Source organism: Brachybacterium massiliense, from assembly GCF_900184245.1.
In the GTDB taxonomy this organism is placed as follows: domain Bacteria; phylum Actinomycetota; class Actinomycetes; order Actinomycetales; family Dermabacteraceae; genus Brachybacterium; species Brachybacterium massiliense.
On sequence record NZ_FXXB01000008.1, the window covers coordinates 57,672 to 173,014 of the forward strand.

The 115,343-nt window shown below is 71.3% G+C and carries 101 protein-coding genes, 1 tRNA gene and 1 pseudogene (2 of these 103 cut by a window edge); 72 read left to right on the forward strand and 31 right to left on the reverse strand.

All coding sequences use genetic code 11. The features are described 5' to 3' along the window. Positions 1-319 carry the final stretch of a RelA/SpoT family protein gene (locus tag BN4251_RS10235; RefSeq protein ID WP_087485025.1) on the forward strand. It extends 2,096 nt beyond the left edge of the window, so 319 of the gene's 2,415 nt are visible here — the last part of the coding sequence; the start codon falls outside the window, past its left edge; it ends in the stop codon at positions 317-319. On the opposite strand, the gene BN4251_RS10240 is transcribed toward BN4251_RS10235, so the two are convergent. Next, positions 259-1,011, reverse strand: coding sequence for a hypothetical protein (locus BN4251_RS10240; protein WP_245810292.1), 753 nt, complete (start codon positions 1,009-1,011; stop codon positions 259-261). The two genes, BN4251_RS10235 and BN4251_RS10240, sit on opposite strands and share 61 nt — an antisense overlap. A 116-nt stretch (positions 1,012-1,127) precedes the next feature. Next, positions 1,128-2,699: a DUF349 domain-containing protein gene (locus BN4251_RS10245; RefSeq protein ID WP_087485026.1), complete on the reverse strand. Its 1,572-nt coding sequence runs from the start codon at positions 2,697-2,699 to the stop codon at positions 1,128-1,130. 224 nt (positions 2,700-2,923) lie between these two features. On the opposite strand from BN4251_RS10245, the gene hisS reads away from it, so the two are divergent. Together hisS and trxA are read left to right on the forward strand one after the other, a co-directional pair. Next, positions 2,924-4,294 (forward strand): histidine--tRNA ligase, encoded by a 1,371-nt coding sequence (gene hisS, locus BN4251_RS10250; RefSeq protein ID WP_087485027.1) that lies wholly within the window; start codon positions 2,924-2,926, stop codon positions 4,292-4,294. A gap of 70 nt (positions 4,295-4,364) precedes the next feature. After that, entirely contained in the window at positions 4,365-4,733 is a 369-nt protein-coding gene (gene trxA, locus BN4251_RS10255) for a thioredoxin (protein WP_087486327.1), read from the forward strand. A gap of 77 nt (positions 4,734-4,810) precedes the next feature. Here trxA and BN4251_RS10260 read toward each other — a convergent pair whose 3' ends face one another. Next, complete coding sequence (locus tag BN4251_RS10260; protein WP_245810293.1) at positions 4,811-6,643, reverse strand: DEAD/DEAH box helicase; 1,833 nt, start codon at positions 6,641-6,643, stop codon at positions 4,811-4,813. A gap of 335 nt (positions 6,644-6,978) precedes the next feature. Between BN4251_RS10260 and aspS the strand changes: the two genes are divergently transcribed. Next, positions 6,979-8,775, forward strand: coding sequence for an aspartate--tRNA ligase (gene aspS / locus BN4251_RS10265; protein ID WP_140398427.1), 1,797 nt, complete (start codon positions 6,979-6,981; stop codon positions 8,773-8,775). Between the two features lie 102 nt (positions 8,776-8,877). Here the strand turns inward: aspS and BN4251_RS10270 are convergent, their stop codons facing one another. Next, positions 8,878-9,471 (reverse strand): DUF3043 domain-containing protein, encoded by a 594-nt coding sequence (locus tag BN4251_RS10270; RefSeq protein ID WP_087485029.1) that lies wholly within the window; start codon positions 9,469-9,471, stop codon positions 8,878-8,880. 128 nt (positions 9,472-9,599) lie between these two features. Between BN4251_RS10270 and BN4251_RS10275 the strand changes: the two genes are divergently transcribed. The 7 genes from BN4251_RS10275 to BN4251_RS10305 all read left to right on the forward strand — a co-directional run bounded on the left by BN4251_RS10275 (position 9,600) and on the right by BN4251_RS10305 (position 16,202). Next, positions 9,600-11,009 (forward strand): dipeptidase, encoded by a 1,410-nt coding sequence (locus tag BN4251_RS10275; RefSeq protein WP_087486328.1) that lies wholly within the window; start codon positions 9,600-9,602, stop codon positions 11,007-11,009. Continuing rightward, positions 11,006-11,272 (forward strand): hypothetical protein, encoded by a 267-nt coding sequence (locus BN4251_RS10280; protein WP_087485030.1) that lies wholly within the window; start codon positions 11,006-11,008, stop codon positions 11,270-11,272. The genes BN4251_RS10275 and BN4251_RS10280 overlap by 4 nt, the downstream gene beginning before the upstream one ends. Before the next feature lie 138 nt (positions 11,273-11,410). Then, positions 11,411-11,770: an iron-sulfur cluster insertion protein ErpA gene (gene erpA, locus BN4251_RS10285; RefSeq protein WP_087485031.1), complete on the forward strand. Its 360-nt coding sequence runs from the start codon at positions 11,411-11,413 to the stop codon at positions 11,768-11,770. A 395-nt stretch (positions 11,771-12,165) separates the two neighbouring features. Then, positions 12,166-13,104, forward strand: a complete 939-nt coding sequence (ctaC, locus tag BN4251_RS10290) for an aa3-type cytochrome oxidase subunit II (RefSeq protein WP_087485032.1) — start codon at positions 12,166-12,168, stop codon at positions 13,102-13,104. Next, a complete protein-coding gene (gene ctaD / locus BN4251_RS10295) occupies positions 13,101-14,813 on the forward strand; it encodes an aa3-type cytochrome oxidase subunit I (RefSeq protein ID WP_087485033.1) in 1,713 nt (570 codons plus the stop codon). Before ctaC ends, ctaD begins: the two co-directional genes overlap by 4 nt. 1 nt (position 14,814) lies before the next feature. After that, positions 14,815-15,231: an aa3-type cytochrome oxidase subunit IV gene (gene ctaF, locus BN4251_RS10300; protein ID WP_087485034.1), complete on the forward strand. Its 417-nt coding sequence runs from the start codon at positions 14,815-14,817 to the stop codon at positions 15,229-15,231. A gap of 674 nt (positions 15,232-15,905) precedes the next feature. Next, positions 15,906-16,202 carry a hypothetical protein gene (locus tag BN4251_RS10305; RefSeq protein WP_140398428.1) on the forward strand — a complete coding sequence of 99 codons (297 nt, stop codon included), beginning with the start codon at positions 15,906-15,908 and terminating at the stop codon, positions 16,200-16,202. Positions 16,203-16,349: 147 nt separating this feature from the next. On the opposite strand, the gene qcrB is transcribed toward BN4251_RS10305, so the two are convergent. From qcrB to ctaE, 4 genes are all read right to left on the reverse strand, one after another. Next, the gene (gene qcrB, locus BN4251_RS10310; RefSeq protein ID WP_087486329.1) at positions 16,350-18,026 is read right to left on the reverse strand and encodes a cytochrome bc1 complex cytochrome b subunit; all 1,677 of its coding nucleotides are present in this window, start codon (positions 18,024-18,026) and stop codon (positions 16,350-16,352) included. Between the two features lie 4 nt (positions 18,027-18,030). Next, on the reverse strand, positions 18,031-19,101 hold the full coding sequence (qcrA, locus tag BN4251_RS10315) for a cytochrome bc1 complex Rieske iron-sulfur subunit (RefSeq protein WP_087485036.1): 1,071 nt from the start codon (positions 19,099-19,101) through the stop codon (positions 18,031-18,033). 8 nt (positions 19,102-19,109) lie between these two features. Next, a complete protein-coding gene (gene qcrC / locus BN4251_RS10320; RefSeq protein WP_087485037.1) occupies positions 19,110-19,910 on the reverse strand; it encodes a cytochrome bc1 complex diheme cytochrome c subunit in 801 nt (266 codons plus the stop codon). A 91-nt stretch (positions 19,911-20,001) separates the two neighbouring features. Then, positions 20,002-20,736, reverse strand: coding sequence for an aa3-type cytochrome oxidase subunit III (gene ctaE, locus BN4251_RS10325; RefSeq protein WP_087485038.1), 735 nt, complete (start codon positions 20,734-20,736; stop codon positions 20,002-20,004). A gap of 235 nt (positions 20,737-20,971) precedes the next feature. Here ctaE and trpD point away from each other — a divergent pair, with 235 nt between their 5' ends. Further along, positions 20,972-22,054 (forward strand): anthranilate phosphoribosyltransferase, encoded by a 1,083-nt coding sequence (trpD, locus tag BN4251_RS10330; RefSeq protein WP_087485039.1) that lies wholly within the window; start codon positions 20,972-20,974, stop codon positions 22,052-22,054. Between the two features lie 80 nt (positions 22,055-22,134). Here the strand turns inward: trpD and BN4251_RS10335 are convergent, their stop codons facing one another. From BN4251_RS10335 to BN4251_RS10345, 3 genes are all read right to left on the reverse strand, one after another. Continuing rightward, positions 22,135-22,416 carry an Lrp/AsnC family transcriptional regulator gene (locus tag BN4251_RS10335; protein ID WP_087485040.1) on the reverse strand — a complete coding sequence of 94 codons (282 nt, stop codon included), beginning with the start codon at positions 22,414-22,416 and terminating at the stop codon, positions 22,135-22,137. A gap of 50 nt (positions 22,417-22,466) precedes the next feature. Next, on the reverse strand, positions 22,467-24,128 hold the full coding sequence (locus BN4251_RS10340) for a DEDD exonuclease domain-containing protein (protein ID WP_087485041.1): 1,662 nt from the start codon (positions 24,126-24,128) through the stop codon (positions 22,467-22,469). Between the two features lie 106 nt (positions 24,129-24,234). Beyond that, the gene (locus BN4251_RS10345) at positions 24,235-26,043 is read right to left on the reverse strand and encodes an AMP-dependent synthetase/ligase (protein ID WP_087485042.1); all 1,809 of its coding nucleotides are present in this window, start codon (positions 26,041-26,043) and stop codon (positions 24,235-24,237) included. Between the two features lie 193 nt (positions 26,044-26,236). On the opposite strand from BN4251_RS10345, the gene BN4251_RS10350 reads away from it, so the two are divergent. Further along, a complete protein-coding gene (locus BN4251_RS10350) occupies positions 26,237-27,172 on the forward strand; it encodes an ROK family glucokinase (protein WP_087485043.1) in 936 nt (311 codons plus the stop codon). A 19-nt stretch (positions 27,173-27,191) separates the two neighbouring features. Here BN4251_RS10350 and BN4251_RS10355 read toward each other — a convergent pair whose 3' ends face one another. Together BN4251_RS10355 and BN4251_RS10360 are read right to left on the reverse strand one after the other, a co-directional pair. Continuing rightward, the gene (locus tag BN4251_RS10355; protein WP_087485044.1) at positions 27,192-27,740 is read right to left on the reverse strand and encodes a hypothetical protein; all 549 of its coding nucleotides are present in this window, start codon (positions 27,738-27,740) and stop codon (positions 27,192-27,194) included. Continuing rightward, positions 27,737-28,510 carry an alpha/beta hydrolase gene (locus BN4251_RS10360; RefSeq protein WP_087485045.1) on the reverse strand — a complete coding sequence of 258 codons (774 nt, stop codon included), beginning with the start codon at positions 28,508-28,510 and terminating at the stop codon, positions 27,737-27,739. The genes BN4251_RS10355 and BN4251_RS10360 overlap by 4 nt, the downstream gene beginning before the upstream one ends. Positions 28,511-28,585: 75 nt before the next feature. On the opposite strand from BN4251_RS10360, the gene BN4251_RS10365 reads away from it, so the two are divergent. Next, the gene (locus BN4251_RS10365; RefSeq protein ID WP_087485046.1) at positions 28,586-29,290 is read left to right on the forward strand and encodes a lysophospholipid acyltransferase family protein; all 705 of its coding nucleotides are present in this window, start codon (positions 28,586-28,588) and stop codon (positions 29,288-29,290) included. 86 nt (positions 29,291-29,376) lie between these two features. After that, positions 29,377-30,771, forward strand: coding sequence for a class II 3-deoxy-7-phosphoheptulonate synthase (locus tag BN4251_RS10370; RefSeq protein ID WP_170931932.1), 1,395 nt, complete (start codon positions 29,377-29,379; stop codon positions 30,769-30,771). An 84-nt stretch (positions 30,772-30,855) separates the two neighbouring features. Here the strand turns inward: BN4251_RS10370 and pknB are convergent, their stop codons facing one another. Continuing rightward, positions 30,856-32,934, reverse strand: coding sequence for a Stk1 family PASTA domain-containing Ser/Thr kinase (gene pknB, locus BN4251_RS10375; protein ID WP_087485048.1), 2,079 nt, complete (start codon positions 32,932-32,934; stop codon positions 30,856-30,858). A gap of 134 nt (positions 32,935-33,068) precedes the next feature. Between pknB and BN4251_RS10380 the strand changes: the two genes are divergently transcribed. Then, positions 33,069-33,422, forward strand: coding sequence for an Rv2175c family DNA-binding protein (locus tag BN4251_RS10380; RefSeq protein ID WP_087485049.1), 354 nt, complete (start codon positions 33,069-33,071; stop codon positions 33,420-33,422). A 19-nt stretch (positions 33,423-33,441) separates the two neighbouring features. On the opposite strand, the gene BN4251_RS10385 is transcribed toward BN4251_RS10380, so the two are convergent. Next, a complete protein-coding gene (locus BN4251_RS10385) occupies positions 33,442-34,575 on the reverse strand; it encodes a polyprenyl synthetase family protein (RefSeq protein WP_087485050.1) in 1,134 nt (377 codons plus the stop codon). A gap of 135 nt (positions 34,576-34,710) precedes the next feature. On the opposite strand from BN4251_RS10385, the gene BN4251_RS10390 reads away from it, so the two are divergent. The 5 genes and pseudogenes from BN4251_RS10390 to BN4251_RS10410 all read left to right on the forward strand — a co-directional run bounded on the left by BN4251_RS10390 (position 34,711) and on the right by BN4251_RS10410 (position 39,850). Beyond that, positions 34,711-35,865 carry a hypothetical protein gene (locus BN4251_RS10390; protein WP_087485051.1) on the forward strand — a complete coding sequence of 385 codons (1,155 nt, stop codon included), beginning with the start codon at positions 34,711-34,713 and terminating at the stop codon, positions 35,863-35,865. A 53-nt stretch (positions 35,866-35,918) separates the two neighbouring features. Continuing rightward, a complete protein-coding gene (gene metX / locus BN4251_RS10395; RefSeq protein ID WP_087485052.1) occupies positions 35,919-37,124 on the forward strand; it encodes a homoserine O-acetyltransferase MetX in 1,206 nt (401 codons plus the stop codon). A gap of 57 nt (positions 37,125-37,181) precedes the next feature. Further along, on the forward strand, positions 37,182-37,583 hold the full coding sequence (locus BN4251_RS10400) for a universal stress protein (RefSeq protein WP_087485053.1): 402 nt from the start codon (positions 37,182-37,184) through the stop codon (positions 37,581-37,583). Between the two features lie 121 nt (positions 37,584-37,704). Then, a pseudogene (locus BN4251_RS10405) lies at positions 37,705-39,108 on the forward strand (RNA polymerase sigma factor); the annotation flags it as partial. A 157-nt stretch (positions 39,109-39,265) separates the two neighbouring features. After that, positions 39,266-39,850 carry a GNAT family N-acetyltransferase gene (locus BN4251_RS10410; RefSeq protein WP_087485055.1) on the forward strand — a complete coding sequence of 195 codons (585 nt, stop codon included), beginning with the start codon at positions 39,266-39,268 and terminating at the stop codon, positions 39,848-39,850. A gap of 97 nt (positions 39,851-39,947) precedes the next feature. On the opposite strand, the gene BN4251_RS10415 is transcribed toward BN4251_RS10410, so the two are convergent. After that, entirely contained in the window at positions 39,948-40,166 is a 219-nt protein-coding gene (locus tag BN4251_RS10415) for a DUF7455 domain-containing protein (protein ID WP_087485056.1), read from the reverse strand. Positions 40,167-40,342: 176 nt separating this feature from the next. On the opposite strand from BN4251_RS10415, the gene BN4251_RS10420 reads away from it, so the two are divergent. The 3 genes from BN4251_RS10420 to BN4251_RS10430 are packed head-to-tail and all read left to right on the forward strand — an operon-like array spanning position 40,343 to position 44,135. Further along, positions 40,343-42,460, forward strand: coding sequence for a DNA gyrase/topoisomerase IV subunit B (locus BN4251_RS10420; RefSeq protein ID WP_087485057.1), 2,118 nt, complete (start codon positions 40,343-40,345; stop codon positions 42,458-42,460). Beyond that, positions 42,457-43,242 (forward strand): imidazole glycerol phosphate synthase subunit HisF, encoded by a 786-nt coding sequence (gene hisF / locus BN4251_RS10425; protein ID WP_087485058.1) that lies wholly within the window; start codon positions 42,457-42,459, stop codon positions 43,240-43,242. The genes BN4251_RS10420 and hisF overlap by 4 nt, the downstream gene beginning before the upstream one ends. After that, positions 43,239-44,135: a metallophosphoesterase gene (locus tag BN4251_RS10430; RefSeq protein WP_087485059.1), complete on the forward strand. Its 897-nt coding sequence runs from the start codon at positions 43,239-43,241 to the stop codon at positions 44,133-44,135. Before hisF ends, BN4251_RS10430 begins: the two co-directional genes overlap by 4 nt. Positions 44,136-44,217: 82 nt before the next feature. Here the strand turns inward: BN4251_RS10430 and BN4251_RS10435 are convergent, their stop codons facing one another. From BN4251_RS10435 to BN4251_RS10450, 5 genes are all read right to left on the reverse strand, one after another. Beyond that, positions 44,218-44,463, reverse strand: a complete 246-nt coding sequence (locus BN4251_RS10435) for a hypothetical protein (RefSeq protein WP_087485060.1) — start codon at positions 44,461-44,463, stop codon at positions 44,218-44,220. 177 nt (positions 44,464-44,640) lie between these two features. Continuing rightward, the gene (locus BN4251_RS18320) at positions 44,641-44,796 is read right to left on the reverse strand and encodes a hypothetical protein (RefSeq protein WP_170931933.1); all 156 of its coding nucleotides are present in this window, start codon (positions 44,794-44,796) and stop codon (positions 44,641-44,643) included. A gap of 141 nt (positions 44,797-44,937) precedes the next feature. Continuing rightward, complete coding sequence (locus tag BN4251_RS10440; protein WP_087485061.1) at positions 44,938-45,816, reverse strand: D-hexose-6-phosphate mutarotase; 879 nt, start codon at positions 45,814-45,816, stop codon at positions 44,938-44,940. Positions 45,817-45,916: 100 nt separating this feature from the next. Continuing rightward, on the reverse strand, positions 45,917-46,531 hold the full coding sequence (locus tag BN4251_RS10445) for a hypothetical protein (RefSeq protein ID WP_212647611.1): 615 nt from the start codon (positions 46,529-46,531) through the stop codon (positions 45,917-45,919). A 2-nt stretch (positions 46,532-46,533) separates the two neighbouring features. Beyond that, the gene (locus BN4251_RS10450) at positions 46,534-48,990 is read right to left on the reverse strand and encodes a DNA gyrase/topoisomerase IV subunit A (RefSeq protein WP_170931934.1); all 2,457 of its coding nucleotides are present in this window, start codon (positions 48,988-48,990) and stop codon (positions 46,534-46,536) included. A gap of 103 nt (positions 48,991-49,093) precedes the next feature. Here BN4251_RS10450 and BN4251_RS10455 point away from each other — a divergent pair, with 103 nt between their 5' ends. The 3 genes from BN4251_RS10455 to BN4251_RS10465 are packed head-to-tail and all read left to right on the forward strand — an operon-like array spanning position 49,094 to position 53,584. After that, a complete protein-coding gene (locus BN4251_RS10455) occupies positions 49,094-51,823 on the forward strand; it encodes a bifunctional acetate--CoA ligase family protein/GNAT family N-acetyltransferase (protein ID WP_087485063.1) in 2,730 nt (909 codons plus the stop codon). 41 nt (positions 51,824-51,864) lie between these two features. Beyond that, entirely contained in the window at positions 51,865-52,440 is a 576-nt protein-coding gene (locus tag BN4251_RS10460; protein ID WP_087485064.1) for a DUF5998 family protein, read from the forward strand. A gap of 7 nt (positions 52,441-52,447) precedes the next feature. Then, entirely contained in the window at positions 52,448-53,584 is a 1,137-nt protein-coding gene (locus tag BN4251_RS10465) for an alkaline phosphatase family protein (protein ID WP_087485065.1), read from the forward strand. A 54-nt stretch (positions 53,585-53,638) separates the two neighbouring features. Here BN4251_RS10465 and sepH read toward each other — a convergent pair whose 3' ends face one another. Continuing rightward, positions 53,639-54,892 carry a septation protein SepH gene (gene sepH, locus BN4251_RS10470; protein WP_087485066.1) on the reverse strand — a complete coding sequence of 418 codons (1,254 nt, stop codon included), beginning with the start codon at positions 54,890-54,892 and terminating at the stop codon, positions 53,639-53,641. A gap of 283 nt (positions 54,893-55,175) precedes the next feature. Here sepH and BN4251_RS10475 point away from each other — a divergent pair, with 283 nt between their 5' ends. Continuing rightward, complete coding sequence (locus tag BN4251_RS10475) at positions 55,176-55,478, forward strand: DUF4193 domain-containing protein (RefSeq protein WP_010550618.1); 303 nt, start codon at positions 55,176-55,178, stop codon at positions 55,476-55,478. 82 nt (positions 55,479-55,560) lie between these two features. On the opposite strand, the gene BN4251_RS10480 is transcribed toward BN4251_RS10475, so the two are convergent. After that, positions 55,561-56,133 (reverse strand): DUF3093 domain-containing protein, encoded by a 573-nt coding sequence (locus BN4251_RS10480; RefSeq protein ID WP_087485067.1) that lies wholly within the window; start codon positions 56,131-56,133, stop codon positions 55,561-55,563. 107 nt (positions 56,134-56,240) lie between these two features. Here BN4251_RS10480 and dut point away from each other — a divergent pair, with 107 nt between their 5' ends. From dut to BN4251_RS10510, 6 genes are all read left to right on the forward strand, one after another. Continuing rightward, positions 56,241-56,777: a dUTP diphosphatase gene (gene dut, locus BN4251_RS10485; protein ID WP_087485068.1), complete on the forward strand. Its 537-nt coding sequence runs from the start codon at positions 56,241-56,243 to the stop codon at positions 56,775-56,777. A gap of 1 nt (position 56,778) precedes the next feature. Next, entirely contained in the window at positions 56,779-57,525 is a 747-nt protein-coding gene (locus BN4251_RS10490) for a DUF3710 domain-containing protein (protein ID WP_087485069.1), read from the forward strand. Further along, positions 57,522-58,238 (forward strand): DUF3159 domain-containing protein, encoded by a 717-nt coding sequence (locus BN4251_RS10495; protein ID WP_087485070.1) that lies wholly within the window; start codon positions 57,522-57,524, stop codon positions 58,236-58,238. Before BN4251_RS10490 ends, BN4251_RS10495 begins: the two co-directional genes overlap by 4 nt. 181 nt (positions 58,239-58,419) lie before the next feature. Continuing rightward, positions 58,420-59,742: a class I SAM-dependent RNA methyltransferase gene (locus BN4251_RS10500; RefSeq protein ID WP_087485071.1), complete on the forward strand. Its 1,323-nt coding sequence runs from the start codon at positions 58,420-58,422 to the stop codon at positions 59,740-59,742. 268 nt (positions 59,743-60,010) lie between these two features. Then, positions 60,011-62,812 carry an aconitate hydratase AcnA gene (gene acnA / locus BN4251_RS10505; protein WP_087485072.1) on the forward strand — a complete coding sequence of 934 codons (2,802 nt, stop codon included), beginning with the start codon at positions 60,011-60,013 and terminating at the stop codon, positions 62,810-62,812. A gap of 266 nt (positions 62,813-63,078) precedes the next feature. Beyond that, positions 63,079-64,953, forward strand: a complete 1,875-nt coding sequence (locus BN4251_RS10510; protein ID WP_245810295.1) for a 1-deoxy-D-xylulose-5-phosphate synthase — start codon at positions 63,079-63,081, stop codon at positions 64,951-64,953. 13 nt (positions 64,954-64,966) lie between these two features. On the opposite strand, the gene map is transcribed toward BN4251_RS10510, so the two are convergent. The 5 genes from map to BN4251_RS10535 form a co-directional block, all read right to left on the reverse strand. After that, positions 64,967-65,788 (reverse strand): type I methionyl aminopeptidase, encoded by an 822-nt coding sequence (map, locus tag BN4251_RS10515; RefSeq protein ID WP_087485073.1) that lies wholly within the window; start codon positions 65,786-65,788, stop codon positions 64,967-64,969. Continuing rightward, positions 65,785-66,837 (reverse strand): COX15/CtaA family protein, encoded by a 1,053-nt coding sequence (locus tag BN4251_RS10520; RefSeq protein WP_170931935.1) that lies wholly within the window; start codon positions 66,835-66,837, stop codon positions 65,785-65,787. Before BN4251_RS10520 ends, map begins: the two co-directional genes overlap by 4 nt. A gap of 77 nt (positions 66,838-66,914) precedes the next feature. Beyond that, positions 66,915-67,709: an ABC transporter permease gene (locus BN4251_RS10525; RefSeq protein WP_087485074.1), complete on the reverse strand. Its 795-nt coding sequence runs from the start codon at positions 67,707-67,709 to the stop codon at positions 66,915-66,917. Then, positions 67,706-68,635 (reverse strand): ABC transporter ATP-binding protein, encoded by a 930-nt coding sequence (locus tag BN4251_RS10530; RefSeq protein WP_245810296.1) that lies wholly within the window; start codon positions 68,633-68,635, stop codon positions 67,706-67,708. The genes BN4251_RS10525 and BN4251_RS10530 overlap by 4 nt, the downstream gene beginning before the upstream one ends. An 82-nt stretch (positions 68,636-68,717) precedes the next feature. Further along, positions 68,718-69,782, reverse strand: a complete 1,065-nt coding sequence (locus tag BN4251_RS10535) for a glutathione S-transferase family protein (RefSeq protein ID WP_087485076.1) — start codon at positions 69,780-69,782, stop codon at positions 68,718-68,720. A gap of 206 nt (positions 69,783-69,988) precedes the next feature. Between BN4251_RS10535 and BN4251_RS10540 the strand changes: the two genes are divergently transcribed. From BN4251_RS10540 to BN4251_RS10565, 6 genes are all read left to right on the forward strand, one after another. Continuing rightward, positions 69,989-70,726: a helix-turn-helix transcriptional regulator gene (locus BN4251_RS10540; RefSeq protein WP_087485077.1), complete on the forward strand. Its 738-nt coding sequence runs from the start codon at positions 69,989-69,991 to the stop codon at positions 70,724-70,726. Next, positions 70,723-72,150: a Fe-S cluster assembly protein SufB gene (gene sufB / locus BN4251_RS10545; RefSeq protein ID WP_087485078.1), complete on the forward strand. Its 1,428-nt coding sequence runs from the start codon at positions 70,723-70,725 to the stop codon at positions 72,148-72,150. The genes BN4251_RS10540 and sufB overlap by 4 nt, the downstream gene beginning before the upstream one ends. Further along, positions 72,150-73,469 carry a Fe-S cluster assembly protein SufD gene (gene sufD / locus BN4251_RS10550; RefSeq protein ID WP_087485079.1) on the forward strand — a complete coding sequence of 440 codons (1,320 nt, stop codon included), beginning with the start codon at positions 72,150-72,152 and terminating at the stop codon, positions 73,467-73,469. Before sufB ends, sufD begins: the two co-directional genes overlap by 1 nt. Then, the gene (locus BN4251_RS10555) at positions 73,469-73,807 is read left to right on the forward strand and encodes a non-heme iron oxygenase ferredoxin subunit (RefSeq protein ID WP_087485080.1); all 339 of its coding nucleotides are present in this window, start codon (positions 73,469-73,471) and stop codon (positions 73,805-73,807) included. Before sufD ends, BN4251_RS10555 begins: the two co-directional genes overlap by 1 nt. 74 nt (positions 73,808-73,881) lie before the next feature. Then, positions 73,882-74,637, forward strand: coding sequence for a Fe-S cluster assembly ATPase SufC (gene sufC, locus BN4251_RS10560; RefSeq protein WP_087485081.1), 756 nt, complete (start codon positions 73,882-73,884; stop codon positions 74,635-74,637). A gap of 98 nt (positions 74,638-74,735) precedes the next feature. Continuing rightward, complete coding sequence (locus BN4251_RS10565; protein ID WP_087485082.1) at positions 74,736-75,068, forward strand: metal-sulfur cluster assembly factor; 333 nt, start codon at positions 74,736-74,738, stop codon at positions 75,066-75,068. Between the two features lie 105 nt (positions 75,069-75,173). Here the strand turns inward: BN4251_RS10565 and ald are convergent, their stop codons facing one another. After that, a complete protein-coding gene (ald, locus tag BN4251_RS10570; RefSeq protein ID WP_087485083.1) occupies positions 75,174-76,289 on the reverse strand; it encodes an alanine dehydrogenase in 1,116 nt (371 codons plus the stop codon). A 212-nt stretch (positions 76,290-76,501) separates the two neighbouring features. On the opposite strand from ald, the gene BN4251_RS10575 reads away from it, so the two are divergent. From BN4251_RS10575 to pyk, 28 genes are all read left to right on the forward strand, one after another. Beyond that, entirely contained in the window at positions 76,502-78,106 is a 1,605-nt protein-coding gene (locus tag BN4251_RS10575; protein ID WP_087485084.1) for an ABC-F family ATP-binding cassette domain-containing protein, read from the forward strand. 419 nt (positions 78,107-78,525) lie between these two features. Next, complete coding sequence (locus tag BN4251_RS10580) at positions 78,526-79,143, forward strand: MarR family transcriptional regulator (protein WP_087485085.1); 618 nt, start codon at positions 78,526-78,528, stop codon at positions 79,141-79,143. 75 nt (positions 79,144-79,218) lie between these two features. Continuing rightward, on the forward strand, positions 79,219-79,776 hold the full coding sequence (gene efp / locus BN4251_RS10585; protein WP_087485086.1) for an elongation factor P: 558 nt from the start codon (positions 79,219-79,221) through the stop codon (positions 79,774-79,776). Between the two features lie 141 nt (positions 79,777-79,917). Further along, positions 79,918-80,295, forward strand: coding sequence for a transcription antitermination protein NusB (locus BN4251_RS10590; RefSeq protein ID WP_245810297.1), 378 nt, complete (start codon positions 79,918-79,920; stop codon positions 80,293-80,295). Positions 80,296-80,465: 170 nt separating this feature from the next. Further along, positions 80,466-81,098 (forward strand): bifunctional pyr operon transcriptional regulator/uracil phosphoribosyltransferase PyrR, encoded by a 633-nt coding sequence (gene pyrR, locus BN4251_RS10595; protein WP_245810298.1) that lies wholly within the window; start codon positions 80,466-80,468, stop codon positions 81,096-81,098. Then, positions 81,095-82,057 (forward strand): aspartate carbamoyltransferase catalytic subunit, encoded by a 963-nt coding sequence (locus tag BN4251_RS10600; RefSeq protein ID WP_087486333.1) that lies wholly within the window; start codon positions 81,095-81,097, stop codon positions 82,055-82,057. The genes pyrR and BN4251_RS10600 overlap by 4 nt, the downstream gene beginning before the upstream one ends. Beyond that, entirely contained in the window at positions 82,047-83,384 is a 1,338-nt protein-coding gene (locus BN4251_RS10605) for a dihydroorotase (protein ID WP_245810299.1), read from the forward strand. Before BN4251_RS10600 ends, BN4251_RS10605 begins: the two co-directional genes overlap by 11 nt. Next, positions 83,381-83,875 carry a PH-like domain-containing protein gene (locus tag BN4251_RS10610; protein ID WP_087485089.1) on the forward strand — a complete coding sequence of 165 codons (495 nt, stop codon included), beginning with the start codon at positions 83,381-83,383 and terminating at the stop codon, positions 83,873-83,875. Before BN4251_RS10605 ends, BN4251_RS10610 begins: the two co-directional genes overlap by 4 nt. Further along, complete coding sequence (gene carA, locus BN4251_RS10615) at positions 83,872-85,071, forward strand: glutamine-hydrolyzing carbamoyl-phosphate synthase small subunit (protein WP_087485090.1); 1,200 nt, start codon at positions 83,872-83,874, stop codon at positions 85,069-85,071. The genes BN4251_RS10610 and carA overlap by 4 nt, the downstream gene beginning before the upstream one ends. Continuing rightward, positions 85,071-88,424 carry a carbamoyl-phosphate synthase large subunit gene (carB, locus tag BN4251_RS10620; protein WP_087485091.1) on the forward strand — a complete coding sequence of 1,118 codons (3,354 nt, stop codon included), beginning with the start codon at positions 85,071-85,073 and terminating at the stop codon, positions 88,422-88,424. Before carA ends, carB begins: the two co-directional genes overlap by 1 nt. After that, positions 88,421-89,284: an orotidine-5'-phosphate decarboxylase gene (pyrF, locus tag BN4251_RS10625; RefSeq protein ID WP_087485092.1), complete on the forward strand. Its 864-nt coding sequence runs from the start codon at positions 88,421-88,423 to the stop codon at positions 89,282-89,284. Before carB ends, pyrF begins: the two co-directional genes overlap by 4 nt. A gap of 182 nt (positions 89,285-89,466) precedes the next feature. Further along, complete coding sequence (gene mihF, locus BN4251_RS10630; RefSeq protein WP_087485093.1) at positions 89,467-89,793, forward strand: integration host factor, actinobacterial type; 327 nt, start codon at positions 89,467-89,469, stop codon at positions 89,791-89,793. Continuing rightward, the gene (gene gmk / locus BN4251_RS10635; RefSeq protein WP_425426213.1) at positions 89,793-90,389 is read left to right on the forward strand and encodes a guanylate kinase; all 597 of its coding nucleotides are present in this window, start codon (positions 89,793-89,795) and stop codon (positions 90,387-90,389) included. Before mihF ends, gmk begins: the two co-directional genes overlap by 1 nt. Before the next feature lie 83 nt (positions 90,390-90,472). Then, positions 90,473-90,835, forward strand: coding sequence for a DNA-directed RNA polymerase subunit omega (gene rpoZ, locus BN4251_RS10640; RefSeq protein WP_087485095.1), 363 nt, complete (start codon positions 90,473-90,475; stop codon positions 90,833-90,835). Between the two features lie 24 nt (positions 90,836-90,859). Continuing rightward, on the forward strand, positions 90,860-92,125 hold the full coding sequence (coaBC, locus tag BN4251_RS10645) for a bifunctional phosphopantothenoylcysteine decarboxylase/phosphopantothenate--cysteine ligase CoaBC (RefSeq protein ID WP_087485096.1): 1,266 nt from the start codon (positions 90,860-90,862) through the stop codon (positions 92,123-92,125). Positions 92,126-92,130: 5 nt separating this feature from the next. Next, positions 92,131-93,339, forward strand: coding sequence for a methionine adenosyltransferase (metK, locus tag BN4251_RS10650; protein WP_087485097.1), 1,209 nt, complete (start codon positions 92,131-92,133; stop codon positions 93,337-93,339). Continuing rightward, positions 93,336-93,737 (forward strand): phosphoribosyl-AMP cyclohydrolase, encoded by a 402-nt coding sequence (hisI, locus tag BN4251_RS10655; RefSeq protein ID WP_170931936.1) that lies wholly within the window; start codon positions 93,336-93,338, stop codon positions 93,735-93,737. The genes metK and hisI overlap by 4 nt, the downstream gene beginning before the upstream one ends. Next, positions 93,734-95,347, forward strand: a complete 1,614-nt coding sequence (locus BN4251_RS10660) for an anthranilate synthase component I (protein ID WP_170931937.1) — start codon at positions 93,734-93,736, stop codon at positions 95,345-95,347. The genes hisI and BN4251_RS10660 overlap by 4 nt, the downstream gene beginning before the upstream one ends. Continuing rightward, positions 95,344-96,018, forward strand: coding sequence for a Trp biosynthesis-associated membrane protein (locus tag BN4251_RS10665; protein ID WP_087485098.1), 675 nt, complete (start codon positions 95,344-95,346; stop codon positions 96,016-96,018). Before BN4251_RS10660 ends, BN4251_RS10665 begins: the two co-directional genes overlap by 4 nt. A gap of 112 nt (positions 96,019-96,130) precedes the next feature. Beyond that, the gene (locus BN4251_RS10670; RefSeq protein ID WP_087485099.1) at positions 96,131-96,445 is read left to right on the forward strand and encodes an HGxxPAAW family protein; all 315 of its coding nucleotides are present in this window, start codon (positions 96,131-96,133) and stop codon (positions 96,443-96,445) included. A gap of 32 nt (positions 96,446-96,477) precedes the next feature. Beyond that, positions 96,478-96,909: a DUF2752 domain-containing protein gene (locus tag BN4251_RS10675; protein WP_245810300.1), complete on the forward strand. Its 432-nt coding sequence runs from the start codon at positions 96,478-96,480 to the stop codon at positions 96,907-96,909. Positions 96,910-96,983: 74 nt separating this feature from the next. Continuing rightward, positions 96,984-97,817 carry an indole-3-glycerol phosphate synthase TrpC gene (gene trpC / locus BN4251_RS10680; RefSeq protein WP_087485101.1) on the forward strand — a complete coding sequence of 278 codons (834 nt, stop codon included), beginning with the start codon at positions 96,984-96,986 and terminating at the stop codon, positions 97,815-97,817. Beyond that, entirely contained in the window at positions 97,814-99,139 is a 1,326-nt protein-coding gene (trpB, locus tag BN4251_RS10685; protein ID WP_087485102.1) for a tryptophan synthase subunit beta, read from the forward strand. Before trpC ends, trpB begins: the two co-directional genes overlap by 4 nt. Next, positions 99,136-99,963, forward strand: a complete 828-nt coding sequence (trpA, locus tag BN4251_RS10690; RefSeq protein ID WP_087485103.1) for a tryptophan synthase subunit alpha — start codon at positions 99,136-99,138, stop codon at positions 99,961-99,963. Before trpB ends, trpA begins: the two co-directional genes overlap by 4 nt. Positions 99,964-99,993: 30 nt before the next feature. After that, the gene (gene lgt / locus BN4251_RS10695; RefSeq protein ID WP_087485104.1) at positions 99,994-100,941 is read left to right on the forward strand and encodes a prolipoprotein diacylglyceryl transferase; all 948 of its coding nucleotides are present in this window, start codon (positions 99,994-99,996) and stop codon (positions 100,939-100,941) included. Between the two features lie 102 nt (positions 100,942-101,043). Further along, a complete protein-coding gene (gltB, locus tag BN4251_RS10700) occupies positions 101,044-105,624 on the forward strand; it encodes a glutamate synthase large subunit (protein ID WP_087485105.1) in 4,581 nt (1,526 codons plus the stop codon). After that, positions 105,617-107,095: a glutamate synthase subunit beta gene (locus BN4251_RS10705; protein ID WP_087485106.1), complete on the forward strand. Its 1,479-nt coding sequence runs from the start codon at positions 105,617-105,619 to the stop codon at positions 107,093-107,095. The genes gltB and BN4251_RS10705 overlap by 8 nt, the downstream gene beginning before the upstream one ends. A 104-nt stretch (positions 107,096-107,199) precedes the next feature. Continuing rightward, positions 107,200-108,669 carry a pyruvate kinase gene (gene pyk / locus BN4251_RS10710; RefSeq protein ID WP_087485107.1) on the forward strand — a complete coding sequence of 490 codons (1,470 nt, stop codon included), beginning with the start codon at positions 107,200-107,202 and terminating at the stop codon, positions 108,667-108,669. A 145-nt stretch (positions 108,670-108,814) separates the two neighbouring features. Here pyk and BN4251_RS10715 read toward each other — a convergent pair. Further along, positions 108,815-108,897: transfer RNA gene (locus tag BN4251_RS10715), tRNA-Leu, on the reverse strand. Positions 108,898-109,005: 108 nt separating this feature from the next. Here BN4251_RS10715 and BN4251_RS10720 point away from each other — a divergent pair. Next, positions 109,006-109,656 carry an ANTAR domain-containing response regulator gene (locus BN4251_RS10720; RefSeq protein ID WP_087486336.1) on the forward strand — a complete coding sequence of 217 codons (651 nt, stop codon included), beginning with the start codon at positions 109,006-109,008 and terminating at the stop codon, positions 109,654-109,656. A gap of 46 nt (positions 109,657-109,702) precedes the next feature. Then, entirely contained in the window at positions 109,703-111,085 is a 1,383-nt protein-coding gene (locus BN4251_RS10725; RefSeq protein ID WP_087485108.1) for an ABC transporter substrate-binding protein, read from the forward strand. A gap of 31 nt (positions 111,086-111,116) precedes the next feature. On the opposite strand, the gene BN4251_RS10730 is transcribed toward BN4251_RS10725, so the two are convergent. Next, positions 111,117-111,584: a PaaI family thioesterase gene (locus BN4251_RS10730; protein WP_087485109.1), complete on the reverse strand. Its 468-nt coding sequence runs from the start codon at positions 111,582-111,584 to the stop codon at positions 111,117-111,119. 65 nt (positions 111,585-111,649) lie between these two features. Here BN4251_RS10730 and polA point away from each other — a divergent pair, with 65 nt between their 5' ends. Both polA and rpsA read left to right on the forward strand, forming a co-directional pair. After that, the gene (polA, locus tag BN4251_RS10735; protein WP_087485110.1) at positions 111,650-114,367 is read left to right on the forward strand and encodes a DNA polymerase I; all 2,718 of its coding nucleotides are present in this window, start codon (positions 111,650-111,652) and stop codon (positions 114,365-114,367) included. A gap of 256 nt (positions 114,368-114,623) precedes the next feature. Next, positions 114,624-115,343, forward strand: partial view of a 30S ribosomal protein S1 gene (gene rpsA, locus BN4251_RS10740; RefSeq protein WP_087485111.1) — the 5' end (the start) only. The gene runs 765 nt beyond the window's last position; the window shows 720 of its 1,485 coding nt (coding positions 1-720); the start codon lies at positions 114,624-114,626; its stop codon lies off the right edge, out of view.

A 115,343-nucleotide genomic window follows, 5' to 3' on the forward strand; every position in this document is an offset into this window, starting at 1 on the left:
GATGGTGGAGGTCTCCTGGTCGGGCCGCCACAGCACCGCGTATCTGGTGCACATCAAGGTCGAGGCGCTGGACCGGCCGCGCCTGCTGACCGACCTGGCCATGGTCATCTCCGAGCAGCAGGTGAACCTGCAGTCCGCCTCGGCGCAGTCCAACACCGACCGCCTCGCCACCACCTTCTTCTCCTTCGAGCTGGCCGATCCGACGCATCTGCAGTCGGTGCTCTCCCAGGTGCGCCGGATCGAGGGGGTCTACGACGTCTACCGCGTCACCGCCGACGGCAAGCCCGTCGGCGCGGGAGCGCCGCTGTCCACGAGCTGAGGATCCAGCATCTGCTCGAGCCGCTCCCTGGCCCCGAGGACCCCCGGATAGCGGTGCATCGCGTGCAGGCGATGGCGGATCTCCGCGAGGCGGGCGTGGCCGGTCTCGACCAGATGCCGCAGCGCGGGCTCGGCGATCCACGACGGCGCGAACCGCAGCAGGTCCAGCGCGGTGCGCACGGGCGAGGTCACCGGCGCGCCGCCGACGGTCTCGATGTCCTGCGGCAGCAGGCGCGAATGCCGCAGCACCACCCCGGCCAGGTCGCCGCGGTGCGCGCTCGAGAGCAGCTCCACCTGCTCGGGCGGCGCCCCGCCGATCACCACCCACGCCGCGGACGGACCGGCGATCACGTGCTGGGCCTGCAGGTGGGCGCCGAGCGCGCATCCCAGCGCCAGAGCACGGTCCACGGCGCTGCGCAGCATGTCCGGCGGCAGGAACACCCCGGGCAGCAGGCGATGCAGATACCCCTCGGCCACGAGCCGGTCCGTCGCGGGAGTCTCCTCCCAGCGCTCGAGCGCCGCACCGAGGGGGACCGCGAGCTCGGCGGCGTGGCTGGACCAGGCCGCGCACAGGCCGATCGGCACGTTCGGATCACCTCCATGCAGCGCCTGCCCGGCCTCCGCCGCGAGGGACGGCGGATCCGTCGAGTGCGGAGGAGGGGTGCGGTGCGGGGCGTCGAGCAGCGGGTCCATGCACCGACTCTCGCGTGAGGCGCCCCTCACCGCAATCGCCCCGCCTGTCGCTGTGGACAGACGGGGCGGTGGAGGAGAGGTCGACCGCGCTCGGCGCGGTCAGCGGCTTCCGGGGATCAGCCGAGCTCGCGCGCGGACCGCTCGATCACGGCGAGCCATTCCTTGCGGGCCTCGAGCGCGGCCTCCGCCTCGGCGATCTTCTTCGGATCGCCGCCGGCGACGGCCTTGTCGTAGGCCTCCTGGTACGAGGCGATCGCGGAGTGGAGCTGCGAGGAGGCCCCCTCCACGCGCGCCTTGGTGCGGGGATCGGTGCGCCGCCACTCGTCCTGCTCGGCGTTCTTGATCGAGCGCTCCACGGCGCGGAGGCGGTCATCGATGCGCCGCATGTCGCCGCGGGGCACCTTGCCGGCCTCCTCCCAGCGATCCTGGACGGAGCGCAGCGCCTTCTTCGCGGCCTCGAGATCCTCGGCGGGGTCGATGGCCTCGGCCTCGACCAGCAGTGCCTCCTTGGCCTCGAGGTTCTTGCTCTGCTCGACCTCGAGCTCGTGCAGATCCGCGTTGCGGGCCTGGAAGAACGTGTCCTGGGCGGCCTTGAACCGCTTCCACTGGGCGTCGTCCTTCTTGCGGCCGCCGCGCGGCGCCTGGCGCCACTCGGCCATAAGGTCCTTGTAGGCGCGGACCGTGGGGCCCCAGTCGGTGGAGTCCTGCATCGCCTCGGCACGGGCGATCAGCTCCTCCTTGATGTCCGCGGCCTCGGAGTGCTTCGCATCCAGCTGCGAGAAGAACTGCTTGCGCATCCGGTCGAAGGTCGCGCGCGCAGCGGACAGGCGCTTCCACAGCGCCTCCTCGGTGGGACGGTCCAGCGACACGTCCTCCTTCTGCATCTGCTTCCACGTGGGGACCATCTGACGCATCGTCTCGCCCGCGTTCTTCCACGAGATCTGCTCCGGATCCTTGGCCACGAGCGCCTCGATCGACTCGACGAACTCGGTGCGCCTGCGGGTGGCCTCCTCACGGCCTGCCGCACGCTCGGCCTCGAGGGCGCGGATCTTCTCCTTCGCCTGCTCGCGCAGCTCGGCGGCGCGGGCGCGCAGCGCCGGGATGTCACCGACGACCTGCGGCTCCTTGAGGTTCTTGCGCAGGTTCTCGAGCAGTCGGTTCAGCTCGTTCTGCGTGTGCTCCGGAGCGTTCAGGGTGGTCTGGGTGAGGTCGAGGAAGGCGACCAGGTCGAGGTACCCGCGGGCGAAGGGCGCGAGGGCCGCGGCAGGGTCGGACTCCGTGGTCGTGCCCACGGTGCGCACCTGCGTGCCGTCCTGGACCGTCACCGTGCCGTCCTCCGCGACGGTGCCGAACTCGCTCGCCGCGGCGATCTGCTCCGGGTCGTACTCGGTGACCGGGGGAGCGACCGGCAGCAGGGCGGCGCTGGGCTTCTTCGCGGCGAGCGCGGCCGGGGAGGGCATCGAGGGCCTCGGCGCCGCGCCGGGAGTCGGCTTCTTCGGCGTGGGCGCCGGCGCGGCCGGTGCCTCCTCGGGGGTGCTCGCCGTCTCGGCAGCAGGGGCCTGGGACTCGCCCTCGGGCGCGGGGTCGGTCGGGGGCGTCGCGGGCTGATCAGGGGTCTGATCGGTGGCCGTCTCAGCAGGCTGATCGGCGGGGGTCGACGCGGGGACGGGAGTCTCGGACTCGCTCACGATTGAGCTCCTTCGGAGGGATCCGCTGCAAGGCGGGACACTGCCGCCGTGATCGGCGGTCGGGCTGGCACGGGCGCGCCCCGGGAACGGGGAGAACCACGTCACGGAACTCTACAGTGACCGGCGCATCGCGTCTGACAGGTTCTGTCACCGGGCACCGCCTGTCCCGAGGGGCGATAATGGTGCCCGGCACTCAGCCCAAGAACCAGAAGGATGTGCACCGCATGGCGAAGATCGCCGCCCTGTCAGGATTCCCGGAGTGGCTCCCCGCGGAGCGTCTCGTCGAACAGCACGTGATCGATGTGTTCCGCGAGGTGGCCGAGCTGCACGGGTTCTCGGGCATCGAGACGCGCGCTGTCGAACCTCTCGAGCAGATGCTGCGCAAGGGCGAGATCGACAAGGAGGTGTACGTCCTGCGTCGCCTCCACGCCGAGGAGGAGGACTCCGCGCCGCAGAGCGGAGAGGACCGCTCGCGCGTGCTGGGCCTGCACTTCGACCTCACCGTGCCGCTCGCCCGGTACGTGCTCGAGCACCAGAACGACCTCGCCTTCCCGCTGCGCCGTTTCCAGATCCAGAAGGTGTGGCGCGGAGAGCGCCCCCAGGACGGCCGCTTCCGCGAGTTCTACCAGGCCGATCTCGACGTGATCGGTCAGGACTCCCTGCCCGGCCACATCGAGGCCGAGGTCGCCATCGTGATGGCCGAGATCCTCGACCGCCTGCCGATGCCGGCCTTCACCCTCCACGCCAACACCCGCCGGCTCTCCGAGGGATTCTTCCGCTCGATCGGCATCAGCGACCACTCCGCCGTGCTGCGCAGCCTCGACAAGCTCCCGAAGATCGGTGACGAGGCAGTGCGCGCGCTGCTGCTCGAGGAGACGGGGGCGAGCCCGGAGCAGGCGCAGGCCTGCCTCGACTTCGCCGCCATCCGCACCCGTGATGCCTCCTTCGCCGACAGGGTGCGCGAGCTCGGCGGGCACGGCGAGATGGTCGAGCAGGGGATCGCCGAGCTCAGCGCCGTCCTCGAGCGGGTCGAGGCGGCCGTGCCCGGGGTGATCATGGCCGATCTCTCGATCGCGCGCGGGCTGGACTACTACACCGGCACCGTCTTCGAGACCTTCGTCGAGGGCCACGAGGCGCTGGGCTCGATCTGCTCCGGCGGCCGGTACGACTCCCTCGCCGCGGACAACCGCCACACCTACCCCGGGGTGGGCCTGTCGATCGGCCTGTCGCGTCTGGTCTCGCGGATCATCTCCGCGGGCCTGGCCGCGCCCACCCGCAAGGTGCCCACCTGCGTGCTGGTGTCCGTCGCCGATGAGGAGCAGCGCCACCTCAGCGACGCCGTCGCTCGCGCGCTGCGCGGCCGCGGCATCCCCTGCGAGGTCGCCCCGACCGCCGCGAAGTTCGGCAAGCAGATCCGATACGCCGACCGCCGCGGCATCCCGTTCATCTGGTTCCCCGGCGCCGACGGGGGAGCGGACGAGGTCAAGGACATCCGCAGCGGTGAGCAGAGCACGGCCGACGCCGCCTCGTGGGAGCCGCCCGCGGAGGATCGCATCGTGCGGGTGCTGCCTGCCGGCGAGGGCGCGACCGCCTGAGCTCGCGGTGAGCTGAGTCACGCCTCGGGAACGTGGGAATGAACCACGGGCCCGAGGCGTTCTCATGGCCATGGCTACGCTCACTCTGACCTCCGAGAACCACGACGCGACCGTCGAGGACGGCATCGTCCTGATCGACTTCTGGGCGGGCTGGTGCGTGCCGTGCCAGCGCTTCGCCCCCATCTTCGAGGAGGCGTCGGACTCCCACGAGGACGTCACCTTCGCCAAGGTCGACACCGAGGACCAGCAGGAGCTGGCGATGCGCTACGGCGTCACCTCGATCCCGACCCTGGTCGCCTACCGCGAGGGCATCCCGGTGTTCTCCCAGGCCGGCGCCCTGCCGCAGTCCGCCCTCGAGGACCTCATCGGCCAGGTGAAGAACCTGGACATGGACGAGGTCCGCAAGGCCTACGCCGAGGCGCAGCAGAAGCAGGACTGACCCTCCCGCCCACAGCAGGCAAGGACCCCGCCACCGATCTCGGTGGCGGGGTCCTTCGCTGTCAGGGAGCTGCGCGCTCAGCCCTCGTGGCGACGGAACGGGCGGCGCTTGCCGTCGAAGCGGCCGCCGCGGTCGTCCCGGCGGGGACGGTCATCACGACGGAAGGGGCGCTCCCCGTCCCGGTGCGGGCCCTTGCCGCCGCGCGGACCCTGATCCGGTCCGATGCGCAGCTCGCGGCCGCCCACCTTCGCTCGGGAGATCCGCTCCATCTGCTCGGAGGAGAGGGACCCGCGGATCTGCACCAGCGAGAAGTTCGGGAAGATCTGGATCTTGCCCACGTCCTTGCCCGTCAGGCCGCCCTCACCGGTGATCGCGCCGACGATGCCCGGGGGACGGGCGCCGTGGGTGTGGCCCACCCCGACCTTGTACGAGGTGTAGCCCCGCTCGGTCTGGGCCGGCTCCATGCGCGGGCCGCGATCGCTCTGGCGATCCTTCTCCGCGAGCTTGCCCTGGGTGAACTCCTCCTCCTCGGAGGGGGTGCCGGGGCCCTCGTCGCCCACCATCATCGCGCCGAGCGCGGCGGCCAGCTCGGCCGGATCCATGCCGTGCTCGGTCACGAACTCGCCGATCAGCTCCCGATACAGCTCGAGACGTCCGCGCTCGATGCGCTCGGGCACCTGCTTCAGGTGCGCGGCCAGGCGGTGCTTGGACACGTCGCGGGGGGAGGGGATGACCGCCTCGGCGAGGGTCTGCTTTGTGGCGCGCTCGATGTTCTTCAGGGCGCGGCGCTCATGGGGGCCGATGAAGGTCAGCGCCTCGCCGGTGCGACCGGCGCGGCCGGTGCGCCCGATGCGGTGCACATAGGACTCCGCCTCCTTGGGCACGTCGAAGTTGACCACCAGGCCGATGCGCTCGACGTCGAGGCCGCGGGCGGCGACGTCGGTCGCGACCAGCACCTGCAGCGAGCCGTCGCGCAGCCGCTCGACGATCTTCTCGCGGTCCTTCTGCGGCACGTCACCGCTGATCGAGGCGGCGATCAGGCCGCGTGCGACCAGCGCGGAGCCGACCTCCTCGGCCGCGGCGCGGGTGCGCACGAAGACGATCGCGGCCTCCGCCTCGGAGACGGCGAGCACGCGGGCCAGAGCGCCGGTGCGGTGCCGGAACGGGACCACCGCGTAGGTCTGGGTGACGCTCTTGACCGTGGAGGACTGCGGCGAGACGCTCACGCGCACCGGGTCCTTCATATGGGTCTGGGCGACGCGCTGGATCGCGGAGGGCATGGTCGCGGAGAACAGCGCCACCTGCCGGCTCGCGGGGGAGTGGGAGAGGATCTCCTCGACGTCCTCGGCGAAGCCCATGCGCAACATCTCGTCGGCCTCATCGAGCACCGCGAAGCGGATGGTGTCCAGGCGCAGGTTCGTGCGGCGCATGTGGTCCATCACGCGGCCGGGGGTGCCGACCACGACCTGGGCACCGCGGGCCAGCGCACGCTCCTGCGGGCCATAGGGGGAGCCGCCGTAGAGCGCGACCACGTCGAGGCCGCCCATCGAGGTGGCGAACGAGGCGATGGCGTCGGCCACCTGCATCGCGAGCTCGCGCGTGGGGGCGAGCACGAGGGCCTGCACCTCGCGCAGCGACGGATCGATCGCCGCGAGCAGCGGGAGGCCGAAGGCGGCGGTCTTGCCGGTGCCGGTCTGGGCGACGCCGATCACGTCGCGCCCCTCGAGCAGCGGCGGGATCGCCTGGGCCTGGATCGCGGAGGGCTGGGTGAAGCCGAGCTCATCGACCGCACGGCGCAGCGCGGCCGGCAGAGCGATGTCGTCGAAGCTGGGGCCGGCGGGAGCCTGGGGATCCACGCTCTCCGGGGCGGCGGAGGTCTCGGGATCGACGGCAGGGGAGGAGTCGTTCATGGTGTCCTTACGACAGTCAGGGGTGAACAGGCCCTAACGTGTCGCAGGGCATGATGCCCGGCATCGGGCGGGGGCGCCCATACATCTCGCGCGACGAGGATCGTGCGGTGGCACGATGCGCCTCGGGCGAACTCGGGCGGAAACGGACCTGCGATCTCGCAGGTCGGACCGTCGTCGAGTCTACGGGTGTGAGGGGCCCTGCAACAGTGCTCCCGTGGCGAGATCGCTCACCCTGTGCGCGGTACGCTGGGTCCTCCACGCGACCTGCGTGACGGCCGCCGCGCGCTCCCGCGCCCGGTCGGCCGTGCCCGTCGACCCCTCGAGAAGGACACCCCGTGCTGCGCACCCACTCCGCTGGTGAGCTCCGCCAGGAGCACATCGGACAGACCGTCACCCTCACCGGCTGGATCGGCCGTCGCCGTGACCACGGCGGCGTGACGTTCCTCGATCTGCGCGACGCCAGCGGCGTCACCCAGGTGGTGGTGCGCGAGGACGAGGCGATGCACCTGCGCAACGAGTACGTGCTGAAGGTGGTCGGCTCCGTCGGCAGGCGTCCCGAGGGCAACGAGAACCCGCTGCTGCCCACCGGCGACATCGAGGTCACCGCGGAGTCGGTCGAGGTGCTCAGCACCTCCGCCCCGCTCCCGTTCCAGCTCGACGAGCACTCCGAGGTCGGCGAGGAGGCGCGCCTGCGCTACCGCTACCTCGACCTGCGCCGTCAGGGCCCCGCCGCCGCGCTGCGCCTGCGCTCCGAGGTCAACCGTGCCGCGCGCGACACCCTCCTGGACCAGGGCTTCCTCGAGGTCGAGACCCCGACCCTGACCCGCTCCACGCCCGAGGGCGCACGCGACTTCCTGGTGCCCGCGCGCCTGGCCCCCGGCTCCTGGTACGCGCTGCCGCAGTCCCCGCAGCTGTTCAAGCAGCTGCTCATGGTGGGCGGTGTGGAGAAGTACTTCCAGCTCGCCCGCTGCTACCGCGACGAGGACTTCCGTGCGGACCGTCAGCCCGAGTTCACCCAGCTCGACGTCGAGATGAGCTTCGTGGACCAGGAGGACGTGATCGCGCTGGCCGAGCAGATCCTCACCGCGGTGTGGGCCAAGGGCGGCCACGAGATCACCACCCCGTTCCCGCGCATCACCTACGCCGAGTCGATGCGCCGCTACGGCTCCGACAAGCCGGACCTGCGCTTCGACCTCGAGCTGATCGAGATGACCGACTACTTCAAGGACACGCCCTTCCGCGTGTTCCAGTCCCCGTACGTCGGGGCGGTCGTCATGGCCGGCGGCGCCTCCCAGCCGCGCCGCCAGCTCGACGCCTGGCAGGAGTGGGCCAAGCAGCGCGGCGCGAAGGGACTGGCCTACGTGCTGGTCCAGGAGGACGGCACGCTCACCGGCCCCGTGTCCAAGAACATCTCCGACGCGGAGAAGTCGGGCCTGCTCGAGGCGACCGGTGCGAGCACCGGCGACTGCATCTTCTTCGCCGCGGGCGAGGCGAAGTCCTCCCGCGCCCTGCTGGGCGCCGCCCGCAACGAGATCGCTGAGCGTCTGGGCCTGATCGACCATGACGCCTTCGCCTTCGTGTGGGTGGTCGACGCGCCGATGTTCGAGCCCGCCGCCGATGCCCGCGCGGCCGGTGACGTGGCCGTCGGAGAGGGCTCGTGGACCGCGGTCCACCACGCCTTCACCTCGCCGAAGCCGGAGTTCATGGACACCTTCGATACCGATCCGGGCTCGGCTCTGGCCTACGCCTACGACATCGTGTGCAACGGCAACGAGATCGGCGGCGGCTCCATCCGCATCCACTCCCAGGACGTCCAGCAGCGGGTGTTCTCGGTGATGGGGATCGGCGAGGAGGACGCGCAGGAGAAGTTCGGCTTCCTGCTGGACGCCTTCCAGTTCGGCGCCCCGCCGCACGGCGGCATCGCCTTCGGCTGGGACCGGATCGTGGCCCTGCTGGCGAAGGAGGAGTCGATCCGCGAGGTGATCGCCTTCCCCAAGACCGGCAACGGCTTCGACCCGCTGACCGCCGCGCCCGCACCGATCACACCGCAACAGCGCAAGGAGGCGGGCGTGGACGCCAAGCCCGTCACCCGTGACGAGAAGCAGGCCGCCGCCGAGGCGCCCGGAGCCTGAGGGACGTGCACCGACGAGAACGGCCGACGCGAGCGATCGCGTCGGCCGTTCTTCGTCACGGGTGCGGGGCCCGGCAGGAGCCGGGCGGGGGAGCGGGGCTGCTCAGCGGGGCGCCTCGCCGTGCTTGATCTGCGGGCGGGGCAGGCGGAAGCGACGGATCTGGATCGCACGCATGATGCCGTAGCCCACCAGGCCCTGCTGCACCTCGCCGAAGCGGTCGGTGAGCACACGGCGCAGGCGCTTGCGCAGCAGGAAGCCGTCCACCACGCACATGGCGATGCCTCCCCACAGCACGATGATCATGCCGGTACTCAGCAGGGTGGTCAGATCCGGTCGGATCAGCGGCAGCACCAGGGCGACGAGCATGAAGACCAGCGCGAGCGGGAAGAACAGCTCGGCGATGTTGCGGCGGGAGTCGACCACGTCGCGCACGAAGCTGCGCTCGGGGCCGCGATGCTGCAACGGCATCTTCTTCTCGTCGCCCGTCATCAGGGCGTGCTGGGCCTCCATGCGCTCCTGGTTGGCGCGCTCACGGTCGCGACGACGCGCTTCCTTGCGGTCGTCGACCACCAGCGGCCGACGACGCGCCGCCTCGGCCTCCTTGCGGGTGCGGGTGGGGCGCCCCTTGGAGCCGGGGCGCGCGGGCTGCGCCTCGGGCTCGGGGGTGGTCGGGGGTTCGGACTTGCGGAAGATCACCAGGGCAGTCTAGGCGACGTGCGCTGCGACGTCGCCGAACGCGCCCGCGGGCGTGAGGGGCCGCATCCCGCGTGCCGCTGCACCGCGTCCGCTGCACCCTGCCAGGCACCGGCGGTACCGTGACCGCCATGACCACTCACGACCCCAGCACCGCAGCGCCCCTCGCAGATCCCGAGGAGGTCGAGGCCCTGCGCGCGCGGCTCGAGCCGCTGATGCCCGCGGCGATCGAGGATCTCAAGGACCTCGTGCGCATCCCCTCGATCGCCTTCGACGGCTACGACCAGGAGCCGGTGCATCGTAGCGCCGAGGCCGTCGCCGCCCTGCTGCGCGAGGCCGGGATGGCGGAGGTGGGCATCGAGTCCGTCGAGGGCGGCAGCCCCGCCGTGATCGGCCGCACCCCCGCCGCGGAGGGCCGCCCCACCGTGCTGCTCTACGCGCACCACGACGTCCAGCCCACCGGTGATCCAGGGGATTGGACCAGCGCCCCCTTCGAGCCCGTCGAGCGGGACGGCCGCCTCTACGGGCGCGGCGCCGCCGACGACAAGGCGGGGGTGATGGCGCACGTCACCGCCCTGCGCCTGGTGGGCGAGGAGCTCGCCGCCGACGGGATCGGAGTGACCGTCTTCGTCGAGGGCGAGGAGGAGGCCGGCTCCCCGACGTTCCGCCCCTTCATCGAGGCGCACCGGGAGAAGCTCGCCGCCGATCTGATCATCGTGGCGGACTCCGCGAACTGGGCCGTGGGCACCCCTGCGCTGACCACGAGCCTGCGCGGCGTGGTCGACGTGGTCGTCGAGGTGCGCGCCCTGGACCATGCGGTCCACTCCGGCCTGTTCGGCGGCCCGGTGCTCGATGCGCTGACCCAGCTCTCGCGACTGCTGGCCACCCTCCACGACGACGCGGGCGAGGTCGCCGTGGAGGGTCTCGTGCGGGCACCGGATCCGAGCGTCGAGATGGACGAGGCCGATTTCCGCCGCGACGCGGGCGTCAGCGAGGGGCTCGAGCTCTCGGGCAGCGGCTCGCTGACCGCGCGGCTGTGGGCCCGCCCCGCCCTCTCGGTGATCGGGATCGACGCCCCCACGGTGCGGGAGGCCTCGAACACCCTGGTCCCCGTCTCCCGGGCGAAGGTCTCGCTGCGTATCCCGCCGGGGGAGGAGCCGGATTCCGCGATGGAGGCGCTGGTCGCTCATCTCGAGAAGCATGCGCCGACCACCGCGCAGGTCACCGTGCACCGGGGCGAGCGCGGCCGGCCCTACAGCGCCCGCCAGTCCTCTCCCGCCATGGATCTCGCGCGCAGCGCCTTCGCGGACGCCTGGGGCACCGCGGCGGTGGACACCGGGCTCGGAGGCTCGATCCCCTTCATCGCCGATCTGCTCGAGGTGTTCCCCGAGGCGGAGGTGCTGGTCACCGGCGTGGAGGACCCCGAATCCCGCGCCCACGGCATCGATGAGTCACTGCACCTGGCCGAGTTCGCGAAGGTGTGCCTGGCCGAGGCGCTGCTGCTGCGCGGCGCGGGGCGTCTGGGCGGGCAGCGGGCATGACCGGCCCGAGCGGGCGCGACAGCCAGAGCCCCACCGTCTCGCCGCTGATGGTGCCGCTGCTGTTCCTCGGCCTGGTCATCGGCTTCATCGCCGGGTACTGGCTGCTGTGGTGGGGCCTGCTGGTCGTGGCCGCCGTGCTGCTGGCCGCCTTCTCGATGGTCCTGCGGGGCCGCAGCCGAGACGGAGCCACCGGCGCGGTGGTGGGAGTCGTCCTCGGCTATGGCGGCGTGATCCTGCTCGCGCTGTTCCGCGGAGTGATCTGAACGGAGCGTACTGCACCGAGAGCCGACGGGCGGGGCCCGGGTGCCCGCATCTCGTGAGAGGGATCGCGGAGACCTCGGTCCCCCGTTCCACACTCCCGAGGCGTATCCTGAGCTGACACGAGCTTCGAGGAGGATCGCATGACCACGCCCACCACCGAGCGCCCCACCGAGGCGCATGGCGTCACCCTCACCTCCGGCGCCGCGCAGAAGGTGACCACGCTGCTGCAGCAGGAGGGTCGTGACGACCTCCGCCTGCGGATCGCCGTGCAGCCCGGCGGCTGCTCCGGGCTGATCTACCAGCTCTACTTCGACGAGCGCCTGATGGACAACGACCTGGTCGCCGAGTACGAGGGCGTCGAGGTGGTCGTCGACAAGATGAGCAGCCCCTACCTCTCCGGTGCGGTGATCGACTTCGCCGACACCATCGAGAAGCAGGGCTTCACGATCGACAACCCCAACGCCGGCAGCTCCTGCGCCTGCGGCGACTCCTTCGGCTGAGCCGACGAGGACCCTTGCCCGCCGCACGGTCGCAGGTCGACCCGAGGCACCGGCAGGAACGGGCCCGTCCCGGTGACGATCACGTCACCTGGGGCGGGCCCGTTCCGCTGTGACCACGGCTACCCACAGATCACGGACCGGTCACGGAGCGCGGGTCGGCATGCAACGCGCCGTCCGGAGGTGGCTCCACCACCTCCGGGAACCCGTATGATGACGGAGTGCCGTCAAAGGGCGGGCCCCCGGGCCTGCCACGGCCCTCCTGCCACGGGAGGGCGCGGCACTGTGGGTGTGTCCCGCCCACACACGAGCACCAGCTCCGCCTGCGGAGCCGGACCGAGGCACGGGCCCCGGTGCGGAGACGCGAGGCGGAGACGACGAGCGGAAGGTCATACCCTGTGATCCCCCAGGTCCCCCAGCGCGCACGGCGTGGGCGCCGTGCCGCGGCAGCAGGCCTCGCACTGGCCACCCTGTTCCTCGCCGGCTGCACCCAGGCGCAGCAGCGCGGGTTCATGCCCGGCCCGGAAGATGGGCAGGAGGTCACCAGCCACACCGAGAGGATCACGAACCTCTGGGTCGGCTCCTGGGCCGTCCTCGTCCTCGTCGGCCTGATGATCTGGGGCCTGACGATCTGGTGCGCCGTCGCCTACCGTCGCCGCAAGAACGACACCGGCTTCCCGGTCCAGCTGCGCTACCACGTGCCGCTCGAGCTGATGTTCACGCTCGTGCCCGTGGTCATGGTGCTGACCCTCTTCTACTTCACCCAGCGCGATGCCCGTGAGATCGAGATGCACGTGGCGGAGCCGGACTACACCGTCAACGTCGTCGCCAAGCAGTGGAGCTGGGACATCAACTACGTGGATGACGACGTCCACGAGCCCGCCGGTGTCCAGTCCTTCGCCACCGGGGAGCCCGGCGCCGCGGAGTCGCTGCCCGAGCTGTACCTGCCCGTCGGCCAGACCGTCGAGTTCCGTCTGGACTCGCGCGATGTCATCCATTCCTTCTGGGTCGTGGACTTCCTGTACAAGAAGGACATGATGCCGGGGCACACCACCAGCTTCCAGCTGACCCCCACCCGTGAGGGCACCTACGCCGGCAAGTGCGCCGAGCTGTGCGGCGAGTACCACTCCGACATGCTCTTCAACGTCGTGGTCGTCTCCCAGGAGGAGTTCGACGCGCACATGCAGGAGCTGCGCGACCAGGGCAACACCGGCCAGCTGGGCGTGGATCTGAACCGTAATCAGGAGGACTGGAGCATGCGCGAGGAGCATGACGACGCCGGTCCTCGCTACACCGAGGAGACCGCCTCCACCGGTACCGAGGGAGAGAACGAGTGAGCACCGAGACCACCGCCGCACCGAGCTCCTCGGTCGACGCGCGGTTCCAGGAACAGCGGCCGACCAGCCTCGGCTCGCAGATGTTCAAGCTCCTGACCACGACCGATCACAAGCTGATCGGCATGATGTACATGGGCATGGCCTTCGCGTTCTTCGCGTTCGGCGGCCTGCTCGCGCTCGGCATCCGCACCGAGCTGTGGGAGCCCGGACTGCAGGTCGTGGTCTCGAAGGACCAGTACAACCAGCTGTTCACGATGCACGGCACGATCATGCTGCTGATGTTCGGCACGCCGCTGTTCAACGGCTTCGCGAACTACCTCGTGCCGCTCCAAATCGGCGCCGTGGACATGGCGTTCCCGCGCCTGAACATGTTCGCTTTCTGGATCACCGGCTTCGGCTCGCTGATCGTGGTCTCCGGCTTCCTCACCCCCCAGGGCGCCGCGTCCTTCGGCTGGTTCGCCTATGCGCCGCTGTCCGACACCACGTTCTCGCCCGGCCTGGGCGGTGATCTGTGGGTGTTCGGCCTTGCCCTGCAGGGCTTCGGCACGATCCTCGGCGCGGTCAACTTCATCACCACGATCCTGTGCATGCGCATGCCCGGCATGACCATGTTCCGGATGCCGATCTTCACCTGGAACACCCTGATCACCGCGGTGCTGGTGCTGATGGCCTTCCCGCCCCTGGCCTCCGCGCTGCTGGCGCTGGGAGCGGACCGGCGCTTCGACGCGAACATCTTCGATCCCGCCAACGGCGGACCGATCCTGTGGCAGCACCTGTTCTGGTTCTTCGGCCACCCCGAGGTCTACATCCTGGCGCTCCCGTTCTTCGGCATCGCCTCGGAGATCATCCCGGCCTTCTCGCGCAAGCCGATCTTCGGCTACAAGACCCTGGTCGGCGCGACCATCGCGATCGCCGCGCTGTCCGTCACCGTGTGGGCGCACCACATGTACACCACCGGTGCCGTGATGCTCGACTTCTTCGCCTTCATGACGATGCTGATCGCCGTGCCGACGGGCGTGAAGTTCTTCAACTGGGTGGGCACGATGTGGCGAGGGTCGTTGACCTTCGAGACGCCGATGCTGTTCACCCTCGGCTTCCTGACCACCTTCATCTTCGGTGGCCTGACGGGCGTGATCCTGTCCTCGCCGGTGCTGGACTTCCACATCTCCGACACCTACTTCGTGGTCGCGCACTTCCACTACGTGATGGCCGGCACCGTGGTCTTCGAGATGTTCGCGGGCTTCTACTTCTGGTGGCCCAAGATGTTCGGCTACAAGCTCAGCGAGGGTCTCGGCAAGCTGCACTTCTGGCTGCTGACCATCGGCTTCCACATGACCTTCCTCATCCAGCACTGGCTGGGCGTGGAAGGTGCCCCGCGCCGCTACGTGAACTACCTCCACGAGGACGGCTTCGACTGGATGAACCAGATCTCGACCGTGGGTGCGTTCATCATGGGCGCCTCGACTCTCCCGTTCCTGCTCAACGTGGTGCTGACCCACGTCAAGGGCAAGAAGGTCGAGGTCGACGATCCGTGGGGCTACGGCGCCTCCCTGGAGTGGGCGACGTCCTGCCCGCCGCCGCGCCATAACTTCCACTCCCTGCCCCGCGTGCGCTCCGAGCGTCCCGCCTTCGATCTCCACCACCCGGAGGTCGCGCTGCAGGACCACATGCTCGCTGAAGAACCCGCTGTGAACCCGAGGACGAACTGACATGAGAGCAACGGCAAAGATCTTCTGGATCCTGACGGTCTTCTTCGCGATCGTCGCCGCCGCGTACGCCTTCGTGACGTCGCGCTACGAGCCCATGGGCATGGAGATGGTGGGCGTGCCCGCGATCATCGGCCTGGCGGGTCTGGCCCTGATGATCGCTCTGACCGCCTCGATCGCGGTGAAGAAGAACGATCTCGGCGCGTCGGACGAGCTGGACGGCGAGGTGTCCGACGACGCCGGCGTGCAGGGCAGCTTCTCCCCGTACAGCTGGGCGCCCCTGTGGGCCTCCCTGGGCGCGTCGCTCTGCTTCCTCGGCGTCGCCGCCGGCTGGTGGATCTTCGCCTTCGGCGTCATGTTCGCCATCTACGGCGTGATCCTGTGGGTCATGGAGTTCTCCACCGGCCAGCACGCGCACTGATCCCTGCAGCGCCCCACCTCTCCGCGAGAGGGCACTGCATGAAGGGTCCCGCATCGTTCGCGATGCGGGACCCTTCGTCATGTCCGGGGGAGTGCGGTGCCCACGCGACTGCCCGGCAGGCGCTCGAGCGCCTGCCCATCGCCTGAGAAGGATTCCCAGCGCGTCCAGGAGCCCTGGAGGCGCCGAGAGCGTGCGCAGGGAGCGAGAGCGTGCCTAGGAGCGCCCTGACGTCTCGCGCGCGTGCTGGTGCGTTCACGGGCGGACCCGGAGCCGGCGTGCCCTCGCCGGTCTCGCAGCCCTCTGCTCACTCTCCTGCGACCACTCAGCCCCAGCACGCGGCACGCAGAGCGGTTGGCCTGCGCGTAGGGGTGGCCGGGCCGGGGGCGTGTCGTTCTGAGCCCCGAACCTTCCCACGCCACCATCCCCCGATCGAGGCTGTACTCGCCGTTACATCTGAAAACCTACGTGACCGTGGGAGTTGGCGAGCCCTGCGCGAGTTGAGGGTCCCGTCGCGAGGAGCTGCGAGGAATCGTGCCGCAGCAGCGTCGTGATCCGGTGCCAGCTGGACGCCGCCTCCCAGCCCCGCGCGAGAAGGCTCCCCGGGCACGCGGTAGCGTGGGCTCCAGACGGCATCGCACTGCGCACCGCTGCGCAGCCCGTGATGGCGCACGGACGTGGAATCGGGGGAGCAGATGATCGGCGGGGACCAGGACCTGATCGCGAAGGCGCGCGGGGAGCTCGAGCAGCTCTTCGCGGCGCAGGACGGCACGACCGGAGGCACCGCCTGGGCGCGCGGAGTCCTGGAGGCGGAGGGGCTCAGCACCACCTCGGTCTCGCTGCGTACCACCCGGGCGCTGCGGAAGCATGAGCCCCGGCTGAGCCGCGTCGCGGCCCGCTATCTCGCCGATCTCGCGACAGGCAGACGCTCGCCGGATAACTCGGAGAAGGGCTTCAACCCGCACCTCGAGTGAGAAGCGGGACCCGCCGGGTGAGCCCGCGGCACTGGGGCTGTGACGCCGCTGGACGCGCCCGCCCGGGCAGACGAGAAGGGCCCCGAGGAGATTCCTCGGGGCCCTTCATCGTTCAGCTCCGCTCGATGAGCGGGGTGGGGGAGCGGCTCAGTGAGTGGCCTTCTCCGCCGGGGTGCGGTAGTCGCCGCCGGTGACCCGATCGATGACGTGCTTCTCGTGGCCGTGGTGCTCGAGCGCCTCGCGCAGCTCGGCCGGGGTGACCGGCTCGATGCGGTCCTTGAAGAAGAAGCTCGTCGCCTTCGCCCGGAGGGAGGAGACTCCCTTGCCGGCCTTGAGCGGGCGGTAGTCGTCGTGCTGGACCAGGACCCAGCGGTCGAACTCGTTCAGCGGCTCATGGATCTCGATCATGTCACCGGTGTCGGTGCGGACGATCCGAGAGGTCTCCTCGCCGTGGAGGGCGAGATCCCGCTTCTGGCGCTGGATCGACAGGCACAGTCGCTTCGTGACGTAGAAGGACAGCACCGGCACCACGAAGAAGGAGATCCGCAGAGCCCAGGTGAGGTCGTTGATCGACAGCTGGAGGGCGATGGCGATGAGGTCGTTCGTCGCCGCGAGCGCGAGGATCAGGTAGGTCATGATCCAGGCGACGCCGAGGCCCGTGCGCACCGGGGTGTTGTACGGCAGATCGTTGAGGTGGTGCTCGCGGTCATCACCGGTCACCCAGGCCTCGATGAACGGGTAGAGGGCGAGGACGCCCAGCAGCAGTCCGTACACCGCCATCGGGATCAGCATGTTCCACGACAGCACGTAGCCGAAGATCGTGGACTCCCAGCCCGGGATCAGGCGCAGGCCGCCGTCCGTCCAGAGCATGTACCAGTCAGGTTGCGAGCCTGCTGAGACGGGGGAGGGGTCGTAGGGACCGTAGTTCCACACGCCGTTGATCGACGTGGTCGCCGAGATCAGGGTGATGATGCCGAAGACCAGGAAGAAGAACCCGCCGGCCTTGGCCGCGTACACCGGGAACACCGGGAAGCCGACCACGTTGCGCTCGGTGCGGCCCGGGCCGGGGTACTGGGTGTGCTTGTGCAGCACCAGCAACACCAGGTGGATGCCGATCAGGCCCAGGATCATCGCGGGCACCAGCAGGATGTGGATGGTGAACAGGCGCGGGATGATGTCGGTGCCGGGGAACTCCCCGCCGAACACGAGCATCACGATGTAGGTGCCCACCACCGGGACGGCCTTCATCAGGCCCTCGACCACGCGCAGGCCGTTGCCGGAGAGCACATCGTCCGGGAGGGAGTAGCCGGAGAAGCCGGCGACCATGCCCAGGATCATCAGGGTGAAGCCGACGAGCCAGTTGAGCTCACGGGGCTTGCGGAACGCACCGGTGAAGAACACGCGGAACATGTGCACGAAGATCGCGACCATGAACACCAGCGCGGACCAGTGGTGCATCTGGCGGAAGAGCAGACCGCCGGTCACCTCGAAGGAGATCTCGAGCGTGGACTCATAGGCGCGGGACATGTGCGCGCCCTGCAGCGCGGTGTACGGCCCGTTGTAGATGACCTCCTCCATGGAGGGGTCGAAGAACATCGTCAGGAAGGTGCCCGAGATCAGCAGGATGACGAAGCTGTAGAGCGCCACCTCGCCGAACATGAACGACCAGTGGTCGGGGAAGATCTTGCGGGCGATGAACTTGACCAGGCCGCCGCCGGCGACGCGCTGGTCCAGCCAGTCGCCGCCCACCGCACCGAGCTTGTACACCCGCGAGTTCTGGTCGATGGAGGTCTGCTTCCCGGCGCTGGGAGTCGTGGTCGACACGTGATCACGCATCCTTGTTCTTGTGGATGTTCCAGAAGCTCGGGCCGATCGGCTCGATGAAGTCGCCGGGGGCCACCAGGTAGCCCTCGTCGTCGACCTCGATCGGGAGCTGGGGGAGCGGGCGGTGCGCCGGACCGAAGATCACCTTGGCGCCGTCGGTGACGTCGAAGGTCGACTGGTGGCAGGGGCACAGCATGTGATGGGTCTGCTGCTCGTAGAGCGCGACCGGGCAGCCCACGTGGGTGCAGATCTTGGAGAAGGCGAGCACGCCCTCCACGCCCATCGCCATGCTCTCTTCGTTCTTGCCCAGCTTGGGATCGAAGCGGACGATCACGGCAGCGGCCTTGGCGCGCTCCTCGATGTGGTGCTCGGTCTCGCGGGTCAGCCCCTCGGGCATGACGTGGAAGATCGAGTTCATCGCGACGTCGGAGAGCTTGATCGGCGTGCCGTCGTGGTCGCGAGCGAGGCGCTGGCCCGGATTGTGGCCCCAGAAGGTGTGGTGGAGCTTGTTGCCCGGCAGCGGGCCGAGGGTGGACAGCGGCGCGAGCACGGCGATCGGCAGCGCGGCCAGGGCGGCGACCATCGCGGTGACGATCACGGGGCGGCGGGCGATGCCGGACTCCTCGAGGCCGTCGGTGATGATGCCGGCGGCGACCTCACGGGTCTCGTCGGTGCTGCGGATGTCGTGCCGCTCCTCGACCATCTCCTCATCGGGCATCAGGGTCTTCGCCCAGTGCACGGCGGCCGCGCCGATGAAGAACACGGCGATCGCGAGACCGAGGCCGATGGTGAGGTTCGACCACCACAGCGCCTTCGGGCTGCCCTCCTCTGCGAAGAGGTTGATGCCCGTGGGCGTCACCAGGAAGTACGCCGCGATGAATGCGGCGGTGCCGACGACGCTCAGCAGGAACATGCCGGCGACGAGGCGCTCTGCGCGCTTCTCGGCGGACTTCGAGAGGTCCGCCTGGCGGAGCTGGTGCGGGGGCAGGCCCGGGTTCGGGAAGCCGCCGCCCTCCTTGGGGGCAATGGCGCTCACGCCGCGTGCGGGGGAGCTGCCGTCGAGGTTGTTGTTCATGCTCGCATTCACTTGGCCTTCGCCCCCAGCCACACAGCGCAGCCCAGGAGCAGGGACAGGACGATCGTCCACGCGTACAGACCCTCGGTCACAGGACCGAGCGAGCCCAGCGAGATGCCGCCGGGGGACCCGTTCTCCTCGAGCGTCTCGAGGTAGGTGATCACGTCGCGCTTGTCCGACGGGGAGAGGTTGGTGTCGTTGAAGACGGGCATGTTCTGCGGGCCGGTCTCCATGGCCTCGTAGACGTGCTTGGGCTCCAGGCCGATCACCGGCGGCGCGTACTTGCCGCGGGTCAGGGCGCCACCGGCACCGGCGGCGTTGTGGCACATGGCGCAGTTGATCCGGAAGATCTCGCCGCCCTTGGTGGCGTCGCCCTGGCTGGTGTCGAGCCATTCCTCGTCCGGGACAGCAGGACCGGGGCCCAGGGAGGCGACATAGGCCGCGAGCTGGCGGGTCTGCTCCTCGTTCATCTGCGGGGGCTTGCGAGCGGCCTGTGCGCCCGAGTGCTGCATCGGCATGCGGCCCGTGCCCACCTGGAAGTCGACGGCGGCCGCGCCCACGCCGATCAGCGACGGGCCGAGGGTGCTGCCGTCGGCGTCCTGGAGGCCCTCGGCGTTGACGCCGTGGCAGGTGGCGCAGTTGGCGAGGAACAATGCCTCACCCGCGTCGATGTCGTCCTGCGTGTAGGCCTCGGCCTGGGCCGTCTGCGGCTGGAAGGCCGTATACAGCCCGCCGGTCGCGACGAGCGCGAGCAGCAGGATCACGAGAAGCGCCATCGGGTGATGACGACGTGCGGCGAGAGCCTTCACGGTTCGGACCTCGATTCGTGGAGGGGGTGGACTGTGCGATGACTGGCGGGGGCGGACGCAGCGGGCCTGAGCAGCCGTGCGTCGCCGGGGATCAGAAGACCCTCCAGTTGAAGTCGACCGGGACCGCGTGACCGGAGTTCCCGAGCGTCATGATCGGATCGAGCAGGTACACGACGAAGAACAGCACGATCCAGACGACGTCCACGAAGTGCCAGTAGTAGGAGACGCAGATCGCCGAGACCTGCTCATGGGCGGTGAACTTCTCCGCGGTGTAGGCCCGCATCAGCACCATCAGGAAGGCGATCAGACCGCCGATCACGTGGATGCCGTGGAACCCGGTGGAGAGGTAGAAGATCGAGCTGAAGGGCGAGGACGACATCGTCACGCCGTGGTGGACGAGCTCCGCGTACTCGTACGCCTGGCCGGAGACGAAGATCGCGCCGAGGATGAAGGTGAGCGTGTACCACTCGATCATCCCCCAGCCGGCGATGTTGAAGATCGAGCCCTCGCGGCGCTTGCGCGGGGTGAAGGTCTTCCCGTTGGGCCAGCGGCCCTCCGCGATGTAGACACCGATCTGGCAGGTCACGGAGCTGAAGACCAGGATGGAGGTGTTCAGCAGCGCGAAGCCGTGCGTGAAGTTCGACTGGCCGTCGGAGAAGGTCTCCGGCGCCATCGAGCGCAGGGTGAACAGCATGGCGAACAGGCCGCCGAAGAACATCAGCTCGCTGGCGAGCCAGACGAGGGTGCCGATCTGCGTCGGATTCGGGCGGCCCACCGCTGGTGCGGCAGCGGGGGCGGAGCGCTCAGGCAAGGTCGCAGTAGTCACGTCACCATTATGTCGTGTCGTCAGATTCGGTGTGCCGGTTCACGACGACCGGCACATCGCGGGGCCTGCGCCCCGGGCGGACCGCCACAGCATATCCCTCCTGACGCCGTGTCACGAACCCAGACACGCACCGAATAGCCCCAGGTGGTCGCCCATGTGCGCAGACGTGACCGTTCCGTGATCCGTTCCGTGATCAGGTCGACTGACGGGCCGTGCGGGATGCGATGATCGGTCCATGAACGACAACATCCCCACCTGGTCCCGGATCACGGCGCAGCTCGTGCGCGGCGAGGAGCTCGACGGCGGTGCGGCCGCCTGGGCGATGGACGAGGTCATGTCGGGGAACGCGAGCGCGGTGCAGCTCGCCGGGTTCCTCGTGTCTCTGCAGTCCAAGGGGGTGACCAGCACCGAGCTCGAGGCGCTGGCCGACTCGATGATCGCCCACGCACGCCCGGTGGACGCTCCTCGAGAGGCGATCGACATCGTCGGCACCGGAGGCGATCTCGCGCAGACCGTGAACATCTCCACGATGGCCTCCGTGGTGATCGCCGCCACCGGCCGCATTGTCGTCAAGCACGGCAATCGCGCCTCCACCTCCCGCTCCGGCTCGGCGGACGTGCTCGAGGCGCTCGGCATCCGCCTGGATCTTCCGGTGCCCGAGGTGGAGGCGCTGGTGGAACGGGTGGGGATGACCTTCCTGTTCGCGCAGGTGTTCCATCCCTCGATGAAGTACGCCGCGGAGGCACGCAGGGGGCTGGGGATCCCGACCGTGATGAACATCCTGGGCCCGATCACGAATCCGGCGCGTCCGCGGGCCAGCGCCGTCGGCGTCGCCGACCCGTCGATCGCGCCCACCGTGGCGGGCGTCTTCGCCTCGCGCGGCACCAGCGCGCTCGTCTTCCGCGGGCAGGACGGGCTGGACGAGCTGACGGTGACCGCGCCGTCGGACGTCTGGGAGGTGCGTGGGGGAGAGATCGCTCAGCATGTGCTGGATCCGGCCGTTCTGGTCGAAGTACCGCGCAGCGGGCACGACGCGCTGCGCGGGGGCACTGCTGAGGAGAACGCGCAGGTGGCTCGTGATCTGTATGCGGGAGAGAGCAGCGGACGCATGGGCCCGATCCGCGACGCGGTGCTGCTGAACGCGGCCGCGGGCGTCGTCGCCTTCGACGGGATCGGCCAGAGCGCCGGGGCCGGCTTCGAGGGCAGGTTCGTGGCGGCGTTCGAGGAGGTGCGCGCCGCTCTGGACTCCGGTGCCCCCGCGGACCTCATCGGACGCTGGGCCGCGGCGTCGCAGGAGGCCTTCGCCCGGCAGAGCTGAGGCGAGGGCCGCCCGAGCCCGCACGGCAAGAAGCCCCCGGCGCGGCGCCGGGGGCTTCCTGCGTCGGCCCGCAGTGCGGCTCAGCCGTCGAAGCCGAGATCGAAGGCCGCGTCCAGGTCCCGCTTCGAGTAGGTCTTGAAGGCGATGTTGGTGGTGGTGTCGAGCACGCCGTCCACCTTGCTCAGCGCCCCGGCGATGACACCGGCGAGATCCTCGTGCGCGCGCACCTTCGCGACCGCGATGAGGTCCACATCACCGGTGACGGAGTAGACCTGCTCGATCCCGTCGATGTCCACGACCGCCTGCGCGACCTCGGGGATGCGGTGGGGCTCGACGATGATCGAGACGATGGCGGTGATCATGGCTTCTCCTTCGACAGGGCGCCGGACGCGCCGGGGACGGTGCCTCGAGCCTATGCCGCGTCGTGCCCTCCGGTCCGTGCGAAGCGCCGTGCGAGGTGCGCCTGATCGAAGCGGGCCCGGGCGGGAGTCTGCCAGTCGCCCTCCACGAGCACGGTGCGCATGCCCTCGCCCTCGAGCCAGGCGAGCATGATCTCGGCCTCCTGGTGGTAGCCCTGGCACAGGGGCGCGGCGAGCTCCGCTTCCCCGAGCCCGGTCGCGGCCAGGGAGCGGGCGAACGGCAGCGGATCCTTGTGCACGGGCACCAGGGTGGTGCCCGAGAAGCGGCCGTGCCTCACCGCGAGCAGCTCCCAGCCCTTCCCGCCGATCACCGCCTCCGTGCTGGGGCGGGCGGCGACCAGCAGCGGGACGGCGGCCAGCGCCCGCAGCCGGGTGGCGCGATGCGCCGCGGCCAGGAAGGTCTGCGCGAGGCGTCGCAGCTTCTCCGCCTCCTCGTAGCGGCCCGCGTCCACGTGGCCGCGCAGCCGGGAGGCGACGTGGTCGAGCACCTCGCGGGGGTCCTCGATCATGGCTCGACGGATCCGCGCGCGATGGCCTGAGAGGGACTGCGGCGCCCGGCGACCGCTCTGCTCGAGGGCGGTGCCGCGCCCGAGGATCGCGTCGGTGAGCAGCCCGCGCAGCGGCTCGATGTCATGGCGTGAGGTGAGCGGCCCGATCTGCGCCGAGCCGTCCTGCTCATCGCGAGCGATCCGCGCACCGCGCAGCCCCTGCGCATCGGTGCCGAGCCGCAGCCAGTGCGCTTTCTCCGGGGTCAGGCCGTGCCGGTTCGAGGGCGGCTTCTCGTGGGCGATGATGCGCAGCTCGCGCACCCGCGCCTCGGTGGGCGTCGCGCATTCGATCACGCTGATCGACTCCGCCCGGGGCAGCATGTCGAGCACCTTGCGGCGGGTCTCCGAGGCCGTGAAGTAGGTGCGCACCCGGGAGCGCACGGAGCGGGAGGTGCCCACATAGAGCACCGCCCCCTGGGCGTCATGGAAGCGATAGACGCCCGGCACCGCCGGCAGCTGCTCGGCCAGATGCTTCTTGCGCAGCTGGACAGGGCTGGCCCGCCGATGCGCACCGCCGAGGTCCTCGAGGGTGGAGGCGGCGGAGGGCCCGAGCCGTTCGATGATCGCGTGGAGCACGTCGACGGTGGCACGGGCATCGGACAGCGCGCGGTGGTCCGGTGTGATGCTCGCCCCGACGTGGGCGGCGAGGGTCGAGAGCTTGTGGTTGCGAACCTCGTCCCGCCGGAACACGGTGCGGGCGAGAGCGAGCGTGTCCAGCACCAGCGGACGGGTCCAGGCGATCTCGCAGGCGGCCGCCTGCGCGCCGAGGAAGGAGATGTCGAAGCGGGCGTTGTGGGCGACCAGCGCCGCGTCCCCCACGAAGTCCAGGAACATCGGCAGCACAGTGCGGATCGGAGGAGCGCCGGCGACGGAGGCGTCGGTGATGCCGGTCAGCGACGCGATGTAGGCGGGGATCGGCCGCTCCGGATCGACGAAGGTGCGGAACTCCCCGAGCACCTCGCCGCCGCGCACCTTCACCGCCCCGATCTCGGTGATCGCGTCCGTGGTGGGATCCGTGCCGGTGGTCTCGAGGTCCACGACCACCAAGGTGGCCTCTGCCAACGGGGTGCCGAGATCGTCGAAGCTCAGCTGGTGGCGTGCGGGCATGGGCGAAGCGTACGACGCGGCCCCGACGGTCGGAGCGAGCGCTGCGGGGCATGCTCGTCCGACCCTCGGGGCCGCGTCGGCAAGGGGCCCGCGGGCCCCGTCGGTGTCAGCTGGTCGGCTTCTGGCCGGCGTAGATCCGGTCGATGATCTCGGCCATGTCCTTGACCACCACGTTGCGCTTGAGCTTGAGCGACGGGGTGAGGTAGCCGTTCTCCTCGGTGAAGTCCGAGTCGATGACCTCGAAGGCCCGGATCGACTCAGCGCGCGAGACGGTGGCGTTCGCGCGGTCCACGACGGTCTGCAGCTCGGCGCGCACCTTCTCGTTCTTGGCGGCCTGGGCGACGTCCATCTCCGGCAGGCCGTTGTTCTTCAGCCAGGTGCCGAGCATCTCGGCGTCCAAGGTGAGGATCGCGGCGACGAAGGGCTTCTGGTCACCGATCACCACGCACTGGCTCACCAGCGGATGCGAGCGCAGCTGGTCCTCGAGCTGCGCGGGCGAGACGTTCTTGCCGCCCGCGGTCACGATGACTTCCTTGCGACGACCGGTGATGGTGAGGCTGCCGTCCTCGTCCAGCGCTCCCAGGTCCCCGGTGCGGAACCAGCCGTCGGTCATCGCCTCCGCAGTGGCCTCGGCGTTGTTGTGATAGCCCTTGAAGACCATCACGCCCTTGACCAGGATCTCGCCGTCCTCGTCGATCGCGACGGAGGAGCCCGGCAGGGGCGGGCCCACCGTGCCGGGACGCACGTCCCAGGGAAGGTTGACGCTGATCGGAGCAGTGGTCTCGGTGAGCCCGTAGCCCTCGAGGATGGTCACGCCGATGCCGCGGAAGAAGTGGGACAGGCGCGCGCCCAGCGGTGCACCGCCGGAGACCGCCCACCGGACCTGGCCCCCCATCGCCCCGCGGAGCGTGCCGTAGACGAGCTTGTCGAACAGCGCGTGCTTGGCCTTGAGGGCGAAGGGGACCTTGCCGTTCGAGAGCGCGGTCGAGTAGTCGATCGCGGTCTGCGCGGCGGCGCTGAAGATCTTGCCCTTGCCGCCGGCGATGGCCTTCGCCTCGGCGCCGTTGTACACCTTCTCGAAGACTCGGGGCACCGCGAGCAGGAAGGTCGGCTTGAACGCGGCGAGGTCTGCGAGCAGGTTCTTCGTGTCCGGGGTGAAGGCGGTGGTCACCGGCCAGGAGGCGGCCAGGACCGTGATCAGGCGGGCGAACACGTGCGCGAGCGGCAGGAACATCAGCAGACGCGAACCGGGGGGCAGCACCTGCTGGCCGAGCAGGGTCACGGCGCTGCGGGTCGTGTCCACGAAGTTGGCGTGGGTGAGCTGCGCGCCCTTGGGGCGCCCGGTGGTGCCGGAGGTGTAGATGATGGTCGCGACGTCCTCCATGCGTCGCGAGGTGCGACGCGCCTCGAGGTCCTCGTCGCTGACGGACTCGCCCCTGCTGCGCAGGTCATCGAGGATGCCGTCGTCGAGCACGCCGATGCGGGCGAGCGCGGGCAGATCGCCCCGCACGGACTCCATGTCCTCCTTGTGGCGGGTCGATTCGACGACCGCGAACTTCGCCTCGGCGTCCGAGGCGATCCACTGGATCTGGCTGGGGGAGGAGGTCTCGTAGATCGGGATGCTCACGCCGCCGGCCCACCACACCGCCCAGTCCAGCAGCGCCCACTCGTAGCGGGTGCGGGACAGGATCGCGACCGCGTCGCCGGACTCCACGCCCGAGGCCATCAGGCCCTTGGCCAGACTCTTGACGTCCTCGATGAAGTCGGCGGTGGCCACGGGGGTGTAGGAGCCGTCGGGCTGGGCGAGCTCGTAGATCGGCACCGAGGGATTCGATCGGAGCCTGCCGAGCAGGAGATCCGTCGTGTTCTCGTCAGGACGGCTCTCGTGCTGCGGTGGGGTGGTGAACTGCTTCATCGAATCTCCTTCGATCCGGACGACGGCGTGAGCATCGCGTACCGGACGCCTGCCCGGAAGCGCTGGTGGGGTCGGTCCGATTCTAGGGCAGAGGGCGCATACGATGGGCCCCGACAGGCTCATGGGCGGCCGCACCCTCCCGGTGGTCGGGAGATGCGGCGCTCCCAGTACACCAGCACAGGACAGGAACGGCATGCTCTCCATCGGCGTGGACATCGGCGGCACCAAGATCGCGGCGGGGGTGGTCGACGAGACGGGCGAGATCATCGCCGCCACCACACGCAGCACCCCGGCCACCGACGCCGCGCTGATCGAGGCCGCGGTGGCGGACGCGGTCGCGGAGCTGCGCGGCGACCACGAGGTGGTGGGCGTCGGCGTGGGGGCCGCCGGCTTCGTGGGCGCCGATCGGCGCACCGTGAACTTCGCCGCGAACCTCGCCTGGCGCCAGCATCCTCTGGCGGACGAGCTCGAGCGCCTCACCGGGCTGCCGGTGATCGTGGAGAACGACGCCAACGCCGCCGGCTGGGCGGAGTACCGCTTCGGCGCCGCGACGGACGCCTCGCACATGCTGATGGCCACCGTAGGCACCGGACTCGGCGGCGCGATCGTGCTCGACGGGAACCTGGTGCGCGGCAGCGGCGGGTTCGCCGGCGAGGTCGCGCACATGACCGCGGTCCCGGACGGCCAGTGGTGCGGCTGCGGTCGGCGCGGCTGCCTCGAGCAGTACACCGCCGGCACGGCGATGGTGCGCACCGCGAAGCGACGCGCCTCCGCGGGCGATCCGCTCCTGGGGCCCCTCGTGCAGGCGGCCGGCGGTGCCAAGAAGGAGATCGACGGTCCGCTGATCACGCGTCTGGCCCAGCAGGGGGATCCCGGGGCGCGCGAGCTGATCGCCGAGATCGGCACCTGGCTCGGGATGGGCCTGGCCTCGATCGCGACCCTGCTGGATCCGGAGGTGATCGTCGTCGGCGGCGGTGTCGCGGCGGCCGGGGACCTGCTGCTGGACCCCGCGCGCGAGGCCTACGGCAAGAACCTCACCGCCCGAGCCCACCGCCCGCTGGCGCCCTTCGTCGTCGCCAGCATGGGCAACCGCGCCGGCATCGTCGGCGCCGCGGACCTCGCCCGCTGAGCGGGCAGCGGCGAGGCTCTCAGACCTGGGCCCCGTCGTCGTCCTCGTCGCGGGGACCGCGGGGCGCTCTCAGCAGCAGGGAGATCGTCCCGCCGATCGCCGAGAGACCGCCGAGCCAGCCCAGGAAGCCGGGCATCGTGGGGGTCACGACCACCACGAGCATCAGCACGATGCCGCCCAGCAGCGCCGTCCAGGACCACAGCGTCCCCTCGGAGGCCCGGGGCAGATCAGGATCCGGCGGCTCGAAGTCCCCGTAGAGGACCTCCTCGTCGTCGAGCTCTCGGGGACCTGCCGCGCCGCGCAGCCCGGCCGTGGGGTCCTCTCGTCCCGCCGAAGGGTGGGCGGCTCGCGAGCGCGCGACCGATTCCGGGCTCGGGGGCTCCGACGGCGAGTCCGCGCTGAAGGACCACAGCGAGTCGTCCTCCTCGTCGGCGGAGGCGTGCTCGGGCGCCGCCGGCTCCCGCGGCGCCTCGCCTGGCCTCAGCACCAGACCCTCGCACTCGAGCATGCGGGCGAACTCCGCGTCCACGTCGCGCGGATCCGGAGCGCTTCCCCGCTCGGGCGTCATCCTCCACCTCCGCGGGGCCGGACGTGCTGGTCGAGGAACCGGGCCGAGCTGTCGAACAGCAGCTGAGCGTCGTGGTCCAGCGGCACCAGATGGTGGCTGCGGGGGAGGGCCAGGCGCTCCACCTCTCCCCGCACCCCGGCGGCGACGATGTCGCTGTCGCTCGGGGGCACGGTGTGATCCACGCTCGAGGTCGCCAGCAGCAGCGGCACCTCCACCGCCCCGAGCTGCTGCCGGGTGCGGCGGAAGAGACGGCGGAGCTCGGCGACCGCCCGGACCGGGAGCCTGTCATAGGCCTCCTCCGTCGACCCGGGCAGCGCGATGTCGGAGCCGATCCCCGGCAGGGTCCGCACCACCGGTGCGATCAGCTCGGCGACGCTCGCCGCCGGCGGCAGGGTCATCCCGGGGTTCACCGCGACGACTGCGGCGATCCGTCCCCGCAGCGCGGGGTCCGCGGCCAGGGCCAGGGCCAGCGCGCCGCCCATCGAGAGGCCGCCCACGCCGATCGGGCCGAGCTCCTCGGACAGCTCCAGCGCCGCATCGCGCACGCTGCCGTACCAGTCCTGCCAGCGAGTCCCCGCGAGCTCGCGCTCCGTGGCGGCGTGGCCGGGAAGCAGCGGCAGCTCGACCTCCCAGCCCCGTGCGGCGTGATCCTCCGCCCAGGGCCGCAGCGACTGCGGCGAGCCGGTGAACCCGTGGCACAGGAGCAGCCCGCCGCGCGGGTTAAAGTGTCCCCGCGCGCGCCAGGGGCGGGACAGTTCGCTGAACGCCATGGGGACATCGTCGCATCCGCGCGCACCACTTCTCACCTCCACTCCGCCCTGCGGAGCCCGACCCAGGAGCCCGCCGTGCTGTACGAGATCGCCAAGCCCTTCGTGATGGGGGTGGTGCGGGTGCTGTGGAATCCCACGATCAGCGGCACCGAGAACATCCCGGAGCAGGGCCCGGTGATCCTGGCCTCGAACCACCAGGCCTACTCGGACACCGTCTTCCTCCCCGGGCAGGTGCGGCGCAGCGTCCACTTCCTGGGGAAGTCCGACATCTTCTCGGGGCGCTCGCCGCTGAACCGTGCGGTGGCCTCCGTGATGCGGGGCCTGCGGGTGATGCCCGTGGACCGCAGCGGGGGCAGCGCCTCCCGCTCTGCGATCGAGGCGGGGCTGAAGGTGCTCGATCGGGGCGAGGTGCTGGGCATCTACCCCGAGGGCACCCGGAGCCCCGACGGACGCCTCTATCGCGGCAAGACCGGTGTCGCACGCTTCGCCCTGGCCACCGGGGCGACGGTCATCCCGGTCGCGATGCTGGGCGCCTTCGAGGCGCAGGGCCGGCGGAAGTTCTTCCCCCACCGCTCACCGCGCATCCACGCCGTGGTGGGTGAGCCGCTCGACGTCGCCGAGATCGTGGCCGAGCTCGAGGGGGCGGAGGAGGCGAAGGTGCTCCGTGCGGTGACCGATGCGCTGATGGACCGGATCCAGGAGCTGTCCGGGCAGGAGCAGGTGGACGAGTACGCGAGCGTGGTCAAGCAGCGGATGCGCGAGGCCCAGCAGCGCTCCTGAGAGCCTCCGCCGGGGCCGACGCGCCACGGCGGCCCGACCCGTGGGCCCTGGCGCCGTCGGGGCGGGGGAGTGGCTACGCTGTGCGCGTGACTTCATTCAGCCCCGATGCCCCTGCCCGCGCGCACGCGTTCACCCTGTCCTCGGCCGATGACGGCCTGGCGGCGCTCGGTGCGTGGCGCGAGTATCCGCGGGTGCAGCAGCCGGTGTGGCCCGACGAGAGCGCCCGCGCCCAGGTCTTCGACGACCTGCGCGCCGCCCCGCCGCTGGTCTTCGCCGGTGAGGTCGATGTGCTGCGCGAGCGCATCGCGGCGGCCGCGCGGGGAGAGGCCTTCCTGCTCGCCGGCGGCGACTGCGCCGAGACCTTCGCCGACTCCACCGCCGACCGCATCCGCAACAAGATCCGCACGATCCTGCAGATGGCTGCGGTCCTCACCTACGGTGCCTCTGTGCCGGTGGTGAAGATGGGCCGCATGGCCGGGCAGTTCGCCAAGCCGCGCTCCTCCGACGAGGAGACCCGCGACGGCGTCACCCTGCCCACCTACCGCGGCGACGCCGTCAACGAGTTCGCCTTCACGCCCGAGGCGCGGATCCCGGATCCGCAGCGGCTGTGGAAGACCTACACCACCAGCGCCACCACCTTGAACCTGCTGCGCGCGTTCACCGGCGGCGGCTTCGCGGATCTGCGCGAGGTGCACTCCTGGAACCGCGGCTTCACCTCCGGTGCGGGATACGACCGGTACGAGGAGCTCGCCGGCCAGATCGACAAGGCCGTGCGCTTCATGGACGCCATCGGCGCGGACTTCGATGCGCTCAAGGTGGTCGAGTTCTACGCCTCCCACGAGGCGCTGCTGCTCGATTACGAGGAGGCGCTCTCACGCATCGACTCGCGCACCGGCGAGATCTACGGATGCTCGGGGCACTTCCTCTGGATCGGTGAGCGCACCCGCCAGCTCGACGGGGCGCACGTGGACTTCATGGCCCGCCTGCGCAACCCGATCGGTGTCAAGCTCGGCCCTGACGCGTCCGTGGACGACGCCCTGCGGCTGATCGACCGTCTCGATCCCGAGCGGGAGCCCGGTCGCCTCACCTTCATCACTCGCATGGGTGCCGGCAAGATCCGGGAGCGGCTGCCCGCACTGGTCGAGGGCGTCAAGGCCTCCGGCGCACAGGTGGCATGGGTGACCGATCCGATGCACGGCAACACCATCACCTCCTCCAACGGGTACAAGACCCGTCGCTTCGAGGACATCCTCGACGAGGTGGTCGGCTTCTTCGAGGTCCATCAGGCGGCCGGCACGATCCCGGCGGGCCTGCACATGGAGCTCACGGGCGATGATGTCACCGAGGTGCTCGGCGGCGCCGGCTCGATCGACGAGGAGGGCCTGACCCGCCGCTACGAGACGCTCGTGGATCCGCGCCTGAACCACCAGCAGTCCCTCGAGCTGGCCTTCCTGGTCTCGGAGATGCTCTCGCGCCGCTGAGGCACGCAGCACCAGCACGACGTCGCCGGCGTCTCCCTGCGGGGAGGCGCCGGCGACGTCGTGCTGGGAGATCCTGCCCGGCGCTCAGAAGACCTTGATCGTGACGGTCGAGCCCTTCTCGAGCTGCTCCCCGGCGCTCGCGGACTGCTCGTAGACCAGGCCGAAGACAGGATCGCCCTTGTCGTGCACGACGCTGACCGCGAACCCGGCGGCCTCGAGCTTCTGCTTCGCCTCCGCCTCCGGCTGCCGGAAGACGTCCGGGACCTCGACCATCTCCGGGCCCAGGGAGGTGACGATGTGAACTGTGTCCCCGCGGAACAGGGTCCCCGAGGCGGGGGACTGGGAGATGACCGCGCCGCGCGGCACGCTCCCGGAGTGGGCCTGGCCGCTGGTGACCTGGAATCCCGCGCCCTCGAGCGCCTCGCGGGCGGCGCTGCCGCTGTTGCCGGTCTGGTTCGGGACGGTGATCGGCTGGCGTCCCTGCGAGACCACGACGGTGACCTCCCCGCCGGCGGGGAGGGCATCGGCCGAGGCGGCCTGGGAGATGATCTCGCCCTCGGGCACGGTCTCGGAGTACTCCGGGTCCGCCTCGACCAGCTCCAGGCCGAGCTCCTCGACCGCCGCGCGGGCGTCCTCGACCTCGCTGCCGACGAGCTCGGGCACGGGGAAGGTCTGCTCGCCCTTGGAGACGACCACCTGGACGTCCGCGCCCTTCTTCACCGTGGTGCCGGTGCCGGGGGAGGAGGAGATCACGTGCCCTGCCGGAACGGTGTCGTCGAACCTCTCCTCCGTGCGGACGGTCAGATCGGCCGACGTCAGCGCCGCCTCGGCATCGGCGAGGGTGGTGCCGGTGACCAGCGGGATGGTGCGATCGGCGCCCGGGCCCGTGTTGAGGTACCAGTCGCCGCCGCTCCATGCGCCGGCGCCCAGGGCCGCGATCAAGCTCAGCGTGGCGAGCCATGCCATCGGCCGGGACCGTCGCCGGGTGCCCTCGGGCAGGTGCCGTCCGTGCCGGGCCCGGGGAGCGCGCAGGACGACGACGCGCGGGGGCTCCTCGGCCGTCTCGTCATCCTCGGCTCCCGCAGTCGCTGGGGTATCGGACTCGGCAGCACCGGCGGCCGCTCCGGAGCTCGCGTCCGCGCCGGCGGCGGCCTCGGCGCCGACGGCGGCGTCGTCGGCCAGCAGCGCGGCGGGGAAGGCGCGGGGCCCGTGCTCGAGCTCGGAGGCGACCTCGTCCAGCGAGGTGGTCATCCGGGGCACGCCCGCGGTGTCCGTGTCCTCGAGCACCACGGGCCGGGCATCGAGCACTGCGGCCGGCAGCGTCGCGGACAGCTCGCGCACGGCGCGCAGCAGCTCGGTCGCGGAGGCGGGGCGCTGCTCGACGACGCGCGCCGCAGCCCAGGTCACCAGGGAGTCCAGCTCGCGCGGGATGCCGGAGACGAGCGTGGAGGGGGCGGGGATGTCCTCGTGGACGTGCTGGAACGCGATATGGACCGGCTGCTCGCCGACGAAGGGCTGACGGCCGGTGAGCATCTCGAACAGCACCACGCCCAGCGAGTACAGGTCGCTGCGCTCGTCCGCATGCCCGCGGGTGACCACCTCGGGGCTGATGTAGGCCACGGTCCCCAGCAGCGTCGCGCTCGCGGAGGAGTTGTTCGAGCCGATCGCCCGCGCCAGGCCGAAATCGGCGACCTTCACGATCTCGTCGTGGCCGATGAGGATGTTCTCGGGCTTGATGTCCCGGTGCACGATCCCGGCCCGGTGCGCCGCCACGAGCGCCTCGAGCACCTGCTCGGTGATCGCGAGGCTCTCGCGCGGGGTCAGCCGCTCCTGCTCGACGATCCGCGCCCTCAGGGTGCGGCCCTCGACCAGCTCCATCGCGAGGTAGATGCGGTCCTCGTCCTCGCCCTGGTCGAAGACCCCCACCACGTTGCGGTGCGCCAGGCGGGCCGCGGAGCGGGCCTCGCGCCCGAAGCGACGCCGGAAGTCCTCGTCCATCGCGAGGTGGGGGTGCATGATCTTCAGCGCCACGACGCGGTCCAGCCGCTCGTCGTGGCCGCGGTGCACGGTCGCCATTCCGCCGCGCGCGATCGGCTCCTCGACCCGGTAGCGGTCGTCGAGGAGCTGGCTGATGCCGGGGGAAGTCGACGTCGCCGAGCTCACGCCCTCAATCTAGGTGCACACCCGCCGCGAGGACGGCACCGACACACGGGCAGTGCCGTCACACGTGGGCGGCGCCACCCTCTGAGCGTTCCGGAGAAGGTGCGCCGGGACACCGCGCGTGGCACCCTGGTGCCGTGAACGACCTCGACGCACTCATCACCGACTGGCTCACCCTCCCCGACGTCGCAGAGCGACTGGACGTGGAGGTCTCGCGCGTACGGCGCCTGATCGAGGAGGATCAGCTGCTGGCCGTGCGCCGCGGCGATCCCGTGGTGCGGGTGGTCCCCGCCCTGATGCTCACCGAGCAGGCGCTCACCCCGCACCTCGGCGGTACCATCACGATCCTGCGCGACGGCGGCTTCGAGGACGAGGAGATGCTCGCCTGGCTCTTCACCGAGGACGAGTCCCTGCCCGGACGCCCGATCGACCATCTGCGCCGCGGCCAGCGCGGCGAGGTGCGCCGGCGAGCGCTCGCGCTCGCTCTCTGAGCGGTCCGGGAGCACCCGCTCAGGCGGGCAGCGACTCCACCTCGGTGGCGAACTCGGCGAGGGCGCCGAGCCCGGCCCGCCCGAGGGTGCCGAGAGTCGGGGCGGACTCCAGCAGCTGACGGCCCCTGCCCGCGCGGTCCCGGACCTCCCGCGCCACCGAGGCCACCGCGCCGGTGGCGACCATCAGCTCGTGCACGGCGGAGATCCCCTCCTCCGTCGACTCGCCGTCGCCGATGACGGACTCCAGCAGCGCCCGACCCTCGGCGTCGGCGGCCTTCTCGGTGCGGGCCAGCAGCACTGTCCGCTTGCCCTCGACGATGTCCCCGCCGATCGGCTTGCCGGTCTCGTCCTGGTCGCCGATCACGCTGAGCAGGTCATCGCGCAGCTGGAACGCGGTGCCCACCTCGATGGCCCAGGCGGAGAGCGTCTCGAGGTCGGCATCCTCGGCTCCCATCAGCGCGGCACCGATCCGCACCGGCCGCAGCACCGTGTAGGGGACCGTCTTCCAACGGATCACCGACAGTGCGGCCCGCTCGGGATCGGGGGAGGAGGCGTAGCCGCCCGCCTGGTGAAGGATGTCGAGGTACTGGCCTGACATCACCTCGGTGCGCAGCGCGTCGAACTCGGTGCGTGCACGCAGCGTCGGCGCAGGATCCCTCTGCACCGCGCCGGCCATCTGCTCGCCCCAGCTCAGCGCGAGGTCGCCCAGCACGATCGCGGTCGCGATGCCGAAATCCTCCGAGGAGCCGAACAGCGCCTCTTGATGATGCTGCTGCGCCGCGCGCACGTGCAGCGCCGGGCGGCCGCGACGCATCGGCGAATGGTCGATGACATCGTCATGCATCAGCGCCGCCGCCTGGATCAGCTCGATCGAGGCGCCGTAGCGGGCGAGCGCCTCGACCTCCGCCGCCTCGGGCTCGCGACCGAGCGCGGCCACCCCCGCCCAGAAGCAGAAGCGAGGGCGCAGCAGCTTCCCGCCCTCGAGATAGGACGCGAGCATCTCCACCAGCGCACCGGTCTCCGGCGAGATCTCCTCGAGCCGGCGCCGATGGGCCGCGAGCTCGCGGCGGGTGACCGCGTCGACCTGGGTGACGAAGTGCGCATCGAGTGCGTGCAGGCGGTCATCGGACGGGGTGGCGGAGCGGGGGAGCATTCGTGCTGACCCCCAGATCCTCCCACGCGCAGCTGACCGGCTCCTGCCGTCCCACGGTTCCTCCACAGCGGTGCTCCGTCCCCATCTCGGCCGCCTCCCGCCCGCCGCCCGCGCGGATCGGTGAGGGTCTCAGACATGACCACGAACCTCAGCCCTGCCGGCCGCGGCCGCCACCACGTCGATGTCCATGATCCCGCCGAGCTCCTCGCCGAGGCGCGGCTGTGCCTGCGCGAGACTCCCACCGACTGTCTGATCCTCGCCGGGACCGGCGGCCTGCATTCTCCCGCCATGGTCACCCGCTCCAGCCTGCGGGACCTGCTCGCCCCGCACGGCGCCGAGCATCTGCAGCGCCACCTCGCGCTGATGCAGGAGCGGGGTGCGGGCGCCCTGCATGCGCTGATCGTCATCGGCGACGGATACCAGGTGCTGCTCGAGCCGGTCGTCGAGAACCTCCTGCTGCGCGCCGGAGCACTCGTGCACGATGCGGCGAAGGAGGTCTTCGCAGGGGCACTGCCCGGCCTGCTGTCCGTGCGCGGAGCCGCCTCCGCCACCTGCTGGGAGCTCGAGGACCGCCCCGGGGGAGGCCGGCCGCGCCTGTTCGCGCTCGAGCCGCTGCGGGCGTTCAGCGACACCCGCGCCGCGGCCGGTGCGGTCCTGACCGGCCGGCCCATCCCGTACCTCGAGCAGGAGGACCCGGCGCTCGCCGAGATCGGGCGCAGCCTGCGTCTGCGCGCCGTGGACCTCGCCTCCGGCGCGGACCCCGGAGAGCTGTTCGCCGCTGCCAGGGAGTCGCTCGAGCACCTGCTGGCCGGCGCGGCGGAGCTCTCCGAGACGTCGAGGATGACGAAATGTGAACAGCTCGCGTCGCTGCTCTCCGCCGTCGCCGTGGATCGCCTGCACTGGGAGCTGCTGGCGCAGTGCGTCGAGCACGGCACGGACCGCGAGGTGGAGAGGGAGACGCTGCTGCAGGCCCTGGTCTCCGACGCCGAGCTCATCCCGCATGAGGACGTCTGTGCAGGTGGGAGCTGGTACACGGCGCTCGAGAAGCTGCGGGGCATCGCTGCGGCGGCCTGCGAGGCGGCATCTCCGGCCGAGCTCGGCACCGCTCGTTCCGCCTGGCGTGCGCTGACCGCTCTGCTGGTGCTCCTGGCATGGTGGAACCACCGGTTCGCGACGGCCGGCCATCTCGTGGACGAGATCCGGGAGCGGGAACCGGAGTCGACTCTGGCACCCTTGCTCTCACGGATGACCGACACGCCGATCTTCCCTGCGTGGTGGCCCAGGGCCTGAACCGCCGGGGACATCGCGCAGCACAGCAGAGGCATCGAAGGAGCAGTGCACCGATGACCATCCTCGGAGAGCGCCGGAGCGTCGGCGCGGACCCCGCCGCCGAGGGCACGGGGACGCACCACGAGCCGACGCCCACGGACTTCCGTGCCATCACCGGTGCGTGGCGACCCGAGCTGGGCCCGGGGGACCGGCTCTTCAAGTCGCTGGGACCGCTCGCCCTCGAGAGCGGCACCGTGCTCGAGGACGTCACGCTCGCCTACGAGACCTGGGGCGAGCTCGATGAGGACCGTGGCAACGCCGTGCTCGTCCTCCATGCGCTCACCGGCGACTCCCACGTGCGCGGCGCCGCAGGCGGCTCCCATCCCAGCCCGGGCTGGTGGGAGGAGATGGTCGGCCCCGGCCGCCCGATCGACACCGACCGCTACCACGTCATCGCCCCCAACGTGCTGGGCGGCTGCCAGGGATCGACGGGGCCGAGCAGCCTTGCGCCCGACGGCCGCGCCTACGGCTCCCGGTTCCCGGTGCTGACCACGCGGGACCAGGTCGCCGCCGAACGTCGCCTGCGCGAGCAGCTCGGCATCGACCGCTGGGCGCTCGTGATCGGCGGCTCCATGGGCGGGATGCGCGCCCTCGAATGGGGCGTCTCGCATCCCGAGGAGGTCGAGCGTCTGGCCGTGATCGCATCCTCCGCGCGCGCCACCGCCGATCAGATCGCCTGGAACAACGCCCAGATCTCCGCGATCCAGCTGGATCCCCGCTTCCTGGGCGGCGACTACTACGACCAGGAGGATGGGATCGGGCCCCACCTGGGACTGGGCATCGCCCGCCGCATCGCGCACACCACCTATCGCACCGCCGACGAGCTCGAGACCCGCTTCGGCAATCGTCCCCAGGGGCACGAGGACCCGCATGACGGGGAAGGTCGTCACCAGGTCACCAGCTATCTCGACCACCACGCGGTCAAGCTCGCACGGCGCTTCGACGCCAACTCCTACATCACCCTCGCCCGCACCATGAGCACCCATGACGTGGGCCGCGACCGCGGCGGCGTCGCCGCGGCGCTGGGACGGATCAGGGCGCGCACGCTCGCCGTCGCGATCGACTCCGATCGGCTGTTCCCTCCGGATCTCGTCCACGAGGTGGCCGAGCACGCCCCGCACTCGCAGTGGCATGTGGCAGCCTCCCCGATCGGGCACGACGCCTTCCTGCTGGCGCATCCGGGACTCGAGGAGTGGATCGGCACCCTGCTGGACGACTAAGCTGGTCCGGCCGGTGCTGCTGCGCCGCAGCATCGCCGCAGAGGGAGGAGACGTCGAATGACCATCGTCGTGGGGTACTCCCCGTCAGGCCAGGGGCGGGCCGCGCTCAGCGCCGCACTCCGCTACGGCGCTCGCACGGGGGAGGGGCTGGCCATCGCCTCCCACCAGTACAACGATCCCGAGCGCGGAGTGACCTCCGCCTCGGAGGACGAGGTGCGGGCGGAGCTGCGCGCCCTCGGTGAGGAGCCCGCACAGCTCACCGTCCACAGCAGCTCCGAGCGCGACATCGGCGAGTTCATCCTCACGGTGGTCGACGAGGTGGATGCGAGCCTGGTCATCATCGGTCTGCGCCGCAAGCCTCCGATCGGCAAGCTGAACCTCGGCGCCTCCGCCCGCAGGGTCGTGCTCGGCGCCCCCTGCCCGGTGCTCGCCGTGAAGGACGAGAGCGGCGGGGAGTAGTCCCCGTTCCCGAGTGCGGGGACAGCATGGGAATAAACCCTTCCGCACAGCGTTATACTCGACAGGCTTGACGGCACCGTGCGTTCGTGCGCCGTGAAACCGGTGGAGACCGGGAGACGACACGGAGCGGAGACCGCGAGCCGCGCCGAGAAGACCGATCGCCCGAGTGTGGCGGACCGCCCCACGCCGGGCCGCCGCCGGAAGAAGGAACTCTGTGACCTCCTCCAGTACTGCTGAGACCGCCCCCACGAAGCGCACCAAGGGCGCCGCGACGGCGGCGGAGACCGCCGCCACCACCGAAGCAGACGTCGTCGAGACCGCCGCCGAGGTGGACGAGACCCCCGCGGAGAAGACCACCGCGAAGAAGGCCGCGACCAAGAAGCCTGCGGCCAAGAAGACCGCGGCCAAGACGCGCACCCGCAAGACCGCCGCGTCCAAGGATGCGGAGGAGCCGAAGGACGCCCCGACCGACTCCGAGGACGATGCTGAGGAGTCCGAGTCCGAGTCCGCGACCGCGAAGTCCGCGACCGATTCGAAGGTCGAGGAGTCCGGCGGCTTCGTCTACAACGCCGCCGAGGACGACGCCCCGGCGCAGCAGGTCGTCACCGCCGGCGCCACCGCGGATCCGGTCAAGGACTACCTCAAGCAGATCGGCAAGGTCGCGCTGCTGAACGCCGCGCAGGAGGTCGAGCTCGCCGAGCGCATCGAGGCTGGCCTCTACGCCGAGCAGAAGCTCAAGGCGGACGAGTCGATCGCCAAGACCAAGGCCGGGCGTGAGCTGGCGATCATCGCCCAGGACGGCCGCGCCGCCAAGGACCACCTGCTCGAGGCGAACCTCCGCCTGGTGGTCTCCCTGGCCAAGCGCTACACCGGCCGCGGCATGCTCTTCCTGGACCTGATCCAGGAGGGCAACCTGGGCCTGATCCGCGCGGTCGAGAAGTTCGACTACGCCAAGGGCTACAAGTTCTCCACCTACGCCACCTGGTGGATCCGTCAGGCGATCACCCGCGCCATGGCCGATCAGGCCCGCACCATCCGCATCCCCGTGCACATGGTCGAGGTCATCAACAAGCTCGCCCGCGTGCAGCGGCAGATGCTGCAGGACCTGGGCCGCGAGCCCACCCCGGAGGAGCTGGCCAAGGAGCTGGACATGACGCCCGAGAAGGTCGTCGAGGTCCAGAAGTACGGCCGCGAGCCGATCTCCCTGCACACCCCGCTGGGCGAGGACGGCGACAGCGAGTTCGGCGACCTGATCGAGGACTCCGAGGCCGTCGTCCCGGCCGATGCGGTGAGCTTCACCCTCCTGCAGGAGCAGCTGCACTCGGTGCTGGACACCCTCTCCGAGCGCGAGGCCGGCGTGGTCTCCATGCGCTTCGGTCTCGAGGACGGCCAGCCCAAGACCCTCGACGAGATCGGCAAGGTCTACGGCGTGACCCGTGAGCGGATCCGCCAGATCGAGTCGAAGACGATGTCGAAGCTGCGCCACCCCTCGCGCTCGCAGGTGCTGCGCGACTACCTCGACTGATCCCGAGAGCGAGAATCCTTCGCCGCCAGCGGGCCCGGCTCCCTCGGAACCGGGCCCGCGGTGCGTCCGAGGACAAGGCGGCGCCGCAGCACATGGCGACTCCGCAGCACATGGCGACCTGCCGACAACCACCCTCGAGGAAAGGGCACACCGCAGCATGACCACCCCCTCCGCCACATCCTGCGGTGCGCCGCTGAGGATCCACCGCGTCCGTGCGGAGGACTGGATCTCGCACCGTGCGCTGCGCCTGGACATGCTCGAGGCCGACCCCGACGCCTTCTGGGCCGATCCCGAGGAGACCCGTCGGCGCACCGAGCAGCACTGGCGCCAGGAGATCGAAGGGCCCCGCATTCACCTCCAGGCCCGTCGCGGCGAGGCGGTGCTCGGAGGGATCGCGCTGCTGCCGGAGGGCTACACGCCCGAGCACGAGATCCCGGAGGATCGGGCGCACATCGTCTCGCTCTGGGTGCGCCCCGAGGCGCGAGGGCAGGGTATCTCGCGGCCCCTGTTCACCGCCCTTGCCCGTCTTGCGATCGAGCTGGGACGCCCGGACCTGCGTCTGGACGTGGACGACACCAACCTCGCGGCGCAGCAGCTCTATCGCCGCCTCGGATTCCGGGCCACCGGTGCGCGCGATCCCCGGGAGAGCCGCGGCACCTGGTGGGTGGAGTACGCGATGCGCGCCGAGCAGCTGCTCGGCCAGGAACAGCTGCTCGGGCAGGGCGCGCTGCCGGAGCGCTGAGCGCGGCAGGTTGGAGGCTCGAGCCCGGTGACGATCCGGAGGACGACGAAGGGCGCCCACCATGCGGTGGGCGCCCTTCGCTGTCGTGGGGGAACGGTCAGTCCTCGACCGGCTCGGGCTTGAGGTGGAGACGCTCGGTCTCGTCGATGACCTCGGCGGCGACGCCCTGCAGCGCATCCTGGTGGGCGCGCGCGTGGTGGGCGCAGAACATGAGTTCGCCGCCTGCTTCGAGGAGCACCTTGACGTACGCCTGAGCGCCGCAGCGGTCGCAGCGGTCGTGTGCCGTGAGCCGGGGGGCTTCGAGAGTGAGGTTCATGGGGTCATTTGTAGCATCGCGAGCGACCCTCGGGGGAGTGTCCACAGCGCTGGTTCGCTGGGGGCGCAACGGGGTGTGAGCGGGACCGCCCGCAGGTGGGCGGGTGAAGGGGCTGTGAGCGGGGCGGCACCGGCCAATGCCGGGATCAGGAGGCCCGGCCACGTAGGATCTGAGGGGTGTCCACCACCAGCGCTGCGAAGAAGTCCGCCTATGACGCCCGCAATCTCCAGGTCCTCGAGGGCCTCGAGGCCGTGCGGAAGCGTCCCGGCATGTACATCGGCTCGACGGATTCCCGGGGCCTCATGCACTGCCTCTGGGAGATCCTCGACAACGCGGTCGACGAGGCCCTGGGCGGCTACGGCGACGCGATCGAGGTGATCCTCCACCCCGATCACTCGGTGGAGGTGCGCGACACCGGCCGCGGTGTGCCGGTGGACGTCGAGCCCCGCACCGGCCTGACCGGCGTCGAGGTGGTCTACACCAAGCTGCATGCGGGCGGGAAGTTCGGCGGCGGTTCCTATGCCGCCTCGGGCGGTCTGCACGGCGTGGGCGCGAGCGTCGTCAACGCGCTCTCGGGCCGGCTGGACGTCGAGGTGGACCGCGGCGGCAAGGTCTACGCCATGAGCTTCCGGCGCGGCCAGCCCGGCCAGTTCGCCGATGCCGACGAGCCGTCCCCGGACTCCGAGTTCACCCCGCTGACCGGTCCGGACGCGCTGCGCGTGATCGGCAAGGCCAAGCGCGGCGTGACCGGCACCCGGGTGCGCTACTGGGCCGATCCGCAGATCTTCGTCAAGGGCTCCCACTTCTCCCTCGACGATCTCAACCGCCGCTCCCGCCAGACGGCCTTCCTTGTGCCCGGGCTGAAGCTCACCGTCACCGACCTGCGGCCCGAGGCCTCCCCGGACCAGCCGGCCTCGCGCGTATACAAGTACGACGGTGGGATCAGCGAGTTCGTCGAGTACCTCGCCCAGGACCAGAAGATCACCGACGTGGTCCGTCTGCAGGGCACCGGCGAGTACACCGAGACCATCCCCGTGCTCGACAAGAACGGACACATGGTCTCCACCGACGTCGAGCGCTCGTGCGAGGTGGACATCGCCCTGCGCTGGGGCGCGGACTTCGACTCCACCGTGCGCTCCTTCGTGAACATCGTCGCCACCCCCAAGGGCGGCACCCACCTCACCGGCTTCGAGCAGGCGCTGGTGAAGACCATGCGCAAGCAGGTCGAGAACCACGCCCGCCGCGTCAAGTTCAACGCCAAGAACGAGAAGATCGAGAAGGACGACACCCTGGCCGGGCTCACCGCCGTGGTCAGCGTGCGCATCGACGAGCCGCAGTTCGAGGGGCAGACCAAGGAGGTGCTCGGCACCCCGGCGATCCGCGCGATCGTCGCCAAGGTGGTCGAGGATCGCCTGACCGCCTTCCTGACCTCCACCACGAAGGGGGAGAAGGAGCAGGCGGCGCTGGTCATCGACAAGGTGGTCTCGGAGATGCGGGCGCGCATCGCCGCCCGCATGCACAAGGAGGTCTCGCGCCGCAAGAACGCGCTGGAGTCCTCGACCATGCCCACCAAGCTGGCCGACTGTCGCTCCCATGACGTGGAGCGCTCCGAGCTTTTCATCGTCGAGGGCGACAGCGCCCTCGGCACCGCGAAGAACGCCCGCTCCTCGGAGTTCCAGGCCCTGCTGCCGATCCGCGGCAAGATCCTCAACGTCCAGAAGGCGTCCGTCACGGACATGCTCAAGAACACCGAGTGCGCCGCGATCATCCAGGTGATCGGCGCGGGCTCGGGCCGCACCTTCGATCTCGACGCCGCGCGCTACGGCAAGATCATCATGATGACCGACGCCGACGTCGACGGTGCCCACATCCGCACTTTGCTGCTGACCCTCTTCCACCGCTACATGCGCCCGCTGGTCGAGGCCGGGCGCGTCTACGCCGCGGTCCCACCGCTGCACCGGGTCGAGGTGATCCACGGCGGCAAGAAGAAGAACGAGCTGATCTACACCTACTCCGAGGCGGAGCTGAACAAGCTGCTGAAGAACCTCGAGCGGCGCGGCAAGAAGTACAAGGAGCCGATCCAGCGCTACAAGGGCCTGGGCGAGATGGACGCCGATCAGCTCGCGGACACCACCATGGATCCGGCCCATCGCACCCTGCGCCGAGTGCGCATCGAGGACGCGGAGGCCGCCAGCGCCGTCTTCGAGCTCCTGATGGGCTCCGAGGTCGCACCCCGCAAGCAGTTCATCATCGAGGGAGCCGAAGAGCTCGACCTGGAGAGGATCGACGCATGAGTGTCGCCGTCCGAGTGATCCCGTGCCTGGATGTCGACGCGGGCCGCGTCGTCAAGGGCGTCAACTTCAAGGACCTCCGCGATGCGGGGGATCCGGTCGAGCTCGCCGCCCGCTACGGCGCCGAGGGCGCCGACGAGCTGACCTTCCTCGATGTCACCGCCTCCTCGGGCGGGCGCGAGACGATGATCGACGTGGTGCGCGCCGCCGCGGAGCAGATCTTCATCCCGCTGACCGTCGGCGGCGGGGTGCGCTCCGCACAGGACGTGGACCAGCTGCTGCGCGCCGGCGCCGACAAGTGCGGGGTCAACACCGCCGCGATCGCCCGTCCCGAGGTGATCTCCGAGATCTCCCGCCGCTTCGGGAACCAGGTGCTGGTGCTCTCGATCGACGCCCGCCGCGTCACCGACGACACCCCCGAGGGCACCGCCCGCTCCGGCTCCGGCTTCGAGGTCACCACCCACGGCGGTCGCCGCGGCACGGGCATCGACGCGATCGCCTGGATCCGTGAGGTCACCGAGCGGGGCGCCGGCGAGATCCTGCTGAACTCGATGGATGCCGACGGCACCAAGCAGGGCTTCGACCTCGAGCTGATCCGTCTCGCGCGCGAGGCGACGAACCTGCCGCTGATCGCCTCGGGCGGGGCAGGCACCCCCGAGGACTTCCCGCCAGCGGTGCACGCGGGCGCGGACGCGGTGCTCGCCGCGAGCGTCTTCCACTTCCAGCAGATGACGATCGGGGAGGCGAAGGCCGCGATGGCGGCCGACGGGATCACGGTGCGGTGAGCGCCGCGCTGTCGGTCGCGGACCGGCATGCCTCCTCGCGGATCCCGCCGAGGGCCCGGCTCTTCCGGATCGCGCTCGCTCTGCTGCTGGTGCTGCTGCTGGGCGGGGGCTGGCTGCTGTGGGACAACCGGCGCCTGGATGTCACCCGGTACGAGGTGAGCACTGCGGCGCTTCCGGCGGGCGCGCAGGGACTGCGCATCGCGCAGGTCTCGGATCTGCATGCCGCGGACTTCGGCGACTTCCGCTCCCGGGTGCTGAGCGCCGTGCAGGAGGCGGAGCCGGATCTGATCGCGCTGACGGGGGACCTGGTCGACTATCGGACCACCCGCATCGAGAGCGTGCTCGAGATGGCCGAGCAGCTGCAGGCGATCGCCCCCGCCTATGTCGTGCTCGGCAATCACGAGGCTGACTCGCCCGTCCTCGACGAACTGCTCAGAGGGCTCGAGGCGGTCGGCGTGGTGGTGCTGCGCGACGAGGCGGTGACGCTCGAGGTGGGCGGGACCGAGGTGACGGTGGCAGGGATCGACGACCCGCGGGTGCGCGCCGCCCGAGGCCTGACACCGCGGGATCCGGTCGAGGTGCTCGCGAGCCTCGCGCTGCCCGGCGACCGCCCCGTCGTGCTGCTCGCGCACCGACCGGAGCTGTTCGAGGAGTATCTCGGCGCCGGCGTGGACCTGGTGCTGTCCGGGCACGCGCACGGCGGTCAGGTGCGCATCCCGGGAGCAGGCGGGGTGTACGCCCCGCACCAGGGGATGTTTCCGGTGCTCAGCGAGGGCGTGCACGAGCGGGAGGGGACCACGATGGTGATCAGCCGCGGGCTCGGCAACAGCATCGCCGGGGTGCGGGTCAACAATCCGCGCGAGCTGGTCCTCATCGACCTGCGCGGCAGCTGACCGGAGGCAGCAGCCCGGCGGCCGGTCCCGTGAGGAGACCGGCCGGCGGGAGGTGCCTGAGGGGAGGAGCGCTGGCGCAGTCTCACCGCAGATGGGCGAGGCCGGCCGCGAGCAGGGCGCGCTGCACGAGCTCCTCGTGCTCCTGCCGGGCGCGTTTCGCGGCCTGTTCGTGACGGGCCTTCCGCATCGCGCGGCGGCGGGCCAGGAACGAGCTCAGCAGCGTGTCGACGGCGCGGTCGTCGGTGAGCTGCTCGAGGCGGCGCAGGGCGCGTTCGGCGGTGGCGGTGGTGGGGGTGCGCGGGACGTCGGTCAGGACGTGGGCGGACATGAGGGGTTCTCCTGAGGGAGCGCTGTGCGGTCATGATCAGGGTCCTCCACGGCGCGGACAGCAGGTGTCCGCGAGGGCGTGCAGGCGCGTGCCGCCGCGGCGCGAGGGTGCTGCGGGGCGTGATGTGTCGGTGCAGGGCCGGGGCGTGTCACCCGGCGAGGGGGAGCGGGTGCTCCGTCAGCCGGCGATGGGCTCGGCGTGATCGGCGGTGCCGCGGCCCCCACCGGCCGCGCGCTGGGCCACGGACGGTCCGTGGTGCCGGTCGGGGGATGCGGCGAGGCCGGACGACGAGGCCACCTGGTGCTCCGGGGTCGTGGTCGGGGTCGTGGGCATCTCCATGAGGACAGTCGATCACCGACACCCGGAACGGCACAACTGATTTAACCCGTGCCGCGCGGGATCTGCGCGCACATGACAGAGGCCCGGCCTCCCCGCGAGGGGAGGACCGGGCCCGGTCGAGGCGTGCGGCGGCGCTCAGGCCTCGAGACGATAGGTGACGCCGATCGTGTGGGACTCACCGGGGGCGAGGGCCACGAAGCCGTCCTTGGCCACGGCTGGTTCGATGCACACGAACTCGGGCCACGCCGCATCGGGGATGTCCGCCATCGCGGTGACGAGCTCGTCCCACGGGTTCCAGACCACGGTCTTGGAGGTGCCGCGCGGGGTCGAGACGATGCGGCGGCCGTGGCGCTCGTCCACGAGCGTCACCTCGGCGCTCGAGGCCACGACCCGGTCGGTCGAGCCGGCAAGTCGCAGCGGCTGCTCCGGCATCACATCCGGTTCCAGTCCGCGGGTGTTGTCGAGGAGGTCCGCGCCCTCGAGGCCCCGGATCTCGATCTCGCGCACATCGCCGACGGCGAGATAGGTGTGCAGCGCCGCCTCGAGCTCGAGCGACCGGGGACCGGCGGTGATCGTCAGATCCACCGAGAGCTCGGCACCGAAGCGGAAGCGGGCGGTCGCCGTCAGCGATTTCACGTCCTCGGGGGTGCTCAGCGTCAGCACAACCTCCTCGCCCTCGCGCTCGGCGGCCGCGAGATCCCAGCGCAGGTTCCGCAGCCAGCCGTGCTTGACCTCCATCGCGAGGTCGCGGCCGGGGCCGAACCAGGGACCCACCAGCGGGATCCCGCCGCGCACCGCCTCGCGCTCACCGAACGCGGAGTCGGGGCTCAGCCACAGCAGATCGCTGTGACCGGTGGGGATCCAGCTGATCAGGTGCGCGCCGTCGAAGAGCAGCTCCGCCGTGCCGGCGGGGGTGTCGACCCGCAGCGCGTCGACGCCGTGGGCGGTGCCGAGGGTGACGCCCTCCGGCAGCTCGAGGGTGGGAAGGGAGGCAGCGGTGCCGTCAGAGTTCATGCCGATATCGTCCCACGCCCGTCGGCGCCGGAAACGGGACGAGCAGCCTGTTGCCGAGACGCGATCGGCCAGCGCGCCCCGCTGCGGCGGTGCGCAGGGGTCACGACGGGACGGGGCGCTCCTGCGCATCCGCGTCCTCCTCGGCGCACGGGTCCTGAGAGTTCAGCGCGCTCGCGAGCACGCCCACGGTCAGGAACACCGCGAGCAGGGTCGCCAGCGACCGTCCGGTGAGGGAGGCGGCCGCGGCGGAGATGACATAGCAGGCGGTGCCGCATGCGGCCGCGACCCAGAAGGTGCCCGCCAGGCGGTCCAGCGCGACCCCCTGGAAAGCCTGCTGGAACACCCCGAACAGCGCCCCGGTGAGGAACAGCCCCAGCACGCCGTGGATCAGCGCGAGACCGAGGATGTCCAGCGCCCGCCGCCACCAGCGCCTGCCGCCGAGCCACGGCATCGAGCGTCGCGTCTGGGTCGAGAGCGTGAGCGCCGCCTTCGCCGTCCCGCAGCCGAGCACGGCCAGCGCCGCCACCTGCCCGATCGAGCCCGCGCCGGCCAGCGGGGCGGTGCCGCGCAGGGCGAGGATCCCCACCAGTGCGCCGAGCACCGCCCCGGCGCCGCCGAGCAGGAGGTGGCGGGACTCGGTGCGAGAGGCGAGGGAGGACCAGGTGCGCGAGGACCGCTCGGTCGTCAGCCGCTCGGCGCCCGTGCCCCCGGACATGCTCAGCCCACCGCGGCGATCGGGACGGCGACCGGGGTGCCGGAGCCGTCGCGTCGGCCCGTCGGCTCGGGCAGGTCGATCGGCTGCCCCGCCTCGGAGGAGGCACGTGCCGGATAGGGCGTCACCCAGGCACCGATCAGCTCGTCCTCACCGCGCAGGAAACGGTGGCAGCGCATGCCCGCGGTCGCGCGGCCCTTGGCCGGGAACTCGCTGAGCGCGGAGACCTTGAGCGACCCGGTCTGCAGCAGCGGGAGGGTCGCGGAGCTGCCGGCCACGGTGACCACGTCGGCCGGGGCGGTGACGTCGATGACCCCGAAGGAGACCACCCGGGCGCCGTCGGCGAGCTTGATGCCCGCCACGCCGCCGGCGCCGCGGCCCTGCGGCCGCACTCCGGAGGAGGGGAAGTGCAGCAGCTGCGCATCGGAGGTGATGAACACCAGGTCCAGGTCCTCATCCTGCTCGAGGTCCACCACTCCCACCACGGCGTCGCCGTCCTTGAGGGAGATGATCTCGAAACCGTCGGACTTCGGGAAGTCGAGCTGGACGCGCTTGACCACGCCCTGGCGGGTGCCCAGCGCGATCGCCCCGCCCCGGGCGAGGTCCGCCTCCTCGAGCCGGATCAGGCCCAGCGCCCGCTCCTCGCGCTCGAGGTCGACCAGGTCCGCCAGACGCGTTCCGCCGGCGAGCGAGGGCGCGCCCGCGGTCGGGGCCAGCGAGGGCAGATCCACCACGGACAGGCGCAGCACCCGGCCCTGATCGGTGACCACGCCGATGGTCGAGCGGGTCGTCGAGCGCACATGGGAGACGACCACGTCGTGCGCGCCCCGCGGGCCCTCCCGCAGCAGCGGCTCCTCGCCGGCGACGCGGGCGATCAGGCCCGTCCCGGTGAGCAGCACGCGGCAGGGCTCGTCGGCGACCTCGAGGGAGGCGCCGGCCTTCACAGCAGGCTTGTCCGCGGCCTCCAGCAGCACGGTGCGGCGGGAGTCGCCGTGCTCGGCGGCCACCGCGGCGAGCTCGTCGGAGACCAGGGCGCGCAGCACCTGATCCGAGCCCAGGATCTCTTGAAGAGCCTCGATCTCGCGGCGCAGGTCGTCCCGCTCGGCCTCGAGGTCGATCTGCGAGAACTTCGTCAGCCGGCGCAGGCGCAGCTCGAGGATGTACTCGGCCTGCACCTCGGAGAGGTCGAAGACCTGTATCAGCCTGGCGCGTGCGGTCTCGGCGTCGTCGCTGCTGCGCACGATCTGGATGACCTCGTCGATGTCCACGATCGCCAGCAGCAGGCCCTCGACCAGGTGCAGCCGGTCCGTGCGCTTGCGAAGGCGGTGCTCGGTGCGGCGGCGCACCACCTTCAGGCGGTGGTCGACGAACACCTCGAGCAGCTGCTTCAGGCCCAGCGTGCGCGGCTGGCCGTCCACCAGCGCCACGTTGTTGATGCCGAAGTTCTCCTCGAGCGGCGTGTACTTGTACAGCTGCTGCAGCACCGCCTCGGGGTCGAAGCCGGACTTGATCGTCAGCACCAGGCGCAGGCCGTGGTGACGGTCGGTGAGGTCCTGGTAGTCGGTGATGCCCTGGACCCGCTTGGCCTGCACCGCATCGCGCAGCTTCTCGGCCAGCCGCTCGGGTCCCACCTGGTAGGGCAGTTCCGTGACCACGATGCCCTTGCGGCGGGAGGTGATGTTCTCGATCCGGGTGGTGGCCCGCATCTTGAAGGAGCCGCGACCGGTGCGGTACGCGTCCCGCACCCCTTCGAGGCCGACGATCCGCCCGCCGGTGGGCAGGTCGGGGCCCGGCACGAAGCGCATCAGCTCCTCGAGATCGGCGTCCGGATGGTCGATCAGGTGGCGCGCGGCCGCGATGGTCTCGACCAGGTTGTGCGGCGCCATGTTCGTGGCCATGCCCACCGCGATCCCGGAGGCGCCGTTCACCAGCAGGTTCGGGTACTGCGCAGGCAGCACCTCGGGCTGGGTGAGCTGGTTGTCGTAGTTGGGGACCATGTCCGCGACGTCCTCGTCCAGCGAGTCCGTCATCAGCAGCGCCGCCTTGGCCAGGCGTGCCTCGGTGTAGCGGGCCGCCGCCGGACCGTTGTCCAGGGAGCCGAAGTTGCCGTGCCCGTCCACGAGCGGCAGGCGCATGTTGAAGCTCTGCGCCATGCGCACCAGCGCGTCGTAGATCGCGGTGTCGCCGTGCGGGTGGAGCTTGCCCATCACCTCGCCGACCACGCGCTGGCTCTTGACGTGGCCCTTCTCGGGGCGCAGCCCCATCTCGGCCATCATGTAGAGGATGCGGCGCTGGACGGGCTTGAGGCCGTCGCGCGCATCGGGCAGCGCCCGCGAATAGATCACGGAGTACGCGTACTCGAGGAACGACGACTCCATCTCACTGGTGACGTCGATGTCGACGATCGTCTCGTCGACCGCGTCGTCCCCGGCGGGCGGATTGGTGCTGCGTGATCGGGCCATGAGGGACATCATGGCGCATGACCGGCCATGATCCCGGGAAGCGAGGGCCCCGACGGGACGTGAATCCCGTCAAACCGGCACCGGCCGAGGCTAGGATCTGGACATGGTGGAACGACGCGAAGGCCTGCGCTCACGACGACGCCGAGCCCGGGACGAGGACGCGGACGAGCCCACCTACCCGGCGCACTGGGAGGCGGACATCGCCCTGCGCGACGGCTCGGCCGCGCACCTGCGGCCGATCCTGCCCACGGACGCCGAGGCGCTCCAGGACTTCCACCAGCGCCAGTCCGAGCACTCCCGGTACCTGCGCTTCTTCGCCCCGATGCCGAAGCTGTCCCGTCGGGACCTCGAACGGTTCACGCACGTGGACCACCACGATCGGGTCGCCTTCGTGGTGCTGCTCGGCACCGATATCGTCGCGGTGGGCCGCTACGACCGTACGGAGCCAGATTCTGCGGAGGTCGCCTTCAACGTCTCCGACTCCCGGCAGGGCACGGGCCTGGCCTCGGTGCTGCTCGAGCATCTGGCCGCCGCCGCCCGCGAACGCGGCATCAACCGCTTCACCGCCGAGGTGCTCCCGCAGAACACCAAGATGATCAAGGTGTTCACCGAGACCGGTTTCGACATCGAGCGGATGTACGACGACGGCGTGGTGATGGTGTCCTTCCGCATCGACCCCACCGCCCGCTCGCTGGCCGTGATGGCCGAGCGCGAGCACCGCGCCGAGTCCCAGGCCATGGAGCGGCTCCTGCACCCCGGATCGGTGCTGCTGATCGGGGTCTCCTCCCGCGCCGACTCCGCCGGAGGACGCTTCCTCACCGCCCTCGAGAGCTCCGGCTACGAGGGCACCGTGCACCTGATCTCGCGCGATGCGCTCGAGCTGCGCGGCCACCGCACCTGGGCGAAGGTGAGTGATGCGCCCGGCACCGTGGACCTCGCGGTGATCGCCCTGCGCCCCGAGGCGTGCCTGGCGGCGATCGAGGAGTGCGCCGAGATCGGCGTGCGCAGCATCGTGATCCCCACCGAGGGGTTCTCGGACAGCGACCGGGGGCGCCGACTGCAGCGCGAGCTCGTGGCCCGGGCCCGCCGCCACGGGATGCGGCTGCTCGGCCCGGGCTCCCTCGGCTTCCTGCGCACCGGCGAGGACGCGATCGGCCTCTCCCTCGCGCCCCGCATGCCGCGCCCCGGCCCGGTCGCGCTCGCCGGCCAGTCCAGCGCGCTGTCCGCGATGCTGCTGGCCGGTGCCGACAGTCGCGGAACGGGGATCCACGAGTTCGTGGGCGTGGGCAACCGCGCCGACGTCTCCCTCAACGACACCCTCCAGCACTGGGAGGACGACGAGAACGTACGCGTGATCGGGCTCGCGCTCGAATCCATGGGCAACCCGCGCAAGTTCACCCGCATCGCACGCCGCCTCACCCGCAGCACCCCGCTGATCGTGCTGCGTCCCCCCGGCAGCGAGTCCCACCTCCCGCCCGGCCACGACGTGCGCACCACGACCCTGCCGCGCCGTGCCCTGGACCAGGTCCTGGAATCGGCCGGCGTGGTGCAGACCGGGGGAGTGGACCACCTGCTCGACGTGGTCGATGCGATCGGTCGCCAGGGGCTGCCGCTGGGCCGCCGGGTGGGGCTGCTGTCGAACACGGCCGCGCTCGGCGCCTCCCTGCGCGGCGCCGCGGGACAGGCCGGGCTCGAGGTGGTCGCGGAGAACCGCAGCGTCCCCCTCTCCCCGGATCCGCGCCTGATCCAGCGGGCCTTCACCTCGATGGCGGCGCTGGGCGCGGTGGACATGGTGATCGCCGGGGTGATCGACCCGCAGTCCGCCGACGTCGTCGAGGTGCTGCGCCAGATGTCGATCGTGGCCCGCCACTCCGAGGTGGTGCTCCTGGTCTGCCTGGTCACCACTGACGACCGCTTCCACGAGGTGCGCCGTGCGGTGCGCGAGGACGACTCGCTGCCCCCGGTGCACGCGACCCCCTTCTCCGTGGTGCGGGCCGGGGCCGGGATGCTCGGCGCCGCGCTGCGCCCCGAGGCCGATGACGACGAGCCCGCTCAGCGCGAGGACCTCGACCGCGCCGCCGCACGGGACCTGGTCGAGGAGCTGCTGGCGGACCTGGGCGAGCCCGCCCCGGCCGGCGCCTCGGTGGAGCTCACCCTCGAGCAGATCACCGCACTGCTGGACGCCTACGGCATCGAGCTGCTGACCACCCGCCGGTTCCGCGACGTCGAGGAGGCCCTCGAGCAGGCCGCCGCCATCGGATACCCGGTCGCGCTCAAGAGCACCGACCCCGTGCTGCGGCACCGCGCGGACCTCGGCGGGGTGCGCCTGGGCATCCCCGACGCGGTCCAGCTGCGCCACGCGATCGAGGGGATGCGCCGGGACCTGTCCTACTCCAGCGCCCCGCTCGAGGTGCAGGCCATGGCCCCCGCCGGCGTGCCGATGGTGGTGCGCAGCGTCGAGGACCCCTCGCTCGGTCCGGTGCTCTCGCTGTCCGTGGCGGGGGATGCGACCGATCTGCTCGACGACATCGCCTACGCGATCCCTCCGTTCAGCGAGCGGGCGGCCTCGCGCCTGGTGGACACCCCGGCCACCTCCGTGAAGCTGCGCGGCACCCGCGGTCTGCCCCCGGCGGATCGGGCGGCGCTCGCCGATCTCGTGGTGCGCATCGGGCTGCTCGCCGAGGACCTCCCGGAGGTCGCGTCCCTCGAGCTGTACCCCGTGCTGGTCGCCCAGCACGGCACGACCGTCGTCGGCGCCCGGGCGACGCTGGCCCCGCCGCCCAACCGCACCGACGGCGCCCGGCGCGCCCTCTCCGGCCCGCCAGGGGCGTGAAGGACGCCGAGGGACCTGCCCGGTCATGGGACACTGGAGCGATGACCACCGCACTTCCCGCCGACCTCCTCCGGGCCCTCGAGACCGCCGGGTACTTCCCGCAGACGGCGGCCCAGAGCCTGGCGCGCTCGCTGCGCGGCGCCGAGCCGGTCGCCTTCCTCGTGCGTCCCGAGACCACCTTCGACGGCCCCGAGGTGCGACGCCACCTCACCGTCCTCGTGCTCACCGCCGCCCACCTGCACATCACCCACCTCGATGACGATCCGGCCGATGCGCTGAACCCCAGCCAGGTGGTCTCGACCACCGAGCGGATCCGGCTGCAGCGGATCACCGCGACGGGCCTGTCCCAGGTGTTCGACACCGACGGGAAGCACAGCCCCGCCCGGGAGGCCGAGATCACCCTCGGGGTCACCTGGGACGGGACACGGCGCGTGGATGTGGAGCGGGCCGTGTGCGAGGACCCGAACTGCCAGCTCGACCACGGATACACCGGCACCACCTCCCCGTCGGACCTCGCGCTGCGCGTGAGCGCCCTGGCCGACGGCGCCGGCGCCGTCGAGGAGGCCCTGGCGTTCCACGACGTGCTGCTCGACGCGGTCGACGCCGCCACGGCCTGACACCTCCGTGAACGCACCGGTGACCCTGCCCGACTGGCCCGCGGACCTGCTGCCGCCCCCGTTCGCGGCGGGGGAGCGCCCCGCTCTGCTCGACGTGCTGCGCCCGCTGGTGCGCTCACCGCAGCCCGGCCGCGACCTGGTGATCCTGCTGGACGGGGTGGGGGCGGACCTGCTGCAGGAGCACCGCGCGCTCACCCCCACGCTGCGTCGGCTCGAGCAGGGCATCTCCCGCGTGCGCACCGTCAGCCCCGCCACCACCTCGAGCGCGATGGTCTCCCTGCACACGGGACTCTCCCCGCTCGAGCATGGCGTGCTCGGCTATCTCACCTACGATCCGCGCACCGGCACCGCCCTGAACCAGATCAGCGGCGCCCCGGGCACCGACCCGCGAACCTGGATGCCCGAGGCGAGCCTGGTCGAGGCCGGCACCCGCCGCGCGGTGCAGGTGGGCCCGCGCAAGCATGCAGGCTCCCATCTCAGCGGCGTCGCCTACCGCGGCTGGGAGTTCCGCGGCCACGGCGGCGGGGACCGCGTCCAGACGGTGCTCGGCGCGATGCGGGCCGCCGGCCCCGACGGGCTCGTCCACCTCCACGTGGACGACGTCGACCACGCCGGGCACCGCCACGGCATCGACTCCGAGCAGTGGCGCAGCGCCCTCGCGGAGGTCGACGGCCTGCTCGGCACGCTGCTGCGCCGCCTGCCCAGCGGCACCCGGATCCACCTGACCGCCGATCACGGCATGATCGACACCTCGCCCGCCCACACCACCGACCTGGCCGATCACCCGCAGCTGCTGCGACTCGTGGACGAGGTCGCGGGGGAGGCCCGTGCGCTCGCGCTGCACGCGGTGCGCGGCGAGGGAGCGGCCGAGGAACTGGCGCTGGGCCTGTCGCAGCTGCTCGGCGACAGCGCCCTGGTGCTGCGCCGCGAGCAGGTGCTGAGCATCGGCCTGCTGGGCCCTGTCGGCACGGAGGTCTCCGCGCGCGTGGCCGGGCGGGTGCCGGATGTGCTGGTGCTCTCGCGCGGCAGGGCGGGGGTGGACGACTTCTCGCGCCGCCCGGCGACCGCGCGCGCCATGGTGGGCGTGCACGGCTCGCTCACCCCGCAGGAGTCCTGGGTGCCGCTGCTGCGCACGGAGTCCTGAGGCGCCTCCGGCCGACTCCTCCCGGGGTTCCGCCCGGGGCCGAGGAGCGGGAGGTCAGTCCTGCTTCGAGCCGAAGACGATCTCGTCCCAGCTGGGCATCGAGGCGCGGCGGCTCTTGGGCCGCGGCTTCTTCTTCGAGCCCTTCGCGTCGGTGTCCTCGGAATCCTTGTCGGAGTCCGCGCCGGGAGAGGCGGCCGGCTCGTCGAATCCGGGCAGCGGGGTGAGGTCGACCGTGTCCTGGTACTGGATCTCGCCCTCGCCCGCGACACTCGGCGATGCCGGCTCCGCGCTGTCCTCGCCGTCGCCGCTCTCCGCGTCCGCGTCGGTGCTGTCCTGCGGGTCCTCGTCGGCGGCGTCGGCCTCCTCCTCGCCGAGGGCGGCGGAGTGCTCGCGCGCTGCCTCGAGATCGGAGTCCTCGAGGCCGGGCTCGAGGGCGGAGGGCTCGTCAGCGCGCTCCGGCGCGTCGGGAGCCTGCTCGGGCTCGGTCTCGGGCACGTCGTCGAGATCGGACCAGACCGTCGAGGACTCCTCGGGTCGCGGCACCGAGCGCAGGCCGCGCCGCGCGTTGAGGGCATCGAGCTCGTCATCGTCGATCGCCGAGGGATGCTCCTCGGAGACGGGCCGGCGCGGCGGCCAGGTGCGGGCGCGGGGAGAGGGGGTCGGGTTGCCCTCGAGCGAGCCGTCCGCCTCGAGGTCGTAGACCGCGCTCTTGACGGCCTGCAGGCGGCCTCGGCCGCGCGTCGCCTCGATGGGTGCGTCCTCATCGCTGATCCAGCGCGCCTCGTCATCGATCGGCGAGACCGTGCGGTTGACGGTGTCCGCGACCCAGTGCGCCTGACGGGTGCGCCCGCCGGCGGAGAAGGTCAGCTCGAGCGTCCAGGTCCCGTCCTGACGGCGCCAGGCGTCCCAGGCGCTCTCACCGGTCGCCTCCCGCGCGGCCAGACGCTCCGCGACGGCCTCCTCGAGGGCGGGCCCGCCGCGCCCCACGGGGAAGGTGCGGGCGCGCTGGGCGGTCCACTCGCGCTCGGCCAGGACGGGGCCCTCGTAGCGGCGGATGTGCTCGAGCGGGATCTCGGAGGCCTCCGCGATGTCCTCGGCGCTGCGGCCGGAGCGCAGCATCGCCTGGATCTCGCGCGGCCGCACCGGAGCGGCGTCGGCGGCCTGGATCATGTTCAGCGCCGGGCGGTCGGAGCGGACCGCCGCACGCAGCGCCTTGTCGATGCGCAGGGTGTACCGCTCACCGTCGGAGTCGACCAGGAGCAGATGTTCCCCGTCGTCATGGATCCCGTCGAGTTCGAGCTCGCGCATCGTCGTCCTCTCCGTCGGAGCCTGGTCGCCAGCGTGCAGTTGTCTAGTCCGCGACCATATCGTGCTCGACCGGCCGCAGTCGCTTCCGGGCGGGCGGAAGTCCGGCGTGTTGTCCTGGGAGCGGACGACGTGTTGTCCCACGCAGGTGCCTCTGCAATAATGCCGCCGCATTCAGCGTTGAGACCCGGGCCGACACGTCGTGGCCCGTGAGGACTCACGGCGCGGAACTGCCCCAGCCACCCCAGGTCGGATGACCCCGATGACAACCAGGAACGGACCGTAGATGGCCACTGATTACGACGCACCGCGCAAGAACGACGACGAATCGAACGACGACTCCATCGAGGAGCTGAAGGGGCGGCGGAACGAGGCCGCGACCCCGACCGTCGACGAGGACGAGGCCGAGGCCGCGGACTCGTACGAGCTCCCCGGCGCCGACCTCTCGGGCGAGGAGCTCTCCGTGCGGGTGCTCCCCCGTCAGGCGGACGAGTTCACCTGCGCGAGCTGCTTCCTCGTGAAGCACCGCAGCCAGATCGACCACGTCGAGGGCACCCTCATCATCTGCAAGGAGTGCGCCGCGGCCTGATCCGCGTCCTCCCTGCCCGCAGAGGCACGAAAGGCGCCGTCCCCCTCGGGGGCGGCGCCTTCTGCCGTCGCAGGGGGGCGGCTCAGCCGCTGCGTCGCTGCTGCACCTGCTGGGCGGTGCGCAGCGCGAGTGCGAGATCCTCGGGCCGACGGGTCGAGGCGACCCAGGCCGTGGTGGGGTCCTGCTCGTCGAGCACCTCGACACGGATCCCGGAACGGGTCCAGCCCCGCACGCAGTGATGGGCCAGCGGCTCGAAGTTCTGACCGATCGTCAACCCCCACTCCTCGTCGCGGAGCACCTGCGCCTCGCCCAGCAGCTCCACGTCGATGCGGGCGCGCGCGAGCCGGAACTGCTCGGAGGTCACCTCGAGCACAGGGGAGTACTGATGGACCAGCACCAGCAGCGCGATGATGCACACCACCGCGAGCACGATCGCGGTGGGCAGGTGCAGCGGCACCACCACCAGGCCCAGCGCGCCTCCCAGCAGGACCGCGCCGATCCACATCCCGATGCCCGGGAACAGGTGCTCCCGGAACAGCGGATCGCCGGGCGCGGCGGAGGGCTCCGGCGCGGCGGCGGTGGGCTCCTGGGCGTCGGTGCGGGAGGGCTCCTGCGCGGCGGAGGAGTCTGACGTGCGATCGGCTGCGGCGGGCATGCCCCCATGGTCTCACGCAGCACCTGGGCGTCCACGGTCGCCAGGATCACCCGGATCGCGCTGCGGAGAGGGGAGGGGTGCGGAGCCGGACCGCATACCCTGTGCCCATGTCTGTCGATCATGCTGACCTCACCCCCGGGGGCGCAGCGCCCTCCGATCCCGCCGCGGCACCGCTGCGGATCCGACGCAGCGGCGAGGCACGGATGCCGCAGCGTGCCCATGCCGACGACGCCGGCCTGGATCTCGCGAGCGCCGAGGAGCTGGTGATCCCGCCCGGAGGGCGTGCGCTGGTGGACACCGGACTCGCGATCGCCCTGCCGCCGGGCACCGTGGGCATGGTCTGCCCGCGCTCGGGCCTGGCCGCACGCCACGGCGTCACCGTGCTCAACGGCCCCGGTATCGTGGATGCCGGTTACCGCGGCCCGGTCAAGGTCGCACTGCACAACACCGATCCGTCCGAGCCGTTCGCGCTCCAGGTCGGGGACCGCATCGCACAGCTCGTGGTGGTTCCCTTCCTCGCCCCGGCGCTGCAGGAGGTCGAGGATCTCGACGAGACGGAACGGGCCGCCGGCGGCTTCGGCTCGAGCGGCGGCTTCGGCGCCGCAGGCTCCCCGGCGACCACCGCCCAGACCACGGAGGCTTGATATGGGACTGTTCTCCCGCAGGAAGAAGCGGAGCCAGGGCGAGGACCCCACCACCGCACCGGATGCCGAAGCGCAGCATGAGGCGGTCGGCGCCCCTGACCCGGACGACGAGCCCGTGCAGGACGAGGCGCCCCGCGGCGAGCACCTCGAGGACGGCCCCTATGACGAGCGGGAAGCGCCCGAGGAGGACCGCATCGACCTGGGCGGCCTGCGCGTGCCCGTCATCGACGGGATGGAGCTGCGGATGGAGGTCGACCAGCGCAGCGGGTCCGTCACCGGGGCGAACCTCGTGATCGGCGGCTCCGCCCTGCAGGTCCAGGCGTTCGCCGCCCCCAAGACCCGCGGGCTGTGGGAGGACGTGCGCGGCTCCCTGCGCACCTCCGTGGTCAAGCAGGGCGGCACCGCGGAGACGCGCCCGGGGGTCTTCGGCACCGAGCTGATCACCCGTCTGCCGATCAAGCGGGCCGACGGCCGCACCGGATACCGCCCCGCCCGCTTCATCGGCATCGACGGGCCGCGCTGGTTCGTCCGCGCGATCCTCACCGGTAAGGCGCTCACGGATGCCGAGCAGACCCGGCGCTTCGAGACCCTCATCTCCCGCCTGGTGGTGGTGCGCGGCTCCGAGGCCATGGCGCCCCAGGAGCTGATCCCGCTGCATCTGCCGGGGGAGCGCCCCGGCCTGAACCCGATCACCACGGGGCCGCTCGACCCGCTGGGCCGCGGCCCGGAGATCACGGAGATCGGATGAGCGCCCCCGGCACGGACCACGGCGAGCACGAGAACCCCTCGCCGTCCGAGGAGTCCGCCCCGCCCGAGGGCCCCGCGACGCCCCGCAGCGGGCTCGGAGCGGTGCTCCAGGAGGAGGAGTTCTCGGTCTCCGACGCGATCGGCGGCAAGCGCGGCATCGCCGAGTCGGTGCTGCCCACCCTGCTGTTCGTGGTGCTGTTCGTCGCCACCCGCGATGTGGTGATCGCCGCGGGCGCGGCCGTCGTGGTGGTCGTGGTGCTGCTGGTGGCCCGGATCGTGCAGCGACAGAGCCCGGCCACGGTGCTGGGCGGTCTGCTCGGGGTGGCGCTCGGCGCGATCCTGGCGATCCGCTCCGGGGAGGGCTCGGACTTCTACTGGCCCGGCATCGTCATCAACGCCGTCACGCTGCTGGTGCTGCTGATCACTCTGCTCGCCCGGCGCCCGCTGGTCGGGCTGCTGGTGGGCCTGCTGGATCCGCGGGTGCAGGACTGGGCCTCGGACCCGGACGCCCGGCGCGTGTACACCCGGGCGACGCTGCTGTTCGTGGTGCTCTACGCCGCGAAGATCGCCGTCCAGCTGCCGCTGCTGCTGACCGGCCAGGTCGCCGCGCTCGGGGCCGCGAAGATCGCGATGGGCCTGCCCGCCTTCGCCGTGATCGCCTATCTGGTGTGGCTGATGCACCGCGGGCTGCTCGCCCGCCGCGGCCTGCGCTGAGCCCTTGCGCCCCTGCCTCAGCGCCGAGCACGGCGGGGTGCGCGAGGACCGTCCACTGGATGAGACAATGGTCCCGGCGGCGTCCCGTTCCCGTTCCGAGGTCGAGATGCCGCGCCCACGACGATCGAGCAGCCACGGTCCGTGACGCGAGTGCGCGCCCGGACGGGAAGAGAGTGGTCCGATGACCTCCGATGCCGAATCCGCGCAGAGCATCTCCGCCCTCGGCGGTCGACTGCTGACCCTCACCGCAGGCCCGCCCGCGGCCGGCGGCACCTTCGTGGCGCGCCACGAGGGGCGTGTGGTGTTCGTGCGCGGCACCACCCCGGGCGAGACCGTCACCGCCCGCCTGCTCGAGGACCCGCAGGAGCAGGCCTCCGCGCGCTTCTGGCGCGCCGAGGCCCTCGATGTGCTCGAAGCGGGCCCGGATCGCGCCCCCACCGTGTGGGAGGAGGCCGGCATCGACGGCGTGGGCGGTGCGGAATGGGCGCATATCGCCCTGCCCGCCCAGCGCCGCATCGCCAGCGAGGTGATGCAGGAGCTGCTGCGCCGCGCGGGCGTGAGCAGCTTCCCGATCGAGCAGGTGCAGGTCGAGCCGGCCCCGCACGACGCCGAGGGGCTGGCCTGGCGCACCCGTGTGCGCTACGCGGTGGACGCCGACGGCCGGGTGGGCATGCGCGGATGGCGCTCCCACGAGGTGCGACCGGTGGGCGAGGACCCGCTGTCCGCGCAGCCCATCCGCGAGCTGCGCCTGGGGGAGTGGACCGCGCCCGAGGGCACCGAGGCGATCGACGCCGTGGCGCCGTCGGCCGGCCCCGCCTCCGTCGTGCTGATCGGTCGCGATCTCGACCCCGATTCCGTGGTGATCCCCGAGTCCTGGGGCGATGCCGATGTGGCGGTGCGCACCGCCCGCGGACTGGTCACCCTGCGCGGTGACGGCACCGTGCACGAGCGCGTCGGCGAACGGCTGTTCACCGTCAGCGCCACCGGCTTCTGGCAGTCCCATCGCCGGGCCGCCGAGCTGCTCAGCGACGTGGTCGAGACGACCTTGGCTGCGCCGCGCGGCGGCAGCGCGTGGGATCTGTACGGGGGCGTGGGCCTCTTCGCCGCCGTGGCAGCGCAGCAGGTCGGCGCCGACGGCACCGTGGTCACCGTCGAGGGCAACCGGCGCGCCTCGCAACTCGCCGCCGAGAACCTCGAGGACCTCCCGCAGGTCTCCACCGCCACGGCCGACGTCACCGACTGGGTCCGCGCCCGGCGCGGCGGGGTCGATGCGGTGGTGCTGGATCCGCCCCGGGCAGGAACCGGCATCGAGCTGATGGAGCTGCTCGCCCGGACCGTCCGCGAGAAGATCGTGTACGTCTCGTGCGAGCCCTCCACGCTGGCCCGTGATCTCGCGGCGATCGAGAAGAAGGGCTGGAGGATCTCCGATCTGAGGGCCTTCGACCTGTTCCCGCACACGCACCACATCGAGTCCGTGGCTGTGCTGGAGCGCGCCAGCTCCTGAGCACGGACAGCTCGGTCCCCTCGGGGGCGGGAGCGGCGGGGCCTCCCCTCGGCCGACACGCTCCCGCTCACCTGACGGCCTGTCAGATCGAGGGGTGCGGCCGTGGTACTATTTATCTTGACTTCAAGATAATTGCCGGACCGATCCGGCGACCACCTTCGTCGGCGAGCCTCCGCAGCGTGCTGCTGCGAGGAGTGCGTTCGTGCGCCCTGCGCGGGCCGCGGGCCTACGATGGAGGGGTCCACCACACACCGAAGGAGTTCGCCTGATGAGCACTGTCGACTCATTCTCCGCGAAACAGGATCTCAACGTCGGCGGGACCGACTACGAGATCTACGCGCTCGACGCCGTGGAAGGTGCCGAGAAGCTTCCCTACAGTCTCAAGATCCTGCTGGAGAACCTGCTGCGCACCGAGGACGGTGCGAACATCACCGCCGACCACGTGCGTGCGCTGGCGAACTGGGACCCGGCCGCCGAGCCGTCGGTCGAGATCCAGTTCACCCCCGGCCGCGTGATCATGCAGGACTTCACCGGCGTGCCCTGCGTCGTCGACCTCGCCACCATGCGTGAGGCGATGCAGGAGCTCGGCGGCGATCCCGAGAAGATCAACCCCCTGGCTCCCGCCGAGATGGTCATCGACCACTCGGTGATGATCGACGTGGCCGGCCGCCTGGACGCGCTCGAGAAGAACATGGAGCTCGAGTACGAGCGCAACCGTGAGCGCTACCAGTTCCTGCGCTGGGGCCAGACCGCCTTCGACGACTTCAAGGTCGTCCCCCCGGGCACCGGCATCGTCCACCAGGTCAACATCGAGTACCTGGCCCGCACCGTGATGACCCGTGAGGTCCCTGACGCCGCCGGCGAGGGCACGGTCCTGCGCGCGTATCCCGACTCGTGCGTCGGCACCGACTCCCACACCACCATGGTCAACGGCCTGGGTGTGCTGGGCTGGGGCGTCGGCGGCATCGAGGCGGAGGCTGCGATGCTCGGTCAGCCCGTCTCCATGCTCATCCCGCGAGTGGTGGGCTTCAAGCTGACCGGCGAGATCCCGCCGGCCGCGACCGCGACCGACGTGGTGCTCACCATCACCGAGATGCTCCGCGAGCACGGTGCGGTGGGCAAGTTCGTCGAGTTCTACGGCGAGGGCGTCACCCAGGTGCCGCTCGCGAACCGCGCGACCATCGGCAACATGAGCCCCGAGTTCGGCTCCACCTGCGCGATCTTCCCGATCGACGAGGTCACCGTCGACTACATGCGTCTGACCGGCCGCTCCGAGGAGCAGCTCGCGCTGGTCGAGGCTTACGCCAAGCGTCAGGGCCTGTGGCACGACCCGTCCGTCGAGCCCGCGTACTCGGAGTACCTCGAGCTGGACCTGTCCACCGTCGTGCCCTCGATCGCCGGTCCGAAGCGTCCCCAGGACCGCATCGTCCTCACCGAGGCGAAGGACTCCTTCCGCAAGGTGCTGCCGTCCTACGCCGGTGAGACCCACGCCGTCGAGGAGGGCGAGAGCGCCGGGACCTTCCCCGCCTCCGACCCCGCGAGCCTCGGCTCCGACAACGACTCCGGCGGCGCCGCCCCCGAGCTCCAGCCGGTCACCGGTCGGGCCTCGAACCCCGCGCAGGTCGAGGGCAGGGACTTCTCGATCGATCACGGCATCGTCTCGATCGCCTCGATCACCTCCTGCACCAACACCTCCAACCCCTCGGTGATGATGGCCGCGGGCCTGCTCGCCCGCAACGCCGTGGACCGCGGCCTCGAGGCGAAGCCCTGGGTGAAGACCTCCATGGCTCCCGGCTCGCAGGTCGTCACGAACTACTACACCAAGGCAGGCCTGTGGCCCGCGCTCGAGCAGCTCGGCTTCCACCTGGTCGGGTACGGCTGCACCACCTGCATCGGCAACTCCGGCCCGCTGGACTCGGAGATCTCCGACGCGATCGCCGAGAAGGACCTCGCCGTCACCGCGGTGCTCTCGGGCAACCGCAACTTCGAGGGCCGCATCAACCCCGACGTGAAGATGAACTACCTGGCGTCCCCGCCGCTGGTCATCGCCTACGCGCTCGCGGGCACCATGGACTTCGACTTCGAGAACGACTCCCTGGGCACGGACAAGGACGGCAACGAGGTCTACCTCCGCGACCTGTGGCCGAACCCCACCGAGGTCGAGAAGGTCATCGCCGAGTCCATCTCCCAGGAGATGTTCACCGAGGACTACCAGGACGTCTTCACCGGTGACGAGCGCTGGCAGACCCTCGAGACCCCCGAGGGCGCGACCTTCGAGTGGGACTCCGAGTCCACCTATGTGCGCAAGCCCCCGTACTTCGAGGGCATGGGCCTGAAGCCGGAGCCCGTGAGCGACATCGAGGGTGCGCGCGTGCTGGTCAAGGTGGGCGACTCGACCACCACCGACCACATCTCGCCCGCCGGTGCGATCAAGCTGGACTCCCCGGCCGGTCGCTACCTGCAGGAGAACGGGGTCGCGCGCAAGGACTTCAACTCCTACGGCTCGCGCCGCGGCAACCACGAGATCATGATCCGTGGCACCTTCGCGAACATCCGCATCAAGAACCAGCTCCTCGACGGCGTCGAGGGCGGGTACACGAAGAACTTCCTGACCGGTGAGCAGGAGTTCATCTACGACGCGGCCCAGGCCTACGCCGAGCAGGACATCCCGCTCGTGGTCCTCGCGGGCAAGGAGTACGGCACCGGCTCCTCGCGCGACTGGGCGGCCAAGGGCACCAAGCTCCTCGGCGTCCAGGTTGTCATTGCCGAGAGCTTCGAGCGCATCCACCGCTCGAACCTCATCGGCATGGGCGTGCTGCCGCTCCAGTACCCGGCCGGCGAGTCCGCCGAGTCGCTGGGCCTGGACGGCACGGAGACCTTCTCCTTCTCCGGCGTGACCGCTCTGAACGAGGGCACCACCCCGAAGACCGTCAGGGTCGTCGCGTCCAAGGACGATGGCACCTCGGTGGAGTTCGACGCGGTGGTCCGCATCGACACCCCCGGTGAGGCGGAGTACTTCCGCAACGGCGGCATCCTGCAGTACGTGCTGCGCTCGCTCGTGGCGGCCTGACCCGTCACCGCACCGCACCAGCGCCCCGTCCGGCTCCTGCCGGACGGGGCGCTCGTCGTCGCGAGGGCTTCTCGGCCGCGACCGCGCCGAGCCGACCTCGCATCGTGCACCATTGCGCGAGTCCTGTGCACCGCGATGCACACAGAGGCCGAGGCGCGTGAAACCCCGGTGAAGATATGCACAGATGTGACCATGTCTCGCGTCGCTACTGGTCAGGACCACGTACGCTGGGCAGGTCCCGTCCCCGCCCCCGAGGGAGGACCCGCGTGTCCACCACCGAGCAGCGCCTCGTCGTCCCGTCGCACGGCACCGACGAGATGCTCCCGTCGGCCCCGGCCGCCGATGCCCCCACCCCTCCTGACGAGGTGGCGATCTGCTCCGATCCGGAGGCTCTTCGCGCCCTCGCCCCCGCGCAGCTGCCGGGCCTGGCCCGCACCCTGCGACGGCGCCTGGTGGAGATCTGCTCCCGCAGCGGCGGGCACCTGGGACCGAACCTCGGCGTGGTCGAGCTGACGATCGCCCTGCACCGCGAGTTCCGCTCCCCGTCCGAGCCGATCGTCTTCGACACCGGCCACCAGGCCTACGTCCACAAGATGCTCACCGGCCGTGCGGACCTCGAGGGGCTGCGCACCGCGGGCGGTGTCGCGGGCTACCCGGACCGGCGCGAGTCCGCGCACGACCTGGTCGAGAACTCCCACGCCTCGGGCTCGATCGCCTGGGCCCACGGCCTGGACCGTGCGAAGCGCCTCTCCGGTGAGGAGGGCGCCTCGGTCGCGGTGATCGGCGACGGCGCGCTCACCGGCGGCGTGGGCCTCGAGGCCCTCAACCTGCTCGCGGCGGACACCGGCTCCCGCGCGGTCGTGGTGCTCAACGACAACACCCGCTCCTACGCCCCGACCGTCGGCGGCATCGCCGCCCACCTCGCCGCCCTGCGCGAGGGAGAGGTCGCCCCCGGTGAGGACATGTTCACCGCGCTCGGCCTGACCTACCTCGGACCGATCGACGGGCACGACCTCGAGGCCCTCGCCGAGGCCCTCACCGCCGCCCGGCGCGCCGCCGAGGACCCGCACAGCGCGGGCGTGCTCGTGCACGTCCTGACCCGCAAGGGCGCCGGCTTCGCCCGCGCCGAGGCCGACGCCGTGGACCACTGGCACGCCACCGGACCGTTCCCGCTCGAGGACGCCGAGACGCCGAAGACCACCGCCCCCACCTGGACCTCCCATCTGGGTGCGGCGGTGCTCGAGGCCGCCCGCGCGGACGAGCGCGTGATCGCCCTCAGCGCGGCGATGATCGACCCCGTGGGCCTGACCCCGATGCAGCAGGAGATGCCCGAGCGGGTGCTCGACGTCGGCATCGCCGAGCAGCTCGCGCTCGATACCGCGGCCGGACTCTCCGCCGGCGGGCGCAGACCCGTGGTCTCGCTCTACGCGACCTTCCTCAACCGTGCGATCGACCAGCTGCTGCTCGACGTGGCTCTGCACGGCGAGGACGTCACGATCACCCTGGACCGCGCCGGGGTCACCGGCGATGACGGCCCCAGCCACCACGGCATCTGGGATCTGGCGCTGGCCGCCCAGGTGCCTGGGCTCTCGCTGTGGGCACCGCGGGACGCCGCCCGGCTCGACGCCGCGGTTCCCGCCGCACTCGCACAGCCCGGCCCCTCCCTGGTGCGCTTCCCCAAGGGCGCCTGCCCGCCCGAGCTGCCGGCCCTCGTGCAGCTGCCGGCAGGAGACGTGCTCGCCGGGCGCCCGCAGCAGCGGCCGGACATCCTGCTGGTGAGCATCGGAGCGCTGGCCGGCCGCGCCGTCGAGGCCGCCGAGGCGCTCATGGCCGACGCCCCCGAGCTGAACGTGCTCGTGCTCGACCCCGTGCGGGCGCTGCCGCTGGGGGAGGAGCTGCTGGATCTCGCCGCCTCCGCACGCGCGGTGGTCACCCTCGAGGACGGGTTGGCCGAGACGGGTATCGGGACTTCCCTCGGTGCGCGCCTGGCCCACCGTGCCACCCTCGGGGCGCCGGGGCCGGTACTGCGGAACCTCGGGGTGCGGAGCGAGTTCATCGCCCACGGCAAGCGCGATGCGATCCTCGCCGAGCAGGGGCTGGACGCGGCCGGGATCCTGGAGAGCCTGCGCACGCTGCGGTGAGCGCGGGCTCCGCTCAGCCCAGCGAGCTGCGCGGGGAGGGATCGTCCGCGCGGGCGGTGAGGATGACCGGCGCGCCGTCGGTGACCTGGAGCGTGTGCTCCGCATGCGCGCCGCGCGAGCCGTCGGCCGAAAGCTGGGTCCAGCCGTCGCGCGCGTCCACCGTGAGCTCCGAGGTGGTGGGCACCAGGAACGGCTCGACCGTGATCAGCTGACCGGCCACCAGCTCCGTGCCGCTGCCGGGAGTGCCGTGGTTGGGCACGAACGGCGCCTCGTGCATGGTGCGGCCCACGCCGTGGCCGCCGAAGCGCTCGTTGATCGTGTAGCCGAGCGCATGCGCCCGGTTCATCACCGCATGGCCGATGTCGCCCACGGTGGCGCCCGCGGTGACCTGGTCGATGCCCGCCCACATCACGCTCTCCGTATCGCGGATCAGCTGCAGATCCTCCGGCCGTGGAGCGCCCACGGCGACCGTCAGGCAGGAGTCCGCGACCCAGCCCTCCACCTCGACCGCGAAGTCGAGGGAGAGCAGGTCGCCGTCCTCGAGCACGCGGTCATAGGGGCGACCGTGGAGCACGCCGTCGTTGAGCGAGGTGCAGATGACGTACCCGAAGGGCGAGGCCCCGAAGACGGGGTGGTAGTCGACGTAGCAGCTGGTGGCGCCGGCCTCGCGGATCAGGCGGTGCGCCTCGGCGTCCACCTCCAGCAGGTTCCAGCCCACGTCGACCACACTGCGCAGATGCGAGAGCACCGAGGCGACGAACTCGCCGGCGGGACGAGCTTGCTCGAGGGTGGGGAGCTCCTGGGAGGAGCTGCGACGGCGCCTGCCGAGGATCATCGTGCCTCCGTGCCGCGGTGCGCGGCGCGTGTGCCGGCCTCCGCGCTGGTGTCGCCGGTCGGTGCGGCCTGCGGCTCCTGCCAGGTGACCAGCCGCGCCCCCACCCAGGCGATCCCGGCGGCGAACACCGCGGCGCCCAGCAGGTGGAGGAACACGATCAGCTCGGGCAGGCCGGTGAAGTACTGGATGTAGCCGATCACGCCCTGCGCGAGGGTCAGGGCCACCAGCCACCAGGCGGCGCCGATCGCCTCGCGGCGGGCCCGGGCGCGGTGCAGGATCACCAGCAGCACCGCGAGCACGGTGCAGAAGGCGTACACCGAGACGGCGTGGATGCGCGAGATCAGCACCGGATCGATGTCGATGCGGGTGACCTCGCCGGCATCGCCGGAGTGGGGGCCCGTGCCGGTGACGAGGGTGCCCAGCACCAGCACCACGAAGCCGAGCACCGCGAGCGGCACGAAGGCGCTCAGCGCCGCTCTCGGGACGGCGAGGCGGATCCGGCCGTCGCCGTCGTACAGGCGCACCAGCAGCACCGTCGACAGGGCCACGAGCACCGGAGAGATCAGGAAGTGCGGGCTGACGATGCCGGGGTGCAGGTCCAGCCACACCACGAAGGCGCCGATGCCCGCCTGCAGAGCGGTGCCGATCAGCGGCACCAGCGCCAGACGGCGGAAGCCGGTCCCCTTGTGGCCCAGCCAGCGCCAGGCCACCAGCAGCACCGCGACGGCGAAGACGCTCAGCACGCCCGTCAGGGAGCGGTTGCCGAACTCGACGAAGGGATGGATCCCGGCCTCGAGGGTCAGCTCGGGGGTGAACTGCCCGGGCTCGCAGTGCGGCCAGGAGGAGCAGCCCAGTCCGCTCGCGGTCAGTCGCACCGCGCCACCCGAGAGGATGATGCCCATCTGGCAGATCAGGTTGCCCCAGAGCACGAACGCCGCCACCCGCGCGCGACGCACCGGTCCCCAGGACGGCAGCCGAGGGTCGGGGAGGGTGGTGATGCGGCCGTGGCGCTCAGGGGTCCGCCGTGCGGCGGCGACGGGGGTGGACATGGTCCCGAGTCTAGATTCCGCTCCCGGGAGATTGCTGATCCGTGCGGGACGATGCGACGGACGACGCATCCGTGCGCTCAGCTGTCCGTCCAGCGGAACCAGCGGATCACCGCGAGCGTCCCGCCCACCGCCCAGGCCAGCAGCACCACGACCGATCCGATCGAGAAGCTGCCCGAGGCCAGGCACGCCCGCAGCAGCTCGCCGAGCGCGCCCGAGGGCAGCAGATCCACCAGACCGCTCAGGATCCGCGGATAGGTCGAGGCGGGGAAGGCGACACCGCCCGCGGCCACCATCAGCACGAACAGCAGGTTCGAGACCGCCAGCACCGCCTCGGTGCGCAGCGTCCCCGCGACCAGCATGCCGAGCGCCCCGAAGGCGACCGTGCCGATCAGCCACACCGGCACCATCGCCGCGAGCCCCAGCAGCTCGGGCCGCCAGCCGATGATCAGCGCGATCAGTCCCAGCACCACCACCTGCAGCACATGGGTGGTGAGAGTGGCGAGGATCTTCCCCGCGAGATAGCCGCTGCGGCCCAGGGGAGTGGTGGCCACCCAGCGCAGCACCCCGTTGCGGCGGTCGAAGCCGGTGAGGATCGCCTGGGAGGTGAAGGAGGTGGAGATCAGCGCGGTCGCGAAGGTCGCGGCGACCGCGGTGTCCACCGCGGCCACGCCCTCGAGACGTCCCAGCGGCAGCAGCCACAGCCCGATCAGCACCATCGCCGGCAGCGCCACGGCGACGGTGAGCTGCTCGCCGTTGGACAGCAGCACTCTCGTCTCGAGCCCGGCATGGGCGAGGATGCGGCGCAGAGCGGGGGCCGGGCGCGGCGTGCGCTCGGAACGGGCCTCGGTGCTCCGGTCCCGGGTGGCGGTCATCGCAGCTCCTGCTCGCTCGGGGCCGTCACGCTCGCGGCGGGGCCGACGGGGTCGGGACCGGGTGCCGACGGATGCTCCTGGTCCATCAGGTCCAGCAGCACCGACTCCAGATCGGCCGCGCCGCCCGAGGTGATCTCGAGCTGCGCGCCGTGGCGCGCGGCGGCCGCGCGCAGGTCGGCCTCGAGCGCGGGCGCCACGCGCGGGTCGACGCCGGTCGCGGTGGCCTGGAGCACCAGCGCGCCGTCCGCCGAGCGGTGGGAGCTGATCACGTCCTGCACGGAGCCGGAGGCGAGGACGCGGCCGTGGGAGATCACGCGCACGGCATCGGCGAGGCCCACCACGTCGTCCATCAGGTGCGTGGTGAGCACCACCGCGGTGCCGGTGCGGGCGAGACCGCGGATGAGCTCGCGCACCCGCCGACGGATCGAGGGATCCATCCCGGCGGTGGGCTCGTCGAGGAAGACGAGGTCGGGGCGCCCGATGATCGCCAGCGCAAGGGCCAGGCGCTGCCGCTGGCCTCCTGACAGGCGGCGCACCAGCGTGCGGCCGAACGTGTCGATGCCGAGGTGCTCGGCGACCTCCACGACGTCCAGGGGATCGGCGTGCAGGCTCGCCCCGTAGCGCAGCAGCTGCATGGCCGAGGCGCCGGAGGCGAGGCCTCCGTCCTGGATCATCACGCCCACCCGGGCGCGGTGCTCGGGGCTCGAGCGCCAGGGGTCGGCGCCGAGCACCCGCACGGTGCCGGCATCGGGCCGCAGCAGACCGGTGGCGCACGAGATCGCGGTGGTCTTGCCGGCGCCGTTCGAGCCCAGCAGAGCGGTCACCGCACCGCGCTCGGCGGTGAGGCTCAGGCCGTCGAGCGCACGGACGGAGCCGTAGCTGAGCGTGAGGTCGTCGGCGACGAGGGCAGGGGAGTGGTGGTCCATGGCGCGCACCATCGTAGGCCGCGCCGCACGCGAGAGAGCACAGGATGTGCGGGACCGCTCGGGCGGGCGTGGCCTGCCCGGGTCAGCGCCCGGTCACCTGCAGCGGCGTGTGCGCCGGATCGACCACCTCGGCGGCCAGCGGCGCGAGGGGTGCGGTGCCGCCCGGACCCCAGGTGTCGGTCTCGAAGCGATCACGGTCATGGGGCTCGAGCAGGCCGCTCAGATCCGGGCCCAGCGGCACCACCTGAGTGGGGTTGAGGTCCTCGTGGACGTAGTAGTAGTGGCGCTTGATCTGCTCGAAGTCCACCGTGTCGCCGAAGCCGGGCGTGGTGAACAGGTCCTTGGTGTAGTTCCACAGGTTCGGCATGCTCGCCAGGGTCTGACGGTTGGCCTTGAAGTGGCCGTGGTACACCGGATCGAAGCGGATCAGGGTCGGGAAGAGGCGCACGTCGGCCTCGGTGATCGAGGCGCCCATGAGGTAGCGGCTGCGGCCCAGCCGCTCCTCGAGCTCGTCGAGCGCCGCCCACAGCGCGCGGTACTCCGTCTCGTAGGTCTCCTGCGAACCGGCGAAGCCCGTCTTGTACACGCCGTTGTTGACGTGGTGGAGCATCCACTTGTTCAGGGCGTCGATCTCCTCGCGCTGCGCGGCGGGGTACAGATCCGGAGCGCCCTCGCGGTGGTGCTCGGTCCACTCGGTCGCGAAGTCGAGCGTGATCTGCTGGAAGTCGTTGGTCACCACCGCCTTGGTGGGCAGGTCCACGACCGCCGGCACCGTGATGCCGCGGGGGTAGTCGGGGAAGCGCGCGAAATATGCCTGCTGCAGGCGCTCGTAGCCGAGCACCGGGTCCACGCCGCCCTCGTCGAGGTCGAAGGTCCAGGACCGACGGTCGTGGGTGGGCCCGGGCATCCCGACCGAGAGGACGTCCTCGAGGCCCAGCAGGCGGCGGGAGATGAGGGTGCGGTTGGCCCACGGGCAGGCCCGCGCGGCGATCAGCCGGTAGCGGCCGGCCTCGACCGGCCAGCCGTCGCGGCCGTCGGCCGTGATGCGATCGTCGATGTAGTTCATGTCGCGGTCGAAGGCTTCCCCGACGGCGACGTACGCGCCGCGGGTGGAGTGGTCCGTGCTGCGGGTGCTCTCGGTGGTCATCGGGTGGTCCCTTCGGTCGGTAAGGCGTCACGCCCAGAATAGTTGAAACCGATACTAAATGGAAGAGGTCTGCTTGCCGGAGCGGCACACGGGAGTGAATATGCAGGTTAGGGCACCCTGCGTGCTGTGCGGCACAGTGCTGGGGAAGGTATTTGGCAAGCGGAGTGTTGTAAAATCGGAAGGGCGATCGGCGGGAGGAGGCCACGATGACAGCACCCGAGCTCGAGACCGGGGCGCCCCAGACCACACGCGATCGCCTCGTCGAGGCGATCTCGACCCACGGTCCGATCACGGCGCGCCGGCTGGCCGAGAGCTTCGGCCTCACCAGCGCAGCGGTGCGCCGTCACCTCGCCGCCCTCGAGGCGGAGGGGATCATCGCCGAGCACGAGGTGCCGGTCGTCCAGCGCGGCCGCGGCCGTCCCAGCAAGTCCTTCGTGCTCTCCCCGTCGGCCCATGAGTCGCTGCCCGGGGGATACGACGAGCTCGCCGTGATGGCCGTCCAGGAGCTCGCCCGCCTCGGCGGGGACGAGGCGGTGAAGGCTCTGGCCGAGCGCCGCATCGCCGACTGGGAGAGCATGGTGGCCCAGCGGGTCGCCGAGCTCGAGGCGGAGGGCGAGAGCGTGAGCGTCGCACGGCGCCTGGAGATCCTCTCCGAGCTGCTCACAGAGCGCGGGTACGCCTCCACGGTGCGCCCGCTGCACGTCCCGCTGCCCAGCGCGGGCGCACAGTCCGGTGCGAATCCGCGTACGCTCGTCACGGCGCAGCTGTGCCACGGTCACTGCCCCGTGCTCGACATCGCCGCAGACCACCCCGAGATGTGTGAGGCCGAGACCCGCGTCATCTCCCGAATCATCGGTGCCCCCGTCCAACGCCTGGCCACCCTGGCGCAGGGGGCGCACGCCTGCACGACACACATTCCGCTCACCGAGGGAAGGACACCATGACGAGCGCACCAGAGAAGCTCACGCAGGACGAGATCATCGACTCCATGGGCGGCTACGCCTATGGATGGCACGACGAGGACTCCGCCGGCGCCAGCGCGCGCCGCGGCCTGTCCGAGGACGTCGTGCGGGACATCTCGGCCCGCAAGGACGAGCCCGAGTGGATGCTCGAACGTCGCCTCAAGGCGCTGAAGCTGTTCGAGAAGAAGCCCATGCCCACCTGGGGCCCGGACCTGTCCGGCATCGCCTTCGACGACATCAAGTACTTCGTCCGCTCCACCGAGAAGCAGGCCACCTCCTGGGAGGACCTGCCCGAGGACATCAAGGAGACCTACGACCGTCTCGGCATCCCTGAGGCGGAGAAGCAGCGCCTGGTCGCAGGTGTCGCGGCGCAGTACGAGTCCGAGGTCGTCTACCACCAGATCCGCGAGGACCTGGAGGAGCAGGGCGTCATCTTCCTCGACACCGACACCGCTCTCAAGGAGCACCCGGAGATCTTCAAGGAGTACTTCGGCACCGTCATCCCCTCCGGTGACAACAAGTTCTCCGCGCTGAACACGGCCGTGTGGTCCGGCGGCTCCTTCGTGTACGTCCCCAAGGGCGTCCACGTCGAGATCCCGCTGCAGGCCTACTTCCGGATCAACACCGAGAACATGGGCCAGTTCGAGCGCACCCTGATCATCGCCGACGAGGGCTCCTACGTGCACTACGTCGAGGGCTGCACCGCGCCGATCTACAACTCCGACTCGCTGCACAGCGCGGTCGTGGAGATCGTCGTGAAGAAGGACGCCCGCGTGCGCTACACGACCATCCAGAACTGGTCGAACAACGTGTACAACCTGGTCACCAAGCGCACCACCGTCGAGCAGGGCGGTGTCATGGAGTGGGTCGACGGCAACATCGGCTCCAAGGTCACCATGAAGTACCCGGCCGTGTGGCTGATGGGCGAGCACGCCCGCGGAGAGACCCTCTCGGTCGCCTTCGCCGGCGAGGGCCAGCAGCAGGACACGGGCTCGAAGATGGTGCACATGGCACCCCACACCTCGAGCTCGATCGTCTCGAAGTCCGTCTCCCGCGGAGGCGGCCGCAGCTCGTACCGCGGCCTGGTCCAGGTGATGCCGGGCGCCGAGCACTCGGCCTCGACCGTGCTGTGCGACGCGCTGCTGGTGGACACCATGTCCCGCACCGACACCTACCCGTACGTCGACGTCCGCGTCGACGATGTCCAGATGGGCCACGAGGCCACCGTCTCCAAGGTCTCCGAGGAGCAGCTCTTCTACCTGATGAGCCGCGGCATGGAGGAGGCCGAGGCGATGGCGATGATCGTGCGCGGCTTCATCGAGCCCATCGCCCGTGAGCTCCCGATGGAGTACGCCCTGGAGCTGAACCGCCTGATCGAGCTGCAGATGGAAGGAGCAGTCGGCTGATGACGACCACTGATGTGAAGGGTGCCGAGAACGCGGGGGACCCCTCGGCGAACGAGGCCGTGGGCCACGCCGCCGGAGCCGCTCCGGTCGCCGCCCAGACGGCCCTCGACGACGTCGAGACCACCGCCGCGCCCGAGCTGGAGGAGGAGAACCTGACCCTCCCCGGCCAGGACTCCCCGGCGACCGCCGCGCTGCACCGCGGCGCCCGCAAGCGCTCCTTCGAGGTCTCCGACCACGAGGTGCCCCGCAGCGATGTCGAGGAGTGGCGCTTCACCCCGCTGCGCCGCTTCGCGCCGCTGTTCGAGGACGTCGCGACCGACGACCGCGAGGGCGACCCCGCGGTGGACTACCAGGTCACCGTCCCCGAGGGCGCCCCCGAGGCGAAGACCCTCGCGATCGGCGAGGCCCCCCGCGGCACCGTCCTGGTTCCCGAGGACCTCACCACCGCGCTCGCCTCCGCGCGCACCGAGCAGGCCCTGCACCTGGTCGCCGCGAAGAACGCCGCCTACGAAACGCCGTTCCGCGTGGACATCACCGGCCGCGGCGCGGACCGTCGTGGCAACGCGCACCTCGTGCTCGAGACCGAGGAGTCCTCCTCCGCGATCTTCGTGCTCAACCACACCGGCAGCGCCCAGTACGCGCAGAACGTCGAGATCATCGCGGGCGACAACTCGCAGATGACCGTCATCTCCGTGCACGACTGGGATGACGACGCGCTGCACATCGCCACCCACCACGCCCGCGTGGGACGGGACGCGAAGCTCAAGCACGTCGCCGTCACCCTCGGCGGCAGCGGAGTGCGCCTGAACTCGATCGGCGAGTACGCCGCCCCCGGCGGAGAGATCGAGAAGCTCGGCCTGTACTTCTCCGACGAGGACCAGTTCTTCGAGAACCGGCTCTTCGTGGACCACAGCGCTCCCCACTGCACCTCCAACGTCGCCTACAAGGGCGCGCTGCAGGGGCGCAAGGCGCGCTCGGTGTGGGTCGGCGACGTGCTGATCCGCAAGGAGGCCGAGGGCACCAACACCTACGAGCTCAACCGCAACCTGGTGCTCACCGAGGGCGCTCGCGCCGACTCGGTGCCCAACCTCGAGATCGAGACCGGTGAGATCGAGGGCGCCGGGCACGCCGCTGCGACGGGTCGATTCGACGACGAGCAGCTGTTCTACCTGCGTGCACGCGGCATCCCCGAGATCGAGGCCCGTCGTCTGGTGGTGCGCGGCTTCTTCGCCGAGATCATCCAGCAGATCGACGTGCCCGAGATCCGGGAGCGCCTCTCAGCCGCGATCGAGGACGAGCTCGCACGGAGCATGAACTGATGTCGGACGCCTTCGTCCCCGTCGCCGCCCTGGCCGACCTCGCCCCCGGCGAGGCGATCGACGTCGTCGCCGGCGGCATCGAGATCGCCCTGGTGCGCGACGAGGACGGCGGCGTCCACGCCCTCGAGGACCTCTGCTCGCACGACGAGATCGCGCTGAGCGACGGCGAGGTCGAGGGATGCACCATCGAGTGCTGGAAGCACGGCAGCCAGTTCGACCTGGTCACAGGTCGTCCGCTGCAGCTCCCGGCCGTCCTGCCCGTGCGGGTGTTCCCCGTGCGCATCGACGAGAGCAGCGGAGAGATCCTGGTGGATCCGACCGCAGCCCCCGCCACCTGAACATTCCGGGCGCCGCCCACGGCGCCCACCATCGTCACTCATCCACCAGCACACCTGGTCAAGGAGAACCACTCATGTCGATTCTGGAGATCAAGAACCTCCACGCCACCGTCGAGACCCCCGAAGGCACCAAGGAGATCCTCAAGGGCGTCGACCTCACCATCCGCAGCGGTGAGACTCACGCGATCATGGGCCCCAACGGCTCGGGCAAGTCCACCCTCGCCTACGCGATCGCCGGCCACCCCAAGTACGAGATCACCGGTGGCGAGGTCACCCTCGACGGCGAGGACGTGCTCGAGATGAGCGTGGACGAGCGTGCCCGCGCCGGCCTGTTCCTCGCCATGCAGTACCCGGTCGAGGTCCCCGGCGTGACCGTCTCGAACTTCCTGCGCACCGCCAAGACCGCGATCGACGGCGAGGCCCCCTCGCTGCGCACCTGGGTCAAGGACGTCAAGGGCGCCATGGACGATCTGAAGATGGACCCCGTCTTCGCCGAGCGCAACGTCAACGAGGGCTTCTCGGGCGGCGAGAAGAAGCGCCACGAGATCCTGCAGATGCAGCTGCTGAAGCCCGGCATCGCCATCCTCGACGAGACCGACTCCGGCCTCGACGTCGATGCGCTGCGCATCGTCTCCGAGGGCATCAACCGCGCCAAGCAGGAGACCGAGGTGGGCGTCATGCTGATCACCCACTACACCCGTATCCTGCAGTACGTGAAGCCGGACTACGTCCACGTCTTCGTCGGCGGCCGGATCGCCGAGCAGGGCGGCCCGGAGCTGGCCGAGCGTCTCGAGGCCGAGGGCTACGACCGGTTCCTGGTCGAGGCCTGACCTCATCGGCTGCGCCGCTCCGGGAGAGCCCCCGGCCCGGCGCGGCACCATCCATCAGGGGGTCGCTCCCGCGACCCATGTCCCTTCGGGAGGATGCCATGACCGAACAGACGACTCCTTCGGCGACCGTGAGCTCCGAGGACGTCATCGAGGCGATGAAGGACGTCATCGATCCCGAGCTCGGGATCAACGTCGTCGATCTCGGCCTCGTCTACGGCGTCAACGTCGAGGACGGCAATGCCGTGATCGACATGACGCTGACCTCCGCCGCCTGCCCGCTGACGGACGTGCTCGAGGAGCAGACCTTCGCGGCGCTGGACCCCATCACCGAGACGCACCGCATCAACTGGGTGTGGATGCCGCCGTGGGGCATGGAGAAGATCACCGAGGACGGCCGCGAGCAGCTGCGCGCGATCGGCTTCAACCTCTGAGCTGAGCTCGGAGGCGGCGCTCCGCGCCGCATCGGAAGGCCCCCGCAGGAGGGTGCGAAAGATCGCACCGATCTGCGGGGGCCTTCGTCGTGCCGGGGCGCGCGGTCAGCCGAGCGCGACCTCGCGCGCGGTGATCTCGAGGTCATGGGCCTCGGCGGTGCCCTCGTGCACGAGCATCCCCTCGTGCGTGTGCAGCCCCTTGGCCAGCGCTGGATCGGCGCGCAGCGCCTCGCGCCACCCCGAGCGCGCGATCCTCAGGATGTAGGGGAGGGTGGAGTTGTTCAGCGCCGCGGTCGCGGTGACCGGCACGGAGCCCGGCATGTTCGCCACGCAGTAGTAGATCGTGTCGTGGACCCGGAAGGTGGGGTCGTCGTGCGTGGTGGGCCGGGAGTTCTCGAAGCATCCGCCCTGATCGATCGCGACGTCCACCAGCACCGCGCCGGGCTTCATCGCGGCGACCATCTCGTCGGTCACGAGCTTGGGTGCCTTCTTCCCGGGGATCAGCACCGAGCCGACCACCACATCGGCCTGCGCCACCTGCTCGGCGAGATCCAGGGCCGTCGAGTAGCGGGTCTTGATGCGGCCGTGGTGCATCCCTGCGATCTGGCCGAGGCGGCCCACGTCGAGATCCATCACGGTGACGTCGGCGTGCATCCCCAGCGCCATCACCGCGGCCTGCTCGCCGACCATCCCGCCGCCGATCACCAGCACCCGCGCCTCGGTGGTGCCCGGGATGCCGCCCATCAGCACACCGGAGCCGCCCAGCGGGGCCATCAGGTGGTAGGCGCCGACCTGGGCCGCGAGGCGACCCGCGATCATGCTCATCGGGGCCAGCAGGGGCAGCGAGCGGTCCTCGCGCTGCACGGTCTCGTAGGCGATCGAGGTCGCGCCCGAGGACAGCAGCGCCTCGGTCAGCGCAGAGTCGGCCGCGAGATGCAGGTAGGTGAACAGCACCTGCCCCCTGCGCAGCAGATGGTGCTCCTGGGGGAGCGGCTCCTTGACCTTCACGATCATCTCGGCCTGCTCCCAGACCTCCTCGGCGGTGTCGAGGATGCGCGCGCCGGCCGCCCGGTAGTCCTCGTCGCTCACCAGCGAGCCCGTCCCGGCGCCTGCTTCGACGAGCACCTCGTGACCGTGTGTGACCAGCTCGTGGACGCCGGCCGCGCCCAGACCCACACGGTTCTCGTTGTTCTTGATCTCCCGGGGTACCCCGATCCGCATCTCGCGCCTCTCTGCTGCGTCCTCCGGCCGCGGTCACGGCCGGTCGGGCCAGCATGACACCTCGCGAGCCGCAGGTGCTGTGGAACACGGCACCGTGCCCCGTATTCCGAGCGCTGATCCGAGGGGATCGGCCCTAGACTCGACGAGGCTCCGCGCCGGGACCGACCGTCGGCGCGCGCAGAGCGATCCCCTCGAACCAGGAGCAGAATCCCGTGATCACCGTGCACGACCTCGCCATCCGCGTCGGCGCTCGGCTGCTCATGAGCGACGTCTCCTTCCAGGTGACCGCCGGGGACAGGGTGGGCCTGGTGGGCCGCAACGGCGCCGGCAAGACCACCCTCACCAAGGTCCTCTCCGGCACGCTGGACCCCTCGGAGGGCAGCGTGGAGCTCTCCGGCGAGCTCGGCTACCTGCCCCAGGACACCCACAGCGGCGAGGACACCGAACCGGTGCTGGCCCGCATCCTCTCCGCGCGCGGACTCGACGTGATCCTGAAGAAGCTCCGCCGCGCCGAGGAGGAGATGGCGGACATGTCCCTCAGCGAGGCGCGCCGCGAGAAGGCGATGAACCGCTACCCCCGCATCGAGGCGGAGCTCGATGCCGCGGGCGGTTACGCCGCCGAGGCCGAGGCCAAGCGCATGGCCGCGAACCTGGGGCTGCCCAACCGGCTGCTTGAGCAGGAGCTCGGCACCCTCTCGGGCGGCCAGCGCCGCCGCGTGGAGCTCGCCCGCATCCTGTTCTCGCAGGCGCAGACGATGATCCTGGACGAGCCCACCAACCACCTCGACCACGACTCGATCGTGTGGCTGCGCGAGTACCTGATGAGCTACCGCGGCGCGGTGATCGTCATCAGCCATGACGTCGAGCTCGTGGAACAGGTCGTCAACAAGGTGTTCTACCTGGACGCGAACCGCGCCGTCATCGACATCTACAACATGGGCTGGAAGCAGTACCTGCGCCAGCGCGAGGATGACGAGAAGCGCCGCAAGCGCGAGCGCAGCAACGCCGAGAAGAAGGCGACCCAGCTGACCGCCCAGGCCGAGAAGATGCGCGCGAAGGCCACCAAGGCGGTCGCCGCGCAGAACATGCTCAAGCGCGCCGAGCGCATGCTCGACGGCGTCGAGGGGGAGCGGCAGAAGGACCGCGTCGCCTCCCTGCGCTTCCCCAAGCCCGCCCCCTGCGGCAAGACCCCGCTGATGGCGGAGGACCTCTCGAAGTCCTACGGCAGCCTCGAGATCTTCACCGGGGTGGACCTCGCGATCGACCGCGGCTCGCGTGTGGTGATCATCGGGCTGAACGGTGCGGGCAAGACCACCCTGCTGCGGATCCTGGCGGGCGTGGACCAGCCGGACACCGGCGGGCTGCTGCCCGGCCACGGGCTCCGCGTGGGCTACTACGCCCAGGAGCACGAGACGCTCGACCTGGATCGCACGGTGCTCGAGAACATGATGACCGCCGCCTACGAGCTGCCCGAGGTCGAGGCCCGCAAGATCCTCGGCTCGTTCCTGTTCACCGGCGATGACGTGCACAAGCCGGCGCGCGTGCTCTCCGGCGGCGAGAAGACACGCCTCGCGCTCGCGGCGCTCGTGGTCTCGAGCGCGAACGTGCTGCTGCTGGACGAGCCGACGAACAACCTCGATCCCGCCAGCCGCGAGGAGATCCTCGGGGCGCTGGCCGCCTTCGAGGGCGCCGTGGTGCTGGTCTCCCACGACCCCGGCGCCGTCGCCGCGCTGAACCCGGAGCGGGTGCTGATGATGCCCGATGCGGTCGAGGACCTGTGGAACGCCGAGTACCAGGAGCTCATCGAGCTCGCCTGAGCTGCGCGCCGCCCGACGCTCCGCAGGCTCGTTCAGCGCCCCCGGCCCGGTCGGCTGGCGGTGCCGCCGGGCCGTTCGGGCACCAGCAGCCCGCTGGCGGCGCCGCCGGGCAGCTCCGTCGCGAACTGCCTGCTGGCGAACCGGATCTGCCCTGTTTGTGGGTCGTCAGCGGGCTGTCGAGGCCGCTGGCGGCCTCGCCGGGCCGTTCGGGCACGAACAGCCTGCTGACGAACCGGATCCGCCCTGTTTCTGGGTCGTCAGTGGGCTGTTGAGGGGGAGCGGTTCGCGAGCAGGCTGTTGAGCGGGGAGCGGTAGGACGCTGTAGCATCGAACACAAGCTGTTTCTGCTGTGGGCTGTGGGCCGCACGCGCTGACGAAGCAGTGCTCGCACGCCGTGAACCTGCCTCGAAGGGGTCCTGATGTTCGTGCTGTCGCTCTCTGGTCGGCCGGGCCATGGCCGCTCTGCCTCCGATCCCGTCCCGGAGCTGCTGGAGGCGCTCGCGGAGCTCGAGCTGCCGCTGCCCGCCGAGCGCACCGTCGGGCCCGACGCCCTGGTGCTGGCGGGCCGTGCCGAGGCGGCGCTCGAGGTGCTGCTGCGGGCCGCGGAGGTCGGGTCCCTCGCCGTCGGCCTCGGCGTGGGAGCGGTGCACGGGCCGCTGCCCGCCTCCGTCCGGGAGATCTCCGGTCCTGCGCTCGAGGCCGCCGAGGCGGCGCTGGCCTCCGCGCGCACCACCTCCCAGGTGCCGCTCGCGGTGCGAGCGGCTGATCCTCGCCAGGAGGGCACCGCCGCGGACGCCGAGGCGGTGCTGCGACTGGTGGTGTGGATGATCCGCGCCCGCAGCCGCGGCCAGTGGGAGGCGGTGCGCGCTCTGCGCCGCGACCCCGGAGCCACCCAGGCGCAGCTCGCCGAGCGGCTCGGGGTCACCCAGCAGACCGTCTCCCGGGCGGTGAAGACCAGCGGCTGGCGGGAGGAGAGCGCCGCCCACCCCCTCGCCGTGCGGCTGCTCAGCATGATCGACCTCACGTCGGCCCGGTGAGAGGTCGAGCGCGCACCGGCCGGAGCGTGCCTGCGCGGTATCCTTGCCACGCCCAGACGACTACCGAGGAGACTCATGGCGACGACGAATGATCTGAAGAACGGGATGGTCCTGGTGCTGGACCAGCAGCTCTGGAGCGTGGTCGAGTTCCAGCATGTCAAGCCCGGCAAGGGCCCGGCCTTCGTGCGCACCAAGCTCAAGAACGTGATGTCCGGCAAGGGCGTCGACAAGACCTTCAACGCCGGCGTCAAGGTCGAGACCGCCACCGTGGACCGCCGCGACATGCAGTTCTCCTACCTCGACGGCGACATGTACGTCTTCATGGACACCTCCAACTGGGAGCAGACCAGCCTCACCGAGGAGGTCGTCGGCGACGCCAAGGACTTCCTTGGCGAGAACCAGGACGTGGTCGTCGCCTTCCACGAGGGCCAGGCGCTCTTCGTCGAGCTCCCCGCGAACGTCGAGCTTGAGATCGCGGAGACCGAGCCCGGCCTGCAGGGCGACCGCTCCAGCGGCGGCACGAAGCCGGCCCGTCTCAGCACCGGCCGCGAGATCCAGGTCCCGCTGTTCATCAACATCGGCGACCGGGTCCGCGTCAGCACCTCCACGGGAGAGTACAAGGACCGTGTCTGAGCCCAGCGACCGCGGGCGGGACGAGCACCGTCCCGCCCCCCGGGCCCCGGGCCTGCCGCCGAGGTCGAGTTCGAGCGCACGATCCCCGCCGCCGCCGATCGTCTCCACGGCCGCACCCGTGATCGCATCCGGGCGATCGACGTGCTCTTCGAGGCCGACGCGAAGCGCGCCGACGTGCTCGACGTGCTCGGTGAGCGCCTGAAGCGCACCGCGGCGCAGACCCCGCTGCCCGCCCGCTCGCGCGAGCTGGTGGAGCTGTACGCCCCGCACGCCGTCGATATCGACGAGGATCTCTCCACCCACTCCCGCGACTGGCCGTTGCACCGCATGCCGGCGGTGGACCGGGCGATCCTGCGACTGGGCAGCGCCGAGGTGCTCCACGGCGCGGACGATGCGGGTCGCGGAGCGATCATCGGCGAGTACACCAAGATCGCCGAGGTGCTCTCGACCGACGACTCGCCCCGCTTCGTCAACGGCCTGCTGCAGCGCCTGGTGGACATGCGCGGCATGCTCTCCTGAACGACCGCGGCGCACCCTGCCCCGCGCAGAGCGCGCCGCTCCACCGCCGCATGGTCCGAGGGGCGGTCACCCGGGCGCCGCCCGGGAGCCTCCCTCTAGACTCGGCACCGCTCGCACGAGCGCCCCACCCTTTAACGACACGTCCTGTGAGGCGTGGAAGGGAGACCCCCATGACCGACGACCGCAGCACGGGCTCACAGCCCGCGCCCGAGACCCCCGCCCCGCCCGCAGGCAGCTCCCGCGTGCTGGGCCCCGACGAGATCCGGCGGGCGCTGACGCGCGTCGCCCACGAGATCCTCGAGAGCGGCCACGGCGCCGAGGACCTGGTCCTGCTCGGCATCCCGCATCGCGGCGTGCCGCTCGCCCGCCGCCTGGCCGAGCAGATCGCGCGCGCCGAGGGCCGCCCCGAGGGGGAGGGCCTCTCCGACCTCCACGGCGCGCTCGACATCACGATGTACCGCGACGATCTGCGCAGCAATCCCACCCGCGCCCCGAGCCCCACCCGGATCCCGCGCGCCGGGATCGACGGGCGCACCGTGGTCCTGGTCGACGACGTGCTCTACTCCGGGCGCACCGTCCGTGCCGCGCTCGACGCGCTGAGCGCCATCGGCCGCCCCGCCGCGGTACGGCTCGCCGTGCTGGTGGACCGCGGCCATCGCGAGCTGCCGATCCGCGCGGACCACGTGGGCAAGAACCTCCCCACCGCCCGCAGCGAGCGGGTGCACGTCCAGCTCACGGAGACGGACGGCACCGACGCGGTCGACATCGTCCGCCTCGCGGCCGGTGAGGGGGAGGGCGCATGAGGCACTTCATCTCGATCGCAGACCTCACCCGCGAGGACGCCCTGGCCGTGCTCGCCACCGCAGAGCACATGGCGCAGACGCAGTCCCGCTCGATCCGCAAGCTGCCCACCCTCGTGGGCACCACGGTGGTGAACCTCTTCTTCGAGGACTCCACCCGCACACGGATCAGCTTCGAGGCCGCTGCGAAGCGGCTCTCCGCGGACGTCATCAACTTCTCCGCCAAGGGCTCCAGCATCTCCAAGGGCGAATCGCTCAAGGACACCGCCCTCACCCTGCAGGCGATGGGCGCCGACGCCGTGGTGGTCCGCTCGGCCTCCTCCGGCGCCGCGCACCTGCTGGCCCATTCGGGCTGGATCGATCAGCCCATCATCAACGCCGGGGACGGCGCGCACGAGCACCCCACCCAGGCGATGCTCGACGCCTTCACCATGCGTCGTCACCTGCGCCCCGAGGATCCGAGCGCGGATCTCGCCGGTGCGCACGTGGTGATCGTCGGCGATGTGCTCCACTCGCGGGTGGCACGCTCGAACGTGCTGCTGCTGACCCTGCTCGGCGCCCGCGTGACCCTCGTGGCCCCGCCGGCCCTGGTGCCCGTCGGCGCCTCCGCCTGGCCCTGCGAGATCAGCTACGACCTCGACGCGGCGCTGGCCACCGGCCCGGACGCCGTGATGATGCTGCGGGTCCAGAGCGAGCGGATGGTCGGCGGAGGCTTCTTCCCGACCGCGGGGGAGTACTCCCGCCGCTACGGCCTGAGCGCCGCACGGGCGCAGACCCTGCCCGATCACGCGATCGTCATGCACCCCGGTCCGATGAACCGCGGCTTCGAGATCGACGGCTCCGTCGCCGACTCGCCCCGCAGCGTCATCGTCGAACAGGTCGCCTCCGGCGTCTTCGTCCGCATGGCCGTCCTCTACCACCTGCTCGCCACCGATGCCCGGGAGGCTCCCCGTGACCACTGAGAACGCCGCCGCGACCGCAGCCGCTGCGGATCCCGCCCCGCTGCTGATCCGAGGCGGCCGTCCCTACGGCGAGCAGGTCCAGGACCTCCTTCTGGCTGGCGGCCGGATCGAGGCCGTCGGCGCCGACCTCGAGGCGCCGGAGGGCGCCGAGGTGATCGACGCCGACGGCTGCATCGTGCTGCCCGGACTGGTCGATCTCCACACCCACCTGCGCGAGCCCGGCGGGGAGGAGGCCGAGACCGTCGAGTCCGGCACCCGCGCCGCCGCACGCGGCGGGTTCACCGCCGTGCACGCCATGGCCAACACCACCCCGGTCGCCGACACCGCCGGTGTGGTCGAGCAGGTCGCGCGCCGCGGCGACAGCGCCGGCTGGTGCTCCGTGCGTCCCGTGGGCGCGGTGACCGTGGGACTGGCGGGGGAGCGGCTCGCCGAGCTCGACGCGATGGCGAACTCCCGAGCGAAGGTCCGCGTGTTCAGCGACGACGGCAAGTGCGTCCACGATCCCGTGCTGATGCGTCGCGCTCTGGAGTACGTGAAGTCCTTCGACGGCGTGATCGCTCAGCACGCCCAGGACCCTCGGCTCACCGAGGGCGCCCAGATGCATGAGGGCGTCGTCTCCGCGGAGCTCGGCCTGACCGGCTGGCCGGCCGTGGCCGAGGAGTCGATCATCGCGCGCGACGTGCTGCTGGCCCAGCACGTCGGCTCCCGCCTGCACGTGTGCCACCTCTCGACCGCCGGGAGCGTGGACATCATCCGCTGGGCGAAGCAGCGCGGCATCGCCGTGACCGCTGAGGTCACGCCCCACCACCTGCTGCTGACCGACGAGAACGTGCGCCAGTTCGACGCAGTGTTCAAGGTGAACCCGCCGCTGCGCACCGCGACCGATGTCGAGGCGGTCCGCGAGGGGCTCGCCGACGGCACCATCGACATCGTCGCCACCGACCACGCCCCCCACCCGCGCGACGCCAAGGACCGCGAGTGGGACCAGGCCGCGATGGGCATGACCGGGCTCGAGACCGCCCTGTCCCTGGTGCAGCTGACCATGGTCGACGAGGGGCGCCTGAGCTGGCGGGACGTAGCCCGCGTGCTGTCCGAGACGCCCGCCGAGATCGGCCGGGACGAGGACCAGGGCCAGCCCCTCGAGCCCGGTTCCCCGGCCCATGTGCTGGTCTGGGACCCGCGCCCGGTGCGGGTCGCGGACCCGGCCGAGCACGCCTCCCTCAGCCGCAACTCCCCGTTCGCGGGGCTCGAGCTGCCGGGCACCAACCGCCTCACGGTGCTCGGCGGGCGACCCACCGTGCGCGAGGGCCAGGTGGTGACCCGATGAACGACCGGGTCCTGCCCGTGCTGCTGCTGGTCGCGCTGTTCGCCCTCGCCCTGGCCGGAATGGCCTGGGGCTGGCGACGACGAGGCCGCTCGCAGCAGCACCTGCCCCCTCCCACGAGCGCCGCGCTCGACGAGCTCGGCGAGGGGATCGCCCACGGGCCGGTGGACGCCGTCTACGTCGACACCGTGCTCGCCGAGCAGCCCCTCGAGCGGATCGTCGCCCACGGGCTGGGACACCGCGCGAACGCCCGGGTCAGCCTCGGCGACGGCGGCACCTTCAGGATCGAGCGCGAGGGCGCCGCACACCTGACCATCCCCGGCCCGGACGTCTCGGAGATCACCTCCGGACCCGGCATGGCCGGGAAGTTCATCGGCGGCGACGGCCTCCTGATCATCCGCTGGCGCCTGGGCGACCAGCTCCTCGACACCGGACTGCGCCTCGCCCGGCGCGCCGACCACGACCTCCTGCTCTCCCGGAAGGAGCACGCATGACTTCCACCGCTTCCACCAGGCCCCCCGCCTCCCGCGCCCGCCGCGAGAAGGCGCTGCTGATCCTCGAGGACGGCACCGTCCTGCGCGGATCCGCCTACGGCGCCCGCGGCACCCGCCTCGGCGAGGTCGTCTTCACCACCGGCATGACCGGCTACCAGGAGACCCTCTCGGACCCCTCCTATGCCGGCCAGATCGTGGTCCAGACCTCCCCGCACATCGGCAACACCGGCGCGAACGCCCAGGACATGGAGTCCCGCAAGGTGTGGGTGCGCGGCTACGCCGTGCGCGACGCCAGCCGCATCGCCTCCTCCTACCGCGCCGAGCAGACCCTCGATGATCTGCTGATCAGCAGCGACGTGGTGGGCATCAGCGACATCGACACCCGCATGCTCACCCGCGTGCTGCGCGAGAGCGGTTCCATGCGCGGCGGCATCTTCTCCGGCGACGCCCTCGCCGCCTCCGAGCAGGAGCTGCTCGAGCAGGTGCGCCAGCAGCCCTCGATGACCGGCGCGAACTTCGTCGACGAGGTCACGATCGCCCAGCCCGTCGTGCTCGAGCCCGAGGGCGAGGTGCGCGCGACCGTCGCCGCCGTGGACCTGGGTATCAAGGGCGCCTCCCCGCGCAGCATGCTCGCCCGGGGGCTGCGCGTGCACCTGCTGCCCGCGAGCACCTCGATCGAGGACCTCGTGGCGATCGCCCCGGATGCCGTGTTCTTCTCCAACGGCCCCGGCGACCCCGCCGCCGCGACCGCCCAGATCGAGCTGCTGCGCGGCGTGCTGGACGCCGGGATCCCCTTCTTCGGCATCTGCTTCGGCAACCAGCTGCTGGGCCGCGCCCTCGGCTTCGGCACCTACAAGCTGAAGTACGGCCACCGTGGGATCAACCAGCCCGTGCAGGACCGCGAGACCGGCCAGGTCGCGATCACCGCCCACAACCACGGCTTCGCCGTGGACCTGCCCCTCGAGGGCGAGCACATCGCCCCCCACGGGGACGGCCGCTACGGCCGCGTCGTGGTCTCCCATGTCGGGCTGAACGACGGAGTGGTCGAGGGCCTGCGCTGCCTCGACCTGCCCGCCTACTCGGTCCAGTACCACCCCGAGGCGGCCGGCGGCCCGCACGACGCCTCGCCCCTCTTCGATCGTCTGGCAGAGCTCGCCGTCGCCCACCGCGCCGCCTCTGCATCCAAGGAGTCCTGATGCCCCGTCGCACCGATATCACCTCCGTCCTGGTCATCGGCTCCGGCCCGATCGTGATCGGTCAGGCCGCAGAGTTCGACTACTCCGGCACCCAGGCCTGCAGGGTGCTGCGCGAGGAGGGCCTGCGGGTCATCCTCGTCAACTCCAACCCGGCCACGATCATGACGGACCCCGAGATCGCCGATGCCACGTACATCGAGCCGATCGATCCGCAGATCATCCGCACCATCATCGAGAAGGAGCGGCCCGACGCGCTGCTGCCCACCCTCGGCGGCCAGACCGCGCTGAACGCCGCGATCGCGCTCGCGAACGACGGCACCCTCGAGGAGCTCGGCGTCGAGATGATCGGCGCGAGCCTGGACGCCATCAACAAGGCCGAGGACCGCCAGCTGTTCAAGGAGGTCGTCGAGCGGGTGGGCGGCGAGTCCGCGCGCTCGCGGATCTGCCACACCATGGACGAGCTGCTCGAGGCGGCCGACGATCTCGGCTACCCGATGGTGGTGCGCCCCAGCTTCACCATGGGCGGGCTCGGCTCCGGCATGGCCTACGACGAGGCGGACCTGCGCCGCATCGGCGGCGACGGCCTGCACTACTCGCCCACCAGCGAGGTGCTGCTGGAGGAGTCGATCCTGGGCTGGAAGGAGTTCGAGCTCGAGCTGATGCGCGACAGCGCGGACAACTGCGTGGTGGTCTGCTCGATCGAGAACGTCGACCCCGTCGGCGTGCACACCGGCGACTCCGTCACCGTCGCCCCCGCGCTGACCCTCACCGACGTCGAGATGCAGACGCTGCGCGACCTCGGCATCGCCATCATCCGCGAGGTGGGGGTGGACACCGGCGGCTGCAACGTCCAGTTCGCCACCCATCCCGAGACCGGTCGCGTGGTGGTCATCGAGATGAACCCGCGCGTCTCCCGCTCCTCGGCGCTGGCCTCGAAGGCCACCGGCTTCCCGATCGCGAAGATCGCGGCTCGCGTCGCGATCGGCTACACCCTCGACGAGATCCGCAACGACATCACCGGCACCACCCCGGCGAGCTTCGAGCCGGCGCTGGACTACGTGGTCGTCAAGGTGCCGCGCTTCGCCTTCGAGAAGTTCCCGGCGGCCGATCCCACGCTCACCACCACCATGAAGAGCGTCGGCGAGGCGATGGCCCTGGGCCGCAACTTCACCGAGGCGCTCGGCAAGGCGCAGCGCTCGATCGACGTGAAGGACGCGAGCCTGAGCTACCTCGGCGCGCCTCCCCCGGCCTCCGAGGTCACCGAGCTGCTCGACGAGGTGCGCATCCCCACCGCCGAGCGCCTGGTGACGATCGGGCGGATCCTGTGGTCCGCGGCCGAGGGCATCCTCGACCCGGCCGAGACCCTCGACCGCCTGGTCGAGGCGACCGCGATCGACCGCTGGTTCCTGGACCAGATGCTGATGGTCGCCGAGATCGCCGCCGAGATCCGCGCCTCCGAGGTGCTCGACGCGGAGCTGCTGTCCCTGGCCAAGCGCCACGGACTGTCCGATGACCAGATCGGGGCGCTCAGCGGCCGCAGCGGCGACGTGGTCAAGGGCGTGCGCGAGGCGCTCGGCATCAATCCGGTCTACAAGACCGTCGACACCTGCGCGGCCGAGTTCGCCTCGGCCACCCCGTACCACTACTCCACCTACGACCAGGAGACCGAGGTTGAGCCGCGCGAGCGTCCCGCGGTGCTGATCCTCGGCTCGGGCCCCAACCGCATCGGCCAGGGCATCGAGTTCGACTACTCCTGCGTGCACGCCGCGATGGCGCTCGGCAACCGCGACCTGCCCGGCGGCGGCTACGAGACCGTCATGGTCAACTGCAACCCCGAGACCGTCTCGACCGACTACGACATCGCCGATCGCCTCTACTTCGAGCCCCTCACCTTCGAGGACGTGGTCGAGGTGTATGAGGCGGAGAAGGCGGCCGGTCCCGTGGCGGGCGTGATCGTGCAGCTGGGCGGTCAGACCCCGCTCTCCCTCGCGCGCCGGCTCGAGGCCGAGGGCCTGCCGATCATCGGCACCAGCCCCGCGGCGATCGACAACGCCGAGGACCGCGGCCACTTCGGCGCGGTGCTCGCCGAGGCGGATCTGCCCGCCCCGCCCTACGGCACCGCCTGGGGCCTGAGCGATGCGACCGAGGTCGCCGCGCGCGTGGGCTACCCGGTGCTGGTGCGCCCGAGCTACGTGCTCGGCGGCCGCGGCATGGAGATCGTGTTCGACGAGGCGGGCCTGGTGGACTACGTGGCCCGCAACCTGCCCGAGAGCGGACGGGCCGAGGCCCCGATCCTGATCGACAGCTTCCTCGACACCGCGATCGAGATCGACGTCGACGCCCTCTACGACGGCACCGACCTCTACATCGGCGGCGTGATGGAGCACATCGAGGAGGCCGGCATCCACTCCGGCGACTCGGCCTGCACCCTCCCGCCGATCACCCTGAGCGATGCGGTGATGGAGCGGATCCGCACCTCGACCCTCGCGATCGCCGAGGGCGTGGGCGTGCGCGGCCTGCTCAACATCCAGTTCGCCCTCTCCCACGGCGTGCTCTACGTGCTCGAGGCCAACCCCCGCGCCTCCCGCACCGTGCCCTTCGTCGCCAAGGCCACGGGCGTGGCCCTCGCCCAGGCGGCGGCGCTGCTGATGGCCGGCAGCTCGATCGCGGACCTGCGCCGTGGGGGAGTGCTGCCCGCCGAGGGCGATGGCACGCACCTGCCCGACGACTCGCCGATCGCGGTCAAGGAGGCGGTGCTCCCGTTCAAGCGCTTCCGCACCGCCGAGGGCCGCGCGGTCGACTCCGTGCTGGGCCCGGAGATGCGCTCGACCGGTGAGGTGATGGGGCTGGACGCGACCTTCCCGCTGGCCTTCGCGAAGTCGCAGCTGGCGATCTCCGGCCAGGGCCTGCCCAGCGCGGGCACCGCCTTCGTCTCGGTCTCCGATCGCGACAAGCGCTCCCTGCCGCTGCCCGTCGCGCGCCTGGCCGCGCTCGGCTTCGAGATCCTCACCACCGCAGGCACCGGCCGAGTGCTCAGCCGCTACGGCATCCCCTGCCGCGTGCTGCGCAAGGCCTCCGAGCCCGGGGACGAGGCGAGCGTGATCGAGCTGATCGAGAACGGTCAGGTCGATCTGGTGATGAACACGCCCTCCGGCTCGAACGCCCGCGTCGACGGCTACGCCATCCGCGCCGCCGCGACCAGCATGGATGTTCCGATGATCACCACGCTGCAGGAGTTCCAGGCGGCAGTGCAGGCGATCGAGGCGCGCCCGGTCGAGCCGTTCGAGGTGCTGAGTCTGCAAGCGCACACCGCCCGGCTCGCCGAGGCGCGCGGCGCCGTGGCGCACGCATGAGCAGCGCTCCCGTCCCCTTCGGCGACCGCCTCCAGCAGGCGGTCGCCGAGCGGGGGAGGATCATCGCCGGGATCGACCCGCACGCCGCGCTGCTGACGGACTGGTCCCTGCCCGACACCCCGCAGGGCCTGCGAGAGTTCTCGGAGCGCGCGCTGGACGCCGTCGCCGGCCGGGTCGCGGCGATCAAGCCGCAGTCGGCCTTCTACGAGCGTCACGGCTCCGCGGGAGTGGCGGTGCTCGAGGAGCTGCTGGCCGAGGCCCGGGCACGCGGGGTGCTCACGATCCTCGACGTCAAGCGCGGGGACATCGGCTCGACCATGGCCGCCTACGCCGCGGCGCACCTGCTGCCGGGCGCGCCGCTCGAGGCCGACGCGATCACCGTCAGCCCCTATCTGGGCACCGGCTCGCTGGATCCCGCCGCGCAGCTCGCGGCCGAGCACGGCAAGGGACTGTTCCTGCTCGCGCTCACCTCGAACCCGGACGGACCGCAGGTCCAGCACGCCCTCACCCGCGGTGACACGCCGGTGGCGCATGAGATCGCGCGACACGCCGAGAAGATCGGCGGGGCCGCTCCCGGCCGCTGGTCGAGCGTCGGCCTGGTGGTCGGTGCGACTGTCGGCGATGCCTACCGCCGCCTGGGCCTGGACCGGGCCGCACCCTCGGCGCCGCTCCTTGCGCCGGGCTTCGGAGCGCAGGGTGCGGGGCCCGCGCAGATGAGCGAGGTCTTCGGCGAAAACGCAGGTCACGTGCTTGTCTCGCTCTCGCGCGGACTGCTGGGAGCAGGCCCCGAGGTCGCGGCGCTGAGCCGTCGCGCCGAGGAGCTGCGCACCCGGTACGACCGCCCGGTCACCGGCTCCTGACACGCACCGCCGACGGCCGACGAAAGGCGCCTCGTGCGCTGCTCGTCGGCCGTCGATCTGCACCGGACCTGGGGCGAAGCGTGTCAAAAGTGCGCTCAGACACGAATATGGGGTTACGCTCTTCCCACATCGAGGTCCTGCCGGATCTCCACGTCACAGCAAGAGAACAAGAGGTAAGAACAGTGGCTCTCCCTCCCCTCACCCCTGAGCAGCGGGCCGACGCCCTGAAGAAGGCCGCCGAGGCTCGTCGCGAGCGTGCGGCCATCAAGGCGCGGCTCAAGGACAGCGCCGGTCACCGTGGCGAAGAGATCCAGAAGGTCCTGAAGGAGGCCGAGACCAACGAGGTCGTCGGTCGTCTGCGCGTCTCCGCCCTGCTCGAGGCCCTCCCGGGCGTCGGCAAGGTCAAGGCCCAGCAGATCATGGAGGAGATCGGCATCTCGCCGTCCCGCAAGATCCGCGGCCTGGGCTCCCACCAGGCGGAGAAGCTCGTCGCCCACTTCTCCGAGTGATCGAACGCTCCGCCGGGGCCGGCGCCGTATCGGCGCCGGCCCCGGTGACTGTTCTCGCCGGGCCCACCGCGGTGGGCAAGGGCACCGTCTCCGCGGCGATCCGTGCCCGCTATCCGCAGATCTGGCTGTCCGTCTCCGCGACCACGCGCGCCCCGCGACCCGGTGAGGTCGACGGGGTGCACTACCGCTTCGTGAGCGAGGAGGAGTTCTCCTCGCTGATCGACAGCGGGCAGATGCTCGAGTGGGCCGTGGTCCACGGTCGCAACAAGTACGGCACCCCGCGCGGTCCCGTCGAGGAGATGGTCGCCGAGGGGCGGCCGGTACTGCTCGAGATCGACCTCGCCGGTGCGCGCCAGGTGCGGGAGTCGATGCCCGATGCGCGCTTCGTCTTCCTCGCCCCGCCGGACTGGGACACGCTCGTCGAGCGCCTGGTGGGGCGCGGCACCGAGAGCGCCGAGGAGCGCGAGCGCCGCCTGGAGACCGCGAGGGTCGAGCTCGCCGCGGAGAGCGAGTTCGACGTCACGATCGTCAACGACACCGTCGAGCGCGCCTCGGACGAGCTCGCTCGCCTGATCGGCGTGCGCGACCTCACCTGACCCCGCATGCTCCCGCCCTCGCCCCGCTGGGCGGAAGGGCGTATCCTGGAGCGTCGCACGCCGAAACTCATGAAGGGACATCCGTGGCCGGAACAGTCGCTCAGCCCGAAGGCATCACGAACCCCCCGATCGACCGTCTGCTCGAGACCGTCGACTCCAAGTACGCCCTGGTGCTCTACGCCTCCCAGCGCGCCCGCCAGATCAACGCGTACTACTCGCAGCTCTCCGAGGGCCTGCTCGAGTTCGTCGGCCCGCTGGTGGATGTCGACAACCAGGAGAAGTCGCTCTCGATCGCGCTGCGCGAGATCGACGAGGGCCTGCTCACCGTCCGCGAGATCGACGAGGAGGAGTACGCCGCGCAGAACGAGCCGGATCCCAACGCTCCGGCCCCGCTGATCCTCGGCGACGACGCCCCCGAGATCCCGCCCACCGACTTCTCGCTCTGACCCTGCTCCTCGCCGGGTGAACCGATGAACAGCCTGCCGCGCTCCCTGCAGGGAGCCCGCGTCCTGGTCGGCGTCGGCGGCGGGATCGCCGCCTACAAGACCGCGCACCTGGTGCGCGGTCTTGTCGGTGAGGGCGCCGAGGTGCGGGTCGTGCCGACGGCCGCCTCCCTCGAGTTCGTGGGGAAGGCGGCCTGGGAGGCGCTCAGCCACCACCGGGTGCTGACGTCCGTGTTCGAGGACGTCGACGAGGTCGCGCACGTGCGACACGGCCAGCAGGCCGACCTGGTGGTGATCGCGCCCGCGACCGCCGATCTGCTCGCCCGGATGCGCATCGGCCGCGCCGACGACATGCTCACCGCCTCCGTGCTCGTGGCACGCGCACCCGTCGTCGTGGCCCCCGCGATGCACACCGAGATGTGGGAGCACCCGTCGGTGCGCGAGAACGTGGCGGTGCTGCGCGAGCGCGGCATCACCGTGCTCGAGCCCGCCGTGGGACGGCTCACCGGGCCGGACTCCGGGCCCGGCCGCCTGCCCGAGCCGGAGGCGCTGCTGGACGCGGCGCGCGCCGCGCTGACCGCACCCCGCGACGAGTGCGGAGGGGTGCGCCGGGACCTCGCCGGTCGCGAGCTGCTGATCACCGCGGGCGGCACCCGCGAGGACCTGGACCCGGTCCGCTTCCTCGCCAACCACTCCTCGGGCCGGCAGGGCTGGGCGCTCGCCCACGCGGCGCTCGTGCGCGGCGCCCGGGTGCGGCTGGCCGCCGCGAACGTCGACCTCGACACCCCGCCCGGCGCCCTGCGCCTGGACGTGGGCAGCGCCGCCGAGCTCGCCGACACCGTCGAGCAGCATCTGCACGAGGTGGACGGTCTCGTGATGGCCGCCGCCGTCGCGGACTTCACCGCCGCCGACCGCGCCGAGTCGAAGATCAAGAAGGACGACGCGGACGAGGACTCGGTCCCCGCGATCGCGCTGCGCCGCACCCGCGACATCCTGCGTCACAGTGTGCTGGAGCGCGCAGACGCCCCCCGCCCCGCGATCGTCGGCTTCGCCGCGGAGACCGGGGGAGAGGGGACCAGCGCGCTCGAGCTCGCCCGCGCCAAGGCGCGCCGCAAGGGAGCCGACCTGCTGGTCTTCAACGACATCAGTGCGGGAGTGTTCGGCGCGGCCGACAACTCCGTGCGCATCCTCGACCGCGAGGGGGAGGAAGCGGCTTCCGCCGAGGGCAGCAAGACTGCCGTCGCGCACGCCGTCCTCGACGAGCTCCTCGCCCATCTGCCGGAAGTATCCTGATCTCCATGACCTCCAGCGAGCTGCGCACCTTCACGTCCGAATCGGTCACCGAAGGGCACCCCGACAAGATCTGCGACCAGATCTCCGATGCGATCCTCGATGATCTGCTCTCCCAGGACCGCGATGCGCGCGTCGCCGTCGAGACCCTGGTGACCACCGGCCTCGTCCACGTCGCCGGAGAGGTCCGCACCACCGGGTACAGCGACGTCGCGACCATCGTGCGCGACGTGATCCGCGAGATCGGCTACGACTCCTCGGAGAAGGGCTTCGACGCGGACTCCTGCGGCGTGCAGGTCTCCATCGGCGCACAGTCCCCGGACATCGCCCAGGGCGTGGACAACTCCCTCGAGTCGCGCGGTGATCTCGCCGCGGAGGCCTTCGCCCGTCTCGGCGCCGGTGACCAGGGCCTGATGTTCGGCTACGCCTGCCGCGACACCCCCGAGCTGATGCCGCTGCCGATCCACGCCGCGCACCGCCTGACCCGGAACCTCTCCGCCGCCCGGCGCGACGGCGTGCTGCCCTACTTGCGCCCCGACGGCAAGGCCCAGGTCTCGATCGGCTACGACGAGGACGGCGTGGCCCGCAGCGTCGATGCGATCGTGGTCTCCACCCAGCACAGCGAGGAGGTCGACCTGGTCGACCAGCTCGCCCCCGCGATCTCCAAGGTGGTCATCGCCCCGGTGCTCGAGGACCTCGCGAACGCCGGGCTGGACACCTCGTCCGTGACCACCCACATCAACCCCTCCGGCCGCTTCGTGCTGGGCGGGCCCAAGGGTGATGCGGGCCTGACCGGGCGCAAGATCATCGTCGACACCTACGGCGGCATGGCCCGCCACGGCGGCGGCGCCTTCTCCGGCAAGGACCCCTCGAAGGTCGACCGCTCGGGCGCCTACGCGATGCGCTGGATCGCCAAGAACATCGTCGCGGCCGGGCTCGCGGACCGCTGCGAGGTGCAGGTGGCCTACGCGATCGGCGTCGCCGAGCCGGTGGGCCTGTACGTGGAGACCTTCGGCACCGGGCACGTGCCCTCGCACCAGATCGCCGCCGCCGTGCGGAAGGTCTTCGACCTGCGCCCGGCCGCCCTGATCGACGCCCTCGACCTGCTCCGTCCGATCTACGCCCTGACCTCCGTGCACGGCCACTTCGGCCGCGAGCTGCCGGAGTTCACCTGGGAGCGCACGGACCGCGCCGAGGAGCTGGGGCGCGCGCTGTGAGCGCCCCCGACGCCTCCCGGATCCCCCGCTCGTCCCTGGACCCCGAGCTCGCCGCGCGCCTCAAACGCGACGTGGACGGGCTGATCACCGCGGTGGTGCAGGACGCCACCGATCACCGCGTGCTGATGGTCGGCTGGATGGACGACGAGGCGCTGCATCGCACGCTCACCACGGGCCGGGCCACCTACTGGTCCCGCTCGCGCGGCGAGTACTGGCGCAAGGGCGACACCAGCGGCCACGTCCAGTGGGTCCGCTCGGTCGCGCTCGACTGCGACGCCGACACCCTCCTGGTGCGGGTCGACCAGGTCGGCGCGGCCTGCCACCGCGGCACCGACACCTGCTTCGACGACGGCGACCTGCGTGCCGTCGTCCTCGACCCCACGGAGCGCACCGCATGAACCAGCACCTCCCCGCCGATGCCGACGCCGAGGCCGCAGGCCGGACCCGCCCCGAGGCCTACCCCGAGCGGGTCGGGGGCCGCGAGGGCGACGCGCTCGGCGTGATCACCCCGGACCGCGAGACCTTCCGCGAGCTCGCCGCGCGCCAGCGCGTGGTCCCCGTGAGCATGCGCCTGCTCGCCGACGAGGACACCCCCGTCTCCCTCTACCGCCGTCTCACCGCGGACGGCGAGACCCGGGGCACCTTCCTGCTGGAGTCCGCCGGCGAGGGCGAGGCCTCGCGCTTCTCGATCATCGGCACCCGCGCCCGGGCGGTGCTCACCGAGCGAGACGGCGAGGCGCACTGGCGCGGCGACGTGCCTGCGGGCGTGCCCGTCTCCGGCAGCCCCGTCGAGGCGCTGCGTGAGGTCACCAGCGCCTTCCGCGCCGCCCGCCAGGGGCACCTGCCGCCCTTCTCGGGCGGCCTGGTGGGCTTCGTCGCCTATGACGCCGTGCGCCACTGGGAGAAGCTCGAGAACTCCCCGCCCGACGAGATCGGCCTGCCGGACCTCTCGATGCTGCTCGCGCAGGACGTCGTGGTCCACGACGCTCATGACTCGACCGTCGTGCTGATCGCCAACGCCCTGAACCTCAACGCCACCGAGGACGGCGTGGACGCCGCCTACGACGACGCCCTGACCCGCCTCGAGGAGATGCGCGAGCGCCTGCGCACCCCGGTCAGCACCGGCCCGATCGTCTACGACACCCCGCGCGATCTCGAGCCCAAGGCCCGCACCTCGCAGCTCGAGTACGAGCGCGCCGTGAACTCGGCCGTGCAGGACATCATCGACGGGGAGATCTTCCAGGTCGTCCCCTCCCAGCGGTTCTCCCTGCCGATCGCCGCGGACCCGCTGGACGTCTACCGGGTGCTGCGGCGGATGAACCCGAGCCCCTACATGTACCTGCTGCGCACGGTGGACGCCGACGGCGAGCCGATCGACGTGGTCGGTGCGAGCCCCGAGTCGCTGGTGACCGTGCGCGGCACCACCGCGACCACCCACCCCATCGCCGGTTCGCGCCCCCGCGGCGCGACCCCGGAGGAGGACGAGCGGCTGGGCGCCGAGCTGCTGGCCGACCCCAAGGAGCGCTCCGAGCACCTGATGCTGGTGGACCTGGCCCGCAACGACCTGCAGAAGTTCTGCGCCCCGGGCACCGTGGTGGTGCGCGACTTCATGCACATCCAGCGGTTCTCCCACATCCAGCACATCGTCTCCACCGTCACCGGTCATCTGCGCGAGGGCGCTCTGGCCTACGACGCTCTGCGGGCCACCTTCCCGGCCGGGACGCTCTCGGGCGCGCCGAAGCCGTCGGCGATGGCGATCATCGACCGGCTCGAGCCGGTGCGACGCGGGATCTACGGCGGCACCGTCGGCTACATCGACTTCGCCGGAGACATGGACATGGCCATCGCGATCCGCACCGCCGTGATCAAGAACGGCACCGCCCACGTCCAGGCGGGCGGGGGAGTGGTCGCCGATTCGGACGCGACCATGGAGCACCGCGAGACCCAGTCCAAGGCCGCGGCCGCCCTGCGCGCCGCCGCCGCCGCGGACACGCTGCGCCCGGCATGAGCCAGGAGAGCCCCGCCCCGCGCAGCCCCCGGCCCAGCCGCCGGGCAACGGTGCTCGCCGGCACCGCGGCCGCCGCGCTGCTGGCCGGCTCCACGCGCACCGTCTGGGTCGAGGCCCTCGCCCCGGATCTCGCCGGCACCGCGCAGCAGGTGACGGTCACCGGCTCCGACGCGGCACCGGCTGTGCTCGCCCTGTCGATGGTCGCGATCGCGGCCTCCCTCGCCACCGGGTTGTCCTCCCGCTGGCTGCGCTTCCTGACCGGCCCGGTGCTGCTGGCCACCGGAGCGGGCTCGGCGATCGCCGCCCTCGGCGTGGTGCAGGCCCCGGAGCAGGCCGCCCGCTCCGCCGTCGCCTCCGCCACCGGGGTGCTCGGCGGGGATGTGCTCACCGAGACCACGGCCTGGCCGCTGATCACCCTGGCCCCGGCCGTGGCCGTCGCGGTGCTCGGGATCGTCGTGCTGGTTGTGGGCGGGCGCTGGCCCGTCGGCACCCGCTACCGCAGCGCCGCCGTCGCCGCGACCGCGGATCCCGGCCAGGATCCCGCCGCCGCGTGGGACGCCCTCACCCGGGGCGAGGACCCGAGCCTGCTCGAGACGGAGACAGACGGCGAGCCCGAGCCCTACGCCGGGGCCGACGCGTCGGAGGACGGGGATCCGCGCACCCCGCGGTGAGGCTCCTCACCCACCGCCCGCATCGCCCGGAGGCACGCCGCGGACCCGCGCCCTCCCTGCGGTGATGGCGTGGCACAATGGCCTCGACAGGGACCCTGACTGGAGAAGGATCATGCCGAAGACCTACGCTGTGCCGCCGCCCCCTCATCACAACGAGGGCAAGACCATCGCGGCCTGGGCCATGAACCTCGGCATCGTCGCGGGCTCGATCCCGATCGCCGCCGGCCTGATCCTGCCGGACATGAACATCCTGCTGTGGATCGGCGCGGGCATCATCGCCGTCTCGATCGTGCTCGGCATCGTGCTGTCCCTCGCCGGCCTCGGCCAGCCCAAGGGCTACGGCATGGCCGCCGCCGCATCCACCGCCAACGGCAGCGCGGATCAGAACGCACGCTCCGAGCGTCCCGCCGGGGCCGACGCCCGGTGACGACGGCGGTGCGGGAGCGGCATGGCGACGCCGTGACGGGCGCTCCCGCCCGCAGCCCGCGCCGGGCTCTGCTGCCGCTCGCCATCGGTGTCTCCGGCCTCGCCGTCGCCGTCGGGGTGCAGCTGGTCTTTGACCCGTTCACCACCCACATCCCGCTGTGCGCGCTGAACCACTTCACCGGCATCGAATGCCCCGGCTGCGGAGCGATCCGCGCCGTGCACGCGCTGCTGGCGGGTGATCCGCTGCTGGCGCTGCGCAGCAACGCACTGGTCACCCTCGCGATCCCCCTGGTCGCGGTGGGACTGCTCACCTGGGCGGTGCGTCGGGCGCGAGGCCTGACCACGAACCTGATGCCGTCGCGCACCGTGCTGCTGGTGCTGGTAGGCATCGCGGTGCTGTACATGCTGCTGCGGAACCTGCCGATGTTCTGGTTCCTCGCCCCGATCTCCTACGTCGGCGGCTGAGCGGCACCCACGAACCCAGCGAAGGCGTCGGGAATTCCCGCCGCACTCGCCCCCACCTGCTGCAGGAGGCCTGCGTGACCACCACCGGAACCGTCCTCGACGAGATCATCGTCGGCGTGCGCGAGGATCTCGCGCCGCGCCGCGCCGCGGTGCCCGATGCCGAGATCGAGCGTCTGGCCCGCGCCGCCGCCCCTGCCCTGGACGCCCGTGCGAGCCTCGTCGGCGAGGGCACCACGATGGGCCTGATCGCCGAGGTCAAGCGCTCCAGCCCCTCCAAGGGCGCGCTCGCGGAGATCCCCGAGCCCGCCGAGCTGGCCGCGACCTACGCCTCGGCCGGCGCTTCCGCGATCAGCGTGCTCACCGAGCAGCGCCGCTTCCGAGGCACCCTCGCCGACCTCGACGCCGTGCGCGCACGGGTGGACGTCCCCGTGCTCCGCAAGGACTTCGTGGTCGAGCCCTACCAGGTGCTCGAGGCCCGCGCCCACGGCGCCGACCTGGTGCTGCTGATCGTCGCCGCCCTCGACGATGCCCAGCTGCGCGACCTGTACGACCTCACCGCCGAGCTCGGGATGCAGGCGCTGGTGGAGACCCACACCGAGCACGAGCTCGAGCGGGCCCTGGCCCTCGAGGCGGACATCATCGGTGTCAACGCCCGCAACCTCAAGGACCTCACCGTCGACCTGGACCGCGCCGCGGACCTGCTGGGCATGATCCCCGCCGGGCCGCTCGCGATCGGTGAGTCCGCCGTGGCCTCCCGGGCCGACGTCGAGCGCTACGCCTCCGCCGGCGCCGACGCCGTGCTGGTGGGGGAGGCGCTGGTGACTTCCGGCGACCCCGCCGCCGAAGCCTCCTCGTACCGCCGCGTCACCCGTCGTGGCCGCCCCGTCTCGGAAGGAGCTCAGGCATGAGCAGCCCCGACCGCATCGTCCCGGACCTCACCCGGCCCAGCACTGCGCTGCGCTCCGAGGAGGGGCCCTACTTCGGCGACTTCGGCGGCCGCTTCCTGCCCGAGGCGCTCGTCCCGGCGCTCGACGAGCTCACCGAGATGTACGAGAAGGCCATCGTGGACCCCGAGTTCACGCAGGAGCTGCGCCATCTCGCCGCCGAGTACACCGGCCGTCCCTCGCTGCTGTCGGAGGCGCCGAGGTTCTCCGCGCTCGCGGGCGGCGCCCGCATCCTGCTCAAGCGCGAGGACCTCAACCACACCGGCAGCCACAAGATCAACAACGTGCTCGGCCAGGCCCTGCTGACCAAGCGCATGGGCAAGACCCGCGTGATCGCGGAGACCGGCGCCGGTCAGCACGGCGTCGCCACCGCCACCGCGGCCGCCCTGTTCGGGCTGGACTGCACGATCTACATGGGCGCGGAGGACACCGAGCGCCAGGCCCTCAACGTCGCCCGCATGCGCCTGCTGGGCGCGGACGTGATCGCCGTCGAGCAGGGTTCGCGCACCCTCAAGGACGCCATCAACGAGGCCTTCCGCGACTGGGTCGCGAACGTCGAGACCACGCATTACCTGCTGGGCACCGTCGCCGGCCCCCACCCCTTCCCGGCCATGGTGCGCGACTTCCATCGCATCATCGGCGAGGAGGCACGGGCCCAGACCCTCGAGCGCGTGGGCCGACTGCCCGACGCGGTGGTCGCCTGCGTCGGCGGCGGCTCGAACGCGATGGGCATCTTCCATGCCTTCCTCGACGACACCGACCCGCTGGTGCGCCTGGTCGGCTGCGAGGCGGGCGGCGACGGCGTGTCCACGGGACGCCACTCCGCGACCATCACCGGCGGCACCCCCGGCGTGCTCCACGGGGCACGCAGCTTCGTGATGCAGGACGAGGACGGCCAGACCATCCCCTCCCACTCGGTCTCCGCCGGGCTCGACTACCCCAGCGTGGGCCCCGAGCACGCCTGGCTCGCCGACATCGGCCGCGCCGAGTACCGCGCGATCGACGACGGCCCGGCCATGGAGGCCTTCGCCCTGCTGTCGATGACCGAGGGCATCATGCCCGCGATCGAGTCCTCCCACGCCCTCGCCGGCGCCCTCGAGCTGGGCCGCGAGCTGGGCAGGGACGCGGTCATCCTGGTGAGCCTCTCGGGCCGCGGGGACAAGGACGTCGACACGGCCTCGCGCTGGTTCGGCCTGGTGGGGGACGAGCCCGCCCGCACCGACCTGGACGCCCTGCGCGCCGCCGCCCGCGCGGCCACCCCCGAGCTGCCGGAGGAGACCCGATGACGACCGCTGACACCCACAGGCTCCGCGCCGACGACGTCCTGGACCGCGCCCGGTCCGAGAACCGGGCCGCGCTGATCGGCTACCTGCCCGTCGGGTACCCGGATCTCGAGCGCTCGATCGAGGCCGCACGGATCCTCATCGACCACGGCGCCGACATGATCGAGCTGGGCCTGCCGTACTCGGACCCCGTGATGGACGGTGCCGTGATCCAGCAGGCCGCCTCGGCCGCCCTCGAGGGCGGCACCCGCACCCGCCACGTGCTGCAGGCGGTCGAGGCCCTCTCCGGCCGCGGCGCCGCGATCCTGGTGATGAGCTACTGGAACCCGATCCTGGCCTATGGCACCGACCGCTTCGCCCGCGATCTGGCCGCTGCCGGCGGCGCCGGCGTGATCACCCCCGACCTCATCCCCGACGAGGGCGCGGACTGGGTCGCCGCGAGCGAGGAGCACGAGGTGGACCGCATCTTCCTGGTCGCCCCCAGCTCCCCGCGCGACCGTCTCGAGCATGTGGTCTCGCACACACGGGGCTTCGTGTACGCCGCCAGCACCATGGGCGTCACCGGCACCCGGGCGAGCGTCTCCGCCGCCACGGAGGGCCTGGTAGAGCGCACCCGCGCGGCCGGCGCGAAGAACGTCTGCGTGGGACTTGGCGTCTCGAACGGTGAACAGGCCTCGCAGGTGGGCGCGTACGCTGATGGAGTGATCGTCGGCTCCGCCTTCGTGCGAGCCCTGCTCGAGAACCAGGGTGACGACCAGGCCGCCCGGACCGCTCTGGCGGCCGTGGCCGATGATCTGCGCGCCGGCGTCGAGCGTGCCCGCGCCTGAGCGCATGAGACCGGAGGAGGAGAGGCTGCGATGATCCCCAGCTCACCCATCTCCGCGATCTCCCTGGGCCCGCTGACGATCCACTTCTACGCCCTGTGCATCCTCTCGGGGATCGCCGTGGCGATGTGGTGGGCCACCCAGCGCTGGCAGAAGCGCGGCGGCGACGGCGACACCCTGTTCGACATCGTCTTCGTGGCCGTGGTCGCGGGCATCATCGGCTCCCGCATCTGGCACGTGCTCACCTCCCCGGAGCCCTTCTTCGGCCCGGACGGCGACCCGATCGCGGTGCTCTACATCTGGCAGGGCGGCCTGGCGATCTACGGCGGCGTCGCCGGGGGCGCGCTCGCGGTGTGGATCATGGCCCGGGTCAAGGGCGTCTCCTTCACCGCTCTCGCGGACACGATCGCCCCCACTCTGCTGATCGCCCAGGTGCTGGGACGCTTCGGCAACTGGTTCAACCAGGAGCTGTACGGACCGCCCCTGGACGCCTGGTGGGCCTGGGACGTCACCTGCGTGACCAACGGGATGACCATCGGCGGCTGCGAGCCGGGCACCTACCACCCCACCTTCCTGTACGAGCAGCTGTGGAACCTTGCCGGCCTCGCCGTGCTGCTCCTGCTCAGCCGTCGCTTCCAGTGGGCGGGAGGCCGCGTCTTCTGGGCCTATGTGGCGATCTACTCGACCGGCCGCGCCTGGATCGATGCGATCCGCAGCGAGCCCGTGCTGATGATCGGCGAGTTGCGGATCCACACCCTGGTCGCCCTGGTCATGGCGCTCGTGGGCGTGGTGGCCTTCGTGCTGCTGACCCTGCGCCGGACGCGGCGCGGGGGAGAGGTCGTCGCCGCGGACGGCTCCTTCGAGCTGCCCGCGCAGACCGCGGGCAACGGCCCGGACGAGAACGAGATCGAGAAGTCGGGCACGCCTCCCTCCGCCGAGCGGGACTCCTCGCCCGGCACCCAGGGACCCCGCACACCCTGAGCGACGCAGATCGCCAGGACGGGCGGCGAGCTCCCGATGCTGGGAGCTCGTCATGGATGACGAGCACGTCATCGATCGCCCGTTCGAAGGGTTCTTCGCGTCATGCTCCCTCTGCACTCCCGTTTCTCCGCCCTCCCCACCGCGCAGGGCCTCTACCACCCAGGCACTGAGGTCGACTCCTGCGGCGTGGCGATGATCGCCACGCTCCGCGGCCGCCCCGGGCACGACATCATCGAGCACGCCCTGACCGCGCTGCGCAACCTCGAGCACCGCGGTGCTGTGGGCGCCGAGGAGGAGACCGGCGACGGCACCGGTCTCATGCTCCAGCTGCCGGACCAGTTCCTGCGCGAGGTCAGCGGCATCGACCTGCCGCCGCAGGGCGCCTACGCCGCCGGCATCGCCTTCGTGCCCCGCGACCCTGCCGGGCGGTGCAGCGTGCTGGACGCCGTGGCGTCGATCGCCGAGCAGGAGGGCCTGGTGCTGCTGGGCACCCGGGACGTCCCGGTGACCGACGGTCTGGTGGGCCCCTCCGCCGAGGCGGTGCGGCCCGACTTCGTGCACGTGTTCGTCGCCGACGCCGCCGGGCGGCGCACCGGGATCGAGCTCGAACGCGCCGCCTTCGCGCTGCGGCGCCGCGTCGAGCACACCACCACCGGCTACTTCCCCTCACTGTCCACCCGCGTGATGGTCTACAAGGGGATGCTCACCCCCGCCCAGCTCGACGAGTTCTACCTCGACCTGCGCGATCCGCGACTCGCCTCGGAACTGGCGATCGTCCACTCGCGCTTCTCGACCAACACCTTCCCGGCCTGGCCGCTCGCGCACCCCTTCCGCACCATCGCCCACAACGGCGAGATCAACACCGTCATCGGCAACCGCAACCGCCTGCTCGCCGCTGAGGGCGTGATGGCCACCGACGCCTTCGGTGAGGACTTCGCACGCCTGCTGCCGGTGACCACCCCCGGAGGCTCCGACTCGGCCGGCCTGGACGAGGCGCTCGAGCTGCTCCACCTCAGCGGACGCTCCCTGCCCCACGCGCTGATGATGCTGATCCCCGAGCCGTGGGAGAACGACCCCACCATGGATCCGCAGCTGCGCGCCTTCTACGAGTTCCACGCCGCGCTGCAGGAGCCGTGGGACGGCCCGGCCGCCGTCGTGTTCACCGACGGCACCCAGGTGGGTGCGCGCCTGGACCGCAACGGCCTGCGCCCCCTGCGCTACTGGGTCACCGACGACGACCTCGTGATCCTCGGCTCCGAGACGGGGCTGACCGACGTGCCGCGCAGCCGCATCGCCCGCACCGGGCGGGTCGCACCGGGGGAGGTGTTCCTGGTGGACCTCGAGGCCGGCCGGATCGTCCCCAGCGACGAGCTGAAGGCCCAGATCGCCGCAGAGCACCCCTACGCCACCTGGGTGCGCGAGCAGAAGATCGCGCTGAGCGATCTGCCCTCCCGCGAGCACATCACCCACTCCCGCTCCTCGGTGGTGCGCCGCCAGCAGACCTTCGGCTATACCGAGGAGGAGCTGCGGGTGCTGCTCGCGCCCATGGCCGCCAAGGGGGCGGAACCGCTCGGCGCGATGGGCACCGACACCCCGATCGCGGTGCTCTCCGAACGGCCCCGGCTGCTGTTCGACTACTTCACGCAGATGTTCGCGCAGGTCACGAACCCGCCCTTGGATTCCCTGCGCGAGGAGATCGTCACCTCGCTGGGCGTCACCCTCGGGCAGTCCCGCAACCTGCTGGAGGCCACACCCCAGCACGCCCGCCAGCTCTCGCTGGACTTCCCGATCCTGGACAACGACGAGCTCGCGAAGATCGTCGCGATCGACGCGCACCCCGCCTCCGCCGACTTCCACACCGTGCGCCTGCGCGGTCTGTACCCCGTGGCCGGCGGCACCGCCGCCCTCGAGCAGCGCCTGCAGGAGATCTGCCAGGAGGCGGTCACGGCGATCGACGAGGGCGCGACCTTCCTCGTGCTCTCGGACCGTGACGCGAACCAGGTGCTCGCCCCCATCCCCTCCCTGCTGCTGACCAGCGCCGTCCAGCACCACCTGGTGCGCACCGGACGCCGCACCTCGGCGGCCCTGCTGGTCGAGGCCGGGGACGTGCGCGAGGTGCACCACGCGGCGCTGCTCATCGGCTACGGCGCGAGCGCGATCAACCCCTACCTCGCGATGGAGAGCGTCGAGGACCTCGTCCACCGCGGAGTGCTCAGCGACATCACTCCCGACCAGGCCGTCGCGAACCTCAACCGTGCGCTCGGCAAGGGCGTGCTGAAGATCATGTCGAAGATGGGCATCGCGACCGTCGCCTCCTACCGCGGCGCGCAGATCTTCGAGGCGGTGGGCCTCTCGCAGGAGCTCGTGGACACCTGGTTCCCGGGCACCATCAGCCGCCTGGGCGGGATCACCCTCGAGGTGATCGCCGCCGAGAACGCCGCCCGCCACGCCCTGGCCTACCCGGTGGACGGGGAGCGGCCCGCCCACCGCAGCCTGCCCGTCGGCGGCGAGTACCAGTGGCGCCGCGAGGGCGAGCCGCACCTGTTCACCCCGGAGGCGGTGTTCCGCCTCCAGCACTCCACCCGCACCCGCCAGTACGAGGAGTTTCGCCGCTACACCGATGACGTCGATCAGCAGCACGAGCGGCTGATGACGCTGCGCGGGCTGCTGCGCCTGCGCACCGGCACGCTCCCGCCGGTGCCGCTCGAGGAGGTCGAGCCGGTCTCGGAGATCACCCGCCGCTTCATGACCGGAGCGATGAGCTACGGGTCGATCTCGCAGGAGGCCCACGAGACCCTCGCGATCGCCATGAACCGGCTGGGCGGTATGTCCAACAGCGGCGAGGGCGGGGAGGATCCGGAGCGTCTGCGCGACCCCGAACGGCGCAGCGCCATCAAGCAGATCGCCTCGGGCCGCTTCGGCGTGACCAGCGAGTACCTCACCTTCGCGCGCGATATCCAGATCAAGATCGCCCAGGGCGCCAAGCCCGGCGAGGGCGGTCAGCTGCCGCCCCAGAAGGTGTATCCGTGGATCGCCCGCACCCGGCACTCCACCCCCGGCATCGGCCTGATCTCCCCGCCCCCGCACCACGACATCTACTCGATCGAGGATCTCGCCCAGCTGATCCACGACGCGAAGTCCGCGAATCCGGCCGCGCGCGTGCACGTCAAGCTCGTCTCCCGTTTCGGGGTGGGCACCGTCGCCTCGGGCGTGTCCAAGGCGCATGCGGACGTGGTGCTGATCTCGGGCCACGACGGCGGCACCGGTGCGAGCCCCCTGAACTCGCTCAAGCACGCCGGCACCCCGTGGGAGCTGGGATTGGCCGAGACCCAGCAGACCCTGCTGCTGAACGGCCTGCGCGACCGGATCACGGTGCAGGTGGACGGCCAGATGAAGACCGGACGCGATGTGATCATCGCGGCGCTGCTGGGCGCGGAGGAGTACGGCTTCGCCTCCGCCCCGCTGGTGGTCTCCGGCTGCGTGATGATGCGGGTGTGCCACCTGGACACCTGCCCGGTGGGGGTCGCGACCCAGAACCCCGAGCTGCGCGAGCGCTTCACCGGGAAGGCCGAGCACGTGGTCACCTTCTTCCGCTTCGTGGCCGAGCAGGTGCGCGAGCATCTCGCGGCGCTAGGCCTGCGCTCTCTGGACGAGGCGATCGGACGCAGCGACCTGCTGGATCTCGCGGATGACGAACGCTCCCGCAGCGCCCTCGGCACCGCCAAGCGCGAGGGCCTGGACCTCTCGGCGATCCTCGCCCCCACGGCGCGCCACGAGGGGGACTTCCCCCGCCGCCGGCGCGGCCAGGACCATCAGCTCGACCGCGCCCCGGACCATCCCTGGATCGCCGCCGCGCACGAGGTGCTCGACGGGCACGAGGAGCACGTGCGGATCCGCGGCACGGTGCGCAACGTCGACCGCAGCGCCGGCACCCTGCTCGGTCACGAGGTCACCCGCCGCAGCGGCGGGGACGGCCTCCCCGACGACGCGATCGTCGTGGACCTCGAGGGCACCGGCGGGCAGTCCTTCGGCGCCTTCCTCCCGCGCGGGATCAGCCTGCACCTGCGCGGCGATGCGAACGACTACATCGGCAAGGGGCTGTGCGGCGGCGTGATCGCCGTGGGCCACGGCACCGGCACGGGCCCCTCCCTCACCTCCGCTCCGATCGGCGGGAACACCTGCGCCTACGGCGCCACCTCCGGGCGCCTGCTGCTCGCGGGCGCCGCGGGGGAGCGCTTCGGGGTGCGCAACTCCGGGGCGACGCTCGTGGTCGAGGGCATCGGCGATCACGGCGCGGAGTACATGACCGGCGGCGCGATGCTGGTGCTCGGGCCGACGGGCCGGAACCTGGGCGCGGGCATGAGCGGCGGCACGCTGTTCGTGCTGGACCTCGAGCGCTCCCACCTGAACCCGGCCGATGCGGCCGGCTTCGAGATCACCCCGGTGCGCGAGGAGCATTGCGGGTTCGTGCTCGAGACGCTCCGCGATCACGTCGCCCGTACGGGCTCGGATCGTGCGGCGGCCCTGCTGGCCGACGAATCGGAGCTGTTCGAGCGGCTCAGCGCGATCGCCCCGCGTGCCTTCCTCACCATCACCGCCCTGCGCGAGGCCGCGGCCGCCCGCGGCGAGGACCCCGATGCCAACGCTGTCTGGAACGAGATCATGGAGGCCACCCATGGCTGATCCCCGAGGATTCCTGCGCCACCGCGACCGGGAGCTGCCGGCGCGCCGTCCGGTGCCCCTGCGATTGATGGACTGGCGCGAGGTGTACGAGGCCCGGGAGAAGGGCGAGCTGGGCGTGGTCTCCCGGCAGGCGGGACGCTGCATGGACTGCGGCATCCCTTTCTGCCACCAGGGATGCCCGCTGGGCAACCTGATCCCGGAGTGGAACGAGCTCGTCTACCGCGAGGACTGGCGCGAGGCGAGCGAGCGGCTCCACGCGACCAACAACTTCCCCGAGTTCACCGGCAGGGCCTGCCCCGCGCCGTGCGAGTCCAGCTGCGTGCTGGGCATCAACCAGCCTCCGGTGACCATCAAGAACATCGAGGTCTCCATCATCGACCGCGCCTACGAGGAGGGCTGGGTGCGGCCGGTCGAGCCCGCCCGGCACACCGGACGCTCGGTCGCGGTGGTGGGCTCGGGCCCGGCCGGGCTCGCGGCCGCCCAGCAGCTCACCCGGGCGGGGCACTCGGTGGTGGTGCTCGAGAAGGACGACCGCCCCGGCGGGCTGCTGCGCTACGGCATCCCCGAGTTCAAGCTCGAGAAGCGCCACCTCGAGCGGCGACTGGCGCAGATGCGCGCCGAGGGCACCCGCTTCCGCACCGGCATCGAGGTGGGCGGCAGCGGTCCCGACGCCCTGGACGTCGAGCAGCTGCGCAGCCGGTTCGACGCGGTGGTCCTGGCCACCGGCGCCGGCATCCCGCGCGAGCTCGAGGTGCCCGGTCGCGAGGCCGTCGGCATCCACCCCGCGATGGACTACCTCACCCAGGCGAACCGCCATGTGGAGGGGGACTGGATCAGCGATCCGATCACCGCCGAGGGCAAGGACGTGGTGATCATCGGCGGCGGGGACACCGGCGCCGACTGCCTGGGCACCGCCCTGCGCCAGGGGGCTCGCTCCGTGCGCACCCTCGCGATCGGCACCCGCCCGCCCGAGGAGCGCGATGAGTCCCAGCCCTGGCCCACCCATCCGGTGCTCTTCGAGGTCTCCTCGGCCCACGAGGAGGGCGGTGAGCGCTCCTACCTCGCCTCCACCACCGGTTTCGAGGTCGACGACTCCGGGGCCGTCAGCGGCCTGCGGATCGCCCGCACCTCCTATCAGGACGGCCGGCGCATCCCCACCCCGGGGACGGAGAGCGTGCTGCCCGCGACCCTCGTGCTGATCGCGATGGGATTCGTGGGGGCGGGAGGCCGGGCTCTGCACGAGGCGCTCGGTGTGGAGCACACCGCGCGCGGCACCGTGGTGCACGATGCCACCTGGCGCACGAGCGTCGACGGGGTCTTCACCGCAGGCGACTGCGCCCGGGGCCAGAGCCTGATCGTGTGGGCGATCGCGGAGGGCAGGGCCTGCGCGGCCGCCGTCGACGAGCACCTGATGGGACGCACATCGCTCCCGTACTCCGTACGGCCGGGCGAGAACCCCGTCACAGTATGAAAGACTAGGGTCAGAACACGCGATGCTGCGACCCTCCGGTGGCGCCCGCGCGCGCGATCGCATGGACGGGTCGCGGCCCTCACAAGAACTACAGATGGGTTGACATGCGGAAAGCGAAGATCGTCTGCACACTCGGGCCGGCGACCAACACCTACGAGCAGATCCGGACTCTGATCGAGGCCGGGATGAACGTCGCCCGAATGAACTTCAGCCACGGCACCCACGACGATCACGCGCAGGTGTACGCGAACATCCGCCGCGCCGCCGAGGATCTCGGCCGCAACGTCGCCGTCCTGGTCGACCTGCAGGGTCCCAAGATCCGCCTCGGCAAGTTCTCCGACGGCCCGCACCAGCTCGAGGTGGGCGAGACCCTCACCATCACCACCGAGGACATCGAGGGCACCCGTGAGCGGGTCTCCACCACGTTCAAGGGCCTGCCCGGCGACTGCCGCCCCGGCGACGTGCTGCTGATCGACGACGGGAAGGTCTCCGTCCGCGTCACCGAGGTCACCGAGACCGACGTCGTCACCGTGGTCGAGGTCCCCGGGCCGGTCTCGAACAACAAGGGCATCAACCTCCCGGGCGTCGCCGTCTCGGTCCCCGCGATGAGCGAGAAAGACATCGACGATCTCCGCTTCGGACTGCGCCTCGGCGCGGACCTGGTGGCGCTGTCCTTCGTGCGCGATGCGCACGACATGGACGACGTGCTGCGCATCATGCAGGAGGAGGACCGCCGCGTCCCGGTGATCGCCAAGATCGAGAAGCCGCAGGCCGTGCGCGCTCTGCGCTCGATCGTCGGTGCCTTCGACGGGATCATGGTCGCCCGCGGCGACCTGGGCGTCGAGCTGCCGCTCGAGCAGGTGCCGCTGGTCCAGAAGCGTGCGATCGAGCTCGCCCGCCGCAACGCCAAGCCGGTCATCGTCGCCACCCAGGTGCTCGAGTCGATGATCGAGAGCCCGCGCCCCACCCGCGCCGAGGCCTCGGACTGCGCCAACGCGATCCTCGACGGCGCCGATGCGGTCATGCTCTCGGGCGAGACCAGCGTGGGCAAGTACCCCTTCGAGGCGGTGCGCACCATGGCCCGCATCGTGACCAACACGGAGGAGAACGGCGCGGATCGCATCCTGCCGCTGGGCACCATCCCGCACACCCGCGGCGGTGCGATCACCCGTGCGGCCGCCGAGATCGGCGACCAGCTCTCGGCGCAGTACCTGGTGACCTTCACCGAGTCCGGTGACACCGCGCGCCGTCTGTCCCGCCTGCGCCCCACCATCCCTCTGCTGGCCATGACCCCCTACCCGGAGGTCGCCCGCCAGCTGTCGCTCACCTGGGGCGTCGAGGCGCACCTGGTGCCGATGCAGAAGGACTCCGACGCGATGATCGCCGAGGTGGACGAGCTGCTGCGCGAGCAGAAGGGTCTGCAGAAGAACGACCTGGTGGTCGTCGCGGCCGGTTCGCCCCCCGGCGTCCACGGCTCGACCAACACCCTGCGCGTGCACCGCATCGGCGATCTCGACGGCACCGAGTCCGCCCGCATCGAGGCGGATCGCATCGCCGCCGGTCCGCAGAGCTGAGCGAGCACGGCACCTGGTTGGGAGATGAGCCACCTTCGGGAGGGTTGATCCTCCGACTGTGACGAGAACGGCGCCCGCGGCCCTCTGGCCGTCGGGCGCCGTTCTCGTCGAGGGCCTCTCGCAGGCGGAGGCGCCTGAACTGCGGTGCCGGGTGCGGGACTCGAACCCGCACGCCCTCACGGACAGCGCATTTTGAGTGCGCCGCGTCTACCATTCCGCCAACCCGGCTGGCCCCCGCAGGCGAGGGCTGGATTAGGATACCGCTGATGACCACCGGCCTTGACCGCGCGGGTGCTGTGCACCGGCGGCCAGGCCCACTTCGAGACACAGGGCGACATGACTGACGACACGACTGCACTTCCCGACGACGCCCAGGACGAGACCCTCGTCGAGGCCGGCACCCGCCGCCGCACGGCCGTGGTGGCCGAGGACGAGAGCCTCATCCGCATGGACATCGTCGAGACCCTCACCGAGGCCGGCTACGAGGTGGTCGCGGCGGTGGGCGACGGCGAGAGCGCCGTCGCGAAGGCCCGTGAGCTGCGCCCGGACATCGTGGTGATGGACGTGAAGATGCCGCAGGTTGACGGTGTGACCGCCGCGGAGCGGATCGGGGAGGACAACCTCGCCCCCGTGGTCATGCTCACCGCGTTCTCGCAGGCGGAGCTCGTCGAGCGCGCCCGCGACGCCGGTGCGATGGCCTATGTGGTCAAGCCCTTCACCCCGGCGGACCTGCTGCCCGCGATCGAGATCGCCATCTCCCGCTACCAGCAGATCACCCAGCTCGAGTCCGAGATCGCGGATCTGGGCGAGCGGTTCGAGACCCGCAAGCGCGTGGACCGCGCCAAGGGCCTGCTGCAGACCAACATGGGCCTGTCCGAGCCGGAGGCGTTCCGCTGGATCCAGAAGACCTCGATGGATCGCCGCCTGACGATGCGGGAGGTCGCGGACGCCGTGATCGATCAGCTCGGCGGCCAGGGCAAGGACTGACCCCACCCGGCGGGGTGCGCGGGGGCGAGAGGGGAACGACGGCAGCATGGCGATCTCACGACGCTCCCTGGTGCGCGGGCTCGGCGCGGGCATGCTCGGAGCCGGTGCCAGCGTCGGCGCGCTGAGCGCCTGCGGTGAGGGCGGCCTGCGCCGCGGCCGCCCCCGCGCGACCACCACCGCCCCCACGGCAGAGGCGCTCTCCGAGCCCGATAACCCGCTGGTGATCGGCCAGATCGGTGCGGAATACGGCCGTATGGCCGCCTTCGAGAACGCGATCGCGACCGCCCTCGACTGTGCCCGCCTGGACGTCAACGCGCGCTGGGACGGGCTGTTCGGCCACGAGATCGAGCTGCTGGAGCGGCACGTGATGGCCGAGCCGGGCGAGGACCTCTCCGAGGCCATCCGGTCCATGGCCGAGGCCGGTGCCACCTGCGTGATCACCTCGATCGACGAGGAGTCGCTGATCGCGGCGATGCCTGCCCTTGTCGAGGCCGGCATGGCGGTGATCGACGTGTTCACCTCCGCCGCCGATGTGCGCGGCCCCGAGGTGCAGACCGCGAACCTGCTGGTGCGGCTCAGCCCGGATGATGCCACCATCGCGGCGCAGTACGCCGAGATCGCGCTCGGCAGCAGCTCGGACAAGGCGGGCCCCCCGGGCTCGGTCGCCTACCTCTCGGAGGACACCCTCCAGGGCAGGAGCCTGCTGCACGAGCTCGAGCTGGTGCTCAACCCGGCCCGGGGCAGCATCGTCTCCCAGCAGTTCTACCCGGTCGGCGACTTCGGCGACGTCGGCGCCCGGGTCACGACGGTGCTGGAGGATCCGCCCGCCCTGCTCGTGTTCAACGGCGGCCCGGAAGCGGCCCCGTTCCTCTCGGCGCTCTACGAGGCCACCCTCGACGAGGGCCAGCGTCCGAAGATCGACTTCCCCAAGCGGCTCTCCCCGGCGGCCACCGTCGACTACTCGCTCGACCCCTCGGCGAAGGACCTGGCCCCGGGCTGTCTGGACTCCGCCACGGGCTATCAGCCCGGTGATGCGCTGACCATGCACCACGAGAACATGATGCTCAACCGCGACCGGGAGTTCCTGCGCACCGGGTACGCTTACTCCCAGCAGGCCTACGACGCGCTGACGATGGCCTGCCTGGCCGCGCAGCATGCGCTGTCGGTCGAGGGGACGGCGCTGGCGGCGGCGCTGCCGGCGATCCTCACCGGCACCACCGACTGCACCGACTACGAGTCGTGCCGCCGGGCGATGCGCACCGGGCTCGAGGCGCAGGAGCGGGTCACCGTCTCCTACGAGGGCCGCATGGGCGCGCTCGAGCTGGGCCCGCGCTCCGACGCCCGCATCGGGCAGCTGCGCGAGTACACCTGGTCCGAGGCCCATGTGCTCGAGCTCGGCAACCCGAAGGGGTTCGAGGCGCCGTCCTGAGCCGGAGGCCCCGCACTCGTGCCGCGGAGGCTCAGCGGGGCGGGAGCAGCTGGGTGGAGACGGTGATGGTGCTCAGCAGGGTGCCGGCCTCGTCGTGGACGTCCACCAGATAGCTCGCGACCTGCCGGCCCAGATGCCGTGCACTGCAGGTCGCGGTCACCGTCCCGGAGCGCGCGGAGCGATGATGCAGCGCGGAGACGGAGGTCCCCACCGCCTGCGCCCCTTCCCCATGGACTTCCCGCGCCTGCACGATCGCGGCGAAGGAGGCGATGGACTCGGCCAGAGCGATCGTCGCCCCGCCGTGCAGCAGCCCCGCGGGCTGGAGGTTGCCCTCGACCGGCATCGTCGCCGTGCCGCCCCGCGCATCGAGGGTCAGCAGCTCCATGCCGCAGCGCTCCAGCAGGGTGCCGCGAAGCAGGGGCGCGAAATGGGCGCGCAGCTCCTCGCTGATGGGGGGCGGGGCATCGTCGGCGCCGGGGGAGAGGTGCGAAGCGGTCATGGCACGAGGGTGCCACAGACACGGGGGCGGGACGGGCGTGGGTGCGACATGGGAGACTTCTCCCCATGACTGCGAGTGACACCGATGACCAGCGCATCCTCCTCATCGACGGGCACGCGATGGCCTTCCGCGCGTTCTTCGCGCTGCCTGCGGACGGCTTCAGCGACGGCCGGGGCCAGGCCACCAACGCGGTGTACGGCTTCACCCGCATGCTCATCAACGTGGTCGCCTCGGAGAGGCCGACCCACATCGCCGTGGCCTTCGACCTGCCGGGCGGCACCTTCCGCGACCGCATCTACGACCAGTACAAGGGCGGGCGCGACGAGACGCCGGAGGCCTTCCACGGCCAGATCGGCCTGATCAAGCAGGTGCTCGACGCGCTCGGCGTGCGCTGGCTGACCTACGAGGACTACGAGGCCGACGACATCATCGCCACCCTCGCCACGCGCGCCGAGGAGGCGGGGGACGAGGCGCTGATCGTCTCGAGCGACCGCGACGCGCTCCAGCTGGTCGGCGAGAAGGTCACCCTGCTGCAGCCCATCAAGGGCGTCACCGAGATGCGCCGGATGACGCCCTCGGCCGTGGTCGAGAAGTACGGCGTCACCCCCGAGCAGTACCCGGACCTCGCCGCCTTGGTGGGCGAGGCGGCGGACAACCTCCCCGGCGTGCCCGGGGTGGGGCCGAAGACCGCCGCCAAGTGGATCGCCCAGTACGGGGACCTGCCCGGCGTGATCGCCCACGCCGACGAGATCAAGGGCAAGGCCGGGCAGTCGCTGCGCGACCACCTCGAGGCGGTCGAGCGCAACCGGTTGATGAACGCCGCCTTCACCACCCTCGACCTGCCCGAGGACGCGGCCCACTACGCCCTCGGCGGCGGCGACCGGGCCCGCGTCATCGAGGTGTTCGACGACCTCGCCTTCGGGGACACCATCCGGCGCGACCTGCCGGCGGCACTGCTGGGCGAGACCGTCGCGGAGGCTGTCGCCGAGCAGGAGCAGCAGGAGTCCGAGGTGCTCACCCTCGACAGCGCCGAGGCGCTGGGCCAGCTGCTCGGGGAGGAGCGGGGAGCGCTCGCCCTGGACGTCTCCGAGGACGTGCGCGGCGGGCCGCTGCTCGGGCTCGCCACCGGATCCGGCAGCGGCGCGGTCCAGCTCTCGTCCCTGGACTCGGAGGCCTCGACCGCACTGGCCTCCGCCCTCGACAGGGCGCAGGAGATCCTGGTGGCCGACGCCGCCGGGGTGCGCTCCTGGCTGGCGGACAACGGCTACCGCCCGGCCGCCGCGATGCGGGACCTCTCGCTCGAGTCCTTCGTGCTGCGCCCCGGTGCTCGCAGCTATGACACCGAGGCGCTGGGAACGGAGCTGGGAGGGGCGAGCTTCGAGCCGCGGCCCCGCAAGCCCGCGCCCACCACCTTGAAGAAGGAGACCCCCGAGGTGCGTGCGGAGCACGTCGCCCGCGCCGCGGCGCGCCTCGCCACGGCCGCCGCCGCCCTGCACCCGGCCGCCGCAGAGCTCAGCTCCCGCCTCGAGCGGGCGCCCTGGGCGCGCAGGATCCTCGATGATCTCGAGCGCCCGCTGCAGAGCATCCTCGAGACCATGCACGCGCGCGGCATCGCCCTGGACGCGCAGGCCGTGGCCGCCCTGCGCGAGGAGTTCGAGGGCTTCGTGGCGCAGGCCAAGCGGGAGGCCGGCGAGATCGTGGGGGAGGAGGTCAACCTCTCCTCCCCGAAGCAGCTCCAGGTGGTGCTGTTCGAGACCCTCGCCCTGCCCACCACCCGCAAGATCTCCTCCGGCCATTCGACCGACGCCGAGTCCCTCACCGATCTGGCCGAGGCGCTGGACCCGGACTCCGCCGGGTACCGGTTCCTGGCCGCGCTGCTGCGCTTCCGCGAGATGAGCAAGCTCACCGGCTACCTGGTGGGCCTGGACAAGGTGGTCGACGAGACCTCCCGCGTGCACACCACGTTCCAGCAGACGGCCGCCGCCACGGGACGTCTCGCCTCGACCGAGCCGAACCTCCAGAACATTCCCGTGCGCACCGCCGAGGGACAGCGCATCCGGGACGTCTTCGTCGCGGGAGAGGGCTACGAGAGCCTGCTGACCGCGGACTACTCGCAGATCGAGATGCGCATCATGGCGCATCTGTCCGAGGACGAGGGCCTCATCGAGGCCTTCAATTCGGGCGAGGATCTGCACAACTTCGTCGCCTCCCGGGTCTTCGGCGTGAGCCCCGACGCGGTCGATCCGGCGATGCGCTCGAAGACCAAGGCTGTCAGCTACGGCCTCGCCTACGGGCTGTCCGCCTTCGGCCTCTCGCGCCAGCTGCGCATTTCCCGGGCCGAGGCGACCTCCCTGCGGGACGGCTACTTCGAACGCTTCGGCGGGGTGCGCGACTACCTGCGCGAGAGCGTCGAGACGGCCCGGACGACCGGCTACACCGAGACCATCCTCGGGCGTCGGCGCTACCTGCCGGATCTGACCTCCGACAACCGCCAGCGCCGCGAGAACGCGGAGAGGGTTGCACTGAACTCCCCGATCCAGGGCAGCGCGGCGGACATCATCAAGCTCGCGATGCTGGCCGTCGAGCGTCGGATGCGCGAGGCGGAGCTGACCTCCCGGATGCTGCTCCAGGTGCATGACGAGCTCGTGATCGAGGTGGCGCCCGGCGAGCTGGACCAGGTGCGCCGGATCGTCGAGGACGGCATGGACTCGGCCTACCGGCTGTCCGTGCCGCTCGAGGTCGGCATCGGCGTGGGCCGCACCTGGCGCGAGGCCGCGCACTGAGGCCGGCTGTCGCGGCCCGCCGGAGTGCGACCACCGGGGCGACCAGGACGGATCTCACACCCGCGGCCCGCGCCGGCGGGCTGCGCACCCTCGCGCTCGCACGCCGGGGCTGTTAGGCTTTCGAAGGTCTGTGCGCGAGCTCTCGCACCGGCGTGATCCCACGCCGTGGTGGAACGGGCACGGACTGGCCCTCCCCGGAGGGTCAGCACGTCCATCGATCCTACTCATTTCCTGTCCCGACGGAGTCCTTACCTACATGACCGACACCACGACCCCCCAGATCGCCATCAACGACATCGGCGGCGCCGACGATCTCATGGCCGCCATCGATGCCACCATCAAGTACTTCAACGATGGCGACATCGTCGAAGGCACCGTGGTGAAGGTCGATCACGACGAGGTCCTCCTGGACATCGGCTACAAGACCGAGGGCGTCATCCCCTCGCGCGAGCTGTCCATCAAGCACGACGTCGACCCCGGTGAGGTCGTCGAGGTCGGCGACGAGATCGAGGCCCTGGTCCTCCAGAAGGAGGACAAGGAAGGCCGCCTGATCCTGTCCAAGAAGCGTGCGCAGTACGAGCGCGCTTGGGGCACCATCGAGCAGATCAAGGAAGACGAGGGCGTCGTCACCGGCCGCGTCATCGAGGTCGTCAAGGGCGGCCTCATCGTCGACATCGGCCTGCGCGGCTTCCTCCCCGCCTCCCTCGTCGAGATGCGTCGCGTCCGCGACCTGCAGCCGTACGTCGGCCAGGAGATCGAGGCGAAGATCATCGAGCTCGACAAGAACCGCAACAACGTGGTCCTCTCGCGTCGCGCCTACCTGGAGGAGACCCAGTCCGCGGTCCGCTCCGACTTCCTGCAGACCCTGCAGAAGGGCCAGGTCCGCGAGGGCGCTGTGTCCTCGATCGTCAACTTCGGCGCCTTCGTCGATCTCGGCGGCGTCGACGGCCTGGTGCACGTCTCCGAGCTGTCCTGG

Coding starts and splice junctions, on each gene's coding strand:
- BN4251_RS10355 (WP_087485044.1), bottom strand. CDS start 27,740: ATGACGCCCGAGCGGGGAAGCGCTCCGGATCCGCGCGACGTGGACGCG.
- BN4251_RS10705 (WP_087485106.1), top strand. CDS start 105,617: ATGGCTGATCCCCGAGGATTCCTGCGCCACCGCGACCGGGAGCTGCCG.
- carB (WP_087485091.1), top strand. CDS start 85,071: ATGCCCCGTCGCACCGATATCACCTCCGTCCTGGTCATCGGCTCCGGC.
- sepH (WP_087485066.1), bottom strand. CDS start 54,892: ATGCGCGAGCTCGAACTCGACGGGATCCATGACGACGGGGAACATCTG.
- lgt (WP_087485104.1), top strand. CDS start 99,994: ATGATCCCCAGCTCACCCATCTCCGCGATCTCCCTGGGCCCGCTGACG.
- trpA (WP_087485103.1), top strand. CDS start 99,136: ATGACGACCGCTGACACCCACAGGCTCCGCGCCGACGACGTCCTGGAC.
- BN4251_RS10360 (WP_087485045.1), bottom strand. CDS start 28,510: ATGGCGTTCAGCGAACTGTCCCGCCCCTGGCGCGCGCGGGGACACTTT.
- erpA (WP_087485031.1), top strand. CDS start 11,411: ATGACCACGCCCACCACCGAGCGCCCCACCGAGGCGCATGGCGTCACC.
- BN4251_RS10535 (WP_087485076.1), bottom strand. CDS start 69,782: ATGACCACCGAGAGCACCCGCAGCACGGACCACTCCACCCGCGGCGCG.
- BN4251_RS10665 (WP_087485098.1), top strand. CDS start 95,344: ATGAGCCAGGAGAGCCCCGCCCCGCGCAGCCCCCGGCCCAGCCGCCGG.
- BN4251_RS10455 (WP_087485063.1), top strand. CDS start 49,094: ATGGTGGAACGACGCGAAGGCCTGCGCTCACGACGACGCCGAGCCCGG.
- BN4251_RS10410 (WP_087485055.1), top strand. CDS start 39,266: ATGACCACCCCCTCCGCCACATCCTGCGGTGCGCCGCTGAGGATCCAC.
- BN4251_RS10260 (WP_245810293.1), bottom strand. CDS start 6,643: ATGAACGACTCCTCCCCTGCCGTCGATCCCGAGACCTCCGCCGCCCCG.
- trpD (WP_087485039.1), top strand. CDS start 20,972: ATGAACGACAACATCCCCACCTGGTCCCGGATCACGGCGCAGCTCGTG.
- BN4251_RS10445 (WP_212647611.1), bottom strand. CDS start 46,531: ATGTCCGGGGGCACGGGCGCCGAGCGGCTGACGACCGAGCGGTCCTCG.
- BN4251_RS10725 (WP_087485108.1), top strand. CDS start 109,703: ATGGCGATCTCACGACGCTCCCTGGTGCGCGGGCTCGGCGCGGGCATG.
- metX (WP_087485052.1), top strand. CDS start 35,919: ATGACCATCCTCGGAGAGCGCCGGAGCGTCGGCGCGGACCCCGCCGCC.
- pyk (WP_087485107.1), top strand. CDS start 107,200: ATGCGGAAAGCGAAGATCGTCTGCACACTCGGGCCGGCGACCAACACC.
- BN4251_RS10460 (WP_087485064.1), top strand. CDS start 51,865: ATGACCACCGCACTTCCCGCCGACCTCCTCCGGGCCCTCGAGACCGCC.
- polA (WP_087485110.1), top strand. CDS start 111,650: ATGACTGCGAGTGACACCGATGACCAGCGCATCCTCCTCATCGACGGG.
- BN4251_RS10390 (WP_087485051.1), top strand. CDS start 34,711: ATGACCACGAACCTCAGCCCTGCCGGCCGCGGCCGCCACCACGTCGAT.
- pyrF (WP_087485092.1), top strand. CDS start 88,421: ATGAGCAGCGCTCCCGTCCCCTTCGGCGACCGCCTCCAGCAGGCGGTC.
- hisS (WP_087485027.1), top strand. CDS start 2,924: ATGGCGAAGATCGCCGCCCTGTCAGGATTCCCGGAGTGGCTCCCCGCG.
- ald (WP_087485083.1), bottom strand. CDS start 76,289: ATGCGGATCGGGGTACCCCGGGAGATCAAGAACAACGAGAACCGTGTG.
- BN4251_RS10335 (WP_087485040.1), bottom strand. CDS start 22,416: ATGATCACCGCCATCGTCTCGATCATCGTCGAGCCCCACCGCATCCCC.
- hisF (WP_087485058.1), top strand. CDS start 42,457: ATGAGTGTCGCCGTCCGAGTGATCCCGTGCCTGGATGTCGACGCGGGC.
- BN4251_RS10730 (WP_087485109.1), bottom strand. CDS start 111,584: ATGACCGCTTCGCACCTCTCCCCCGGCGCCGACGATGCCCCGCCCCCC.
- BN4251_RS10495 (WP_087485070.1), top strand. CDS start 57,522: ATGAGCGCCCCCGGCACGGACCACGGCGAGCACGAGAACCCCTCGCCG.
- trpB (WP_087485102.1), top strand. CDS start 97,814: ATGAGCAGCCCCGACCGCATCGTCCCGGACCTCACCCGGCCCAGCACT.
- sufD (WP_087485079.1), top strand. CDS start 72,150: ATGACGACCACTGATGTGAAGGGTGCCGAGAACGCGGGGGACCCCTCG.
- BN4251_RS10340 (WP_087485041.1), bottom strand. CDS start 24,128: ATGCCCGCACGCCACCAGCTGAGCTTCGACGATCTCGGCACCCCGTTG.
- BN4251_RS10350 (WP_087485043.1), top strand. CDS start 26,237: ATGCTCTCCATCGGCGTGGACATCGGCGGCACCAAGATCGCGGCGGGG.
- carA (WP_087485090.1), top strand. CDS start 83,872: ATGACTTCCACCGCTTCCACCAGGCCCCCCGCCTCCCGCGCCCGCCGC.
- BN4251_RS10435 (WP_087485060.1), bottom strand. CDS start 44,463: ATGTCCGCCCACGTCCTGACCGACGTCCCGCGCACCCCCACCACCGCC.
- BN4251_RS10415 (WP_087485056.1), bottom strand. CDS start 40,166: ATGAACCTCACTCTCGAAGCCCCCCGGCTCACGGCACACGACCGCTGC.
- BN4251_RS10280 (WP_087485030.1), top strand. CDS start 11,006: ATGACCGGCCCGAGCGGGCGCGACAGCCAGAGCCCCACCGTCTCGCCG.
- BN4251_RS10385 (WP_087485050.1), bottom strand. CDS start 34,575: ATGCTCCCCCGCTCCGCCACCCCGTCCGATGACCGCCTGCACGCACTC.
- BN4251_RS10490 (WP_087485069.1), top strand. CDS start 56,779: ATGGGACTGTTCTCCCGCAGGAAGAAGCGGAGCCAGGGCGAGGACCCC.
- BN4251_RS10525 (WP_087485074.1), bottom strand. CDS start 67,709: ATGACCGCCACCCGGGACCGGAGCACCGAGGCCCGTTCCGAGCGCACG.
- BN4251_RS10520 (WP_170931935.1), bottom strand. CDS start 66,837: ATGTCCACCCCCGTCGCCGCCGCACGGCGGACCCCTGAGCGCCACGGC.
- BN4251_RS10555 (WP_087485080.1), top strand. CDS start 73,469: ATGTCGGACGCCTTCGTCCCCGTCGCCGCCCTGGCCGACCTCGCCCCC.
- sufB (WP_087485078.1), top strand. CDS start 70,723: ATGACGAGCGCACCAGAGAAGCTCACGCAGGACGAGATCATCGACTCC.
- metK (WP_087485097.1), top strand. CDS start 92,131: ATGACCTCCAGCGAGCTGCGCACCTTCACGTCCGAATCGGTCACCGAA.
- BN4251_RS10720 (WP_087486336.1), top strand. CDS start 109,006: ATGACTGACGACACGACTGCACTTCCCGACGACGCCCAGGACGAGACC.
- trxA (WP_087486327.1), top strand. CDS start 4,365: ATGGCTACGCTCACTCTGACCTCCGAGAACCACGACGCGACCGTCGAG.
- sufC (WP_087485081.1), top strand. CDS start 73,882: ATGTCGATTCTGGAGATCAAGAACCTCCACGCCACCGTCGAGACCCCC.
- map (WP_087485073.1), bottom strand. CDS start 65,788: ATGATCCTCGGCAGGCGCCGTCGCAGCTCCTCCCAGGAGCTCCCCACC.
- BN4251_RS10540 (WP_087485077.1), top strand. CDS start 69,989: ATGACAGCACCCGAGCTCGAGACCGGGGCGCCCCAGACCACACGCGAT.
- BN4251_RS10670 (WP_087485099.1), top strand. CDS start 96,131: ATGCCGAAGACCTACGCTGTGCCGCCGCCCCCTCATCACAACGAGGGC.
- BN4251_RS10240 (WP_245810292.1), bottom strand. CDS start 1,011: ATGGACCCGCTGCTCGACGCCCCGCACCGCACCCCTCCTCCGCACTCG.
- BN4251_RS10610 (WP_087485089.1), top strand. CDS start 83,381: ATGAACGACCGGGTCCTGCCCGTGCTGCTGCTGGTCGCGCTGTTCGCC.
- BN4251_RS10500 (WP_087485071.1), top strand. CDS start 58,420: ATGACCTCCGATGCCGAATCCGCGCAGAGCATCTCCGCCCTCGGCGGT.
- BN4251_RS10530 (WP_245810296.1), bottom strand. CDS start 68,635: ATGGACCACCACTCCCCTGCCCTCGTCGCCGACGACCTCACGCTCAGC.
- BN4251_RS10450 (WP_170931934.1), bottom strand. CDS start 48,990: ATGGCCCGATCACGCAGCACCAATCCGCCCGCCGGGGACGACGCGGTC.
- BN4251_RS10565 (WP_087485082.1), top strand. CDS start 74,736: ATGACCGAACAGACGACTCCTTCGGCGACCGTGAGCTCCGAGGACGTC.
- BN4251_RS10475 (WP_010550618.1), top strand. CDS start 55,176: ATGGCCACTGATTACGACGCACCGCGCAAGAACGACGACGAATCGAAC.
- efp (WP_087485086.1), top strand. CDS start 79,219: ATGGCGACGACGAATGATCTGAAGAACGGGATGGTCCTGGTGCTGGAC.
- dut (WP_087485068.1), top strand. CDS start 56,241: ATGTCTGTCGATCATGCTGACCTCACCCCCGGGGGCGCAGCGCCCTCC.
- coaBC (WP_087485096.1), top strand. CDS start 90,860: ATGAACAGCCTGCCGCGCTCCCTGCAGGGAGCCCGCGTCCTGGTCGGC.
- BN4251_RS10480 (WP_087485067.1), bottom strand. CDS start 56,133: ATGCCCGCCGCAGCCGATCGCACGTCAGACTCCTCCGCCGCGCAGGAG.
- BN4251_RS10275 (WP_087486328.1), top strand. CDS start 9,600: ATGACCACTCACGACCCCAGCACCGCAGCGCCCCTCGCAGATCCCGAG.
- ctaF (WP_087485034.1), top strand. CDS start 14,815: ATGAGAGCAACGGCAAAGATCTTCTGGATCCTGACGGTCTTCTTCGCG.
- BN4251_RS10345 (WP_087485042.1), bottom strand. CDS start 26,043: ATGAAGCAGTTCACCACCCCACCGCAGCACGAGAGCCGTCCTGACGAG.
- gltB (WP_087485105.1), top strand. CDS start 101,044: ATGCTCCCTCTGCACTCCCGTTTCTCCGCCCTCCCCACCGCGCAGGGC.
- BN4251_RS10600 (WP_087486333.1), top strand. CDS start 81,095: ATGAGGCACTTCATCTCGATCGCAGACCTCACCCGCGAGGACGCCCTG.
- BN4251_RS10660 (WP_170931937.1), top strand. CDS start 93,734: ATGAACCAGCACCTCCCCGCCGATGCCGACGCCGAGGCCGCAGGCCGG.
- acnA (WP_087485072.1), top strand. CDS start 60,011: ATGAGCACTGTCGACTCATTCTCCGCGAAACAGGATCTCAACGTCGGC.
- BN4251_RS10400 (WP_087485053.1), top strand. CDS start 37,182: ATGACCATCGTCGTGGGGTACTCCCCGTCAGGCCAGGGGCGGGCCGCG.
- BN4251_RS10440 (WP_087485061.1), bottom strand. CDS start 45,816: ATGAACTCTGACGGCACCGCTGCCTCCCTTCCCACCCTCGAGCTGCCG.
- BN4251_RS10580 (WP_087485085.1), top strand. CDS start 78,526: ATGTTCGTGCTGTCGCTCTCTGGTCGGCCGGGCCATGGCCGCTCTGCC.
- qcrA (WP_087485036.1), bottom strand. CDS start 19,101: ATGAACAACAACCTCGACGGCAGCTCCCCCGCACGCGGCGTGAGCGCC.
- pyrR (WP_245810298.1), top strand. CDS start 80,466: ATGACCGACGACCGCAGCACGGGCTCACAGCCCGCGCCCGAGACCCCC.
- BN4251_RS18320 (WP_170931933.1), bottom strand. CDS start 44,796: ATGCCCACGACCCCGACCACGACCCCGGAGCACCAGGTGGCCTCGTCG.